The sequence below is a fragment of the Armatimonadota bacterium genome (assembly GCA_029907255.1).
Taxonomy (GTDB): domain Bacteria; phylum Armatimonadota; class UBA5829; order DTJY01; family DTJY01; genus JAIMAU01.
Genome location: JARYMF010000002.1, coordinates 115,344 through 230,686, shown reverse-complemented (window position 1 = coordinate 230,686; position 115,343 = coordinate 115,344). Strand labels below are relative to the sequence as shown.

The 115,343-nt window shown below is 47.4% G+C and carries 99 protein-coding genes and 1 tRNA gene (2 of these 100 cut by a window edge); 40 read left to right on the top strand and 60 right to left on the bottom strand.

Annotated elements, in window-relative coordinates:
- The 27 genes from rfaE1 to aroA all read right to left on the bottom strand — a co-directional run.
- Positions 1-580 carry the 5' portion of a D-glycero-beta-D-manno-heptose-7-phosphate kinase gene (gene rfaE1, locus QHH26_02300; protein ID MDH7480793.1) on the bottom strand. 416 nt of this gene lie to the left of the window's left edge, so the window shows 580 of its 996 coding nt (coding positions 1-580); its start codon is at positions 578-580; the stop codon falls past the left edge of the window.
- Positions 577-1,542 (bottom strand): hypothetical protein, encoded by a 966-nt coding sequence (locus tag QHH26_02295; GenBank protein MDH7480792.1) that lies wholly within the window; start codon positions 1,540-1,542, stop codon positions 577-579. Before QHH26_02295 ends, rfaE1 begins: the two co-directional genes overlap by 4 nt.
- Positions 1,523-2,302 carry a glycosyltransferase family 2 protein gene (locus QHH26_02290; GenBank protein MDH7480791.1) on the bottom strand — a complete coding sequence of 260 codons (780 nt, stop codon included), beginning with the start codon at positions 2,300-2,302 and terminating at the stop codon, positions 1,523-1,525. Before QHH26_02290 ends, QHH26_02295 begins: the two co-directional genes overlap by 20 nt.
- Positions 2,303-3,247: a glycosyltransferase family 2 protein gene (locus QHH26_02285; protein ID MDH7480790.1), complete on the bottom strand. Its 945-nt coding sequence runs from the start codon at positions 3,245-3,247 to the stop codon at positions 2,303-2,305.
- Positions 3,229-4,209 carry a glycosyltransferase family 9 protein gene (locus QHH26_02280; protein ID MDH7480789.1) on the bottom strand — a complete coding sequence of 327 codons (981 nt, stop codon included), beginning with the start codon at positions 4,207-4,209 and terminating at the stop codon, positions 3,229-3,231. The genes QHH26_02285 and QHH26_02280 overlap by 19 nt, the downstream gene beginning before the upstream one ends.
- Before the next feature lie 32 nt (positions 4,210-4,241).
- The gene (locus QHH26_02275) at positions 4,242-5,393 is read right to left on the bottom strand and encodes a glycosyltransferase family 4 protein (protein ID MDH7480788.1); all 1,152 of its coding nucleotides are present in this window, start codon (positions 5,391-5,393) and stop codon (positions 4,242-4,244) included.
- Complete coding sequence (waaF, locus tag QHH26_02270; GenBank protein ID MDH7480787.1) at positions 5,390-6,490, bottom strand: lipopolysaccharide heptosyltransferase II; 1,101 nt, start codon at positions 6,488-6,490, stop codon at positions 5,390-5,392. Before waaF ends, QHH26_02275 begins: the two co-directional genes overlap by 4 nt.
- Positions 6,487-7,614, bottom strand: coding sequence for a tetraacyldisaccharide 4'-kinase (gene lpxK, locus QHH26_02265; GenBank protein ID MDH7480786.1), 1,128 nt, complete (start codon positions 7,612-7,614; stop codon positions 6,487-6,489). The genes waaF and lpxK overlap by 4 nt, the downstream gene beginning before the upstream one ends.
- Complete coding sequence (locus QHH26_02260; protein MDH7480785.1) at positions 7,604-8,896, bottom strand: 3-deoxy-D-manno-octulosonic acid transferase; 1,293 nt, start codon at positions 8,894-8,896, stop codon at positions 7,604-7,606. The genes lpxK and QHH26_02260 overlap by 11 nt, the downstream gene beginning before the upstream one ends.
- A complete protein-coding gene (locus tag QHH26_02255) occupies positions 8,893-9,564 on the bottom strand; it encodes a lysophospholipid acyltransferase family protein (protein MDH7480784.1) in 672 nt (223 codons plus the stop codon). Before QHH26_02255 ends, QHH26_02260 begins: the two co-directional genes overlap by 4 nt.
- 3 nt (positions 9,565-9,567) lie before the next feature.
- The gene (locus tag QHH26_02250) at positions 9,568-11,385 is read right to left on the bottom strand and encodes an ABC transporter ATP-binding protein (protein ID MDH7480783.1); all 1,818 of its coding nucleotides are present in this window, start codon (positions 11,383-11,385) and stop codon (positions 9,568-9,570) included.
- Entirely contained in the window at positions 11,369-12,538 is a 1,170-nt protein-coding gene (gene lpxB / locus QHH26_02245; GenBank protein ID MDH7480782.1) for a lipid-A-disaccharide synthase, read from the bottom strand. Before lpxB ends, QHH26_02250 begins: the two co-directional genes overlap by 17 nt.
- A complete protein-coding gene (gene lpxA / locus QHH26_02240; GenBank protein MDH7480781.1) occupies positions 12,539-13,393 on the bottom strand; it encodes an acyl-ACP--UDP-N-acetylglucosamine O-acyltransferase in 855 nt (284 codons plus the stop codon).
- On the bottom strand, positions 13,347-13,844 hold the full coding sequence (gene fabZ, locus QHH26_02235) for a 3-hydroxyacyl-ACP dehydratase FabZ (protein MDH7480780.1): 498 nt from the start codon (positions 13,842-13,844) through the stop codon (positions 13,347-13,349). The genes lpxA and fabZ overlap by 47 nt, the downstream gene beginning before the upstream one ends.
- Positions 13,845-13,848: 4 nt before the next feature.
- Positions 13,849-14,679, bottom strand: coding sequence for a UDP-3-O-acyl-N-acetylglucosamine deacetylase (gene lpxC / locus QHH26_02230; protein MDH7480779.1), 831 nt, complete (start codon positions 14,677-14,679; stop codon positions 13,849-13,851).
- An 8-nt stretch (positions 14,680-14,687) separates the two neighbouring features.
- Positions 14,688-15,731: a UDP-3-O-(3-hydroxymyristoyl)glucosamine N-acyltransferase gene (lpxD, locus tag QHH26_02225; protein ID MDH7480778.1), complete on the bottom strand. Its 1,044-nt coding sequence runs from the start codon at positions 15,729-15,731 to the stop codon at positions 14,688-14,690.
- A 41-nt stretch (positions 15,732-15,772) separates the two neighbouring features.
- On the bottom strand, positions 15,773-16,345 hold the full coding sequence (locus QHH26_02220) for a hypothetical protein (protein MDH7480777.1): 573 nt from the start codon (positions 16,343-16,345) through the stop codon (positions 15,773-15,775).
- 88 nt (positions 16,346-16,433) lie between these two features.
- A complete protein-coding gene (locus tag QHH26_02215; protein MDH7480776.1) occupies positions 16,434-17,090 on the bottom strand; it encodes an OmpH family outer membrane protein in 657 nt (218 codons plus the stop codon).
- A gap of 201 nt (positions 17,091-17,291) precedes the next feature.
- Positions 17,292-19,094 carry an FtsQ-type POTRA domain-containing protein gene (locus QHH26_02210; GenBank protein MDH7480775.1) on the bottom strand — a complete coding sequence of 601 codons (1,803 nt, stop codon included), beginning with the start codon at positions 19,092-19,094 and terminating at the stop codon, positions 17,292-17,294.
- 191 nt (positions 19,095-19,285) lie between these two features.
- Positions 19,286-19,966, bottom strand: coding sequence for a sigma-70 family RNA polymerase sigma factor (locus QHH26_02205; protein ID MDH7480774.1), 681 nt, complete (start codon positions 19,964-19,966; stop codon positions 19,286-19,288).
- Between the two features lie 50 nt (positions 19,967-20,016).
- Positions 20,017-24,537: a translocation/assembly module TamB domain-containing protein gene (locus QHH26_02200; GenBank protein ID MDH7480773.1), complete on the bottom strand. Its 4,521-nt coding sequence runs from the start codon at positions 24,535-24,537 to the stop codon at positions 20,017-20,019.
- 78 nt (positions 24,538-24,615) lie between these two features.
- Positions 24,616-25,428: a lipoyl synthase gene (gene lipA / locus QHH26_02195; protein MDH7480772.1), complete on the bottom strand. Its 813-nt coding sequence runs from the start codon at positions 25,426-25,428 to the stop codon at positions 24,616-24,618.
- Positions 25,429-25,453: 25 nt separating this feature from the next.
- Complete coding sequence (gene lipB, locus QHH26_02190; GenBank protein MDH7480771.1) at positions 25,454-26,167, bottom strand: lipoyl(octanoyl) transferase LipB; 714 nt, start codon at positions 26,165-26,167, stop codon at positions 25,454-25,456.
- Between the two features lie 225 nt (positions 26,168-26,392).
- Positions 26,393-27,532, bottom strand: coding sequence for a 3-dehydroquinate synthase (gene aroB, locus QHH26_02185; GenBank protein ID MDH7480770.1), 1,140 nt, complete (start codon positions 27,530-27,532; stop codon positions 26,393-26,395).
- A 1-nt stretch (position 27,533) separates the two neighbouring features.
- Positions 27,534-28,469, bottom strand: coding sequence for an NAD(P)-dependent oxidoreductase (locus QHH26_02180; protein ID MDH7480769.1), 936 nt, complete (start codon positions 28,467-28,469; stop codon positions 27,534-27,536).
- Positions 28,470-28,519: 50 nt separating this feature from the next.
- A complete protein-coding gene (gene aroC, locus QHH26_02175) occupies positions 28,520-29,647 on the bottom strand; it encodes a chorismate synthase (protein MDH7480768.1) in 1,128 nt (375 codons plus the stop codon).
- Positions 29,648-29,665: 18 nt separating this feature from the next.
- Positions 29,666-30,937, bottom strand: coding sequence for a 3-phosphoshikimate 1-carboxyvinyltransferase (gene aroA / locus QHH26_02170; GenBank protein ID MDH7480767.1), 1,272 nt, complete (start codon positions 30,935-30,937; stop codon positions 29,666-29,668).
- 535 nt (positions 30,938-31,472) lie between these two features.
- On the opposite strand from aroA, the gene QHH26_02165 reads away from it, so the two are divergent.
- The 3 genes from QHH26_02165 (at position 31,473) to QHH26_02155 (ending at position 34,075) form a co-directional block, all read left to right on the top strand.
- Positions 31,473-32,606 (top strand): uroporphyrinogen decarboxylase family protein, encoded by a 1,134-nt coding sequence (locus tag QHH26_02165; GenBank protein ID MDH7480766.1) that lies wholly within the window; start codon positions 31,473-31,475, stop codon positions 32,604-32,606.
- 91 nt (positions 32,607-32,697) lie between these two features.
- The gene (locus tag QHH26_02160) at positions 32,698-33,468 is read left to right on the top strand and encodes a sulfite exporter TauE/SafE family protein (protein MDH7480765.1); all 771 of its coding nucleotides are present in this window, start codon (positions 32,698-32,700) and stop codon (positions 33,466-33,468) included.
- Between the two features lie 133 nt (positions 33,469-33,601).
- Entirely contained in the window at positions 33,602-34,075 is a 474-nt protein-coding gene (locus tag QHH26_02155; GenBank protein MDH7480764.1) for a DUF1572 family protein, read from the top strand.
- Between the two features lie 92 nt (positions 34,076-34,167).
- Here the strand turns inward: QHH26_02155 and QHH26_02150 are convergent, their stop codons facing one another.
- Positions 34,168-35,316: a Gfo/Idh/MocA family oxidoreductase gene (locus tag QHH26_02150; protein ID MDH7480763.1), complete on the bottom strand. Its 1,149-nt coding sequence runs from the start codon at positions 35,314-35,316 to the stop codon at positions 34,168-34,170.
- Between the two features lie 205 nt (positions 35,317-35,521).
- Here QHH26_02150 and QHH26_02145 point away from each other — a divergent pair, with 205 nt between their 5' ends.
- The gene (locus QHH26_02145) at positions 35,522-38,302 is read left to right on the top strand and encodes a DUF6067 family protein (GenBank protein ID MDH7480762.1); all 2,781 of its coding nucleotides are present in this window, start codon (positions 35,522-35,524) and stop codon (positions 38,300-38,302) included.
- Positions 38,303-38,369: 67 nt separating this feature from the next.
- On the opposite strand, the gene QHH26_02140 is transcribed toward QHH26_02145, so the two are convergent.
- On the bottom strand, positions 38,370-38,675 hold the full coding sequence (locus QHH26_02140; protein MDH7480761.1) for a DUF5658 family protein: 306 nt from the start codon (positions 38,673-38,675) through the stop codon (positions 38,370-38,372).
- Between the two features lie 164 nt (positions 38,676-38,839).
- On the opposite strand from QHH26_02140, the gene QHH26_02135 reads away from it, so the two are divergent.
- The 6 genes from QHH26_02135 (at position 38,840) to QHH26_02110 (ending at position 43,575) form a co-directional block, all read left to right on the top strand.
- On the top strand, positions 38,840-39,286 hold the full coding sequence (locus tag QHH26_02135; GenBank protein MDH7480760.1) for an AsnC family transcriptional regulator: 447 nt from the start codon (positions 38,840-38,842) through the stop codon (positions 39,284-39,286).
- Complete coding sequence (locus QHH26_02130; GenBank protein MDH7480759.1) at positions 39,286-39,762, top strand: Lrp/AsnC family transcriptional regulator; 477 nt, start codon at positions 39,286-39,288, stop codon at positions 39,760-39,762. Before QHH26_02135 ends, QHH26_02130 begins: the two co-directional genes overlap by 1 nt.
- A 2-nt stretch (positions 39,763-39,764) precedes the next feature.
- Entirely contained in the window at positions 39,765-40,691 is a 927-nt protein-coding gene (locus QHH26_02125) for a quinate 5-dehydrogenase (GenBank protein MDH7480758.1), read from the top strand.
- Between the two features lie 79 nt (positions 40,692-40,770).
- Positions 40,771-42,156, top strand: coding sequence for an FAD-linked oxidase C-terminal domain-containing protein (locus QHH26_02120; GenBank protein MDH7480757.1), 1,386 nt, complete (start codon positions 40,771-40,773; stop codon positions 42,154-42,156).
- Positions 42,157-42,160: 4 nt separating this feature from the next.
- Positions 42,161-43,417, top strand: coding sequence for a (Fe-S)-binding protein (locus tag QHH26_02115; GenBank protein ID MDH7480756.1), 1,257 nt, complete (start codon positions 42,161-42,163; stop codon positions 43,415-43,417).
- Positions 43,418-43,500: 83 nt separating this feature from the next.
- Positions 43,501-43,575, top strand: a tRNA-Ile gene (locus tag QHH26_02110).
- 104 nt (positions 43,576-43,679) lie between these two features.
- Here QHH26_02110 and QHH26_02105 read toward each other — a convergent pair.
- Positions 43,680-44,567, bottom strand: a complete 888-nt coding sequence (locus QHH26_02105) for a DUF1848 domain-containing protein (GenBank protein ID MDH7480755.1) — start codon at positions 44,565-44,567, stop codon at positions 43,680-43,682.
- 227 nt (positions 44,568-44,794) lie between these two features.
- On the opposite strand from QHH26_02105, the gene QHH26_02100 reads away from it, so the two are divergent.
- On the top strand, positions 44,795-46,012 hold the full coding sequence (locus QHH26_02100; protein ID MDH7480754.1) for an MFS transporter: 1,218 nt from the start codon (positions 44,795-44,797) through the stop codon (positions 46,010-46,012).
- A gap of 121 nt (positions 46,013-46,133) precedes the next feature.
- Here the strand turns inward: QHH26_02100 and QHH26_02095 are convergent, their stop codons facing one another.
- The gene (locus QHH26_02095; GenBank protein MDH7480753.1) at positions 46,134-46,496 is read right to left on the bottom strand and encodes a YtxH domain-containing protein; all 363 of its coding nucleotides are present in this window, start codon (positions 46,494-46,496) and stop codon (positions 46,134-46,136) included.
- A 14-nt stretch (positions 46,497-46,510) separates the two neighbouring features.
- Positions 46,511-46,870 (bottom strand): hypothetical protein, encoded by a 360-nt coding sequence (locus QHH26_02090; protein MDH7480752.1) that lies wholly within the window; start codon positions 46,868-46,870, stop codon positions 46,511-46,513.
- Between the two features lie 219 nt (positions 46,871-47,089).
- Here QHH26_02090 and QHH26_02085 point away from each other — a divergent pair, with 219 nt between their 5' ends.
- Positions 47,090-47,413 (top strand): hypothetical protein, encoded by a 324-nt coding sequence (locus QHH26_02085; protein ID MDH7480751.1) that lies wholly within the window; start codon positions 47,090-47,092, stop codon positions 47,411-47,413.
- A gap of 33 nt (positions 47,414-47,446) precedes the next feature.
- Positions 47,447-48,274 (top strand): deoxyribonuclease IV, encoded by an 828-nt coding sequence (locus QHH26_02080; GenBank protein MDH7480750.1) that lies wholly within the window; start codon positions 47,447-47,449, stop codon positions 48,272-48,274.
- 67 nt (positions 48,275-48,341) lie between these two features.
- Here the strand turns inward: QHH26_02080 and QHH26_02075 are convergent, their stop codons facing one another.
- The 8 genes from QHH26_02075 to ligA form a co-directional block, all read right to left on the bottom strand.
- Positions 48,342-48,557 (bottom strand): hypothetical protein, encoded by a 216-nt coding sequence (locus QHH26_02075; GenBank protein MDH7480749.1) that lies wholly within the window; start codon positions 48,555-48,557, stop codon positions 48,342-48,344.
- A 127-nt stretch (positions 48,558-48,684) separates the two neighbouring features.
- A complete protein-coding gene (locus tag QHH26_02070) occupies positions 48,685-49,548 on the bottom strand; it encodes an aminotransferase class IV (GenBank protein ID MDH7480748.1) in 864 nt (287 codons plus the stop codon).
- The gene (pabB, locus tag QHH26_02065; protein MDH7480747.1) at positions 49,506-50,912 is read right to left on the bottom strand and encodes an aminodeoxychorismate synthase component I; all 1,407 of its coding nucleotides are present in this window, start codon (positions 50,910-50,912) and stop codon (positions 49,506-49,508) included. Before pabB ends, QHH26_02070 begins: the two co-directional genes overlap by 43 nt.
- Before the next feature lie 59 nt (positions 50,913-50,971).
- Complete coding sequence (locus QHH26_02060; GenBank protein MDH7480746.1) at positions 50,972-51,601, bottom strand: uracil-DNA glycosylase; 630 nt, start codon at positions 51,599-51,601, stop codon at positions 50,972-50,974.
- Between the two features lies 1 nt (position 51,602).
- The gene (locus tag QHH26_02055) at positions 51,603-52,094 is read right to left on the bottom strand and encodes an HIT domain-containing protein (GenBank protein ID MDH7480745.1); all 492 of its coding nucleotides are present in this window, start codon (positions 52,092-52,094) and stop codon (positions 51,603-51,605) included.
- Between the two features lie 3 nt (positions 52,095-52,097).
- Complete coding sequence (locus QHH26_02050) at positions 52,098-52,535, bottom strand: DUF1844 domain-containing protein (GenBank protein MDH7480744.1); 438 nt, start codon at positions 52,533-52,535, stop codon at positions 52,098-52,100.
- Entirely contained in the window at positions 52,519-52,953 is a 435-nt protein-coding gene (locus QHH26_02045; protein ID MDH7480743.1) for a VanZ family protein, read from the bottom strand. The genes QHH26_02050 and QHH26_02045 overlap by 17 nt, the downstream gene beginning before the upstream one ends.
- On the bottom strand, positions 52,950-55,055 hold the full coding sequence (gene ligA, locus QHH26_02040) for an NAD-dependent DNA ligase LigA (GenBank protein ID MDH7480742.1): 2,106 nt from the start codon (positions 55,053-55,055) through the stop codon (positions 52,950-52,952). The genes QHH26_02045 and ligA overlap by 4 nt, the downstream gene beginning before the upstream one ends.
- 217 nt (positions 55,056-55,272) lie before the next feature.
- Here ligA and QHH26_02035 point away from each other — a divergent pair, with 217 nt between their 5' ends.
- The 3 genes from QHH26_02035 (at position 55,273) to QHH26_02025 (ending at position 57,564) form a co-directional block, all read left to right on the top strand.
- Complete coding sequence (locus QHH26_02035) at positions 55,273-56,091, top strand: YhfC family glutamic-type intramembrane protease (protein ID MDH7480741.1); 819 nt, start codon at positions 55,273-55,275, stop codon at positions 56,089-56,091.
- 80 nt (positions 56,092-56,171) lie between these two features.
- Positions 56,172-56,678 carry a tetratricopeptide repeat protein gene (locus QHH26_02030; protein ID MDH7480740.1) on the top strand — a complete coding sequence of 169 codons (507 nt, stop codon included), beginning with the start codon at positions 56,172-56,174 and terminating at the stop codon, positions 56,676-56,678.
- Positions 56,679-56,685: 7 nt separating this feature from the next.
- On the top strand, positions 56,686-57,564 hold the full coding sequence (locus QHH26_02025; GenBank protein MDH7480739.1) for an NAD(P)-dependent oxidoreductase: 879 nt from the start codon (positions 56,686-56,688) through the stop codon (positions 57,562-57,564).
- Between the two features lie 13 nt (positions 57,565-57,577).
- Here the strand turns inward: QHH26_02025 and QHH26_02020 are convergent, their stop codons facing one another.
- The 3 genes from QHH26_02020 to QHH26_02010 all read right to left on the bottom strand — a co-directional run bounded on the left by QHH26_02020 (position 57,578) and on the right by QHH26_02010 (position 61,639).
- A complete protein-coding gene (locus QHH26_02020; GenBank protein ID MDH7480738.1) occupies positions 57,578-60,172 on the bottom strand; it encodes a TIGR03790 family protein in 2,595 nt (864 codons plus the stop codon).
- Positions 60,173-60,419: 247 nt separating this feature from the next.
- Positions 60,420-60,980, bottom strand: a complete 561-nt coding sequence (locus QHH26_02015; GenBank protein ID MDH7480737.1) for a PEP-CTERM sorting domain-containing protein — start codon at positions 60,978-60,980, stop codon at positions 60,420-60,422.
- Positions 60,981-61,036: 56 nt separating this feature from the next.
- Positions 61,037-61,639, bottom strand: a complete 603-nt coding sequence (locus QHH26_02010) for a hypothetical protein (GenBank protein ID MDH7480736.1) — start codon at positions 61,637-61,639, stop codon at positions 61,037-61,039.
- Between the two features lie 593 nt (positions 61,640-62,232).
- Between QHH26_02010 and QHH26_02005 the strand changes: the two genes are divergently transcribed.
- Entirely contained in the window at positions 62,233-64,470 is a 2,238-nt protein-coding gene (locus QHH26_02005) for a pyruvate dehydrogenase complex E1 component subunit beta (GenBank protein MDH7480735.1), read from the top strand.
- Between the two features lie 106 nt (positions 64,471-64,576).
- Positions 64,577-65,809 carry a tRNA epoxyqueuosine(34) reductase QueG gene (gene queG / locus QHH26_02000; protein MDH7480734.1) on the top strand — a complete coding sequence of 411 codons (1,233 nt, stop codon included), beginning with the start codon at positions 64,577-64,579 and terminating at the stop codon, positions 65,807-65,809.
- A 32-nt stretch (positions 65,810-65,841) separates the two neighbouring features.
- Here queG and QHH26_01995 read toward each other — a convergent pair whose 3' ends face one another.
- Both QHH26_01995 and QHH26_01990 read right to left on the bottom strand, forming a co-directional pair.
- Positions 65,842-67,701, bottom strand: coding sequence for a Na+:solute symporter (locus QHH26_01995; protein MDH7480733.1), 1,860 nt, complete (start codon positions 67,699-67,701; stop codon positions 65,842-65,844).
- Between the two features lie 114 nt (positions 67,702-67,815).
- Entirely contained in the window at positions 67,816-68,769 is a 954-nt protein-coding gene (locus QHH26_01990) for a uroporphyrinogen decarboxylase family protein (GenBank protein MDH7480732.1), read from the bottom strand.
- Between the two features lie 165 nt (positions 68,770-68,934).
- Here QHH26_01990 and QHH26_01985 point away from each other — a divergent pair, with 165 nt between their 5' ends.
- From QHH26_01985 to QHH26_01950, 8 genes are all read left to right on the top strand, one after another.
- The gene (locus QHH26_01985) at positions 68,935-69,501 is read left to right on the top strand and encodes a hypothetical protein (GenBank protein MDH7480731.1); all 567 of its coding nucleotides are present in this window, start codon (positions 68,935-68,937) and stop codon (positions 69,499-69,501) included.
- A 64-nt stretch (positions 69,502-69,565) separates the two neighbouring features.
- Complete coding sequence (locus QHH26_01980) at positions 69,566-70,108, top strand: hypothetical protein (protein ID MDH7480730.1); 543 nt, start codon at positions 69,566-69,568, stop codon at positions 70,106-70,108.
- Between the two features lie 7 nt (positions 70,109-70,115).
- The gene (gene lptB / locus QHH26_01975; protein ID MDH7480729.1) at positions 70,116-70,835 is read left to right on the top strand and encodes an LPS export ABC transporter ATP-binding protein; all 720 of its coding nucleotides are present in this window, start codon (positions 70,116-70,118) and stop codon (positions 70,833-70,835) included.
- A gap of 83 nt (positions 70,836-70,918) precedes the next feature.
- The gene (locus tag QHH26_01970; protein MDH7480728.1) at positions 70,919-72,010 is read left to right on the top strand and encodes an LptF/LptG family permease; all 1,092 of its coding nucleotides are present in this window, start codon (positions 70,919-70,921) and stop codon (positions 72,008-72,010) included.
- Positions 72,011-72,045: 35 nt separating this feature from the next.
- Positions 72,046-73,365 (top strand): DUF3084 domain-containing protein, encoded by a 1,320-nt coding sequence (locus QHH26_01965; GenBank protein ID MDH7480727.1) that lies wholly within the window; start codon positions 72,046-72,048, stop codon positions 73,363-73,365.
- Positions 73,362-73,751 (top strand): hypothetical protein, encoded by a 390-nt coding sequence (locus QHH26_01960; protein MDH7480726.1) that lies wholly within the window; start codon positions 73,362-73,364, stop codon positions 73,749-73,751. The genes QHH26_01965 and QHH26_01960 overlap by 4 nt, the downstream gene beginning before the upstream one ends.
- Before the next feature lie 635 nt (positions 73,752-74,386).
- Positions 74,387-76,183 carry an S-layer homology domain-containing protein gene (locus tag QHH26_01955; GenBank protein ID MDH7480725.1) on the top strand — a complete coding sequence of 599 codons (1,797 nt, stop codon included), beginning with the start codon at positions 74,387-74,389 and terminating at the stop codon, positions 76,181-76,183.
- Positions 76,184-76,309: 126 nt separating this feature from the next.
- Positions 76,310-76,756 (top strand): hypothetical protein, encoded by a 447-nt coding sequence (locus tag QHH26_01950; GenBank protein MDH7480724.1) that lies wholly within the window; start codon positions 76,310-76,312, stop codon positions 76,754-76,756.
- A gap of 77 nt (positions 76,757-76,833) precedes the next feature.
- Here the strand turns inward: QHH26_01950 and QHH26_01945 are convergent, their stop codons facing one another.
- On the bottom strand, positions 76,834-77,802 hold the full coding sequence (locus QHH26_01945) for a hypothetical protein (GenBank protein MDH7480723.1): 969 nt from the start codon (positions 77,800-77,802) through the stop codon (positions 76,834-76,836).
- Between the two features lie 279 nt (positions 77,803-78,081).
- On the bottom strand, positions 78,082-80,004 hold the full coding sequence (locus QHH26_01940) for a hypothetical protein (GenBank protein MDH7480722.1): 1,923 nt from the start codon (positions 80,002-80,004) through the stop codon (positions 78,082-78,084).
- A gap of 198 nt (positions 80,005-80,202) precedes the next feature.
- On the opposite strand from QHH26_01940, the gene QHH26_01935 reads away from it, so the two are divergent.
- The 8 genes from QHH26_01935 (at position 80,203) to QHH26_01900 (ending at position 88,993) form a co-directional block, all read left to right on the top strand.
- Complete coding sequence (locus QHH26_01935; GenBank protein ID MDH7480721.1) at positions 80,203-81,099, top strand: ABC transporter ATP-binding protein; 897 nt, start codon at positions 80,203-80,205, stop codon at positions 81,097-81,099.
- A gap of 19 nt (positions 81,100-81,118) precedes the next feature.
- A complete protein-coding gene (locus QHH26_01930) occupies positions 81,119-81,538 on the top strand; it encodes a hypothetical protein (protein ID MDH7480720.1) in 420 nt (139 codons plus the stop codon).
- A gap of 118 nt (positions 81,539-81,656) precedes the next feature.
- Entirely contained in the window at positions 81,657-82,715 is a 1,059-nt protein-coding gene (locus QHH26_01925) for a Gfo/Idh/MocA family oxidoreductase (GenBank protein MDH7480719.1), read from the top strand.
- Positions 82,716-82,793: 78 nt separating this feature from the next.
- A complete protein-coding gene (locus QHH26_01920; GenBank protein MDH7480718.1) occupies positions 82,794-83,756 on the top strand; it encodes a sugar phosphate isomerase/epimerase in 963 nt (320 codons plus the stop codon).
- A 264-nt stretch (positions 83,757-84,020) separates the two neighbouring features.
- Positions 84,021-84,893 carry a branched-chain-amino-acid transaminase gene (gene ilvE, locus QHH26_01915; GenBank protein ID MDH7480717.1) on the top strand — a complete coding sequence of 291 codons (873 nt, stop codon included), beginning with the start codon at positions 84,021-84,023 and terminating at the stop codon, positions 84,891-84,893.
- Entirely contained in the window at positions 84,893-85,264 is a 372-nt protein-coding gene (locus tag QHH26_01910) for a hypothetical protein (protein ID MDH7480716.1), read from the top strand. Before ilvE ends, QHH26_01910 begins: the two co-directional genes overlap by 1 nt.
- Position 85,265: 1 nt before the next feature.
- On the top strand, positions 85,266-86,384 hold the full coding sequence (locus QHH26_01905) for an ATP--guanido phosphotransferase (protein ID MDH7480715.1): 1,119 nt from the start codon (positions 85,266-85,268) through the stop codon (positions 86,382-86,384).
- A 155-nt stretch (positions 86,385-86,539) separates the two neighbouring features.
- The gene (locus QHH26_01900; protein ID MDH7480714.1) at positions 86,540-88,993 is read left to right on the top strand and encodes an ATP-dependent Clp protease ATP-binding subunit; all 2,454 of its coding nucleotides are present in this window, start codon (positions 86,540-86,542) and stop codon (positions 88,991-88,993) included.
- A gap of 76 nt (positions 88,994-89,069) precedes the next feature.
- Here QHH26_01900 and QHH26_01895 read toward each other — a convergent pair whose 3' ends face one another.
- Entirely contained in the window at positions 89,070-90,128 is a 1,059-nt protein-coding gene (locus QHH26_01895) for a uroporphyrinogen decarboxylase family protein (protein MDH7480713.1), read from the bottom strand.
- Positions 90,129-90,574: 446 nt separating this feature from the next.
- Complete coding sequence (locus QHH26_01890; protein MDH7480712.1) at positions 90,575-91,849, bottom strand: glycosyl hydrolase family 28-related protein; 1,275 nt, start codon at positions 91,847-91,849, stop codon at positions 90,575-90,577.
- A gap of 267 nt (positions 91,850-92,116) precedes the next feature.
- On the opposite strand from QHH26_01890, the gene QHH26_01885 reads away from it, so the two are divergent.
- Together QHH26_01885 and QHH26_01880 are read left to right on the top strand one after the other, a co-directional pair.
- Entirely contained in the window at positions 92,117-93,049 is a 933-nt protein-coding gene (locus QHH26_01885) for a TIM barrel protein (protein MDH7480711.1), read from the top strand.
- Between the two features lie 21 nt (positions 93,050-93,070).
- Positions 93,071-93,904, top strand: a complete 834-nt coding sequence (locus QHH26_01880) for a 5-deoxy-glucuronate isomerase (protein MDH7480710.1) — start codon at positions 93,071-93,073, stop codon at positions 93,902-93,904.
- Between the two features lie 61 nt (positions 93,905-93,965).
- Here QHH26_01880 and QHH26_01875 read toward each other — a convergent pair whose 3' ends face one another.
- The 11 genes from QHH26_01875 to QHH26_01825 all read right to left on the bottom strand — a co-directional run bounded on the left by QHH26_01875 (position 93,966) and on the right by QHH26_01825 (position 110,890).
- On the bottom strand, positions 93,966-96,488 hold the full coding sequence (locus tag QHH26_01875) for a SpoIIE family protein phosphatase (GenBank protein ID MDH7480709.1): 2,523 nt from the start codon (positions 96,486-96,488) through the stop codon (positions 93,966-93,968).
- A gap of 45 nt (positions 96,489-96,533) precedes the next feature.
- A complete protein-coding gene (locus tag QHH26_01870) occupies positions 96,534-97,892 on the bottom strand; it encodes a Gfo/Idh/MocA family oxidoreductase (protein ID MDH7480708.1) in 1,359 nt (452 codons plus the stop codon).
- 297 nt (positions 97,893-98,189) lie between these two features.
- A complete protein-coding gene (locus QHH26_01865; protein ID MDH7480707.1) occupies positions 98,190-99,236 on the bottom strand; it encodes an SIS domain-containing protein in 1,047 nt (348 codons plus the stop codon).
- Positions 99,237-99,368: 132 nt separating this feature from the next.
- Positions 99,369-101,261 (bottom strand): tetratricopeptide repeat protein, encoded by a 1,893-nt coding sequence (locus tag QHH26_01860; GenBank protein MDH7480706.1) that lies wholly within the window; start codon positions 101,259-101,261, stop codon positions 99,369-99,371.
- A gap of 9 nt (positions 101,262-101,270) precedes the next feature.
- Positions 101,271-103,280: a right-handed parallel beta-helix repeat-containing protein gene (locus tag QHH26_01855; protein ID MDH7480705.1), complete on the bottom strand. Its 2,010-nt coding sequence runs from the start codon at positions 103,278-103,280 to the stop codon at positions 101,271-101,273.
- A 260-nt stretch (positions 103,281-103,540) separates the two neighbouring features.
- Positions 103,541-104,281, bottom strand: coding sequence for a sugar isomerase domain-containing protein (locus QHH26_01850; GenBank protein ID MDH7480704.1), 741 nt, complete (start codon positions 104,279-104,281; stop codon positions 103,541-103,543).
- 1 nt (position 104,282) lies between these two features.
- Positions 104,283-107,036 (bottom strand): hypothetical protein, encoded by a 2,754-nt coding sequence (locus QHH26_01845; protein MDH7480703.1) that lies wholly within the window; start codon positions 107,034-107,036, stop codon positions 104,283-104,285.
- An 82-nt stretch (positions 107,037-107,118) separates the two neighbouring features.
- Entirely contained in the window at positions 107,119-108,093 is a 975-nt protein-coding gene (locus tag QHH26_01840) for a BadF/BadG/BcrA/BcrD ATPase family protein (protein MDH7480702.1), read from the bottom strand.
- Positions 108,094-108,150: 57 nt separating this feature from the next.
- A complete protein-coding gene (locus QHH26_01835) occupies positions 108,151-109,251 on the bottom strand; it encodes a Gfo/Idh/MocA family oxidoreductase (protein MDH7480701.1) in 1,101 nt (366 codons plus the stop codon).
- A gap of 129 nt (positions 109,252-109,380) precedes the next feature.
- Entirely contained in the window at positions 109,381-110,025 is a 645-nt protein-coding gene (locus QHH26_01830; protein ID MDH7480700.1) for a ThuA domain-containing protein, read from the bottom strand.
- A gap of 220 nt (positions 110,026-110,245) precedes the next feature.
- Positions 110,246-110,890, bottom strand: a complete 645-nt coding sequence (locus tag QHH26_01825) for a DUF1361 domain-containing protein (GenBank protein ID MDH7480699.1) — start codon at positions 110,888-110,890, stop codon at positions 110,246-110,248.
- 122 nt (positions 110,891-111,012) lie between these two features.
- On the opposite strand from QHH26_01825, the gene QHH26_01820 reads away from it, so the two are divergent.
- The 4 genes from QHH26_01820 to hcp all read left to right on the top strand — a co-directional run.
- A complete protein-coding gene (locus tag QHH26_01820) occupies positions 111,013-113,628 on the top strand; it encodes a DUF4838 domain-containing protein (GenBank protein ID MDH7480698.1) in 2,616 nt (871 codons plus the stop codon).
- 113 nt (positions 113,629-113,741) lie between these two features.
- The gene (locus tag QHH26_01815; protein ID MDH7480697.1) at positions 113,742-114,152 is read left to right on the top strand and encodes an Rrf2 family transcriptional regulator; all 411 of its coding nucleotides are present in this window, start codon (positions 113,742-113,744) and stop codon (positions 114,150-114,152) included.
- A gap of 17 nt (positions 114,153-114,169) precedes the next feature.
- Positions 114,170-114,922 carry a 4Fe-4S binding protein gene (locus tag QHH26_01810; protein MDH7480696.1) on the top strand — a complete coding sequence of 251 codons (753 nt, stop codon included), beginning with the start codon at positions 114,170-114,172 and terminating at the stop codon, positions 114,920-114,922.
- Positions 114,923-114,995: 73 nt separating this feature from the next.
- Positions 114,996-115,343: the 5' end (the start) of a hydroxylamine reductase gene (gene hcp, locus QHH26_01805; GenBank protein ID MDH7480695.1), read on the top strand. 1,296 nt of this gene lie beyond the right edge of the window; 348 of the gene's 1,644 nt are visible here — the first part of the coding sequence; the start codon lies at positions 114,996-114,998; its stop codon lies beyond the right edge, outside the window.

Here is a 115,343-nt window from a genome sequence, read left to right as displayed (position 1 = left end):
TTGCATTTCGCGGTTTTGGATTGACAACAACAATTTTCTCGTATTTTCTAGCTGATTCGATAATAGACCGAGCAACCTCACTTGTCGCCATGCCCTTGTCGTAATCAGAAAATACGATAATATCTGCGGCTGGCAGGAGCTCCTCTATCAAGGACACGACTTTCTTAAGCACTGACCTCCCGATTTTCCTTCTGCTTTCTCGGTCAACGCGGACAATCTGCTGGTTGTGTGCAATTATCCTGGTTTTCCTAGTAGTTGGCCTATTGAAATCGGTAACCAAGCCACCTATGAAGACGCCCGCTTTTTCCAAGTGGTCGGCAAGCTTCTGCCCAGCTGCATCCTCACCAATAACACCAATAACAGACGACACTCCATCCAACGCTTGGATGTTGTTTACTACGTTGGTTGCCCCTCCTGGAGTCGAGCTTTCTTCTCGCACCTCAACCACCATGACTGGCGCTTCGGGCGATATGCGCTTTACATCACCCCATACATACTCATCAAGCATCACATCGCCTATAACAAGCACATGTTTGCCAACCATTCCATCGAGTATTTCCTCAAATCTGGACTTCGTCAAGGTTGTTCTCCTTTTCCTAATTCCTCCATAACAGCATGCGCTAAAAGGGGAATCATTATTTCATGGTGCCCAGTAAGAGCATATCCTTTGCCCCCCAAGTATTCTATGCGCTTAACAACCTGTTGGGTTGATCTATATTGCTGGATGAAATCAAAATTCGCACCAACCGTGCCTGAAAAATCAAATCCCAAATTCCGCAAAATCGCGAAGGCTTTCAACACTACCTCTGGGAGGACAACAGCTGAGCCAAAATTAAGCAGGACGCCGCCCTGCCCAAGGTCTTTCATAGCATATGTGAGTATTCTAAAGTCGCGCATTGTAGCATCCCCATAAGCCGCACCGTCAGCGGACGGGTGCATATGCGTGATATCCGTTCCTAGCGCAACATGAATGGTGACCGGAATGCCTAGCGAATATCCTGACGCTTGTATGCTTAGTTTAGTGTTGGGAGCCTTCGCCTCAAGTAGAGCTTTGCCGATAGATTCGCCCAAACCAAGCCCTTGCTGGTGTGCAACCACAGCCGCTTGATTTAGAAACTCTGCAGTCTCAAATGCCATGCCAAAAGTCCCATTCTTTAGTCCAGATGCCACATCTTCAGATGTACTACCAAAGAGTGCAACTTCCGCGTCATGAATTGCTCCAGCACCGTTCATCGCCACCGCTGTAAGAATTTTGTTAGACATAAGCTCTATAATTACTGGGCTGAGGCCGCATTTTATTACGTGTGCACCCATGCAAGCAATCACGGGTTTCTCAGCCCTTCGGGCGCAAGCAATAGCGAACACAAGCTCACGCAACGAACTCCCAGCAAGTATATTTGGAATGGAGTTCAGAAATTCGGCGAAACTCCTGCCCGCAGCCGGTGCCTTGCCAAACTGCTCTGCATTGACCATGCTTGTCCTGTCTTTGATACTCAGCCTTTTAAGCCCCGATAAGTTTATTTCATCGTATTTTGACCCCATTTTTTACCCCTAGTGCCTCCCAGAGCTTGACATATCTCAAAAAAACGCGGGCAGACATAAGAACCGCTGCAATAAACCCGTGTAAGCCGTCGCGCCAGCCTCCTTTGTAAAAGTAAACCTCAACAAACTTGCTAGGGATTGCCATTATCAATGAAAGTGTTATTGATTTGGGCAGTCGCCCCTCCTTTATCATAGCATCAGCCTCGATTGATGTATATCTGTCAGCTTTCTTAATAAAATCAGCTACTGTTTGGTAGGTATAGTGTCTTAATGGCGCAGAGAGTTTCCCTAGCCGAACACTTGGGTCCTTAATCTCTACACATTCATGTAGTGGTATGACCTTGAACCTCCCCACATTTCGCTTGAAGAATCGTAGCTGGCGGTCGGGATACCATCCACCATGGCGCATCCAACGGCCTAGGAAATTGTTTAAGCGGGGAATTGAATATGCATCGGCGCTGTCGGAGTTGACAGCCTGCCAAAGTTCTTTAGCTAGCTCGGAAGTGACCTCTTCGTCTGCATCGAGGCTTAATATCCAATCACCGCTGGCTTGGTCTAGTGCATAGTTCTTTTGATTTGCATAGCCATCCCATTCGCGATGGAAAACTTTGCATTCATATTCTTTGCATATATCTAGGGTAATATCTGTGCTTCCCGAGTCAACAACTATTATCTCATCCGCCCACTTCACACTCTCTAAACAGCGGCGAATATTTGCTTCTTCATTCTCCGTAATGATTACCACGGATGTCTTAACCACTTATTCCTCCAAAAAATTACGCATGCCAAACCTGCCCATCACAAAATCTCTAAAGCCTTCTTCGAACCCCCGCCTTTTCGATGTCTGGCCAGAAAGTAAAAGCGACAGGTACTTTAGTGGAAATCGAACGGCAACATTCGCCCAAAATACAACCGAACGCAGGCCTACAAGGTTCTTCTTGCCCCACAACAGGCGGTTTCTTGTACGATAATATTGTCCTATATCACGGCTAGTTTTATCAATAGCCTTAGACATGCTTGCGCCACATTGATGGTAAACAGATGCGGTAGGAACGTGCCAAAGGGTATATCCTGCTTTAGCCGCTCTTGAGCAAAGATCGCTTTCTTCGAAATATAAGCCAAACCGTTCATCAAACATGCCAATATTTTGGATACAAGACATCCGCGCAAACATTGCCGCACCGTTCACAAACTCAATTTTCCATGGGTCAAGCGGTAGCTTCTTGTTAGCATACCCTCGCACTATGCGGATTGTTCCCTGCAACCAATCCCATCGGCCACCTATGAACCATTGGTCATCAGGTTTGCCAATATCAAAAATTCTAGGACCGAAGAACACCCCATCTGGATGTTCCTCTGCCGCCCTATAAAGTTCTGCCAAGGCACAGGAATCCAGCTTGATATCTGAGTTCAAAAGGAAAACATATTTTGCCCCAATCTCCATTGCCCTACTGATGCCGACATTCATGCCACCCGCGTACCCTAGGTTTTCTTTGTTTTCAATTACCGCTATTCGATTACCAAAGCGTTCCTTCAATAAATCAACCGAACCATCCTCAGAATTGTTATCCACCACAATGATTGAAAGCACCCCGTCAAAATCAGAGGTTAGTAGAGACTCGACGCACTGTGAAGTCAACTCAGGTGTTCGCCAATTCAGAACTATTGCCGCGACGGAAGGCTCTATCATATTTCCCTTAGACATTCGCCTACCGCCTCCACAACTTTCTCAACCGTGATATTTCTCATGCATATGCGGTCATTGCAACTTGTTTTCATGCACGGTGCACAAGGCACCCCAGCAGTAACAATGCGGTTTCTATTTCCCAAAGGCCCGGTCAAATCATGCCTAGTAGGCCCAAACAGTGCAACAACAGGCACACCCATGGCAGCAGCAAGATGCATTACTCCTGAGTCCACTCCAACAAAAACCTTAGCCCTTTCCAGTATGGCCGCAAGATCTGCCAGCGATGTTTTTCCTAACAAGTCCACAATGGCACCGTTCGATTGTTCAATGATTCTATCCCGCTCGGCGCCTACTATTACTGATGCAAAGCCGAACTCGCTATGGAGAAGACTAGCAAGAGAAACAAAGCCTTCATGTGTCCACTGTTTTATTTCACGGGTTGAACCTGGGGCAAGAACTGCATAATTTGCAAACTTAGGGAGCCCAGCTGAACTAAGCAAATCGCTTGCCTTTTGCCGCTCTGCCTCCGTGAGTTTTATTAAGCCTACGTAATCATTTTTCACGATAGGGCAGCCAATTGCTTCTACCAACCGCAGGCTGTTAGATATTGATGGAGGACCAAACTTTTTGACCCGGTAAGTCAAACCAGGGCCCCTGAATCCAACTTTGGCTTTAGGTCCTGCAACCGCCGCGAGAATCGCACTCTCCGTTGACATTGAAAAGAGCACAGCTATGTCAAATCGCTCCCTGCGTAGTTTTAGCGCCAGCCTGACTTTTGCGGACCAGGGCCCATAAGGGCGCTCCAAAACATTATCAACCAGACCTGTGAGCGTTAACAACTCCCGATGGGCTGAACGCGCCACGCTTACTATGCGTGCCTTTGGAAAATGATGCCGAAGATTATAAAGTGCGGGGAGCGTAAACATTAAATCGCCAAGTTGGTTAAGGTGAAAACACACTATTTTTTCAGGATTGTTCAACTGGGCCATCCTCTTGCGGTAAAACTAGAAAGCTAACGATGTGGGGCTGTAAGCTCATTGGATAATTGAACTGGAATTCCCTTTGACACAAGAACCTCTTCATACACCCTAAGCGTTCTATCAACCATCTTATCTACACTAAATTGTTCTCGGACTATGCGCCTACCTTCTTCTCCCATATGCCGCCGCACATCCGGGTAGGGTAAAATCGACAAAATCGCCTGACCAAGCGCATCTGAATCTTTGGGGGGTATTAATAGACCACTTACACCATCTTGGACGACTTCAGGAATGCCTCCAACCGGTGTGGCGATAACGGGAAGACCAGCAGCCATTGCTTGAAGTATGGCTACCCCAAGTCCTTCCATAATTGCCGGATGCACAAGCAAATCAAGTTCTGACAAAATGCGCGGAATATCCCTTCTGAACCCCGCGAATATAACCTTATCGGCGATTCCGAGATTCTCAGCATGCTGTTTCAATTTCGGCAGTAGGACACCTTTGCCCAACACAAGCAACCTGGCATTTGGGCACTTTTTGAGCACAGCGGGAAAGGCTTCAAAAAGGTATTTATGCCCTTTGCGCTCGATAAGCTGAGCAATAATTCCGATAAGTAATGCATCTTCGGGTATTCCCAATTCTTTTCTCAGTAGACCATCGCCGCCATTTCCGTAAACACTAGCATCAATAGTACTGTGAACGCAGACTATTTTCGAAGGTTCAACACCACCAGCAATAAGTATCTCTCTAATGGCATTCGAAACAGTTATGATTTTATCGCAGAGGTAGCCGTATTTTAGCTTGGAGATGAAGCGGTTATTAATCGGATAGTCTACCCGCCTTGAGAGAATTACTGCACTTGTCTTGCAAATACGTGCTGCAATGCCACCCCAAAAATCGGCACCTCGGCGGCTGTGGAGGTGAACAATATCAGGCTGGGATTTTCGTAGAAAGCTCAATATCTTAAAAAACAAAGTTATGTCAAGCTCATTTCTGAAGCGTATCGGCACAACAGGTAGCCCCGCCGCAAGCATTTCTTGGTGGATACCGCTGCCGGCAGGACATATCAGGTTTGCCTCATGCCCTCGCCGTATAAGACCATCAACAAGGTAAACGACTTGCGTAGGTCCGCCAAGGGAATTCATCCCTGTCTCAATATGTACTGTGCAAAGTTTCTTTTTCAAGGATTTCTCCTGCATGCAGATTGGGCTTTTGTTTCAAGAGTCAATAGTCTCTCAACAGCAGCTAATATATCCTCAGGCGAAATAGCTTTCATGCAATCAAAATCTTTACATGTCGGATGTCGGAAACAAGGTATACAAGGAAGATTCTTAGCAACAGGGATAAAGTTGTCCTTCTTCACAAAGTACTGCCATCCACTTGGTCCAAAAACCCCGACGACCGGTCGGTCGAGGGCTACTGCTATATGAAGAAGGCCTGTGTCAACTGCTATGATAAGATTGCATTGTTCGATTACCGCCGCTGCTTGCCTCAATGTGGTTCGTCCCGCAAGGCTAACTGCCTCATGCCTCATCTGAATCCTTATTCTTTCAATCAGAGGTATATCTACCGATGAACCCAGAAAAACAGGAAGCACGTTATAGCAAGAGACAAGCCTATCCGCCAGTATAGCCCAGCCCTCTTCCGTCCAATGCTTGTTTGGCCAAGTGGTCGCCGGGCAAAGCGCAATTACTGGTCGCTGTTCTCCCGAAAGATACTTTCCTATAAGGCTGCAAGCGAAAGCACGGTCGTCGTCGTTGATAGGAACATGCATGTGGATGTCCTCAGACTCGATTCCTAGAGGACGCAATATATCCAAGTAAGCCTGTGAGTTGCGTATTCTAGTTTCGTTGCTTGGATAACGAATGTTATAGAAAAGCGATGCTCCTTCTCGAACGCAATCAAAACCCAGACGATAACGCGCCCTGGTTAGCAACCCTATGATTGCACTGCGAAAAAGCCCTTGCAAGTCAATCACTAAGTCAAAACGCTTGCTCCTCAAAATAGCGTTTATTTCGGCTAATCCTGACAAGAAATACCTCAAGCGAGTGAGTACCCCACCCTTAGTCAAATTACGGGTCCAAACTATTACTTCATCGAGATATGGATTACCAATTAAGATATCCTTTGATTTCTCTTCTACTATCCAAGCAATATATGCTTTTGGAAAAGCTTGCCTCAGTGCTTTTGCAACTGGCGTTGCCATCACAACATCGCCTATTGAACTCAGTTTTATTATTAATATCCGCTCGGAGCCTGTCAGTGATAATTTTCTTGTCATTTTGGTCCATCGAAATTCTTGACACAATTGGCAACAATATTCCAAAAACCTTCCTCATCGTCAAGATACATTGTTATCCCCACAACTACAACAGGAAACTCCATCTCGGAGCTCAGCTTTACAGAATCCTTTTCAGTGGTAACGATAAACTCGGCACCGCTATTTTTTGCTAAGGCACATACCATAGTCAAGTCTTCCTTAGAATAGAGATGATGGTCGCGAAAATGTGCCCTGCCCGCGATTGTTGCTCCAATCCGCTCAACCGTTTGCTCGAACGCCTCGGGTCGTGCGATAGACGAAAGGACAAAAACCTTCCTACCTTTTATTTCTTTCTGATGCAGATGATTACCATCCTGCAAATACGTTAGGTGTGTGACTCGATAACCTGTTATAAAGATCTTCGCGTTCGGGGCAACTTTTTTAATTTTAGATACGGCCTCAGCTATATCCTTTTCCGAACGCGTATAGAGCTTGCCAGTAATAAGGATAATCCCTGCCTTTTTAAGAGCGTTAGGAGGTTCACGAAGGCGACCTGCTGGAATCAATCTGCCATTGTCAAAGGGATTGTTTCCATCAACCAATACGATATCAAGGTCTCGGTGGAGCTTCCAGACTTGGAGGCCATCATCCAGCACACACACATTTGCACCAAAGTCTTGTACAGCCATCCTGCCTGTATGCTCCCTATCCTTTCCTGTTAGAATGGGCACACCTTTAAGCTGCCGCGCAAGCATGACAGGTTCGTCGCCCACATCAACAGCAGACATAAGCGTGTTTTTGCCATCGGAAACCAGTGCAAAGCGACCATGGAGAATTCCACCGTATCCGTAACTTAATACAGCAGGATTCCATCCCCTACCTATCAATCCGTCGCAAACATATCTAACGGCAGGCGTCTTCCCAGTTCCACCGACGGTCAGATTTCCTACGCTTATCACGGGGCAGCAAAGGCGCCTTTTTCGCCTTATGCGAAGGTGAAATGGCAGAAGATAAAGCCAAATTGCAAGCCGATAAATCCATGAAAGCCCTAGCAAGCCAAGCCTTATGAGGCGCGCGAGCAAATCCTTGCGACCTCCATAAACCACATCGAGGAGAAAATCTTCTGTTCTGCGGCTAACCTCCACGGTTCCCCCCTATGAGGTCTGCAATCAATTCAGCACACCGCTCCGAAGCGCCTCTATTGTCCGCGACCAGCTTTCGGCAGACTGCTGTTATGTTTGCCAAGTTTTCTGGATTGGTTAGGAGTAGCCTCGCACGCTCAGCAAGCTCTCCGGCATTTCTAACCTCAAAGCCGACACCAGCAGAAATCGCAAGTTGGCTTATATCACGGAAATTCTGCATATATGGTCCAAAAATCACTGGCTTTCCCTGGAGGATTGGCTGAAAAATACTATGCCCACCTTTTGGAACCAAACTACCACCAACAAAGGTAACGTTTGCAACAGAATATACAGACGCTAGCTCACCAAAAGTATCTAGAACTAACACGTCAAACTCCTCAGTCCTTCCAACCGTACGCCTTGTACAAGAAAAACCTTTGCTTGTCACGAAAGACACTATCTCATCCGCACGTTCTATTTGCCGCGGTGCAATTACCAACTTAAGATTAGGTAAGTCTTGTTTTAATGAACCATACGCATCAAGAACAATTTTTTCCTCCCCCGGATTCGTGCTACCGGCAACCAAGACTGGAATACCTTCCGCGATCCCTAGGTCAGCACGAAGCTTGCTGATTTCATTTTCATGCATCTCGGTCCCATCCTGGTCAAACTTCAAATTTCCGACTACCTGAACAGATTCGGGCCGGGCACCAAGTGCAAGTATTCTCTCAGCGTCTGTATTAGACTGCATGCAGCAATAGTCAATATTCTTAATTGCCCACGACAGAAGCCAACGCCATCTCATTCCGCGCTTGAAGCTTCGGTCGGATATCCTTCCATTTACAAGAACTGTAGGCACCCCTCTTCGCTTTGCAGCAGCAAGGAAATTTGGCCATATCTCTGTTTCTACCATTACAAATATGTCAGGGCGCACTCTATTCAGCGCACGAGCCACAATAAACGGGTAGTCAAGAGGGAAATACGAGACCTTATCGGCGGCTTTCGTGGATTTTTGAGCAACCTCATTGCCTGTCTGAGTGATTGTAGTTACAAGTATTAGGTCATCTGGTCTAAGCAAGCGCAATGCGTTTAAAAGAGGAACGGACGCAATTATCTCACCCACAGAAGCTGCATGAACCCAAATTGCTTTACGCCCTTGCTGGCGCGCTGCTAACTTGGGAAGTCCGCCAAGGTTCTCACGCCAGGATTTATTAGACTTATGGCTAATAAAAATACGCCATAGATAATAAATAAAGATCCCAGGCAAGCAAAGGAAAAGTAGCAGGTTATAAACAAGCGCCGTCAATCGCTTTTCTCCTCTCCCACCATCTCCTCAGCTTGACGTTGAACATCATCCAAGATTCTTTTTAGCATTAGTTCTGGCTCCTCAGCCGCTTCCAAAGTCGCACCTTCGCCAAAAGTGATAGGTTCACTGTAGACAATTGCGCACTTTGAGAAAGGCAAAGGTATTGCGTACTTATCCCATGTTGGTAGCAGCTTCCGTCTTCGGGCAGCAGCACCGATTGGAATTATAGGACAGCCAGAACGCTGAGCCATAAATATAATACCTTCTTGTACTTGCCTGCGTGGACCCCTTGGTCCGTCTGGAGTTATTGCGAGTATCTCACCATCCTCCAATTTCTTGCAAGCAGCGAGGGCGGCCTTGACTGCGCCGCGACCCGAGGAACCTCGAATTGTTTTGTACCCAAATCTGCTAACTACTCCCGTTTGTATTTCGCCATCCCGTGAAAGCGAGGTTATCGCCCATATGCCCATTCCGCGGCAGTGGTATATAGGCAGAAGCGTACGTCCATGCCACACAGCCATAATGAACCCTTGCCCTGACTCAATAAGCCTCTGCACATGCTCAAAGCCAACAACTTTTTTGCGAGTAGTCAGCCCGATGATGCTAACAAATAGCCAGGCAAGGAAAGATATTAACCGACACTTTGTGTTCTCTCCTAGCAGACGCACAAGCTATCTCCCCTTGGCAGCCGTGTTGACTTGGGCGTTGTTTCGGCTTTGGACAGAGTAGAGCTTGGCATAGAGGCCGTTTTGTTTGATTAATTCATCGTGTGTGCCCATCTCAACGATTCGACCTTTGTCCATCACAATAATTTTGTCGGCATTGACAATTGTAGACAAACGATGGGCGATAATGAGGGTAGTCCGATTGCTCATTAAGCGGTCGAGCGCTTCTTGCACAATTGCCTCAGAAGCAACATCAAGCGATGATGTAGCCTCATCAAGAATGAGAAGTTTCGGATTTTTTAATAGCGCCCGTGCGATTGCCAAGCGCTGTCTCTCGCCACCTGAAAGTTTTACACCGCGCTCGCCAACAAGAGTATTGTAACCTTGCGGCAAACGCTCGATGAAATCGTGAGCATTCGCCGCCTTTGCAGCTTCGATGATCTCCGAATCTGTCGCTCCTATTCGTCCATATGCTATGTTTTCTTTCACACTAGAGCTGAAAAGAACGGTCTCCTGCGGAACAATGCCTATCTGTTTTCTAAGTGAGCTTGCCTTCACATCACGCACATCAATACCATCTATGAGCACTGCGCCGCTCGTTACGTCATAGAATCGGAGGATGAGACTAGCAACTGTTGATTTTCCTGCGCCGCTCGGGCCTACAAGCGCAACGTGCTGACCGGGCTCGATGGTGAACGATATGTTTTTAAGAACAGTCTCCCCAGTTTGGTAAGAAAAGCAGACATCTTTAAATTCAACCAATCCCTTGATTGGTGGCATGTCAATTGCGTCGGGCTTGTCCTGAACTTCTGGAATCTCATCTAGTATGTCAAAAATCCTTTGCGCCCCAGCCATGGTTTGGTGATATGTAATGCTTATCCTGCCAACATCCTTTGCCGCCCTGCTGATTTGCTCCAAGGCAACTAGGAAGCCAAACAGCGCACCAACTGTAAATTGGGGGAACTCCGGGCTGCCTACCATGCTACCACCATACCACAAGACAAATGCTATGCCAGATACTCCTATGAGCTCAAGAGTCGGCGCCATCGCCGCACTTCGCCTTACAGCCAACATCGCAGCCCCATAGGTCCGCCGGTTTTCATCCTTGAATCTCGACTTTTCGTAGTCCTCCATGCTGAATGACTTCACAATTGCTATTGCAGACAACGTCTCCTGGACAATTGCCGCTATGTCAGCAAGCTTTACTTGCAAAACCTCGGTGAGACTTCTCATGCCTCTGCTGATTTTGATGACCACATAGTACATAAGCGGCAGAAGGATAAGCGAGATTAATGCTAGTTTCCAGTTCATCATGAAAACCTTGCCTGTAAGAACCAAGATGATGAGTGGAGCAGAGACAACTTGTATAATGCTATGCGAGGAGTTCTGCACAAGGCTTATGTCATTCGTCATTCGCGAAAGCAAATGTCCTGTTTTTGTCCGCTCGAAAAAGCCCAATGAAAGATTCTGGAGATGCGAAAAAAGTTCATTCCTCAAACGCACTGCAATCTTGGTAGTAGCCGACGAGATCAGGAAAACTTGGCCATACGTCACGAACCATTTTAATATATGGATTCCAACTATTTGTAGCGAAGCAATTGCAACTAGGCGTGAATTTCGCAGGGCGGCAGCATTAACTACATCGGTTATCAATTCAATAAACCAATATTGGATGCCAGCAATTGCGGCAGTACACACCAACCCCAACCCGAATAAATGCCAATGTGCCGTATAGTACCTCAACAGCCGCTTTTCGGGAGTAAGCTCGCCTATATCCTTCTGTTCCTCGGATTTACCATCTTTGATTTTATCTAATTCTTTCATGTTCCTTGTTACTCAGCAAATCAATTACCAAATCAGCAGTCTTCTCAACTGCCCCAGGGCTTCCTAAAAGAGCCTTGACCTCCGCAAGATCAGCCTTCATCTTTTCCCGCTCGGGTGTCTGAGAAATGAGCTTAGCCATTAATTCTGAAATTCTTTCTGGTGATGCTTCTTCTTGAATAAGTTCGGGACAGGCTAAGCGATCTAAGATGATATTAGGCATTCCGATAAACTTAATAGCCTTCCTGCGCATTTTGTATTCGAGTGCAAGAAATTTCGACCCTTTGTAAATTATCACCATAGGGCACCCAAGTATCGCTGCCTCGATTGTTGCTGTTCCTGATACAATTGCTGCCGCTCGGGAATACGCCAATGTTTCATATGTAATATCCGTTGCCACAAAAAGCTTTGTTCCCTTATATCGAGACAATTTCTTATTAATTTCCTCTGGATTTACCGACTGTGCCAACGGAATAACAAATTGCACCTTCGAAAACTTTTTACTTATTTTTTCCGCGGTACCTAATAACGCCGGAAGATTATATTTTACTTCGTGCACTCTGCTACCGGGCAGAAGCCCGACTATTTCACTTTCTGAATCCAAACCCAAGTACTCGCAAAACTCTTTTCTTGTTAGCTTTGGCCTAACAATATCAAGAAGTGGGTGGCCAAAGAATTTGGCGCAAAAGCCTTGCTCTTGAAGCACCTCTGCTGACCATGAGAACGGCGTAACAATTACGTCAGCAACTCCCTTGAGCTTTTGGTAACTGGCATTTCGACGCCACGAGCCAGGAGGAAAATAGTAAAGTACTTTCGTGCGCTCCAACCGCAAGCCCTTAGCCAGCCTGACATTAAAAAAACCAAAATCTATAAGTATCAATACGTTTGGGGAGTCGTTCCTAAGGCGAATCTTTAGCTCATAGAAAGTGCGCAAAAGGCGAGGACCTACCTTGATTCCTTCTGCTATGCCAATGGCGCTCCAAGTCGAGCTGTCATAGAGCAACTCGACGCCTGCCTCAGCCATTTTTCGGCCCCCAACGCCCCAGATCCTGGCGGCTGGCAGCCTCCTTTTGATCTCGGCAGCCAAGTGTGCACCATGGAGGTCGCCCGATGCTTCCCCGGCAATCAAGACTATAGATGGGGCGTCGTTGCTCATCTAATGCCGATGCTCTAGTTGCCTACCTGCAAAGCCAAACTTGATGTTCCGAACGAAATCAAGGAGGTAATCTCGCTCCGGGCTTGGCTCGATATCTGCAACTATCGTCTCAATTGCTTGTGATAAATTAAGGTTCGAGCGGTAGAGCAGCTTATAGGCTTGTCTAAGCTCTGCACGCACCTTGGGCGGCACGCCACTTCGCCTTAAGCCAATTACGTTGAGCTCGCACACGCGCGCCGGACGACCATCTGCCATCATAAACGGCGGAACATCTTGCACTATCTTTGAGTGTCCACCAATCATCGCTAGCTTGCCTATTCGAACATATTGATGCACACCCGCCATTCCGCCAAAAACTGCTTTGTCCTCGATGACGACGTGGCCACTAATGCCAACAGTGTTTGCCATCATGATGCCGCTGCCAATATTGCAATTATGCCCAATATGGCAGTAAGCCATTAACATGTTGTCATTGCCAACCACAGTAGCGTTGTCTTCGCCAGTCGCTCGATGAATCGTTACGTACTCACGTATGATGTTCCGGTCACCTATCTTTAGGAAGCTTCGTTCGCCTTTAAATTTGTGGTCTTGGGGCTCTCCTCCAAGGACAACACCAGTGCATATGCGACAATTGGCTCCAATGGTGGTCCAAGGTTCTATAACCACATGCGATTCGATTATTGTGCCGTCGCCGATTACTGTATTAGGACCAATAACGCAATATGGGCCAATCTGCACGCCTACACCGAGTTCGGCATCGGGGTGAACAATAGCAGTTTCATGAATTGCTGTTTCCAACGCCTTGCTCTCATTTGGCAACGAGAGTCCGGTCGGGCTCCTCTGCCAGGACTTCATCTTTTTCCTCCCCAGTTTTCAAATCACGGTTGACTAGTGCAAAGGTGAATTCACCCTCGGCAACGACATCTCGATTCACACGACCAACCACTTTAACTTTGCCTACTCCGCCGCGATTTTTAATTAGCTCCACCTCGGTAATTAGAGCATCGCCTGGTCGAACGGTCTTCCTAAAGCGTACTTTGTCCATTCCACCGAAATAGGCAAGCTTGCCTTCGTTTCCGGTCATGCTTAGGAGTAGTACGCCGCCAACCTGAGCCATTGCTTCCAGTACTAATACTCCGGGCATAACTGCATGACCGGGGAAGTGCCCTTCGAAGAACCCTTCATTGATGGTTACATTCTTTAGGCCAACTGCGCGCTTCCCAGGTTCTAGCTCAAGTATTTTGTCTACAAGCAGAAATGGGTAGCGATGCGGGAGTATTGAACGGATATCCTCGACATCTAACATAATATCACCCTCCTTGCCGCCGCCTTGCCCACGATTGTCTAATTCTGCCGGCCAGGGCGGCATGCAAAGCATGGCCGGCTTTGATGGTTATGACATGAGCGGCCAACCTGCCTCCAACAAGATACAGGTCGCCGATTAAATCCAACACCTTATGCCTTACAAACTCATCTCGAAAACGAAGAGAAGTGGAATACTCTTTCTCTTTTACTATTACCACATTTGCCAATGTTCCACCTCTCCCCAAACCGCTACAAAGTATTGCCTCAATCTCTTCTTCGGTGCAGAATGTCCTTGCCGGAGCTACCTCTCGCTTGAAAATCTCTGGTTCGACTTGTAAATCTATCGTTTGCTCGCCAATCATGGGGTGGGAAAAGGAAATAATCCCAGTTACCCGATAATTTGCATTTTGAAGTGCAATCACGTGCGTATTTTCTTTCCCAATCCACACCGTATCCTCTACTCGGATTGGCACCACCTCAGCAGATTGCGGTTCGATGCCTGCACTTTCGATAAGTTCAACAAATGGTAGAGCGCTGCCATCAACAGAAGGAACCTCTGGCCCGACTACCTGCACGATGGCATTATCTATCTGCATTCCTGCGAAAGCTGAAAGTAAATGCTCGACCGTATGAACCTGAGCTGCCCCCTTTCGGAGAGTCGTACCTCTATTTGTTGATTCAACGTTCTCCGCAACTGCGGCAACCTCTCCATTGGGAGTCACAAATATAATACCAGTGTTTGCCGGTGCAGGAAATATGGTCAGCTGGCATGGTTCGCCGGTATGAAGACCAATTCCTTCGATTCCAACGCTGGTTTTCAAAGTTGATTGGTGCATCCCGGCCCCTATTTAGATTGTTCTTCAAGCGCCTTTATTCGCTTCTCAAGCTCTTGAACCAATTTTGCAAGCTCGGGAAGCTTTTGAGTAGCCGCAGCTATCCGCAACTGCTCTTTGTGGGACCGCGCCGGATAGCCAGAAACAAATGCCCCCGGGGGAATATCTCCAATAACACCTGAACGAGCACATATAATTGCATCATCGCCAATTGTTATGTGATCCTTCAAACCTGCTTGCCCTGCAAGGATTACGCGGTTGCCAACAGTAATGCTTCCAGATAGTCCAACCTGAGCCACTATAATGCAATTTTCCCCGATGCTACAGTTGTGCCCTATCTGTACCAGATTATCTATTTTCGTGCCGCGACCTATTTCTGTCTTGCCAGTTCTAGCCCTGTCAATCGTAACATTTGCGCCAATCTCGACATCGTCGCAGATAATGACAGTTCCGATTTGTGGGATTTTGTAGTGTGTATCGCCGACTCTTGTATAGCCAAACCCATCAGCGCCAATCACGGAACCTGAATGAATAATCACTCTATTACCAATTGTTACGCCGTCATAGATTGAAACAAATGGATGAATTGTGCATCCGTCGCCAATGTTAACAGAATTCCCTACATAGGCGAATGGGCGAATTGTGACGTCATTCCCCAAAACAACGTCATTTCCTATATAAGCATTGAAGCCAACAGATACCCTTTCGCCAATTGTAACATTCTGCCCAACATAAGCAGAGGGATGAATGCCAATCTCACGCTCCGCTACCGGAGAAAATGCCTCTAGAACGCGAGCGAAAGCATATCTAGGATTTTGTACTCTGATTACTGGCTTGGAATCGCCAGGGATTCCAAAGCTTGTTATTATTGCTGATGCTGCGGATTTCTCAGCCTCGACCATTAGCTTAGGACTCTCCGCAAAGACAATATCACCTTCCACAGCATCGGAGATGTCCGCTGCACCAGTAATGATGGTATTAAGATCGCCGCTTGCCTCGCCACCAACCAGCTCGGCAAGCTCTTTCAGAGTTTTGGTAACCATGCTGTTTTCCATGGTTCCGATTCACCGCTGTCCCTATGCAACATGGATGCGTATTATCTGACCGATACCGGCATTGCGCTACCAATCGTGCTTTGGCTATTCCGTTCGTCTCCCACCACTAATGCTTCGTACCCACTATTGCTCTGTGATGCACCCAAAATAGCCTCTAACTGGGATTCTGCTTCCTTTAATTTCCGGCGAAGCATCGACTCTGTGAGGGGATTTGCATCAGCCAACTGCACTTTCAGAACCCTTACCCGAATGCGGCAATTGAGAATATCAGCACATTTTTGCTGTCCAGCAAAAATGTGTTCGGAGATTGGTTTGTCAGCAAAATCCGATTCTGCTTGGCCGCCGCCCTGCGGAACCGTCGGCGAGGCTAAACTGGCAACCACCACTTTCTCGTTATCGTGCCTCACAGATTCCATGGCTTCGATTCGCCTCATGATATCGTCTGATACGCTGTAATTTGGTTTTGCCCACGAAAAATCGCCGATATCCACGCTGGCAGGCGTACCAATCGGAGATATGCATCGTCGACGTGGTAGCTGATGCCCAATGCCTGGCTTCTCTGCAAATTTTCCTGCTGACAGTTGAGTCGTGTGCTTTTCTTTTTCTTGGTTCAATCCAGCCTCCCGCGGACAAATTCCGCACCCACCGCATAGCAACAAGATGGGAAACAGGAGACCAATTGCCACGAATGCTTGCATTGTTTTACTTCTTGTTTAGCTTCTTAATTACGTCGTCAGTGATATCCACAGCAGAATAGATTATGAAATCCGCCAATCCAATGCTTCGGTTGAATACTATTGAGATACCCTTTTCCTTTGCCACAGCAGCGACGGCATCTACAATATCTTTCTTCGCCGCGCTAAGTAGCTCATTCTCTTTGTTGGTGAGCTCTTTCTGCAAAGTTTCAAATGATTTCTTGTAAGCTTCTTCCGAATTCTTGCGCTGTTCGATAAGCTGCTGAAGCCTTGCCTTCTCTGCATCCGACGCGTCCTGTTTCTGCTCAAGCATCTGCATCTCTTGGTCGCGCTTCTTGGAGGCATCTAGGAGAGCGTTTATTCTTGCCTTGTCAGCTTCGGTCTGCTTGTCTTTTGTACTCAGCTCCACCAACTCAGCAATCTCTTCTGAAGTGAGAAGCTTGTTGGCTTTCATCAGGTCGAGTTTGAGATTTGCTTTATCATAAGCTGCTTTGAGCTCATCCTTGATTTGGGCACTCTTCTGGTAACCAGCGTAAGCTTTCTCGATATCCACTGTGCCGAACTGCATTGCGGCTTTCGCATCTGCAGCGATTGCCACAGTCACAGCACAAATAATGAGGCTTGCCACAATGGCGATTGTTGTAATATTGCGTAACGTTGGCATATGAATACTCCTTCTATAATGAATTTCGACCCTACCCCTGAAGGGCTTTTTATTGTAATCCGAGGGCGTTGAGATTATAACAGACGCCCCACAACATCGACAACCTATAAGCAAAAATCCTTTGAAGGTGATAATTAATTGCGTTTCAGTTAACTATAATGTGCAGTGCTTCTCCTGCCCCAACTCTTTAGACTCAGTCGATTAAAACGCATGTCCTATGCTGAAGTGCGCCCGAGAGCCTTCGTCGCCAAACCCATAGTCCAAACGGAGTAGCCCTATCGGAGTAACTACTCGAATACCTACACCATAGCCTACCTTGGGAGAAAAATCCTTATGCTGAGCAAATTCAGTGCCAAACAGATTTATATTTAAGAACTGTTCGTCTGCGCCCCACGCATCGCCGTAGTCCACAAAAGCCACTCCTTTAAGACTCGGAGCAAGCGGGAACCTATACTCAGTGCTTAGGAGAAACATATTTTTCCCCCAAAACCGGTCTTCTCTGTAGCCGCGGAGTGTTTCCGCTCCACCTACAAAGTACTGTTCGAAGAATGGCACATCTCCGCTTAGACTGCCAGCCATCAATCTAATGGCTAATACTCTGCGCTGTTCTGAAACGTCGGTTCGGGGACCTCCTTTGCTAATATAGCGCCTGAAATCAATGCTATATTTCGCAAATGTCGAGTTGCTTGCCGACAAAGGCGGAACAGCGGACGCGACAGCATCTAGGTCTGCCTTTCCAAGCTCAACTGCGTAAGAAATGTAATTTCCAGTGAAAGGCTCGATAACAGAGTCTCGATAATCATTCGTTAGACGCAACGTGCCGCTTGTTACTGTTCCGTCTCGAAACACAGTAGCAGGAAGTGTTGAAAACTCGGGGATATCTACGGATTCACTTCTTAATGTAACAAATCCTCTGCTGACTTCGCTTAGTGGCCTGCTAAGGGTAACGCTTCCTCCTTTCCGACGTTCGTCATATTCATCATCACCATTGACACCAAAGACGTTAGATGAAAATCTATAGAGGAATTTGCTGTAAACATTCACCCCTAAAGAAGTATGTTTGGCATCAAGCCAGGGTTCGTAGAAACTTACCTCGTAGCTATTCCCGTTGTCGCTCCCACCAACTTCGCCAAGTATGCTTACAGCTTGCCCGCGTCCCCTGAAATTACTCTCCGATACTCTTGCCTGGCCAACGAGACCTGTTTTCGAACTATAGCCCACGCCAAGCGAAACCTCTCCTGTTTTAAGTTCTTTGACGGGGATTATAACAACAACTTTATCTACATCAGACCCAGCTTCAAGCCTATAAGGCTCTGGGCTTTCGCGATCAAAAAATCCAAGGTCGTAAATCCGCATGATGTCCTTGGCGAGAACGTCGCCGTTGAAAACATCGCCAGGCTTGAGCTTCATTTCACGCAGGATAACGTATGTCTTTGTTTTCTTGTTGCCGACAATTTTGATTGCTTCCACCCGTGCTTCCTGAATTGGAATGGTCAGCACCCCGGTGGCTGGATCTATGCCCACTTGTTCCGTTACCGTCGCGATGTAGCGCTTCTCGGTGTAATATTTCCTAATTGCCTCAATATCCTGTTCGAGCGTATTGATATTAAGCACGCTACCGACTGAGGTCCTCATAAGGCTGAGAATCTTCTCCGTCGGAATAGCGGTGTTGCCAGTGATTTTGATTTCTTTGACGACAGGATTTTCAACAACGCTGAATATAACCTTGACGCCGCTATCTACAGATTCCGTGCCAACAGTCACACGCTCGAAGTAACCCATGTTCTGAATAGCATCCCTTGCAGCCTGCACTTCACTTTCGGAGAAAGCCATGCCTGGCTTTAAGCTTATGGCTGCAAGAATCGCGTCCTTGGATATGCGATCGTTTCCGGTAACTACAATTTCCGTTATCTGCTTCTCCTGAGCAAATGCAATCTGGGGGATGAACATGCAAGCGATCAGCAATATTATTAAAACTTTTGGAAGCCACATTTTCAGAAACATGTTAAATTTATCCTCCTCCTACTGTGTTCGCTTTAAAACCTGGCAAAACATGTCCCAATAATCTGCCAACCTAAGAGTATTTGCATTTGCAAATACTCTTCTAACATACTCTAAAAGCTGAGTTTTCTGCAAGCGGCTTGAAAAGCAAAATAAGCTTTGAAATGACAAAAATTAAAGAGTCACTCCCCCAATTAAAGGTATGGCGCCAACCGTCTCCTAATGATTTCACGCGCCCTGAAAAGCCTCACTTTCACCAATTCCACGCTTATCCCCAACGCTTCTGCGACCTCTTGATAGCTCAGGCCGTGCATGTCACGCAAAACTATAACTGTGCGATACTCGGGCGGCAGCTGTTGTATTGATTCTTGGACTTTCTTCTCAAGCTCCCGCTTTTCTATAACCCTCGATGGGTCGCCAGCACTGTCTTCGATTTCTGAAAAAACTTGCTCTTCCTCTATTGTCACCGGTTCATCGAGCGAGCGCCATTCATATCTCTCTCGGCGGTTTATTTCCCGAAATTTATTTTTGCAGCTGTTAACGCTTATCTGGCAAAGCCACGGGAAGACTGCTTCAGCTGAACCTCGAAACTTTGGATAAGCCCGATACGCCTTGACGAATGTTTCCTGTGTGAGATCCGAAGCTTCCTCCATATCTCCAACCAAACGGTATATCAGACTAAAAACTTTCTTATGATATAATCTCAGCACAGTTTCAAAATCGGGGAGACCTTCGCTAGCTAGAGTATCCTGCTGGGATGAAGGCTCAGGTTCATTGGCTTCTCGATTGTGCCTTAAAAGCGTCAAAAACCTGAACGATTCATCCTGTAATTCCAGCGCTGAGGATGCATATAACGTTTTTATTCTCCCTTTCAACCCTCTTAGAATAACTGTTTCTCCTTACTGGCGAATTATCCTCTTTATTATCAGAACTTCATCTTGCCTTCTACGGTGATTTCGGATTGCTTGCGCTCGTTTGTTGACAACCCCAATTCAACGCCTTTCGGCAATCGATAAGAAAGTTTAAATTGGTATTGGCTATCGGCATAATCAGGCCTAGCGCCCAAAGTAGACGAGTAGTTTAGGTAAAGACCATCCAGAAGTTGTTCGCTAATGCTAAGTTGCAATGGCTCTTTATAACCCATTTCAAGCGTAAATTCCTCAAACCCTAAAGCCTCGCCAACGACGTCGCCAATAGAGCCCAATACTGTTGGCATCATTGCCGCCGAGAATAATCCTGACAGCTGCTCACCTATGTTCCGCCGCTGACCATCGCCGAAAATCTGCTCTATGCTCTGTTGTCCCGTGACCATTGCAAGTATTCTCTGTTCCGATAAATCCGGCGGTGATGCGGTAAATCTCGGCTGAAGGTTGTCCCACGGGCCACTTACTTCCATAGTTACCGTATATCGCTTCCGTCTGCCAAGCCCTGTTAGTGCCATCAGCCGCGTTTGTGCTCGTACGTCAATCATAACACTCGGCGGCTCACTGGGATGAATCCGCAATCTCATGGTACTGCCAGGCAGAATTTTAAACGTATGCATAGGGAACATAATAATTCCATCTGTGAGGTTGGCCTGACCATCGACTAACGGCTTTGACAACGAACCGGCAATGTTTAAGCGGCCCAAAAGCGGCGTTTTAATACGGCTACTCCTGAGCTCAACACTCTTCGATATATCAACAACAACGGAGAATGTAGGATCAACTGATTGCTTTCTCTCGCCCTTTGATTTTTCCGCCTTCCCAGCAATATCAATTGAGCCGTCTTTAACAGCTATGTCGCCAGCTACTAGCGGTTTTCGCCAATCACCTGTTATTTTTAATGTCGAATCAAGCTTGCATCGAATGCTTTCTCCATATTCATTAGATAAGTTTTTCTCAGATAAACCTAGTGAGTTTGTATGCACAAGCAAATCAAGCGTAGGATTAAGCTCAGTAAATTTAATGCTTCCGCCAACATCAAAGCCTCCGCCTTTGGCAGAAGCGCCAGTGCATTTTTCGATAACAAGCTCATCGCCTTTTAAAACACAATGCATATCTATGTCTTGAAAAGAGGTATCTAGCTGTGAAAACCGAATTGTTCCCTTTGTCCAAGTCAAATCACCCTGGAGAGTAGGTGTTTTTAGTTTACCTCCGCCTGCAGGTACATTGATAAGCACTGACCCAGCAAGAATTCCTCCCATGCTATTCTTCTCGACAGAACTCACAAAGCCGGGTAGGAGATCAAGTCCTGCGTTATCAAATACCAATTTGAGAGAGAGTGCGTCATCCTCCGGAATGCTCAGCGGTCGCCAGCTTACCGGGATAAAACCGGATGCCGTAACTTCCTTTTGATTAAGAACAAGTGTCAGTTCATCAATATTAACTTGTTGTGCTGGCATATTGTGTTCGCCTGTTGACAAACGAAGCCTCAATTGGTCAAATTTTGTATTTCCTATTATGGGATTTATGATATCGACAGACGCCTGCCCTACCGGTCGAGAGGTAGTTCCACCTGCAACTATTGTTACGTCTGCGGTGCCTGAAATGTTATGCGGAAGTTTAAGCCAATGGGACAGGTCGGTCAAATTCAAACCGTGTGCATCAAGGTTAAGATGCAGTGAGTCAGCTGGTCCAATACTTGCTTTGCCGGAGATAACGGCCTCGTCGCTAACTGCCTCAAACTCGTTAACAGCTAATATGTCATCAATACATGACCCCTTAAGGTTTACAGTATGAATTTGTCCTGTTTCAGCCTTGGGGTTTGAAAATGTACCCTCACAATGCAAGTTTGGCTTAAGGCCTCCAATAAGTTTCAGATTTCCCTCTACCCGCCCTGTAACGAGGCCCGGCGGGTTGCTTGAGAACTTGTATATCAGTTGGTTTATTCTTCCTTTGGGAGCATAGATAGCGAGATTTCTTTTGGCTATTGAAAGAAATTTCGAAAAAGATAAATCTTTTATAGCCGCATCCACGTGCAGTGAGCCCTCATCACGCCGGTATTCTAGAACTGGGAATTTGATTGACGAGTCGCCGTCGGTTAGCATTAGGTTGGTTGCCGATAGCTTGCCTTCTGATATTTTCACATTGCCTGCGAACTGCTTAAAGGGCTCGCCGTCTATTTTAATGTCGCTCCCGTTCAAGACTAGGTCAAGTCGAGGTTGCTCAATTGTTCCGTTAGCAGTGCCTTGGAAGTTCACTAAACCGGAAACACTTGGATACTTACCGGATGACTTAATGATATCAGCAAGCTGAAAACCTTCGCCGCTAAAGGCAACTCTGATGCCCTCATTGCTTGTATAACTTGCGTCTGCTTTTAGCGAAGCCTTGCCCGAATGGATACTGACTTCTTTAAGCGCAAGTGTATCGCCGGCGTAATATATTTTTGCACGTGCCAAATCAAGAATATGGTTATGAATCCGCCCATTCTCAATCCACAAGTCTCCGGAAAATGCGGGCGCGGCACCAAGGTTTGTAATAGAAACATCAGCAGAAAGAAGGCCGCTCATCTCGCCCAATTTACTTGATGGATGCACCAATTGCCGAATGTCTATTGAGTCTGCCTTTGCTGTGAGATTTAATGACCGCGCTCTTTCTAACGGCTGGGCTACCGAGCCAGAAATAGTTATCCTTCCTGGCCACTGATGAATCACTAAGTCATGCAAGCTCAATAGGCAGCGCCCGGCGGTCACTTGGGCCTCTATCCGTTCGGCCTGGTAGCCAGACACCGCCACTGGTTGTGCAATTACCTTGCCTTCATACAATGGATTTTCCACGGTGCCGGTGAGCCTGCCCATTAGATACATTCGTCCCACAGTTGGCTTCCGCCAGTACTTTCGCGCAAATTTGGCAAGGTCAATGTCAGCAGATGAAACATCAAGGTTGAGCGTACCGTCTTCTGCTATCTTTCCAGAAACGCTCACAAGTCCACCCATAACGCGAGCGCTGACCTCGTTAATTTCAAATTGACCATTCTGATACCTAATTGAAGCAGCCCCGTCGTCAAAATGGAAGCCTCGGAAGCTCCCAGATGCGAGAGAACCTTGATAGTCAATCTGAACAAAATCGGAAGCCCAATGTGCTTTAAAGTGACCATTAGATGAGGCCGCCAACCCACGGCCTTGGAGTGAGGGGACTTGTGCTAGCTTTACACCTGTTGCCTTGCCTACCAAGCTAACTGATGGCTTACCGGAAGTGCAGATATGCCCTCGAGCAATCAACCTTCCCCCATAAGCCTTGCCCTCTGCCTTGGCAAGGTTAATATGCCCGCGCTTGTAAACCCCAATCACATGAAAATTGGTGGCACGCCACTGCCTGTAACCTAAATATGGGGTGTTTACTTCAAAGCTTATTTCGGGATTACGAGCGGGCCCAATAGCAACCAAATGGCAAATGCCGCTAGAGGGGATGTTGAGTTTGGAGAGAATATTAGAGTTTTTCAAGAAATGCGAGAATTCTCGGAGGTTGGCACAATCTGAGCGAAAGTCAAGAGAAAGTCTAGGATGCTTGAAGCCAATCACACTGCCGAAAACGGTAAAACGCGTAGCCCCAATTCTAGAGTTCAAATCCATATCAACCGTGCCATTCTCAATTAAGAGCCTGCCGTTTATTTTTTCTATAGATTTTTTGATTTTTGAAAAATTGACTTTTGCATCCTTGAGGTCTAGCGCTATATGATAGTTCAATGGCTGGTCTTTCTTTCGATTGAGAACTAAAAAAGCATTAACCGAACCTGAAAGAACTTTCATGAATTTCAGGCGCTTTGGATAAGAAGACCAAAATTTTGCATTTAAGTTCGCGGCATTAAGCTCGGCTTTGAATGAACGATTGCCTAAATTATACTTGCCCTCCAGGTGTATCTTTCCAACGTGGTCGCCTTCGCCAACAGCAGAAGCGACAAATGCAGCCACCGGATGTTTCGAAAAATCAACGACTGCATTGATGGAGCGGAACTTATTTACGTAAGCTACATTTGGATCGTGTGCTAGGTCTTGGGTGGTCAGGCGGCCTGATTGAATTTTTACTATACCCTCAAATGGAGCAGTTGGCTTGATAGGTTTAAAGAGATTCGCAATATTCCAGCGTCCGTCTTTCCCTCGCCGAAAATAGAAGCGTGGAGATATAACATCGACAGACTGAATGCTTTTTATGGGATTAACCCGGCGGAGAATAAGATCTAAAAACCTGAATTTAATATTTACGCGGCTGGCACTTAGGATGGGTAGGCCATTCTGGGGATCAAGGATTTTCACATCCTCTAGAAGTATCTTGCCCGTCGGAGAGACATGAAAGCTACCGATAGTTACCTTTGTACTTATATGCTGTGAAGCAATGGCAACAACTGCCTGTCTGACAATCTCCGAGGCAACATACGGTCGGCTTATGAAAAATGCCGCACAAACTGCGGCCATCAGAATAACCGGCGCAAGTATTACTAATAAGCTGATACGTTTAATCCTGCCCATGAACTCGAAAAGCTATCCTTTATTTAAGCACCTGATCAACCTCTCGGCATCGCGAGAAGTTATGACTGGCGACTGCTTTCATTCAGCATGCGAGAAAAGGTCCGCAGCATGGTAGGAACTTCGAACAAACGGCCCTGCGGCGACATACCGGAAGCCCATGCTTTCTCCGATTGCTTTATATTCCTCAAATTTCGCAGGATGGACGTATTCTACAACCGGAAGATTTTTCTTCGATGGCCTGAGATACTGACCAATGGTCACAAAGTCACAACCTACGTCACGAAGGTCTTTAAGCAAATCAATAATCTCAGCTTCCGATTCCCCAAGTCCTACCATAAAGCCGGATTTCTTATATATAGACGAATTGAACTTCCCAGCGGTTTCAAGAAGTCTAAGCGACCGCTTGTAATCTGCTTGAGGACGAACAGTAGGATATAAACGGGGAACAGTTTCGACATTGTGATTAATCACAAGTGGGCCTGCGTCAAGCACATGAGCCAATGCTTCTTCATCACCCTTAAAATCAGGTATGAGCACCTCGACTTTAGCCTGTGGGATGGCTGACTTGATTTGGCGGATAGTTTTAGCAAAATGCGAAGCACCTCCGTCTCTCAAGTCGTCGCGCGTAACTGAAGTAACTACTACATACGCCAATCCCAGGCCTGCCGCTGCCTCGGCAACTCGTTTTGGCTCATCTGGATCTACAGGGCTTGGCTCACCGCTTTGGACGCCGCAAAACCCACAATTTCGCGTGCAGATATTGCCAAGAATCATAAATGTCGCTGTGCGCCTTGTAAAACAATCACCAATATTCGGGCAACCTGCACTTTGGCAAACTGTATGAATGCCAAGGGATTTCAGGTACTCGACCATATCCTCAAAAACACGCATATCGGGTAATCTTACGGTGAGCCATTCAGGAAGCCCACTGCTCATATTCATGTTCCTCAGCTGCAATTCTGTCGAAGAGCGTTTTTTTATCTATTTGCGTAGGCTTTATACCGAAAACTTGTGCAAACCTACTCACAATAACATCTTTCACTGATTGCATGCTTATAGGTTTGCCGAGCAAACGTTCGATAGACGTTACCCTCCGGCCGACGAGCCCACAAGGATGAAGCAGAGCCCAGTGGTCAAAGTTAGGACTTACATTTAAAGCAAAACCATGGTAGCTAATCCATCTGCGAACCGCAATCCCTATCGAGCATATTTTTTCATCGCCGACCCACACGCCGGTGTATCCGGGAACAGCTTGCGAAGAAATGCCAAAATCCGAAAGGCAATCCATAACCGAGCGTTCAATATTGCGAAGAAATAAGTGAACATCCTTGCCATGTTGTCCCAAATTAAAGATTGGATAGCCGACAAGTTGGCCAGGACCATGGTAGGTAGCATCGCCACCACGGTCAGTATAAAATATCTCGATTCCAGCTTCTTTGATTTTTTCTATCGGAACAAGGAGGCTTTCTTCCCCACCCGATCTTCCGAATGTGATAACGGGATCATGTTCCAGCAAGAGAAGCGTATCTTCTATTAAGCCTTCAGCCCTGAGTTTGGCAAGCTTGTACTGTATTGATAAACATGAGGAATAGCCAATCCGACCAAGATCTACGCACCATAGTTCAGACATTTGCATTGCCTCGCAGGTTCTTTTCCTGTCTTACGACCAGTATAGGCTAGGGCCAGTATATGCGTCAAGGAAGACCAAGATTAGAGCAAAAATATATTAGGGGAGAATGGAGAATGATGGCAGAGGGTAATCATTAATTACCTTATCTAGAAAAAGTAACCAGCAACAAAATAAACGGCTACAATAATTAGCCAAGTTGCCGCTGCTAGTTCAACTAGGCATTGCTTAAGATTGTTCATTTTTCCCTAAACTCGAGCCTTTCGCAGAAAGCCTCTTTTGTTCTTCAAGTGCGTCCATCAATACTTTTGGCGTTACCTCATCCGAGACAAAAGCAGACCCGATGCCTTTGATAAGCACAAATCTTAGTCGCTCTTGGATAACCTTCTTGTCAAGTTTCATTACCTCTAAAAGATTCGAACTGCTAATTTCATCCCTCGGTTTTAATGGCAAACCTGCTTTTTGAATTACTTTTGAAATCGCATCAACTACTTGCTTGTCAATAAGACCCATCTTCGCAGAGATAATAGTTGCTGTAACCATCCCAATAGCGACGGCCTCGCCGTGTCTATATGTCTTATAGCCAGTAATCGCTTCTAAAGCATGACCAACCGTATGGCCAAAGTTAAGTATTGCCCGCAAGCCAGATTCGCGCTCATCTTGCTCAACGACACGAGCTTTGATTTGGCACGAACCAGCTACCGCACGCATAATTGACTCTGGCTCCAGACGCTTAATCATGGGCAGTTCGGCTTCGACAAAAGAAAAATAGCTACTATCAAGAATTATCCCATGTTTGATTATTTCGGCTAGGCCAGTGCGGAGCTCTCTTGGAGGAAGGGTAGACAAAGTTGCTGTATCAATGATGACTATTTTCGGTTGGTAGAATGCTCCAACAAGGTTCTTGCCCCGGGGCAAATCAACGCCAACCTTTCCACCAACGCTAGCATCCACCTGTGCAAGCAGTGAGGTTGGGACCTGAACAAAATCTACGCCTCGGAGGTATGTTGCGGCGACGAAACCCGCAAGGTCTCCAATAACGCCACCCCCGAGGCCAATTACCATACCGGTGCGGTCAATTCGGCAGTCTAGCAAGCGGTTATAAACTCTCTGGACAGTGTTAAGGTTCTTATAGCGCTCGCCAGCAGGAATGGTGATTATATGAGACTCAACGCCTGCCACATTGAGACTATCTGCTAGGCGACCAGCATACAGGCTGCCAACTTTAGGATTTGTAACGATTGCCGCCTTTTTGCCTTTGCAAACGGAGGCGATTAGCTCTCCAGCCTTGTCGAGAAGACCGTAGGAGATATGTATATCATAGCTGCGTTCGCCAAGCTTAATTTGCAACTTAATCGCATTGGCCATTTCAATCAAAAAATCCTTCGTCATTCATCCATTTGACTGCCCGTTCCATTGTTTCTTCCGGCGTATATAATGGCTTATATCCCAATCTGGAAGATATCTTCGAGATATCAGGGCACATGTGTTCGAGGAAATGGAAATTTGCACTGATACTGGGCGATATGTCCCTGGCGTATATCTCAGGGCTTACGTATTCGATTGGGATAGTTGTTTTATAAATTTCTTCATAGGTTTTTACGAACTTCTCCGCCGTCAGAGCATAAGCAGAACCCACATTAAATATCTCAAATGCCGCCGCTCTTCTATTTTCCACAGCGCACAAGAAACCCTGGGCGACGTCTTCTGCGTCGCAGGGCCCAATAAGATTTGTGCCTGGAAAAGGCAAGATTACTGGTTCACCGCGCCGATGGGCTTTGTGGACTTCGATTGAGCGGCCGCCACTGCACTCCAGTGGCACTTTTCCTGGCCCACAAATATTCGGCGGCATTATTGCCGTTACAGGTATGCCATCCTGCCGAGCTACTTCAATGGTGGCGAGTAACTCTGCATATCGCCGGCGGTAACCTTCGAACGGACACTCGGTTTGCGCTACTTCCGGAGTTGGCACGACTTTTGGCCGTCCGTACATCCAAACTGAACCACAAGCAATCAGATGCTCAACTTTGGTGCTTAGGCAATCGGCATATACTCGCTGAATGTCACCCTGCAAAATATCAATGACTACCTCGATATGTTGGTCGGCTATGAGAGATGCAAAGGTTCCATCCGCCAACATATCATGGTACCGCAAAGTAACAACAAGCGACTTCTCTGCAATTTCCGGATCACGAACAGGCGTCCTTCCTGAGTGAATAATAACAAGCTCATGTCCATTTTTCAGGAGCATGCCGCACAGAAACCGCCCGATATGCCCAGTTCCGCCTATTACTGCTATCCTCATGAGCACGCCTTGCCGGATTGTGATACCTTACAGCGCAATCGTATTAAACTTTATTTCCACTTATGTTCGAACTTCTGAAGGCTATCATAGCCACGCCACATCATCAGATGGTCGACCAACGTAATTGCCATCATAGCCTCAGCGACTGGAATAATGCGCGATAGAAGCGTCGGGTCTCGCCGCGTTATCGCCCCAAGAGTTGTTTCCTCCATTTTCTCCATATCAATTGAGGGCTGGGCGACAGAGACAGTGGGCGTTGGCTTCACCGCAAGGCGTGCAACGATATCCTCGCCATTCGAAATGCCGCCGAGCATCCCGCCTGCATTGTTTGTTCGGAAGCGAACCCGGCCATTTTCATCAAGATATGGGAAATCATTGCACTCTGAGCCTTTCATCTCAGCAACTTTGAACCCTGCTCCAAATTCCAAACCCTTAATTGCACCAATGCTCATAAGGGCATGGGCAAGGCATGCGCTAAGCTTGTCGAATACAGGCTCGCCAAGACCAGGCGGCACCCCGCGCGCAATAACTTCAATGATTCCCCCAGCGGTCTCGCCTTCCTCTTTAATCTCCAATACTCGGGCAATCATTTTCTCAGCAGCTTCTTGGTCAGGGCAGACGATTATATTCTTCCGCGCCTCTTCTTCAATCTTCTCAAAAGGCGGAATGTTCTTCGCCTCTATCCCCATGCATGCCTTTGTGTAGCCGACAACCTTGATGCCTTCAGTTGCGAGAATCTTCTTTGCCAAGGCGCCTGCCGCCACCCTCATGCAAGTCTCTCTGCCGCTCGCACGACCTGCGCCACACCAGTCGGCGTACTCTCCGTACTTAATAAAATAAGTGTATTCGGCATGACCTGGTCGAATAAGATTTTTTACATCGCGATACTGTTGAACATGTATGGGCTGGCGATCAACGTTGTAAATAATCATGCCCACTGGGGCACCTGTTGTTTTGCCTTCAAGCAAGCCAGCGACAATCTTGACCTGGTCAGTTTCCTTGCGTGGAGAATCAATGGGCGACTGGCCGGGGCGACGCCGGTCGAGCTCCTTTTGAATATCGGAATCGCTCAACTCCATTCCAGCTGGGACGCCGTCAACAATACAGAGTAGCGCGTCTCCATAGGACTCTCCACACGCTGTTACTCTGAAGAGCCTTCCAAACGTATTTCCTACCAATATAGATACCTCCTCATTTTATGCTTTCTTAATTATGTTTGCGCCTACAGCTCGCATCAATTCCACAAAGTTTGGGAATGTGACGCTGACTGCCTCAGCGGTGTCAACTTCTGTTTCCCCTTCCGCGGCAAGTCCTGCAACCGCAAGCGCCATTACGACTCGATGATCACTATGCCCATTAACAACCGCACCATGGAGCGGCCTACCAACAATCTCAAGGCCATCAGGCAATTCTTTTATTTCCGCACCCATTTTGCTGAGCTCTTCGCACATCACCCTGATTCGGTCGGTTTCCTTGTGCCGCGCCTGAGAAACATTTACCAATCTTGTCGTACCATGTGCGAAGCATGCAGTCACCGCCATTGCCGGGAGCAAATCAGGAGTTGCATTTAAGTCGAACTCTTTGCCTTGAAGATCACCTCCACGAATACAAATTCCCTCCTGGACAACTTGGACCTCAGCACCCATTTTACTAAGCATATCTAAGACTGCCTTATCTCCTTGGGAATCATTTATATCAAGTCCCAGGAGGGTAAGCTCAGAACTGGTTATTGCTGCGGCACATAGGAAAAATGCCGCAGAGGAAAAATCTCCCGGGATGCCTTTCTCAAAAGCACGATATTCTTGCCCACCTTGTATACGGAATCGTTCAAAGCCTTCACGCTCATAGCGTATCCCCTGCTCATCTAGCCAACCAAGCGTCATTTCGATATACGGCGTTTCAACAGCGTTGCTAACAAAAATTTCTGTATCTGATGATACTAGTGGGCAGTTAATCAAGAGGCTGGTAAGATATTGCGAGCTCTTGCTCCCATCTAAATTAACCTTGCCTCCCTGCATCCGTCCTCTTATCACCACAGGGGGACAACCATTTCCGCGCGTCGAAAATGCCTGGGCACCAAGTTGATTAAGTGCATCAACTAACGGACCAGACGGCCTGCTTCTTATTTGTGAGTCGCCGGTGAACACACTGTAGCCATCAATTAACGCCGCAGTGCCCATTGATATGTGAAGCGTTGTACCCGAATTAGCCACATTGAGAATATCGTCAGGTATGTTAAGCTTTGCGCCTGTCCCTTTGACAATCCACTCATTACCTGTGGTGATATCGGCTCCAAGCCTGCGATAAACATCTACAGCCGCAAGCGTGTCTGAGGAAGACAGGGGATTTCGCAAAAAACTAGTTCCGTGTGCAAGCGAGGCAATAGCTACAGCTCGGATAGTATGCGACTTCGAGGCTGGGATAAGTACTTGGCCTCCAAGCTTTGATTTTTCGATAACCAGCTTCAAAGCATGGTGCTCCGCAATACAATTCCTCGTGTTTTAATTGGACACTAAGTATAACAAAGCAGAGGTGCAATGTCAATACTTGCTGTGAAATATTTATACTTTTTCACCCCTCGTTACAAGAAAGTTACTGCTTATCGCTACAAACATTTATTCGAGAAACACCTTGAAGCCCAAGCAATAACAGCCATTAGGAGCAATTTTCTCAAGTTGGAAACGTAAAGAGCAGTCGCAAGTTTGTATAATTTGTATAAGCAATTATGCTTATGCCGCCGAAATAAGCCTCTAATGGGTAGCTACAACATGTGGTGATAGGCATCCAACCGACTTAGCAAATGCTTGCAATTTGCGATTGCGTTCGGAAATCATGTCTAACTTGATATTATCACTAGATACCTTGCGATTAGAGTACATTCCAAATATACTAAAAGATGAAAAGCCTTCATAAAATTCGCTGAAATGATCCAAAAGTTCGCCTTAAGCGCCAGTTAAATCAAAAGCTAGATAAGCTGATATCTACGAAACTAAAAGCATGAAAATGGCTCAAAGCGCACAACTTGCACTCGACACAATCTTACAAAAGCCGACGAAGGGCATTCCAAGCTGGATGCTTCATATTATGGAGCACTCCCATATCGAACGCCTTGCTGGCGTTGAACCCGGCGAGTATATGGCGAATCCAGAAGAAACCTACCTTGCCATGCAGCGAAATATTGGTACTTGCCTACTAGACCAATACCTTTGGGACAATCCTCTCACCATGGGCAATAAAGGCTATGAGAATCGCAATCTCGGTGCAACAACTGGAGCGCACGAAGTGATTGTTGACGGGATGGTGATTGACTCTGCGGAAGCCGTAGTCGAGCACATGGAAAAATTTGTCTTCCCCAAACTTCAAGCGGCGGTGGCAAGTTTTGACGAGGACGCACGTTCGAAACAAATTATTGAAAGAGAGCATGCGATTCAAAAGCGCCTTGGTCCCACCATACTTAAGAGTGGCCATGGGTTTGCAAGCTTTCCAACCTTGGCATATGGAACCTACGGCTATGTGCACTACTTTTCCGCGTATGGCTTATATCCAGAGATAATGGAAAAACACTTTTCACTACAGGCAGACCTCGCACTACTCAACAATAAAGCAGCTGCAAGAGCTTATGTCGAGGGTAATCTGCCTCCGCTTTATCGCATGGACCATGATATGGCGGATTCACGTGGCACGCTTGTTCGCATTGAAACCCTCGATAGGCTTTGGTTTCCGCATTTCGCCCGCTGTCTGGAGCCTTTAATTAAGGTTGGTGTTCGCCTTATTTGGCACTGTGATGGCAATCTTATGGAAATGGTGCCTCGCTTGCTTGATGTTGGTCTTCGCGGCTTCCAAGGATTTCAGTATGAAGACGGAATGGACTACGAGCGTATTTGCCGCATGAAGGCGCGCGACGGCTCGGACCTCATAATAATCGCTGGAGTCTCAGTAACAAAGACTCTGCCGTTCGGAAAGCCATCAGACATTAAACGAGAAATCGCATGGCTGGTCGAAAAAGGACCGAAGACCGGCCTTTTCCTAGGAGCATCCAGCTCTATCGTTCCTGGCACGCCGTGGGAAAATATCAAAACTCTGGTGGAAGGCCTTAGGTACTATCGGACTCACGGGCGCTCCCAAATCCTGGCATAAGCAGTGAGAATATACTGACTTGCTGTTGAAGGCCGCCTCCGCTTACAATGGCTTGTGAAGTTACCCTTTATGGCTGGAAAGGAACGTAGTCGTGCATCTCGAACCTTGGCAGTGGATTTTTGGAGCAGCTGCAGCTTTACTAGTCGGGATATCGAAAACCGGCATTCCTGGAATAGGAATTCTAGTTGTCCCAATGCTTGCACAAGCATTCGGTTCGCGCCCTTCAATAGGAATAATGCTCCCGATGCTCATAATGGGCGACGTCTTTGCAGTCATTTGGTATAAGAAACATACACAGTGGGACAAGCTCGTTGGACTTCTGCCATGGGTCGTGGCTGGCGTAGGTGTTGGGGCAATCGCACTCTGGCAGTTTGCGTTGCTAAAGACCGACCGCGATATTCTCGACATCGTCATCGGAAGCCTGATACTAATAATGCTCTCACTTCATTTTGCACAGCGATTTCTAGGTGAGCAATTGACTCCAAAATCGCCGATTGGAGTAGCTTCCACCGGAATATCAGCGGGCTTTGCGACAACAGTTTCAAACGCAGCCGGGCCTATCATGCAGATCTACTTGATGGCACACAAGCTCCCCAAGGAGCAATTCATGGGCACAATCGCCTGGTACTTCTTCATCATTAATGTAGGAAAACTCCCGATTTACTTTTTGCTGACTGCCATTAATCCAACAAAGCCAATTGTTACCGGCAGCTCGCTTTTGTTTAATATTGCCCTTTTTCCTGCTGTTTTGGCTGGCGTCCTCATCGGCAAATGGCTACTTCCTAGAATGTCTCAGAGAGCTTTTAACACAGCCATCCTTGTATTAGCGGGCATCGCAGCATTAAGATTAATAGTAGGTTAGGTAAAGAAGCAAAAAACAAACGGGTAAAAAACACCAAGTGCTAACTAAAACAAAAGTAATTTGCATATTAAAGGAAAACGAAACATCACAGCGAAAATTTCGGTTGCCTACAGATAACAAAGGAGGGAGAACTTTGAAATCAATTCTCGAAGTTGCAAAACAATTAATAAGAAATCAAGCCGAAACACTGGTAAAAGACTCTGGTTACATCCCCGCGGAAAAGCTCTCTTGGTGTGCATTAGGTTGCGCGAAAACTGCCGCCGATATTCTTAAGGAAATCGCATGCTCAAACGTTCAGATGGCTGCTTCAATCAGAGGCGAAAAACCAGGCAAATTTGAAGAAGAGTTCGCAGATCGCGTTGGAAAGGCATCAACACTGACTGAGCTTGGGCAATTGGTGAAGGACAGCGCCGACATTGTCTGCCGGGCGATTGACAGCCACTCGGAGGCTGACCTAGAAAAGCAGATAACAATGCCCTGGGGAGCAGTTTTCCCGCTTTATGAAGCAATCTTCTTGCCTGCAAACCATATGACATACCATGATGGGCAGATTAATTACATTCAGCTTCTACTGGGCGACTCAAAGTTCCACTGGGCAGAAGGTTGAAACCCGATTCGACGTTACAACAAACAAAATAGCTAGAAAAGGGAGCGGCTGGAACAATTTTATTTCACCGATTAGCCACTCCCTTTTTCTAACTACTTGAATGAAGTAGTAATATCTTCCTCTGCCTTCTCCACTGTTTTCTTTACATAGCGCGAAGTTGCAATTCGCTCCTTCAGCGCCGCCTCATACGCCGCCGAATCAAGAGGAAGCTCTACCGTTGAATCGGTCCAAGTCGAATAAAGCATGCAATTCGCAATCTCAACCGAATTGATGCCTTCAGCCGCCGGAGCAATAAGCGGCGTGCCAGTCAATATTGCATCAACAAAGTTCTGTGTGATTACTTTGTGCCCACCACGCTCTCCACTAAATGGTATATCTACATTCCAGATAGGTGGTTTTGCAAATGCCATTGGTGAAGTGCGGAGGAATTCGGATGCAAGAACTTCGTTCCTGGTAAAAGATATCTTTCCGTTTTCATAGACGAGCTTACCCCTATCGCCGGCAACCTCCAGCCTATTCGTTCCTGGTGCTTCGCCCGTGCTTGTTATGAACACGCCAGTTGCACCGTTGGGATATTCCAAGTAGGCACTGACTTGGTCTTCGACTTCAATGTCATGGTATGCTCCAAATCTGCAGAACGCTCGAATTCTGGATGGCATGCCAAATATCCACTGCAGAAGATCTAGGTTGTGTGGGCATTGGTTAAGTAGCACTCCACCACCTTCGCCACGCCACGTCGCGCGCCATCCACCGCTGGCGTAGTATGCCTCTGTTCGGAACCAATCGGTTACGATCCAGTTTATCCGAACAATTTCGCCCAGCTCGCCGTTGTCCACTAGCTGCTTAATCTTTTTCCACAGCGGCTCCGTTCGCATTTGGAACATTGCAGCAAAGACAACGTTTTTTGCCTTTTGCGCCTCAATCATCCGCTCAGCATCAGCTTTGTGCACAGCAATCGGCTTCTCGGTGAGAACGTGAATGCCCAGCTGCATGGCATCAATGCCAATGGTCGTATGATCATAATGCGGTGTAGCAATTAGCACCGCATCAACCAGCCCAGAGCGAATCAGCTCTTTGCTATCTTTAAAAGTTGGCAAGTCTGACCACTTAGCCAGCTTGCTTTCGTCAATATCGCATACAGCTGTGAGCTCTGCCCCTTTGACTTCGCCAGCTCTCAGGTAGTTTGCGTGATATGCTCCCATCCCGCCGACGCCTATTACTGCCATTCTAACTTTTTCCATAGTTCCATCCCTTCGCTTTAAAGTAGCAGCTTTACCATTTAAGGTGATTAGTCGAATCTTTGGTTTATCCTTCAGAACCCTGTTACTCATCAAGAAAACATCTTTGTTCAGCTTGATTAAAATATCGAAAAGTTCAGGATTGCTGAGACTGCACCCTTCTGTTAAACTAAATCAAGCTAACAGCAAAAACTCAGGGAGGTAGCCGATGTTTCGCCGTGCCCTAATACCCATTTTTGCTTTAATTGCGATATCTGCCTCAGCGGAAAAGGTAATTTCACCACTGGTCACTGTGCGCATGATACCCGAACTAAAAGCAGTAGCGCACATAATGAAAAATGGCAAATCTCCTAATAACACTGCGCTTGATTTTATGCGAAACTTTCCCACTTCAATATCGGGATTTGTTGGGTTTAGGAGCAAAAGCTTGCCTACTATGCAGACCGAGGTTCGTCTTGCTTATGATAATGCCAACCTGTACATTGCCTTTCGATGCTTTGACCCAAATGCCCAGAACCTTAGTTCCAAAGTTTTGGAAAGAGACGGCCCAGCATGGAGAGACGACTCGGTCGAGGTTTTCCTTGATCCCAAATGCGATAGCAAGACATTCTTTCACTTGGTCGCAAACTGCGCGGGAACAAGGTTCGACTCTAGAGGCCAGTCAACCGATGGAAAATCCTGGGACGGCAATTGGTCGGTAGTAACAAATAGTGAAAAATACGCATGGACGGCTACTTTCATCATTCCATTCGATTCATTGGGAGTGTCAGCGCCAAAGCCAGGCGAAGTATGGAAAGCAAACTTCGCTAGGCACCAGATATCAAGACAAGAGTTCAGTACGTGGTCTCCCGTTGAAGTAGAATTTAATGAACCATCTAACTTTGGGCGCATAGTATTCCAAGGCAATGACGCGCTTATCGCATCCATAAGCCCTACTCAAATTCTCCTCCCAAAGAAACATCAGTTCAAAATTAAGATTTCAAATCCCACGAAGAAGATAGTATCCATTCATGCAGAAGCTATGCTTGACGAAAAGTTGATTTCTTTGGGAAGCAGTAAGTTACTGCCGGGAGATTCGGAATTGAATGTTTCGGTAAGTGTTCCAGAGGGCAAGCATAAATTAAGCCTCGCAGTATTGGAAAGTCCGACGAAGCGTGAAATCGTCAGGGGTGCTCCGGTTTCTATCAACATCACTCCAAATCGTGCTCGTTTGGAAAAATACCGCGCAATCGTGCGGAATTGTATGGCCAAAACTCCAGAGATTTCAAAAGCTGTTGGCCAACTAAAACTGAAACTTAATGAGATACTCTCTTTCTCGCTAACGGCAAATACAAGCACTGAAAAGTGGGCCAAATTTACAGAGAAACTGGATGCCATAGAAAGAGATGTCGCACGCGCACGATATGCTTGCGCCGACAAAGAAAGCAAGGGATACTTACTCGCGCCAGAGGTTTCACTAAATAAAGTATTCCGAGAAAAGCTTTTTGAAGGCGAAATTGGGGCTCCCTTAAAGCTAAGTTTAGCTCGAAACGAATATGAATCAGGCCAGGTACTCATACTACCATACGCTCGTGCACTCAGAGACGTCAAGGTAGCCGTTTCGCCGCTTAAAGGTCCTGGTGGCGCCGTCATACCGACAGATAGAATTAAGCTCGAATTAGTGGATTATGTAAAGACCAGAAAGCCTAGATACGACGTTGAATATGTCGGCTGGTGGCCTGACCCTCTTCTTGAAATGAAGACATTCGACGTTTCGCCCGACTTCATCCAGCCTATCTGGCTAACAGTGCATGCGCCTGCAGATATTCCAGCAGGAGTCTACAAAGGGGTAATCACCATCAAGCCAGCCAACGCCCCGGAATCCTCACTGCCAATTGAGGTTAAGGTTTGGAATTTTTCGCTTCCAACCACATTGCACTTAAAGACAGCCTTTGCATTGTTTCCTCATGAAATTTCCGCATGGTATGGTGGCATGACAGAAGAAATTAAGCTCAGGTATTACGAATTCATGCTCGAACATCGCCTCAATCCAACCAATATTTACACTAATACACCTGCCCCAAGTAAAGAGGATCTACCATTTTGCATACAGCGTGGCCTGAATGCCTTTTGCCTTGCCTACACACACAATAGGGATAAAAATGGCAGGGCTGAATTGGCCAAAATGATTAAGGAATATGAGGCTTTTCTCAAAGAAAGAGGGTGGTGGGACAAAGCATACCTGTATGGCTTCGACGAAATCAAACCCGATAAATACGCCGAACTTCGCGACATGTACGGTTGGGTAAAAAAAGAGTTCCCAGACTTGCCTCGGATGTGCACTGTTGCTCCGAATAAAGAATTGAAAGGTTATGTTGACATTTGGGTACCGCTAACTTCTAACTGGCAACAGAGTGATGCTGAGGAATATACAAAAGCAGCTGATGAAGTCTGGTGGTATGTTTGCTGTGTGCCAGCACATCCATATCCAAATTTCTTCATTGATTATCCAGCGATAGACCCGCGGGTCATCTTTTGGATGAATTGGAAGTACCGCATACCCGGATTTCTCTATTATGCTGTGAATAACTGGACTACAAACCGAGTAGCAGCTGGCTTGCCAGAAGAGCATCGGGCGCATGAAGACCCAAAAGCCTTAGAAGCCATAAGAGAAGGAAAGCGCTGGCCTGATGTGCCTTGGAACACCTTTACTTTCGACGACTATAATGGCGACGGCCATCTTATTTACCCAGGTCCGGGTGGAAAGCCTTTTAGCTCAATTAGGTTGGAATGCATCCGTGACGGCATCGAGGACTATGAATACTTCTATTTGTTAAGCAAATTAGCCTGCAAGGCAGATTCCAACTCTAAAGGCAAAATTCAAAAGGTTCTCGCGGTTAGCGACACGGTAGTACGTTCACCGAAGGAATATACTCTCGACCCGCACGTTTTATTAAAAGCAAGAGAAGAGGTCGCAGAACTTATTGAAAAGCTATCTGCAAAGAACTAAAAAGGAAACCGGGGCGGACTCCCGGGAATCCGCCCCGATGCCGGAGGAGTGGAGGTACGGAGGTTGATTAAAAAAGATTAACGGCAAGCAGTACGCCGAAATATAGACTAATATACCCCGTGATTCCCACGCGTAGAGCTTTCCGCACAAAAACCGGGTTATAGTTCTTATACCACTCAGCAAGCACTACTAGCGGAATAACAACACCAATCTTAACCAAACAGAAATGCCAAAAGCCCCTGCGAATGCATTCAGCCATTAGTGGGTTTGCCTCCACCGCTTTGCCCATCGCAATAACTAAGATGGTGAACAGCATATCGGCTAGGCATATTGCAATCAGTACAATACTCTCTTTGCTAAAAGTAATGTGCATTCCGCTTACCACCTGTTGCATTTCTTTATTGAAGGTCTGATCTTTTGGCCTCACTAAATCAAGCTTCAATATCCATGCCAAACTACGCTAGTATTCCTACCTGATTTGACGAGAAGAACCGCTAACGTTATACTTGTGAAAGGCTATACTGCGGAGAATGCGCTGTGGACGACCTGGATAAACAGATTTTGAACATTATTCAAACAGACTTTCCTCTTGCATCTCGGCCATATCAAATAATTGCAGAGCGCTTGGGGACTACCGAATCGGAAATCCTCTCACGTGTTAGGCAACTTATCGAATCTGGTGTTATCCGCAAGATTGGACCGGTGTTTGATTCTCGTAAGCTTGGCTATGAAAGCACCCTTGTAGCAATGAAAGTTCCAGAAAATCGCCTTTTGGAAGTTGCGAACATTGTGAACGAGTTTCCCCAGGTGACACACAATTATGGCAGGAGACACAAATATAATCTGTGGTTTACATTGGCATGCCAAAATTCATCTGAGATAGACAATATCTTATCCCAAATCAGAGCCAAAACAGGCATATCGGATATATGTTTGCTGCCAGCTGAGCGGATGTTCAAAATAGACGTGAACTTCAGATTCTAATGAACGAGAAACAAAAAAGTATAGTGCGTGTCTTTAATAATGGCTTGCCGGTTGAGAAGGAACCATTCAAAACGGTATCAGAAGCCATTGGTATTACCGAAGAGGAACTCCTTTCTCAGCTTAAAGCATGGAAATCCGATGGGACTATTCGCCGCTTTGGCGCCTTGGTCAGACATCATCAGGCAGGCTTCCAAGCTAATGCAATGGGCGTGTGGAATGTACCGGATACTTTAGTAGAAAGCTTTGCTGGTATTGCAACAAGGTATCGTGAGGTAAGTCACTGCTACCAACGCCCTAGGCTTCCTGATTTTCCCTACAACATATATACTATGATTCACGGGCGAACAGAGGAAGATTGCGAGAAGATTGCACAAGCCATTTCCGAGGAAACTAGAGTGGAAGACTATATACTGCTCTACACAATCGCCGAGTTCAAGAAGTCAAGCCCTTGTTTTTCCTGGAAAACTAGGAGTTAAGAATGAAGCGCATCGTCAGCGTGAGCCTGGGCTCGCCGAAGGGAGATAAAACAGTTAGGACTACTCTTCTGGGCGAAGAGTTCGAGATAGCCAGGATTGGGACAAATGGCGACTTCAAGCGATTTGCCGAGTTAATGCGCGAATTAGACGGGAAAGTAGACGCAATTGGACTTGGCGGCATAGACCGGTATCTTTATGCTGGAAAACGACGGTATACAATCCGAGATGCAGATAAATTAGCACGCTTAGCCATTAAAACCCCAGTTGTTGATGGTAGTGGCATCAAAAACACACTTGAGCGCGAGACTATTGAATGGCTCCAGCGCGAGGGAATCGTGGACTTCCAAACCAAGAAAGTCTTGCTAGTCTGCGGAGTGGACCGCTTTGGCATGGCAGAATCACTTTGGCGATTAACACGACCCAAAGGCCAAGTTATCTACGGCGATTTGCTGTTCAATGTTGGGGTGCCAATACCAATAACTTCATGGGGCATGCTAAAAATACTGGGACTGATTTTCCTGCCGCTAATCTGCAGGCTACCGTTCAAGTGGCTCTATCCAATCGGCGAGCAACAGGAGAAGAATACGCCCAGACACGAGAAGTACTTCCGCTGGGCAGATGTCGTGGCAGGCGACTTCAAAATAATAAAGAGGTTTATGCCCACACCTGAATCCGGAGCTATGACTGGTAAGGTAGTTATTACAAATACACTTACCCAATCCGACATTGACAACATGAAAGCCTGCAAAGTCAAAATGCTGGTTACATCTACTCGGGAGTTCGATGGAAGAACATTTGCAACAAATGTCGTCGAGGGAATCCTTGTAGCACTATCAGGTAAGCGGCCAGAAGAAATGACGGAACAGGACTATATTGAACTTCTGAGAAAACTTGACTGGCAACCAACGGTGAGAATACTCAATGATTAAGCTCTTATCTAATAAACTAAATGCCCTCCTTACTTCATCGCCTGAGAATATGAATTAATAAATAACTAGGGTGCTAAACATGCGCGAATCCATATTGCGTAAATTACAAGAAATATCAGGGTCTAAGTATGTGCTTACTGCTCCAGAGGACTTGGTGTGCTACGGCTATGATGCCCAACACGTTGAGCATTGCCCAGAAGCAATCGTAAGAGCTGGCAGTGCTGAAGAAGTCTGCGCAATTCTTCACTTGGCAAACGAGGAAGGGTTGCATGTTACACCCCGTGGTGCTGGCACTGGGTTAAGTGGCGGCTCTGTTCCAGCTGCTGGCGGGCTTGTACTTGATCTAGGACGCATGAACCGAATCATAGAGATTGACCAATCAAATCTGCTCGCGACGGTTGAGCCAGGCGTTATCACCGCCGATCTTGCATCCGCAGTAGAGGCAGTTGGTCTCATGTATCCTCCTGACCCAGGAAGCATCAAAGTTTCGACTTTGGGTGGCAACGTAGCTGAGAATGCCGGTGGCCTTCGAGCAATCAAATATGGAGTAACAGCAGACTATATTAAGGTAATTGAAGGTGCAACCCCAACAGGTGAGTTTTTCAAAGCCGGGGCCGTCACCATGAAATCAGTAGCTGGTTATGACTTAGTGCATCTGTTATGTGGCTCTGAAGGCACACTGGCGGTGTTCACAAAGCTTACCTTTAAGCTCCTTCCTTTACCAAAGGCACGCCGCTCCATGGTTGGTCTTTTCTCACAGCTAACTCAAGCAGCAGAGACGGTATCAGCTATTATTAGCGCAGGGATTATGCCTGCCACGCTGGAGATAATGGATAATGTGACCATTCGCACTGTAGAGGAGTTCAAGAAAATTGGCCTTCCAATTGATGCAGGCGCTATGCTTTTGCTGGAAGTTGACGGCGCATCTGCCCAAGTTGCCGAGGAAGCAGATAAGGCAGCCAGCATAATGACATCTCATAACGCTTCAGAAGTTCAAGTAGCCTCAACCCATGCGGAGCGGGACAGGGTTTGGGAAGCAAGGCGTTCGGCCCTTGCCGCATTGGCTCGAGTTCGCCCTACCGCTATTCTTGAAGATGCCACTGTGCCAAGAAGCCAACTTGCCGACATGGTTAGCGAAATTAATCGTATTGCAGATAAATATTCACTTACGATTGGAACATTTGGACATGCGGGAGATGGCAACCTTCATCCAACAATCCTGACTGACCAGCGAGATAAAGAGGAAATGGCGCGTGTCGAGAAAGCCATCGAAGAGATATTCAATGCGGCTCTGCAGCTTGGCGGGACTGTCTCTGGCGAGCACGGAATTGGATTTGCTAAATCAAGATATTTAGCTCGCGAAGTTGGCCCAGGTACTTTAGGTATGATGCGCACCATTAAATCTGCCCTAGACCCAAAAGGGATTCTCAACCCCGGAAAGATATTTACTGACCAAACGACATAAGCTTATGTTAAATGAACTCGACCGCCTGACTTTCAATTGCATAAAGTGTGGTTATTGCAAAGCCGCATGCCCCGTTTATAAGGAGATTGGCGAAGAAGCTGCTTCACCTAGAGGACGCGTTCGCTTGATAAGGGGAGTATATGGCGGCGATGTCTCGCTTAGCCAAAGATATCGCAAACTCATCGAACTATGCATAAGCTGTCGTGCATGCACAGCAGAGTGCCCAAGTGGCGTCAGTCCCAATCAGGCGGTGCTCAATGCACGACATCATCTTGCGATTGAATGCGGCATCCCCTTAATAAAGCGCTTGATATTCCGTCGTGCAATGACTGCTAGAAGGATGTTCCCAGCAAGTGCCAAACTTCTCGGTTTCCTTCAGCGAGCAATCATCCTACAAAGTAGATACAGTCCAGCCAGGCTAATCCTACCCATCCTTGGCCTTCCATTTGACAAAGCAATTCCTTACTTTCAGCTAAAAACCTTTCGCGACCGCATGCCGGAGGTCATACCAACAACAAATAGAAAGTACCGCGTAGCATACTTTGTGGGGTGTGGAGCAGACCTGATTTATCCGGAGATTGGAGAAGCAGTCGTCAATCTACTGACTCACTTTGGAGTCGAAGTCGTCATCCCACGCGAGCAAATGTGCTGTGGGACACCGGTATTCACCTCAGGTGATTTTGAAGGTGCAAAATATTTAGCAAGACAAAACCTCAAAGTTTTGAGTAACTTGGATGTTGACGCAATTATCACCGCTTGTGGGTCCTGCGGCACAACGATAAAGCATGAATGGCACGATCTCCTAGGAATTGAAGTTCCAAGTGAATTAACGTCAAAAGTCTATGATATTACTGAATTTCTCACCGATTGTTTGGCAGTTTTGCTTAGTGCACATACGCCAAAGGCAAAGACTATCACGTATCATGACCCATGCCACCTCGTCAGAGGTATGGGGGTACGAAATCAACCCAGAAAACTCCTCTCATCGTTAGCTGACACAAGGTATGTCGAGCTCGTAGGCGCTGATACATGCTGTGGAGGCGGCGGTGCATACAGCATCTACCATCCAGACATGTCACGAAAGATAGGCGAAAGAAAAGCGGATAATATTTTGAAGACCGAGGCGGACCTAGTTGCGACAGGTTGCCCTGTGTGCATTCTCCAACTGCGAGAAATGTTTTCAATTGCCGGAATTTCACGCCAGGTCGAGCACACCGCGGTTGTACTCAACCGTGCATTGAAGGAAAAATCACAGAAGTAGTCCTATCGTCCATTATGCAAATTCTTGACTGCAACACAAAATGTTGATATAATTTTGATGCTTGCAGCAAAATGGGAGTGTGCGGGCCCATAGCTCAGCGGTAGAGCGGCCGGCTCATAACCGGTTGGTCCTTGGTTCGAATCCGAGTGGGCCCACCAAATAAGAACTTGAATATTGGCACTTCGCGCTAGAAGGACTAAGCTTTAAGCCCTGATTTCCCATCAGGGCATTTAATTTTTTAGAGAGCCAATCCAACTTGAGATCAACATTTGAGGCATAATATATCAGCTCCTGGGTCATGAGCTTCATAACTACGAATCGCAGCACGTTTATTCGAGTTTGCATAGCAGTATACGCAACCATGGGGGCAAGTGCCATATGTTCCAATATCCTTACTCTCATAGCACCCACATTCTTTCCTCGTGGGATGTTCGACTAAATTAGTTACTCTATCAGGAAACAATTGCTTTAGGAGCTCTCCATCAATACAGTGCGCCTTCTTTATTTTGCTCCCAACAAGGTAATCTCCACAACAAGAATACATCTCGATTCCATGATTGGCTGCGATATCTGCAAGGATATTGGCTAGCGTAATTCGCTCAGATTGGGGTAAATCAAAACATTCAATTCTTGTTTCAACAGCAAGAGCCTTAATATTGCGCAAAACTTTTTCATAGTAGCAAACAAAGCTGAAATAACAGCGCTTCACCACGCCTTCTAATTGAGCACAAAGTTCGCGAAACCGCCTAAAATGGTATTCGTTATCTGTCGCTGTAGATATTAAGATGGGGTCATAACGCCACAGAACGCTCTCAGCTCCATATCGCGTTGAAAGTATTCGGGCGCATTTTACCATATCTGCCGTGTCTGGCACCCTCGGTTCGAACACTTTTGGCAATCCTGTAATTGTAAAATGAAAAACCATTCGATAACCACCAGCATCAAGTTCGTCGAGATAAGGCAAAAGAGGCAGGTAATTCTTCGACCAGAAGACAATCGCCAATACATCTTTTGGAAGTAGCGGTACATCATATACTACATTTGAAAACGGATTCATCCAGCGAACGTAACCCTTTCGAATCCGGTTTATGAACCATTCCGAGTAAAAAGCGGGGATATCTGTTCTTCTGCTAGCAGAAATAACATTCATAAAGCCACATACTTAGGTCAAAATTTGGTACCAGCCAAAGTTTATTTTAGCAAAATTTCCCTTGAAAACTTTATTTAGAATATCAAATTGCAAAAGCAAATCAATTTGAGTCACATTTGCCTGCAGGTTTACAGGCAGTGGAGGATAGACAATTCCATTGAACTAAAGGAAACAATGGAGGTGCCGGCCGCCGACGAGACAACTACAACAGCTGGCAGAAAACAAAAGTGTTCTTCGAAAAAGCCGTACCACAAGAGGTAAGGAATGCATATCGCCGCGACGCATTGTCCGGATTGCTAGTTGGCGTATACAATGGTGCAATTTTTCCATTTATTGGGTTCATTGCAAGAGACGAGCTCCACTCTAGTACTTCGCTAATCGCTTTGATAACCTCTGCTCCCTATGTGGGAAGCATGTTTGCATTGTTTTACGCAAACGCAATGGAAGGCAAGGCTAAAATGCCTTATGTAGTTTGGTCAGGTGTAATCGCGCGAGCACTATTTCTGCTTACTCTTTTCACAATGACCCCTCTCCGTTTCGCGCTAATTGCATCTGCCGCACAGCTCGTAGCCACAGTTTCTGGACCAGCCTATGCCGCAGTACTCAAAGAGATTTACCCTGATGAACATCGAGGCCGAATAATGGGCTATATCAGGGTTGGACTTGCAGCAACAAGCTTCTTTTCCACCTTAGCAGTTGGCCAACTGCTTAAAAGGCATATTCTAGATTTTAACTACATATTCCCAATTGGTGCCCTTTTCGGCATCACATCATCCTTGGTCTTCGGAAGCATAAGAACAGCTCCCGTTGACCCAAAATCAAACAATTACAAATCCTCAACAGTTCAGTTTTTGCGGAGCACGCTTGCCATCTTCAAAGAAGACCGCAACTATGCTTGGTTTGCGCTCTCGGTATTCACGTTCGGATTTGGAAATTTGATTGTAGCGCCACTCTATCCTGTATTTCAGGTGGACCAACTGCACATTACAGCAGCACAAGTCGCCATGTTATCAAACATTGCAACTGTTATTTGGATGTTCTCTTATCTATATTGGGGAAAATACGTGGATATGCAGAGCCCATTAAAAGCAGTGATGGTAAATGTCTTGATGGTAAGCCTAGTGCCCTTTGCTTACTTCCTGGCAAACAATGTTTGGATGTTGATTCCAGCTGCGATAATCAACGGAATCACCATGGCTGGAATAGAGCTCAGCTACTTTAATAGCATTCTCTACTTTGCAAAAGAAGGCAGAGAATCACACTACCAGGCATTGCACTCATTCTTATTAGGCATCAGAGGAACGATAGCGCCATTTATAGGAGCTGCGCTAGTTGCATTCTTTAGAGCAAGCCATATAGATATCAGGTTTGTTTTCCTAATATCAATGCTGCTTATGCTCCTCGGTGCAGTACTTCAGCTGGTAGGAGTCAAGTCAAGATATTAATAAAAAAGCAAACAGGGGAAATGAAGCCACTATGGATGAGCCATTCTAGTCAATTTGGCAGTTTTTGTATTTATTTCCCCTGTTCTTCCGTTTTACGGGTATTTCCAAATTATTTCTATTCTTACTCACAAGGGGACTCGCGTTCTTTCTCCTCCATTTGAGCTTCGAGCTCTTTTCGCTTTTCTTCAGCGGCTTGACGTCCAGCCTCCACGGCTTCCTTGACTTTTGATTTAGTTGCTGCGACCATTTCACGGCTCTTAATTGCCGCTTGCGAAATTTGCCCCTTTGCTGTTGATGCAAGGGTGGAAGCCTTCGCTTTCATTTCACCCCATGCTTCGCCCGCTTTTCTTCCAGCCTCACGGGCTTTCTCGCCAATATCGCTTCGAAGCTCTTCACCCTTTTTGGGGGCGTAAAGCAAAGCGGTAACAGCCCCTGCGGCCGCGCCAATTAGGATGCCGAGCCAAAAGTTTCCCTTGCGTGCCATTGCAACTCCTCCTTTTATTTTTGCACCGATGTCCGCTTATACTCGCTAATCGCACGCGAGACACCAGCTATTATGCTTAGAATGCCAATAAGCGGTGACGAAACCGCTTGTTTGATAATATCAGTCGTCGCTACAATTTTGCTCGATACTTTTTTAGCAGTCTCCTCGCTAATTTCCATTACATGTTCTGCTCTGTTTTCTACTTTCTCAACAAAGCCATTGACCGACTTTATTGTTGACGTTACTTCAGCCATTGCTGGTTGAACTGACTTATTAATAAGTCCTCTAACCATTAATGCAAGATAAGCAACTGTGCCTAGCAGCAAAAGATTACATAAGGCAATGACGCCCACGAAAACAATCAGCCATATCATTGAACCCCACCACCAATGATTATCTCCAAACCTGCGAAAATAATCATATTTTGCTGTACCCTTCACTCAGCAAATCGAAACGTAGAATGCTCGGAAACGCAATTGGCAAACAACCGATAGTAAATGACTAACTTAGCGCATTTGTCTTGCGGAATGGTTTTTATTGGCGTATAATATTTTTAAAACACGTCTAAAAACTACGGGCAAGGAGAAACGAGAGTGGCAGAAGATTACAAGCTTTCGAGAATAGTACGCACAGTATCTTCAGAAATCTATATAATTTGGCAAGGAGAACGGCGAATCGGACAAGTCCATCTCCACTATGCCCACTATACCATATACCTCACACTGTTCTTTGAGGTAGATGTCTCACTACAACAAGAAGAGCAGTTGCTTGCCGAAATTGACGACCAAATAGTATCGTCCTATCTTCCCAGCTTTGAACGCGAGGAAATGCTAGTCACAATATTCCGCGGAGAAGAAATCAGCTCATTCAGCTATTGCCCCACGGAACTTGATGAGTTTGATGAGGAAGAGGAGTAACGCTGCGCACGCCCAATGCGACTTGGCGTACACATGCGAATAAGCGAGGGTTTGGAAGCAGCGGCAAGGACAGCTGCGGAGATCGGATGCGAGACAATCCAGGTTTTCGCCGCCAATCCAAATGCTTGGAATTCGCCACCAATCGAACCTGCCAACGGTGCACTCTTTAGAAAGCTCACAACCGATTTCGGCCTCCACCCAGTAGCCGTCCATACACCATATTTGCTTAATCTCGCATCACCTGATTGGCGTATTTATTTGGCATCAGCTCACGTACTAGCGGACCATGTGCGCCGTGCTGAGGCAATTGGCGCCAATTTCGTCGTAACTCACATAGGAAGTCACAAGGGTTCAGGAATTGAGCAGGGAATCAAACGTGTTGCCAGTGCTATTTCTAAGGCGCTGAACCAATCAACTGGAAAGACGGCGCTCCTTCTTGAAAATTCCGCCGGCTCTGGCGATTCGATTGGTTCGAAATTCGAGAACCTGCGGGCAATTCTTGACCAACTAAGCGATTACGCAGACAGACTGGGGATATGCCTCGACACTGCTCATCTTTGGGGAGCGGGATACGATGTGTCAAATAAAGATGAGATTGAACGAACATTCGAGGCTTTTGACTCGACTGTCGGAATGGAATATCTCAAGCTTTTACACCTGAACGACACCAAAGTTGAACTTGGCTCGCGTGTTGACCGGCACGCAAATATAGGCGTGGGGAAAATTGGTGAGCAGGGCTTCCACGCTCTGCTACATTACCCGCCACTTGCAAACCTCGCCGGGGTAATTGAGGTTCCCGCGAAGTCTATCGAGACAGATATCCATGATCTCGGAGTTTTAAAGAGGCTGCGTGAAAAGTAAACTCCTGCTGGACAAGCGATGTTGGTTTACAACTAGGAGCAATTTCACCTATCTGTAAAAGCAAAACCTAACTTGGCAGTCGAGATTTTGCCTGCTTAGCCAAGGCTTTCTCTAGCTGTTCCATTGTAATGTGGCCAGTTTTTATGAGCAGCCGCCCGATGGGAACGGGGTCAAGCCCTTTTTGATGAATCTCTGTTTGCATTTTAAGACATTCCATGATTATTTCTCGCGATGCAAAACCCATATCAATCATTATCTCACCAAGGAGTTTGTTTTCCGCCATGCTTCTTACCTCCCACTACATTTTGTACCGAGCGCCATGTTGTGTCAATATTCGAAGGCAATATCATTATTAAAAAGGCACTATCTTTTTCAACAGCAAACAAAATCATCTCTTGCTAGAAACAGGTTCATGAAGGAAGACGTTCTTGGTACAGGCTCAACAACAGCTTGGTCATCCGGCCATAACCCATGTCTCCAAACTGTTTATCGCCAAGCGAGCGCACCGGCACAAGCTCTCTAGTTGAGCTGGTTAGAAAGACCTCCTCAGCATTGAAAACATCGTCTAGTGTGAAATAGCCTTCCTGTGTCTCGATTCCAACAGCATTTGCTATCTCAATCACAATTGCACGGGTAATTCCTGCAAGGATTCCGCAATCCAGCGCTGGCGTAAAGAGCTTTCCATCGCATACCCAAAATATATTTGCAGCAGTTGCTTCAGAGACATGCCCTTTGGTGTTGAGCAAGAGAGCGTCATCTACTCCAGCACGCCTAGCCTCCGCCCTAGCCATAATCTTCCAGAGGATTCCAGTATGCTTTATACGACTAAGAGGGCTAAGCTCATCACTTCGGAAGCTTGACACCATCAAGCGTAACCCCTCGCTGAATCTCTCCTGCACCATTGGCTTAGCCATAATCACCACAGTCACGCTGGAAGTATCAAGGTCATACCAAAGCAAACCGGTTGCCCCTCTAGTTGCCGTAATCCTCAAATAAGCATCGCTCAGATAATTTGCCGAGAGGGTTTCCTCAACCCAAAGCTTGACTTGTTCCATGTTTGGAGGGGGCATAGAAATCACTGAGCAACCCTCAGCCATGCGTGCAAGGTGCGCATCGAGCATAAATGGCACTCCCTTATAGACACGTATCGTTTCAAATATTCCATCTCCATACAAAAAGCCCCTATCGATAGCCGAGACAGTTGCTTCTTCTGCCGCGACAAGCTTTCCATTTATGCAAACTTTGCCCCATTCTTTGAGGAGCTTTTCAGACATCCTAGAACCTCCATGAATGCTCGACCCTTGTCAAGTGTCTCCTGGTATTCGGCCACCGGCTCGGAATCAGCAACAATGCCCCCGCCAACGTGGAAATAACACAAATCACCCTTTGTTATAGCTGTCCTAATTGCTACGTTCAGATTAACCGAGCCGTCAAACCCAAGATAACCTATCGAACCAGTATATACTCCGCGGCGAACCGGCTCGAGTTCGCTGATAATCTCCATCGAGCGTATTTTTGGTGCACCGGTAATAGAACCGCTAGGGAAACAAGCCATCAGCAAATCCACTGCTCCTAGCCCTTGCCGCAAGCGACCCCTAACAGTCGTAACAAGGTGATGCACTGTCGAATGGCTTTCCACCTGCGCAAGAAGCGGCACATCCACCGAACCAAACTCACACACCCGCCCAAGGTCGTTCCTTTCAAGGTCCACAATCATGACATTCTCTGCCATGTCTTTCTCGCTTGAGGCTAGCTCTCTCGCAAGCCTCTCATCCTCACTCGAGGTGCTTCCACGTGGCCGCGTGCCTTTAATTGGTTTTGTAATCACAATTCGCGTGCTGGGGCAGTAGTCAAGGAAACATTCGGGCGAGGAACACACAACTTGGAAACCGCCGCAGTTTAAATAGGCAGCATAGGGCGACGGATTGATGCTTCTCAATTTAAGATACATACTCCAGGGTGACATTGTGAGCGGCACTTTAAACCTTTGAGAAATGTTTACCTGGTAGATATCGCCAGCCGCAATATATTCTTTGCACCTATTAACAACCGCGCAGTATTCATCCAGTGTAAAGCTTGAGCAAGGAGCAATTATACTCTCGCCCTCTCTTGGCAAATGATGTTGATTGTCTTCGCCTTGTGCGTCAATAATCAATTGTTCTAGTGCCATGATTCCAGGCAATGGATCTGGTGTCCCCTCTAGGGAGCATCCATTCAGAAATATTGCCTTCTCTGTATGGTCAAAGATTGCCAAGTGATTATAGAAGCCAAGAAAGCAGTCCGGCATGCCAATATCATCAGGTTGAGGCTCAGGTAAATTCTCAATTAAACCGCCCATTTCATATCCAAAGTATCCAACAATGGCTCCCGCAAGTAGATTGGGCTCGGTTTGGAAACGAAAAAGCAAATCCCGAAGTATTTCAAATGGAGATAAATTTGTTTCCAAGCTTTCACCCGACATATTTAGAAAACTGCTGCGGCCAATTGTGCGGAGGGTCCCGAAGGGACTGGTGCAAATAATCGAGAATCTTCCATAAAGTGCGCCTGGCTGGCTTTCAAGAAGCATCGAGCCGGGCAGGCAGGCAATATGCTCGAAAACCTGCGCTGGCTCAACCCAGAACGGTAATTTCCGGGTCAATATGGAGGAGCTTTTGGTTGCCAGATATGAAGCACGGCTACTCAAAAGTAATGGTCCTTTCAGAACAAGCTGAGTTTAGGCTCCTTTTTCGCCTCAATAACCTTTAGGCGAGCAGCCGCAATGTCAGCCACCAGAGAAGCACGAGCGCTTTCGAAAGCCTCGCCATGTTGGCGCAAAATGTAAGCCGGGTGTAGCGCTGCCGTAGCATATCTAGCATATGGAGTGGGAAACCATTGGCCCCGCTCCTTTGTCATTTGAAAACCCTTATGAATGATTGTGTTTGCTGCAGGTGCGCCCAGACATAATATAACCAGCGGCTGAATAATCTCAATTTGCTTTTGGAGCCAGGGAAGACACATTGCAATCTCAGTAGCAGTAGGCGGCCGATTTCGCACAGCACCGTTTTCGACTGTGATTGCCCTACATTTGAGAACATTGCATATATACACATGTTTTCGGGTGATGCCATTCTCCCTAAGCGCTTGATCGAGAAGCTGACCAGCCCTGCCGACGAATGGCCGCCCTGTAGCGTCCTCTGTTGCCCCTGGACCTTCTCCAATTATTACCAACGGTGTCTCGGGATTCCCTTCGCCAAAAACAACGTTCGTTCGAGTCTCACAAAGCTCACACCGTCGACATTCAAGAGCTTCCGCCTTCAGCCTTTCCATGCGTTCGACTACTTCAGACATGCTATGGCGCCCCCAAGTTTTCAATCCTCTTTTTTAGCTTCTCATAGGTTGCTTCGAGACTTTCGGGTAAAACCTTCGTCTCTCCGATTACAGGCATAAAGTTTGTATCGCCGTTCCAACGCGGAACAACATGCCAGTGTAAATGGTCCTCGATTCCCGCACCAGCTGGCCGACCAAGATTAACGCCCAAGTTGAAACCGTCGGGGTTCATCTCAGCGGTCAAAAGCCGCACCGAATACCTTAAGAGTTGGCTAATTTCGAGAAGTTCGTCTTCGCCTAGGTCATACATATCCGCCGTATGTTTAAACGGCGCAATCATTAAATGGCCAGGGTTATAGGGAAAGCTGTTCAGCATTATGAAAGCCGTCTTCCCGCGCCAGAGAATCAGGTTTTCTTTATCTCTATTCTCTTTTGGCTTATCGCAAAATATACAACCCTCCATCTCGCTCTGTTGAATATACTTCATTCGCCACGGTGCCCACAAACGCTTCATTGGTTAACCCATTCCGCTCTGGCGGACAAAATTCATCCGCAAATCGCTGAGCATTCCTTTCAATTCATTTATCTCTTCCGGCTGGAGATTGCTCTCGATGTGCCCAATTAAAAGCGCAAGCGCATCAATTGCAACTTTTGCCTGGCCAAGATCTTTCTCAATCTTTCCAGTTAAAGGATTCTTTACCAATCCGAGCCACTGCCAAGCATGCGCTCCCAGGATACCGATGAAAGACTTAAGAAGTGAGTACACATCTGCCGGCTGCATTTGGTACTCTTCTTCAGCCGCTTCTTCGGTTTTTGCTGAAGCTTCTTCCTCGTTTGGTTGTGGGGACTCATTAGCTTGGCGATTTGCGCCCTCGACTACTTCCACATCTCCGTCCTTATTAATCTTAATTTTGCGCTTATCAACAACCTCATATTCCTTATCTTCTTCGCTCAATTCTTTTCCCTCCGTTTCCCCGATAGAACCGTATAAATGCGATAAGTATCACTGCCAAAGCGGCACCGAAAACATCGGCAATCCAATCATATAGCTCGCATCTACGTCCTGGGACAAATCGCTGATGAAACTCATCAGTTATCCCATAAAGTGCTATTATTCCAAATGTTTGAGTGTATATGCCAGGCCAACTCAAGAGCGGCCACAACAACGAGCCTCGAAATACCAATATTCCAAGGCCAAAATAAGCCAATACATGCTCGAATTTATCTTTTCCAAAAACTCCCGGCGGTGAGGGAAGCGTCGGCTGTGACGAAAGGAAAAAGATAGCACCCATGTAAATTAATACCGGTAGCCACGGCCCAACCCATGATCCTTGCTTTGAACACTGCACTCCGCCGATTTGATTTTGGCTCATGAGATCATCCGAATGAATTCATCTTCAGTCAATATTGTAATTCCCAGCTCCTTGGCCTTTTCAAGCTTTGAGCCGGCGCCCTCCCCTGCAACAACAAAATCGGTATTCCTGCTAACGCTTGATGCCGCCCTGCCTCCGAGAAGCCTAACTTTCTCCTCTGCCTCTTCTCGGGTCATTGTTTTTAGTCCACCGGTGAACACGAATGTCTTGCCTGCAAGGGTGGCTCCTGTCCGCGGGGCTGTTTTGGGAATTACACCTGCCTTGCGGAGTTTTTCGAGTACCGCACGGTTCTCTGGCTGGGCAAAGAAAGTTGCAATACTTTTAGCAATAACTGGCCCAATCTCAGGAATACCGCACAACTCCTCATAGCTGGCGTTTTCTAACGCCTCCAGCGAACCAAAATGGTCCGCAAGCACCTGAGCCACATGCTCGCCAACATGCCTAATTCCAAGGCCGTAAATCAGCCTAGGAAGTGTTGTGTTTTTGCTCTTTTCGATGGCTTCCAGGATATTTGATGCTAGCTTCTTGCCCATTCGTTCAAGAAGCAAGAGATCGTCCATTTTAAGCAAGTATAGGTCAGCAGGATCGCGTACGAGCCCTTTATCAACGAGTTGGTCAACTTGTGCTGGCCCAACTCCTTCGATATTCATCGCACCTCGAGAAGCAAAGTGGACAATCCTCTCTTTTAATTGCGCCGGGCACGCTAGGTTGACGCACCTAGCAACTGCCTCACCCTCCGGCCTCTCAACCTCGCCTCCACACTCGGGGCACTTGTTAGGCATCACAAACTCTCGTTCATCGCCAGTTCGCTTCTCTTTTATGACTTGCACAACCTCGGGAATGACATCGCCTGCACGCTGAACTACTACAGTATCGCCAATTCGAATGTCCTTTCGTCGGATTTCGTCCTCATTATGAAGGGTCGCTCGGCTAACCGTTACCCCTCCAACCTCAACAGGTTCCATGATCGCAACCGGAGTTAATGCACCAGTACGCCCGACCTGCACAATGATGTCCAGGATCTTGGTTGTCTCCTGCATCGCAGGAAATTTGTACGCTACAGCCCATCGTGGACTTCTTGCCACGTAGCCGAGGCGATTCTGCAGGTCAAGAGAGTTCACCTTAACTACAACGCCGTCTATGTCATAACCTAGGGTTCCGCGCTTTTCAGTCCATTCATCCACAAACTCTTTCACACTATCAATATTTGGACATAGGCGTATATTTGGATTAACTTTGAAACCCCACGACTTGAGTGCCTGAAGAATCTCATAATGCGTTCGGAATTCTACGCCTTGCACGAAGCCGATGCCATAAACGAAGATATCAAGCTTCCGGCTTGCGGTGACAGAAGAGTCAAGCTGCCTGACCGACCCCGCTGCAGCATTCCGAGGGTTTGCAAAGGTAGGTTCGCCTTTTTCTTCTCGCTCACGATTTATCCGACGAAATTCTTCGTGGAGCATGAACACCTCGCCCCGAACTTCAACAATCTCGGGAATCGGATAACAACCCAGGTCACTTATAGATTCCGACCCGAATAACGGCAGCGTATCCCCTCGACTTTGAGTTGCAGCAACAGCAGGCGGCGGTTCTGGGAACCTTTGTGGTTGAATTAAAACCAATGGGATTGATCTTATTGTTTTCAAATTGGCTGTAACATCCTCGCCAGTGTAGCCATCTCCACGGGTTGCCCCGCGAACGAAATACCCATTCTCGTAAGTGAGCGACACAGCCAATCCGTCAATTTTTAGCTCCGCCACATATTCAATGTCATCGCCAGGATTCATGCCAAGCATTCGCTTGATTCGCTGGTCGAATGCTAAGAGCTCCTCCTCACCGAACGCATTGCTAAGGCTTAGCATAGGTTGGCGATGTGTGTATGACTCGAACTCAGTTGCTGGAGGAGCACCAATTCGTTGAGTTGGAGAATCAGGCGTGACAAGGTCTGGAAATGCTTCCTCAAGAGAAATTAGCTCTTGCATCAACCGGTCATATTCTGCGTCGGAGATTACCGGCTGGTCAAGAACATAATACCGATAGTTGTGATAGTTAATTTGCCGTCTAAGCTCTTCAATTCTGGCAGCGGCTGCCTGTTTGTCCATGATATCCCTCTTCCGTTGCTAAGTACTTCAGGAATAGGGCGGTAAAAAGATTAAAATGCGCAATTTCAAGAATTCAGCTCTTTTTCATTTCAACTTTACTTGGGCTCAATTGTAAAATTTAACACTGCACTAGTTCGCTGTCAAACGTTAGGCGTGCATAAGTAACCGAGAAAGCCACCTCTCATGCTCAACTAATCGCAGGAGTTCATAAGATATTTTGCAAAATTGCTACTTGAGTTGCCCTAATGATATAATGCTCGTAGCTGACCTGCCAGTAAACGCTGGCTACATGGATATTCTCCACATGAGCTCTTATACCTATTTTTACTATGGGCTAGCAATCTGTATCGTTATTGGAGTCCCAATCACATCGGCTCTTTGGATGCGCCGTAAACTTCATGCCCCATGGAAATACCTCGCCTATGGGATTCTAACGTTCATTATCTCGCAAGTTTTGCGCCTCCCCACGCTTGAAATAATTAGAAAAGTCACCGGTGCACAACATGAGTCTGCAACAATTCTTTGGTTGGCATGTCTTGCACTCAGCGCAGGCTTTTTCGAAGAGGTAGCGCGATATATTGGCTTTTTATTTCTTTTTCGTGGTGGTCGTAATCCTCAGAATGCAGTAATATATGGGCTAGGACACGGGGGGTTCGAAACATCACTCGTCGCCCTTCAGATGCTTTCGGTGTTACGTATGCTTTCCGCCTATGGAAGATTAGATATTTCAGCGGTTCATCTCAACGCTCAGACCCTTTCTATTATTGAATTTGCCAAGACCGGATGGCTTCCCATGGCAGGCGCTTTTGAGCGCATTGCGACTCTTCCTGTTCATGTCGCTCTCTCGCTGGTAGTTCTGCAAGCTTTTTCAAGGCAAGACAGGTCCTGGCTGGTTCTTGCAATAGGCATCCATGCTGGAATTAACTTCTCTGCCATATTTGCATCAAGACACCTGGGTCTCTTCTGGACTGAAATTCTCCTCGGGCTCTTTGCAATTGGAGCGATACTCTTGGTACGAAAGTTAATAAATGATTGACATATGGACGCAAACGCAGTAGAGTTGAGTTAGCAAGAGAAAGTTCAGGCAGGATGCCATCATGAGCGGAGGGATTCACCGTGTCCGACCAAAACCAACTGAAGCAGGGTCTGGAGCTTCTGAAAGCTGGAAAAATAGACGAAGCAATCGGTCAGCTCGAGCTAGCTTGTGAAATGGATCCGAGCGATTACAGAGCGTTCAACTATCTAGGAATTGCTTACGCACAGAAGAAGCTTTTCAACAGAGCCATAGGAGCATTCAACAGGGCAATACAACTTCGCTCGGATATCCCCAGCGTCCACTACAACCTTGGGCTTGCATACGATGCCGACGGCCTTCCCGAAAAGGCGCGCGAGGAGTTCGAAAAGGCACTCGAGCTAGACCCGAACTACGAGAAAGCCAGGGAAGCCCTTAAGCACGTAATGAAGGAAGAGGAAGAGCTAAACCAAGGGCAAGCTTGTGCTAGGCATACCGATGAACCAGCCATTGGACATTGTTCTTTTTGCCACCTGCCTGTATGTAAGGAATGCAAGACTATTATTGATGGAAAAATCTTCTGCAAGTTCTGCGCAGAAAAGCTTCGGTAGGTGAAAAATGGACGTAGGTTTCATTGGCCTTGGAACCATGGGGCGGCCCATGGTGCGAAATCTGCTGAAAAGTGGATTTAGGGTTAACATATATGGGCGGCGAAAGCCAATTATGGATGAGCTTGCAGCAGAAGGAGCAGTGCCCGCAGAATCACCGGCAGAAGTCGCCCGTCGCTCGGAAGTCGTTATCACCATGCTCCCCGATTCTCCAGATGTAAAGTTGGTCGTAACCGGCCCCTCGGGTGTATTAGAAGGTGCGCGGCCCGAATCGGTGATAATTGATATGAGCACAATCTCCCCGGCAGTTGCCAAAGAAATTGCTAAGGAGGCTGCTGAGAAGGGAATCTATTTCCTCGATGCTCCAGTTAGCGGAGGCGAGCCTGGCGCAATTGCCGCCACCCTTTCAATAATGGTCGGCGGCGACAAAGCGGCATTCGACAAGTGTCTCCCTATTTTTCAGGCTCTTGGAAAAAACATAACATACATGGGAGAAAGTGGAACCGGCCAGATGACGAAGCTCTGCAACCAGATTATCTGCGCGCTGAACATCCAAGCGGTATGTGAAGGTCTTATGCTTGGCGAGAAAGCGGGGCTAAACATGGAAAAGCTTCTATCGGTTGTCTCAGCTGGCGCAGCGAGCAGTTGGATGTTATCCAACCTCGCCCCAAAAATGCTTGCGGAAGACTACGAACCTGGATTCAAAGTTATTCTCCAGCAAAAAGACCTCCGCCTCGCGCTTGGAGCAGCCGAGGAGATGAAGCTGCCTCTGCCGGGAACAAGCCTCGTTCATCAACTATTCCGAGCAGTCGAAGCCGCAGGCATGGGCGAAAAAGGCACGCAAGCTCTTATTATTGCACTAAAGAAACTTGCGGCATCGGACGCATAGATAAGAATATCGCTTAACTTGGCGCAAATGGGATTATTAACGCGAGATTGGGGTGATAGGTCTTAATCCAATACCCACGCCAGGGCTCGAGGATGCAAATATTGCCAAAGCCAATATCTACTGCCCCATACTCTGAGCGGACGTTGTCCCAGAAATAAAGGCATGGCTCAATCCAACCATAGTCTGCTGCCGTCTCAACCGAAATAACGCTTTTGCCGTTGGAAACTAAACAGCTGTTTACATCAACAATAAAATTAAATGGATGCCCAATCATATGGTAACCGGTATTCGGCAAACCAATCCAAAAATCTGCTCTTGGCTCATAATTCCCCAAACCTTCAAATGCGATGGTATGATTCTGCGACGATAAAAGGCACAAACCCAAACCCAATCGAATTCCGGGAAAGGTATACGATTGATAACTATCATAAATAACGAATGATTTGGTAAAATTATCCCAGTGTGCTAGCAACCCGTCTATTGGTATTCCTGCAAATACCTGCTCAGGCTTAGACGTCGTAGAAATTGCCGGAATGGAAATCAGATTGGCCCCTTGTCTGACAGTGCCTATTGGCGATGTGTAGACCTCCAAAGGTATATCACAAACAATATCGCTTGCGAATCTTGGGCGAATCTGAGGTTTTAGCTGCCCGGCTTCAAGAGCAAGCGCGCAAACACCTGTTACTGTAACATAGCTACCAACAGGCGGTTTAGGAATCGGGTTTCTCAGATTGGAAAGCGAAACGGTCAACTCGCCGGATAATTTAGGCAAAGTCCCATCTGATATATTGAACCACTCAGTTCCAACTTGAGTCACCTTGCCCCAAGTCTTGACTAGAAGACCCGCGTTTGAGAGTCCTTGCAATAAATCTTCATATAACAAGCCCATTCCACCGCCGCGATTTCCAACGTACAAGTTGGGCATCCCCAATGGAGGCGGAGCACTGTTGCTCCCACGGCTCTCGAAAACATACGCTTGTATAAGTTTCTGACCACCAACGACCTGAACTTCGCCTGTAACAGTCACTAGCGATCCTGTAAGCGCCTCACAATTACCACTGACCTGTATTCCAGTGGAACGATCGCTTTCACATATCCATATGCAGTCAGTGAAAGCATCGCTCCCTGCGATAACAGGCTTGTTGCTAAGTCGGACTAACCTACCTTCTTGGAGCGAAGAAATGTCCCCAATAGCGGGGACATCTAAAACGGTATTGACCACTTGAATGTCCAGCTTTGCCATGCCTTGTGTATATACGCTTGAATTCTCGTAAGCTATTGCCTCAATGACATGGGCACCATCAGCAACCGTAGTAGTATCCCAAATATACTGGTAAGGTGGAGATGTTTGGGTAGCAACTAGATTGTCATCTATATAGAATTCAACTTTGGCAATGCCAGAGGCATCACTTGCTTCGACAGCAATTGTGACCATACCATGCGCTACTTTTTCTGGGTTGGGGCTAGTTATGCTCACAATTGGCGGAGTTGCGTAAGGCGCCATAAGCGGGTCACCAGACACTACAGATTTCCAATAAATACAAGGTGTTGCCGCTAAAAAGCTCTCCGCCACATTATAGCCCTGGAGGTATCTACCGAACAAAATTGTGGGATACGTCGCTACAGTAACGAACGGCTCGGAGACAAAACCATTAACGGCTGATGCTCCTTGGGCAATTAAATCAACTATTAGCGATTGAGTGCCCGGCATCCACGGGTCGGTAAATGTCCTTCCACTGCTAGAAACTACTGTGTCAGCAATGGACCCAGGCGCAAAATAATTCGAAGTATATAAGGAGTAGCTAAAACTCGCCTCTGCGCTTCCCCAACCAAAGTAACCCATTACACCCTGCTGGCCGCCGACAAACTCATTTATCCTTGAATCAAAAGTCACGTTATCATAGTAGGTCTGCCACCCAGCATTAAACAAAGCATTGTTTGCTGTTCGGATGCGATCGTTAACAAGCATGTATTGGGCGTATCCACTGCTCGCACCGTCCAGAATGAAGAGGCCATTTCTAGGCTGTGCTGCTAAAGAGTCATCAATCATTCGCCGAATGTCGGCCTCCGTACGAGCATCAAGGCGAGTTACTGCGTAGAAATGTTTACCATTGAAATCAAGTTTGTGAGTGAAGTACTGGACAGGAGCTGGCGGATTGGCAGTTGGACCATAAGGGTTTTGTATCACGTCCTTAATAGTCGGTTCTCCAACACAAGTCAGGATGCTGTTAACTGAGAGCGGCCCGCTGAAGGCAACATCATCATAATGAGCCCCGAGGGGAATTCCTTTGGTTAGAACAATATAATCAATGCGGTCATGTAACCCTGGAGTATTGTTTATGTAGTCGCGTATAGGCGCAACGATATTGTTCTCGCAATCCGACTTGCTAGTATACTCGGATGTTGAACAACGAATGTGGCAAACATTCTTTGCAGGAATACCGCGCTTTTGCTGATAATATGCGGCTATCGACTGTGAGATGGGGCTATTGTCATTTACGACGAGAAGAACGTTTTTCGGTCCCCCACCGCCAACGCAAATACCGGGCAAACAAATACCCGCCAAAGCCGCAAGCAGTACACTAATAAGCGGCCTATTTCTAAACATTGCTGGTCAACTCGCGGAAACATTTTTTTCCGTACTAGAGCAATTGAAAAACACGAGAGCATTCGCTAAAAAAACACTTCCCAAACGTCGCACTCACACAAGTTTGTTTCTCCCTAAAGCGCAAAAACGTCTGTCCTTCTGCCTTTTAAAATCGCCCGCCAGCACGAAGGACAGACGTCTCAAATCGCTTTCTTCCTTACCAAGACCAACTGATTCACGAATTAAAAACTCGTGTAATTGGTTTTTTCTATTTTCTTCTTCTAAGGATCGGGAGCAACCCGCCAGTGAGACCAAACAACGCCAGTATCGAGCTCGGCTCCGGAATCAACATTGCTGGGCCGGGCACATATACAGTCCATTCCGTGCCGGGGGCCATTCCGTCCATCGTCACTGCAATTCCCTCGGTAAGGTAGCTATTGGGAACTATTAAGTGGAAGTATCCCACCCAAGCAGTGTGGTCTGGAATGACATCCTCCAAGCTATTCGCCGTCCAAATCGCATTGTCTTTTCTCGGCACCCACTGTCGCGTTTGAATCCAAAATCTCCAACTAACTTCCGGATGGTTTACAGGCCCAGAACCAACCCATGGCTTATAAATGCCAGTGTTTGGCACCTCGGCGCGGACAATCAGCTGGCCGAATGGTATCGTTTGGTTTTCATAGCATGTGACTTTGTAGACATACTCGTAAGTTTGCGGGTCGAAGCTTACAAACTCACAGCTGGGTGGAACAAATTCCTGAGCCCAAGCGCCCCCGAAGCAAATTCCTGCAAGTGCGAGCATTGTAGCTAGCCGAAGGACCATTTTCATACTCCAACTCACCTCCTCAGCCCCTTAGAAGTATTTTGAAATTTCAAAGGGCTTGTTTATTTTCTACGCCCGCGCATGATAACAGGTATGCTCCCCACAAACATACCTGCTAATATTGCCAAACTTGACGGCTCGGGTATCATGCCAGGAACCATAAGGCTTGTTTCATTGCGGCTTTCCAGCAAACCACCGCCCATAGTTCCAACAATACCTGGGACAGGTTGCGTATTTGGTACGGTGAGGTAAAAGTAACCAACAAGTGGAGCATCGAGATATTGGCCTGGCGGAACTGGGTCGCCCATTCCAGAATACCAAATGTAAAGGGAAACATTCCCAGAACCAGGATTCCAATAAGTTAGCCGGTTACTCCACCCCCAGCTTTCACCGTCAACAATTATTCCTGACATTGAATAAGCAAAGTTTAAGGGAGTATAAGCTCTAACCTCAAAATGGTCAAAAGGGTAGATCGAATCAGGCACGTTCCATTGGGTTACTTTGTAGGTATACGTCCATGTGTTCGGGTTAAAACCCAAATACTGGACTGTTGGGAAAGTAACAGCAAGTGCACATGAGCTGGTGACGAAGGCAAGAAGCGCAATCACAATCACGAAGCGGAAAAATTTATACACGCTCTTGCTCACCTCCTTTTCGAAGGGCATTAAACCCTCCGGTGCCCCGGGCTAGGAATCGGAATCGCCGGCTGTACGAACAAAGATTTTCTTCAAAACAGAAAACGGTTTTGAAGGAGAATAGAGGTAATCAAGAGGTATGCTGGGAAACCATCAGCCTCTTTTTCTCCTGTCCCTTACACTGCAAAATTATCTTGCTTCCTAGGGGCTCGCCACATGCCATATTATTTTTGCAGCGGCTGTGGGTCACCGCTCCCCGGAAACTATGTTGGTCGGCAAGTTTTCTACCGATACCAACATGTGCAGTATAAACCCAATTGCCAAGGTTGTCAAGAAGATTCTTGACATTTCTAAAAAACAGGTAATTTTACTAGTTGTTTAACGCCTTAACCCAGTAATTTCCATGCCAAAGAGTTCAAAACAAAGCATTGATACGATTTTGTCCTACATTTCCAAAAGCCATTCTACAAAGCCTTAAAAAGTAAATAAGTAAGTTGGATTCATAGTTGTGTTGACGAACACGGGTGTAAAGTTTAAAATAAGTTTTGCCTGCCAAGGAAGCTTTAGGTGGGAATATATAAAACAGTTTATCAGTGTCCTCTGAAACAAAAAGGAGCTCTACGATGGCAAAGACTGAAAAAGAAACCCCGGTTGTAGAAACAAATCTTGGACTGCCTCGTGAACAGCTTGCCGATTTTCTTCGGCAGATGTATGAGATACGATTTTTCGAAGAGAAAGTCGCCGAATTGCTCAAGATGGGAATCATCAAAGGTGCCTCGCATTTATACGCTGGCGAGGAAGCTGTGGCAGTCGGCGCAATTTCCGCAATTACAGAAGACGATGTCATTGCCAGCACTCACCGCGGCCATGGCCACTGTGGCGCCATTGGCGTGAAACACGCACACACAGAAGCCGAACGCCAAGAGCATTGGAATAAAATGATGGCTGAGCTTATGGGCAAAGCCACGGGATACTGCAAGGGCCGCGGGGGTTCCATGCACATTGCCGACGTTGCGAAAGGAAATCTTGGGTCAACGGGCATAGTTGGCGGTAATATTCCAATTGGCACCGGCGCAGCGCTTGCAGAAAAACTAAAGGGAACAAAAAACGTTGTACTATGCTTCTTTGGTGATGGTGCAAGCAACACGGGCGCTTTTCACGAATCGCTAAACATGGGGGCATCACTTCTTGGCGGGCTACCGGTGGTTTATATATGTGAAAACAACCTATACGGCATGTCGGTCGCCTTTCATAAAAAATCGGTAGAGGATGCGGGGCGGGCATCGAAGATTGAGAATGTTGCAGACCGAGCTTCGGCCTATGGCATACCAGGTTACATAGTAAATGGCATGGATGTCTTAGCAGTTCGCGATGTTGTTCTTCGCGCTGTTGAGCGTGCGCGCCAAGGTGGGGGCCCAACATTAATAGAAGCCAAAACATATCGCTGGTTTGGCCACTCAATCTCCGACCAGCGCATTTACCGCACAAAGGAAGAAGAAGCAGAATGGAAGAGCAAATGCCCAATCGAGAACTTCCGCATCAGGTTACAAAAAGAAGCTGGCTTTACCGAAGAAGAGCTAAATAAGATACGCGATACGGCATTTGAAACTATTGAAAAAGCAACCGAGTTTGCTATGAACAGCCCCTACCCCGACGTCAGCGAACTCTATGACGACGTTTACGTCCCGCTTGACATCGAGCGGTGGGAGGCAGAAAAAGCTCGTGAAAAACCACTTGCGGAGAAAATAAAGGCTATTGAAGCTGAAATTCGCGCCTTCACCCGCCAGCAATCTGGCGGTGCCCCAAAGGCAGCTTTACCCAAATTGAACAAAGAGGCTGTCGCTCAATTTGAAGAGAAATACGGCATCCCAATCATAACATATGTCCAAGCAATCGTTGATGCCCAACGCGAAGAAATGAAGCGTGACGAACGCGTTTTTATCATGGGCGAAGATGTTGGGCTTTACGGCGGTGCATATGCGGCTACTCGAGGCTTATATGCAGAGTTTGGCCCAAATCGAGTTATTGATACGGCAATCTCAGAAGCGGCAATCGCGGGAGCGGCGGCAGCAGCGGCGATGCGTGGGATGCGACCAATCGCCGAAATAATGTACATTGACTTCGCTACGATTGCCTCTGACCAGATAGTGCACAATATGGCTTACAACCGCTATATGTTTGGCGGAAAAACCAAGGTGCCGTGTGTACTCCGCACCGAAGGAGGAGTAGGCCGATGTATTGCAGCCCACCACTCCGAGAGCTTGGAAGCCTGGTTTGTGCATATCCCCGGTCTATATGTCGTAATGCCATCCACGCCTTACGACGCAAAGGGGTTGCTAAAAGCATCCATCCGCGACGACAACCCGGTTATATTCATTGAACACAAGGTACTCTACAGCGGCGTGATGGGCCCCGTGCCTACGGAAGATTATATCATCCCCCTTGGAGTTGCGGATATAAAGCGAGAGGGAACGGATGCAACAGTTGTGGCTTATTCCCGAATGCTGCACTTCGCCCTTGACGCAGCTTGCGAACTGGAGAAAGAAGGAATAAGCATAGAGGTGGTTGATCCTCGGACACTCAAACCTCTAGATGTAGAGACAATTGCAAACTCAGTACGCAAAACCGGTCGGTTGATTACTGTATCAGAGGGTTATCCAGCATGCGGAGTTGGCGAAACTATTGTGCGCCAGGTAAGTGAATTCAGATTCGCAGATGGCACTCTCTGCTTTGACTATCTCGATGCGCCGCCAGTCGTCCTCGCAGGCAAGGATGTGCCAATCCCGATGAGCGAGCCTTTGGAGGATGCAGTCGTCCCAAGTAGAGATGATATTGTCCAAGCAGTGAAGTCAGTTTTGTAGGTAAAACAAAAGTACCTTTCATTTAATGCACGGGTTTAAAAACTAGCCATCAAAGAATATAGAGTGGCAAGGCGCCTTATTCATTGGAGGACTGACGTCTGATTAAATGTACAATTCACCGGCGCACCTCAGCTCCGTAATCAAGTCTTGTGCCCTTGAACTTGGCTTTCACGCAGTTGGAATCACTAGCGCCGAGCCATTTGACGAAGCTGAGCACGCCCTCATCGAGCGCTTCGAGCAAGGATTTCTTAATGGAACTAGCTTTAACCCCGAAACCATAAAGTTATACACTCACCCGCGCGAGTCGTTCCCAACTGCCCAGTCAATTATCTCAGTTGCTCTCTCCTATCTAACGAGCGAAACCGGACACCAGTCTCTGCGCACCGACGTACCCCGTGGATTTGTCGCGAGGTTCGCCCGAGGACGCGACTATCATCTTGTTCTGCAGGAAAAACTAGCATTACTCACAAAGCTGATAAGGAGCAAAGTACAAACCTCAGTTCAAATTTATTCACTTGTGGATACGGGTCCGCTCTTGGACCGTTCGGTCGCAATTCGAGCGGGTATTGGCTCGCGTGGAAAAAATACGTGCGTCTATGTTGGAGAATACAAATCATGGGTTGTGCTTGGCGAGCTTGTCACAGATCTTGAGCTAATGCCAGACAAACCAGGCTTGCTTGATATTTGCGGAGAATGTGATGCATGTATGAAAGCGTGTCCCACTAATGCAATACGCGCTCCGTTTAAAGTGGATGTGCGAATTTGCCTATCCTATGTCACGCAAATGAAGGGATTTATTCCGCTTCCTCTTCGCGAGAAACTCGGCAATCGAATATATGGATGCGATACTTGTCAATCCGCTTGCCCATTAAATAAATATGCAAAAACAGGAAATGTCGTCGATTTCCAGACCCCGCCGTCCTTATCCAAGACCTCTTCAGTCGCTCTGACGCGCGAGGAAAGAGATACTTCCGAGTCTCATCTAGCATCCTCAGGATTTGGCGCCAACCCAGAGCTGATTCCTCTGCTGAACATTTCGCCAGCGGAGTTTAAAAGACAGATTGGCCCAACAACAGTAGGATGGATTGGGCGCACGCGATTCCGTCGGAACATAGCAGTGGCACTTGGAAACATTGGCGACCCAGCGGCAGTTCCCAGCCTCATTGAAGCCCTCTCAGACCCTGAGCCAGTGATACGAGCTCACGCCGCCTGGGCACTTGGCAAAATTGGCACTTTACCTGCAAAGAACGCTCTTGAATCTGCACTGCACCGAGAAACCGATGCAAAGGTCTCGACCGAAATTCGTTCCGCCCTGGATTTTTTACTAAAAAGTCCCTAATTCAATTTATAAATGAGAAATTAAGGGCATCGCTAAGCAAACTTTTCTTCGGAAAGCCGGCGCGATAGAAGGAATCCACCGATGACCGATACGGCAAGGAGCGCCAGCCCAACACTCCAAGGACCCAGAATCAGCCGGCCGATGCCAAACAACGCGCTATACACCGACACTATGCCAATTATATAGCTTACAAGGTTTTTCCTTATACTACCAATCGGATAGGGCGCATCGTCTCCCATGAGCTTCCTGATTCGACTCCAACCCGGCCCGGGGGGACGCACCCGTTTATAGAATTCTATTAAAGTTGCATCATCAACTGGTTTAGTGAGAAGCGTTACAAGCAACCAGACAATCGTGCAAACTGGCACCAACACGAGAAGGGTAGTCGGGAACACCATCGTATTAAGGAACTTAAGCGTTGAGCCAAGCCACTGTGGCATAGAAGCTAGTTTCTCGACCGTGAGATATTTTGCGGCGAACCATGGGCTGGCAAAGATTTTAAGAATAATGGCAGTTACAAAGGATGTCGCAAGTGCCGAAAGTTCAGACCAAGCATTTACCCGCCACCAATACCAGCGGAGAATATAAACGACACCAATTCCGGCGACGATTTGAGTGAGCAACTCCCATCCACTGACGATTGACTGCATTAGGAAGGTAACGATGGCGCCAAACAATGCAATAATCACAGTTGCAACCACGGATGCCAAAACATAATGTTTCTCTTGTTTATTCCTCGCGATGAACCGCTTGTAGAAATCATTAATCAAATACGAGGCACCCCAGTTCATCTGAGTATCAACGGTTGACATATACGCTGCAAAAAATGCTGCTAATGCTAGTCCTAAAATTCCAACTGGCAGGACGTCCACCATAACCTTAATATAGCCCTGTTCAGGATCAGGCACTAGCGCGCCTGTAGCGTCAGGCCGGCATGGGAACATTACGGCGGCCACCAGACCAACGACAATCCATGGCCAAGGGCGAAGGCAGAAATGCGCTATGTTATACCACAAATACCCCAGCATTGCGTGTTTCTCATTCTTTGCAGAAATCAAACGCTGAGCGGCATACCCACCGCCGTCGGTATTCCCACTAGTCCACCACTGAAGGCCAACATAGATTAAGAAGAAGCTAATGGGCATCATCGCACCTTCAACTGTGGTTGGTATGATAGACGTCATCGAATGGGCTTGTGAATGACCATATATTTCACCAATCTTCTGGAGAACAACATCCATTCCGCCAATCCGTATAACGGCCAGCACAGCTATGAGCACGGACATAAACATTGCCAGGATAAACTGCATGAAGTCGGTAATCATGACGCCTGTGATTCCTGCAAGGGCTGTGTAGACAAGCGTTAAAAAGAAGCAAAAAGTTACCGCCCAGAACTTTGTTTCGGGCGTATCAGGTAACCCCAGTGTAACTGTAATAATTTTCGCCATCGCCAGATTAACCCAGCCCATGATTATACAGTTGTATGGCAAGCCGAAATATAAAGCACGGAAACCGCGGAGTACAGCGGCTGATTTGCCACTATAGCGAAGCTCGGCAAGCTCTGTGTCCGTCAAGACATTTGCTCTCCGCCAAAACCGCGAAAAGAAAAAGACGGCGAACATGCCCATCAGTGCACCATTCCACCAATACCAATTGCCTGCTATTCCGCGCCGAACGACAAGACCGCTCACTGCAAGTGGGGTATCTGCAGCAAAGGTAGTGGCGACGATTGATGTGCCAAGTATCCACCATGGTGCGTCTTGCCCTGACGCGAAATATTCCTTAATCGAATTTGTGGCTTTTCTCGAATGATAAAGCCCCAATCCAATGGCGAACGAAATATATCCGACAATGAAAACCCAATCTATGACATGAAGATGACCAGTAACCACAAAGCCCTCCTTTAGCCAACAAACAATTTTTATCCACCCGATAGTAGGTCAATAATGAAGCTTTGTCAACCTACCTAGTATACTATAAGAACGCTTCAAATTGTTGTTGACCCATTACTCACAGCATTTTCTATAGGTTCCAAGCCGCTTCCTTACATCAAGCATTGCTAGGTAATTTTCAAGAGGCATTCCCACAAAAGGGGTATTGCTAGTGCAGAAGAAGAAGCCCCCGCCAGGCATTCCATCCCGAAGAGCACGCTCGGAATCACGAATCACATCCTCAACCGTGCCCGTCTGCAGAATTGCACAACTTACATTCCCGCAGAGAGCAACCTTATCGCCAACGAGATTCTTGACCTCTTTAAGGTCAACGCCAGCTTGTGGATCAATTGAGTGGATTGCATGCGGCCGGCATTCGACAAGTTGGTCAAGTATCGGCATGATATTGCCATCAGTATGCTTTATCGTATATGCGCCCATTTCACGCATTGCGGCAATGATATAAGCAAGATAAGGTGTCACGAACTCGCGAAACATGCGTGGTGAAAGAAATGGGCCATCGTTAAAGCAGTAATCTGCGCACATGGCAAAACATTCTGCGCCAGCGTCAACAAGCTTCTTTGCATACTCGATTGTTGAATCAGCATTCCTCCGAAGCTCCTCATGCACTTCGTCGGCTTTTTCGACAAGCCTAATAGCCACATCCATCATATTCTGGCCATTTGGGATTGCCATAGTCCCATCGGCATGCGCTGTAATCATGTATTTATTGCCGGCAAGCTTGCGTAGTATTTTTATGGTTTCAATTAAATCTTCAACTTTTCTTGGTCCCATGGACACATTAATCAGCGAATAATCCAGCCGTTCGGCCTCTTCCAAGTAAAGCTCTGCATTCTCATGGAGGAGTCTATCACGTTCAGCACCGGAAGCCATGTCGAGCTCCTCTTGTGTAACATGCTTCTTCCCTAGCAACCACTCAGCAAGTTGAAATTGAAGCTCAAACGTCGGAACAATATCGTCCGGCTCACGAAGTTCAAAAGCTGCAACTGCTCGTTCTCGTGGCGTCAAGAAAATCACCCTTTTAAAAATGATTTTTATTCGCAATCAAATAAAGTATTATTCGGTTGCCACTATAAACCTTCAATTATCAATGGTGGTTGGTTGCAAAGGTATATTTGTTGTGGTACACTCGTGATGATTCCCTATTCGCGGCTGTAGCGCGGGAAACATCAAATGAATCGCCATCTAGCCCGGAAAGTTTTCCAACTTTTGCTTGCTACCTTGGTAGCTATCGTTCTATGCTTTGGGTGCGGTCGTCAGAAACCTAAAGAGGGAAAGACTCCAACAGCAACTGAACGACCTGCAAAGTCGAAAATTGAAGCTCAATTCAAAGGGGCAAGAATTATCTGGAACGACGAGCAAGGCAGAAAGTTATGGGAGGCTGAGTTCAGGGAGGCAAAAGCCTTTCGGGGAGACGAGACACAAGTGAAACTCCTCGGCGTCAAGGCTAATTTATATCAAGATGGCAAAATTGCAAGCACCCTAATTGCCCCCGACATAGCTGCTGACAACAGAACAAAAGAGGTTAGAGCTATTGGTGGCGTGAAGATTATCTCAGCCGTCGCAAAGACGTCGGCAAACGTTAGGCAAATCATTTGGAAGGCACATGAAGGCAAAATTATTGGCATTGGCGAGGTAAAAGTATATCGCGGTAACCTTCGAGCTCATGCAAAATCTTTCAATGCCGATACTGGGCTTACGAAGCTGGTTCTTCAGGGCGCTGAGGTAAGCCTAGAGTAGAAAAAAAGAGAGGTTGGCGCTTGTTCGCTATTTTCCATTTGCAAGATTCCAAAAGGAGAAAGCAATGAGAAAGTCGGCAGTCCTCGTAATCCCAGCAATTGTTTTAATATTGTATGCAGGACTAATCGGCGCGGAAAGCTTAGCTATCGGCAATATCAAGCTTTCAGCCGCAGTTATAACCATCGAAAAGGACCTAGTTTTAGCCACTGGCGAACCAAAGCTTCAGATGCCAGATGCATTAGTAACTGCAAAAACAATCAAGATTTCGCTGGTGAAGGGCAAAGATGGAAAGCTTACCATTGGCAAAGCAATCGGTTCAGGCAATGTTATAATACATGCACGGCAAACCGACAAAAAAACCAATACATCAAGAACAGTGGATGCCAATGCCCAAAATGCAGAGGCCATAGGTGATGACCGCATAATCCTAAGTGGCAATGCTCGCGTCAAGATTAGCGACCCAGACCTCGCTGAACCTGCGTCGCTCAGCGGGGAAACCATTACCGTCTTCCTTAAAACAAGTAAGATTGAAGCTCAGCAGGGCGCCGGCAAACAGGCAGAGCTGAACCTTACTCCAAAGGCAAATAAACCAAGCGAAAAGAAGTAGACCGAAATTGGAGATTATCACTGACAATCTAGTAAAAACTTATAGGGGAAGAAATGTGGTTAACGGCGTCTCTCTGCACATCAAGCAAGGAGAGATCGTCGGCCTTTTGGGTCCAAATGGCGCCGGCAAAACCACGACATTTTATATGATTGTGGGCCTAGTCAAACCTACTTCAGGCAAAGTTTACCTTGAGGGCAAGGATATTACAGACCTCCCGATGTACATGCGTGCACGACGAGGAATTGGCTACCTTGCACAAGAACCATCGGTATTTCGCAAGCTCACAGTCACAGAAAATATCCAGCTTGTGCTCGAAATGCACGGTATACCCAAAAAGACTCGGGCTGCCCGCATAAAGGAACTCCTTTCCGAGCTTAAACTTGAGCAGGTGAAGGACTACAAAGGCTACATGCTTTCAGGAGGCGAGCGCCGGCGCGTTGAAATTGCTCGAGCACTAGCAGTATCTCCCAAGTTTCTCCTCCTAGATGAACCTTTCACCGGGGTTGACCCAATTTCAATTGGCGATATCCAAGATATCATCGCCGAATTGCGAAAGAAAGACATTGGCATTATCATAACAGACCACAATGTCCGAGAGACGCTTGCCATAACCGACCGTGCGTATATTATTTCCGATGGCAAAATAATGACATCGGGTTCGTCGAGTGAACTGCCGAACGATCCAATCGCCAGGCAATACTACCTAGGCGAGAGATACGTTATTTAATTAAAATGAATAAAGACTAACAAAAGAATAAAGCGCTCGCCCTGCCAGCATTCAAGAAATTCCCGATTCCACAACAATTAACAATGAAAACATTAGACAGATATATACTAATAGAGCTGATTGGGCCGTTCCTTTTCGGAGTTGCCGCTTTTACCAGCTTGATGTTTGCAGGTAAGGAGCTCTTTAAGATAACCGAGCTTCTTGCCGAATACCACGCTCCGCTCCTCAAAGCGGCACAGCTTGTTATGCTTCATCTGCCGTCGCTAGTGGTAATGACGCTTCCAATGGCAATGCTGCTTGCGGCACTTTTGGGCTTTGGGCGGCTATCGAGCGACAGCGAGACCGTGGCACTCTTTGCTGGCGGCGTAAGCTTATATCGAATAGCAGTACCAGTTATCGCAATGTCCTTATTTGTAACTGCAGGAAGTTTTGTGCTAAATGAAATGGTTGTCCCCGTCACAAATGCCCAGCACGAAGCAATCCGACGCAAACTGACAAACGAACCGCTTACCAGCGACAAACCTTTTTGGGTAATCTCGGCTAATAACGGAATCACAAATATGGTTTTTTATGTTCAGAAAGGATTCAATGCATCAACAGGCACTTTACGCAACGTGGCAATAATCCAATACTGGAATAATAAGCCAGCAATATTCATCTATGCCAATGAAGCTATCTGGAAAGGCGATAATGAATGGATTCTAAAAAACGGATACTCACAAAACCTCGGCTCTGGCGCAACGGTAATAGTACCTTTTCGAGAATCAAAGACACGAGAAATCAAGATTGACAAGACACCGGAACAACTGGCTCTTTACCAGCGTAAATATGATGAGCTTAGTTTCTCACAGCTTAGGGACTACATTCGCATGCTCCAGGAACAGGGAGCGGACGTCAGCGAATACAGGGTCCGACTTTATCAAAAAATCGCTGTACCTCTTGCAAGCCTGGTATTTGCCTTAATTGGAACGCCACTTGGCTTGCGACCCCATCGAAGTAGCTCGGCGATGGGCTTGGGTCTATCAATAGTTATCATATTTGCATATTGGGTGTTTACCCATTACATGTTCATTTTGGGTCGAAATGGGACTATCTCACCCGCCGCAGCTAGCTTCTTTCCAACACTAGTTGGGGTGGTTGCTGGCATAGCGCTTATTGTGCGTGCCGCAAAATAGCCTTTAGGCTTTAAAAACTACAAACAAGAGTAATTATGACTTGGCGAACAATTGTTGCAATAGCCGTATTCGTAGGAGTATGCGGCTTCATAGCGTATTGGGGAGACATGCTGGGAAGACGATTGGGCAAGCGTCGGCTCAGCCTTTTTGGAATGCGCCCCAGATATACAGCCATCGTCACCACTACAATCACTGGCATGATTATTGCCATCCTAACCATCAGCTTCATGATGATAGCAAGCGAACAAGCGCGAACTCTTATCCTACAAGGCGAAAAGCTAATTAGACAAAATAAAATTTACCGAAAAGAATACATCGCAGCAAAGGAAGCCATAGAGCGAGCGACGAAAGAACTATCCCGCCAGCAAGAGCTTGCAGCTGAAGCACGTCGAAAAGCAGAAGCCGCAGTTAAACAACGAGACAAGCTGGTGGCAGAAATTGCTGGCCTCAGAAAGGATTTGAATACACTCAAATCAGACCTTTCTCGCAATCGCGCTGAGCTAGAGCAAAGAAAAGCAGAGCTTGCACACTCCAACGAACAACTTCGTCAAGCGAAAGCCGAGCTGGCGGCCAGGCTGATCGAGGTTGAGAGGCGCAAAAAAGAAGTTGCTGAGCTTGCAAAGCGAGCCGAAGCATATTGGGGAAGCTTGGAAGCAAAAGGCAGGCAGTATGCGGCCATGCGCCAAAAAACAGTTATATTCAGATCTAACCAAGAAATTGTCAGAAAAGTAGTTAACTGTGCTGATTCAAAAGCAAACATCCGGTCCCAACTAATAAGCTTGCTTAACGAGGCTAGCCAACGTGCAGAAACATTAGGAGCCAAAGTGGGCGAAAATGGACGCGCTGTCGAAATATATCCAAAAGAGATTGTGAGTAGCAACTCAGGACAGAGACGGTTTGCAACCGAGGCTGAGAACATCGACGCCGTGGTAGACGAAATCTCCGAAGGCATTGGCACGGTCGTCGTAAGATTAATCTCAGCCGATAACGCAATCGAAGGTGAAACGACGCTGGTAGACTTTGTGCTGAACTATAACCGCCTAATATACGCACCTGGGGACGAAGTTGCAAGCACAATCATCAATGGGAATGCTTCTCGTGGCGAAATCCTCGGGCAATTGATTAGCTTTCTCAAGGGCGAAGTTCGCTCGGCAGCAATCGGGAAAGGTGTTATCCCTACGTATGATGAAGAGGGTCAGATGTCTGTAGTAGAAATACCAGGTGAGCAACTATTAGAGACAGTCGACAAAATCAAATCGACTGGAAAGCCTGTAGAAGTAAGGGCAATAGCCAAGACTCAGATATGGTCAGCAGACCCCGTTACCCTCAATTTCATAATCGGTGAGCCTTCATGAGAACAGTACTCTCAATTGACCCTGGGCGCGAAAAAAGTGGTTTGGCTGTGGTGAGCGAAGCAGGCATCCTTCACAAAGAAGTGGTACAGACAACTGAGATACCAAGCAAAGTAGGCGCTCTTCTGCAAAAGTATGGTGTCACTTGCATCATTATAGGTTCCGGAACAGGCAGTGCAACTCTACTTAAAAACATTCAAAGCAAAACAAATCTCCCAATTGAACTTGTCAATGAAGAGAATTCTACTCTTCGCGCGCGAATGCGTTTTTTCAAAGAGAATCCCCCAAAAGGTCTCTTGCGCCTAATACCAAGAGGCATGCTTACACCAAATCGTCCGTACGATGACTATGTTGCTGTAATCCTCGCAGAGGATTACATAAACCGGTAACTAGCTTCAAAACCCACCCCCTTCTCCCAACCCCACGTCAAAAATCTAAAAATGTTTAGCCAAAATACTTGATGGGTAGTCAAAATAAGAGAAACTCAACATTTATTAAGAAGCGCTAAGTTATGCGATTGAATGTTTCTCAAAAAGGACATTATACAAATCGGGCTAATCTGTAAAAATTACCTAGCCGATAATACTTAATCGAGGCTTTACGGAAAAATCCCCAAACAAAAAATCACTGTAACCAAGGAGGCAAAGCCATCGTATAAGTATTCGGCAACTGGTGAAAATAACAGGTATAGAAGAGCTTATTTTGGTAATCTTGCAGGCAAATACAAGTTTTTCGAAAAAACTTATAAGTTAGCCCTTGACAAAACCTGGTAATTTTGCTAGTATGCTTGTTAGCTAGGCTATCACACTATGAGGTCACAGGTTTGAAAGGAGGTGAAAAGGATACCTTGAATGGCCTGTGAGAGACCTTGTGGTGATAGATAGGCCGGAGGATGGACGGAAATAAAACCAAAGGAGCAGAGAGGAAACACGGATACTCTCTAATTTCCTGCGGCTATAAACCCGTCAATTAAAAAAACATCCTCCAGCCGAGTAAACCAAAAACACATTCAAGGAGGATGTGAATGAAAAAACTAGCGATTCTGATTGCTGCTACCGTTATTTTCGGTGCAGCGGGCCTAGCATTAGCTCAGGAATTTCCTGATGTCCCGCCTGATCACTGGGCATACGACGCTGTCCAGCAGCTCGTAGATGCGGGAATCATCGTGGGCTACCCTGACGGCACATTTGCAGGGAAGCGCGCCATGACCCGCTACGAGTTTGCTGAGGCATTGGCGAGAGCCATCCCAGCAATCGTCGAGAAGGCGACTGCCGCGGGAGGAGTTCAGGGACCTCCGGGACCTGCCGGACCTGCTGGACCTCCAGGACCTGAGGGTAAGCCTGGCGTCGGAGCTGAAGAGCTGGCGGCACTAAAGAAGCTCGTTGACGAGTTCCGCGATGAGCTTGCCGCTTTAGGCGTGGATGTAGAAGCTGTCCGCAGAGACGTGGCAGCGCTTAACGAGCGCGTCTCGGCTCTCGAAGCTGAGGTAGGCCGCGTCAGGCTGACAGGTGAGGCCAACGCGATCGCCCTGGGCGATGTCGTGAACGAAGGCGCTGCTGTAGACAGAGACAGCAGACTGTTAGGTGTTCAGGGCGCCGCAACGCCTGACAACCCACTTGCCAATTCAAGATTCCTGCCGGACTTCGAGCTCGGAATCACGGGCAGGGTGAGCGATGCTCAGGCAGTCAAGGCCCTAGTAGTTGCCGGAGACTACCTGAACTACGCAATTGGCTCGGTGGATGACTTCACGCTCTGGAATGCATATTTTGACGGAGCGATGAAGCTCGGGCCTCTCGGCACCACCCAGCTGTTGGTCGGGCGATTCCCACTCCAGCTCACACCGTTGACCATGAAGTTCGTGGACCCTGACAGCTACACCAACGTCAGCATCCTCGACTCGGGCAACTACTTGCTCGATGGTGGAAGCGCGACCTTCAACCTCGGCAAGGTTGCACTTACTGCATTTGCTGGCAAGGCTGTGAGCAGCGTCGCCGACCTAATCACTCCTGATCTTCAGGGTGACATCGAAGTATCACAGCTTGGTGGCGCAAGGGCCGTCATTGGCATTTCAGAGGGCAACAACCTCGGCTTGACATACTACCAGGCTGGCCTTGCTCCGTCAGTTGGTCGTGAGCAGATATTCGGCGCCGACGTGAACCTAACATTCGGCAATCTCGGTCTTGCAGCCGAATGGGCACAGACCGACCCCAACGATACGCTGACAGCAGTCAATCCTGCACTGGACGACGATAACACAGCTTGGAATGCCAAGCTGTGCTGGCAGACCGGGAACCTCGCCATAGCTGGTGGATTCTCCACCATCGAAGCGAGCTACAATGCCCCGGGCTACTGGTCCAGGCTGGGTCGTGCTGTGAACCTCACGAACGTCGAAGGGCCGATGGCAAGCCTGAACTACACGCTGACCTCAAAGATCAGCCTTTCCGCCGAGGGACAGTTCCTCGAGCCGAGCGACGATGCCGTAGCAGTCACTGGCCGCAGCGCCATCAGCCAGGGCGCAGTTGTTAGCGCTTCTGGCCTAGACAAGATTACGTACTGGCGAGCTGGACTGAAGTATGGTCTAACTTCTGCCAATACAATCGATCTAGGTTGGGAGCAAGTGAACTGGGAGCCGGCAACCGGTAGCGATACCGAGGAAAGATATATCTCCATCGGTATTGGGCATTCGATTAATCCGAATGCGAGCCTGAAGCTGCTCTACCAGATCATTGAGTATGAGCAGGGTGTGCCTTCTCCTTATGGCACCGCAGGCAGCGACTACCGCGGTGGCAAGGCTGCTGCCCAGTTCCAGCTCAAGTTCTAAGGGCGCTGCCTAAATTAAGCAACAAAACCCCCGGAGTAGATGCTCCGGGGGTTTTTCATGTAACTATCACATAAATCCATCGTATACATTTGTAGATTTCACATTTAACTCCCGGAGGTAGCTAATATGAAAATCAAAAGCAGATTGTTTGCCACCGGCCTTGCAGGATTGCTTCTTTTCGGCATTTTTATCGGAACAATGGCTGCATTTGGAGCAAACCTTGGCGACGTCCTAAAAGGAGCTGGAATTGCAATTCTTGTTGACAAGTTTAGTGATGAAATAAACAACACCATCAACAAGCTTACTCTGAACAAAGGTGTCGGTGTTGAGGACAGGACTAAAGTAGTGCCTATTATCAGCATTGGCCAAGGAGGATATGTAGGCGCTGCTCAAGTAAGCGGACCGGCACACCTCGTTGAAAAAGTCAAGGCAGTCGCTCAGCTTGAAACAAGTTTTTCAGGCAGAACGTTCCGCATTAAAGCGCTTGTACCCGTCGAGTCAAAGGATGTCGTGAAGGATCTAAAACGCGTAAGCGGCGTTGGTGTTAGCGCAATTATAGACGTGAGACTTTAGATTATTTCAGTAAAGCACCAGCTTATGATTTTCTTATTCAACGTGATATCGCTATAGTAGCCCATGCTTTACCTTGCTTAGAATGAGATCGCCGCCGCTGAGACGGCGATCTCAGCATGCTTGGGAGAAGAAAAAATCCAATCATCCCCAGATATGCGGAATTGCCAACTTCTGCCAACCGCCCCCACTTCAAGGCGACTTTGCGTTGGGTAACAACGGAAGTAGGGCAGCCACTGCGTCCTTTGCGACCACGCGGCGCCTACACTGGGAAGAGTGCGGTCTCCCGGTCGCCCAATTACCCCAATTAGCAGATTAGGATTGCCAATCAGGATAAGGTCTAGACGCCAACATGGGTTAATCTTAAGAGTTGCATCCTCACGCCAAGACGCGCCGCTTATCCCACCACAATTATGCAAGAAGCCCTCTGGGTCGGTGAATACTCCGGGCGAAGTAATCCAACCGTCGTCAACAAACAATCCGCGCCAGCGAATTTTTCCAGCTAAACCTTCCACGCTGAACTTGCCCATCCAACGATTGCCAATTGTGAAGCCAGCGCTGGCATCTAGAGACCATCCCCTACCCCTAACGCTCCCCAGCGATGAATTCGACGATTCGATTCTCAACATCCCCTCAAAATCCTCACCTGAAACATTACCCACAAGGCTACGAGCTAGATATTCCTCAGCATCAATGCTTCGAAATGCTATCTCGGCGGTCCCTTGGACGTCACCTGCTTTGAAGGCGACATATCGCCCAACGCCAACCCAATCGCCTGAAATTCTAGTGCTTTGTACAGAAGGGGCATACGACTGCTTGGTATTTACGCCGGAATTTAGGTCAATCCAAAGTTGCGCCGCGTCGCCATTACCCCGGTATTCCTCGCGCTTGCCCCTTCCGAAGCCAACCCACCACTCGCGAGAAGTAATGCGTATCCAATTATTGGTACTTATGGTAACGTAAGCGCTATTGTTTCTAAAAACTCTCGACGGTTGATTCTCCTTCCCAACGTCCCAAAGCGAGCCAACATTGTTTGTTCCGGAAGCCATTGCTCCCGCCACAATGTGTAAGTCATCAACCTTCGAGTCTTTGAAATACAATTGAAAGAGGTCATTGGCATCATAGAAAGCCGGGAGATTTACCGAAGGTGCAGCCAAGCTTTCAAGTCGGGGTAGAAAAGCTAAACACAAGATAAAGCAAATGCTGAAAGCAAATTTAAGAGCTCTTCCGCGAAAATACCTCATATTGGCGCCAAATTCTGCAAAAAGGAGGCAGGGCGAGTTTGTCACCCCGCCCTGCCAATATTTTAAATTTGGGAACACTTTATTCTACAGCTCAAAAGCGTCGAACGTTCCATCTGTATAGGTGATTTTTAGAATGTTGCCTTCCATAGTAATATTTGCTTTCGTCTCGCCTCCAACCTTCACCGTTCCTGATAGAACGCCAGACGCATTTCTTGAAATAGCAAACTCCACACCGCTCTGGTTCGTTAGGGTAAGCGAACCGCTTGTCGGCTCACCTTCACTTAGCTGCAAGCTCCCTGTGCCAGCAAGAGTGTTGCTGCCAGCCCTTAAGTCAATCTGACTTGTAATCTTGCTGTTGGCCAATGTGAAGCGCATATCGGCATAATATGTTGGGTGGCCAGAGCGGACCAGTTCACCATGCAGAACAAGTGTCGCACTTGCATTGGGCTCGTCCAAATCAACTTCAGGGTTCGCTCTGTCAAACGATATGTTGCCTTCAAAGTTGAGGCCACTATGACTGTTGCTGTAAGACCCTGAAATTTCCACGTGCTTGCCCACCATATCTGGATATCCATTGGAGGTTACAAGCGCCTGCGAAATAGAGATATTCCCTCCAATCGTGATGGTTGTACCGCCACCAGCCGCCGTTATACTCGCATTCGTCATGGAAGCACTGGTTAAATAGTCATAGATGGAATCATCCGGGCTGGCACCGCTTGGCAAACTGGATAAGAAATTAGCCTGGAATCTACCCTGGGCATCTAAATTGGGAGTATCTAAGCTTCCTTGAAAGACTACCTGGGAATAATGGTTCATATCTGGTCCCGATGCACTTATTGTTCCATTGAAGGTTAACGGAGAGGTAAACACTGAATCCTTAAGGCTGACGGTCCCTGTAAACGATGGATTTGCACCAGGCCCAGTTTCGGGAATTTCAGGAAGGGTAACAATATATGCCTGCGCAGGGTCGCTGGACAGTGTTTGCTTTACTGTCCATGTGCTTCCAGACTTTGTTGCAGTAAGCCTGTAAGTACCTGCTGGCGCCTCCGAGTAGAAAATAATTATCTTGCCAGCTTCGCCGCCAGTTGTATTTTCTAGGCTCAACCGTCCGTCCAAGCCTGCAGTTGCCTTGTATGCCTGGCCCATCGTCAGCTCAAATACACTTATATTTTCAGATGCCCCATAAGTCATGTTGCCTGAAATGGCAGGCACAATGAGCTTGGAAAGTCGGTCGAAAAGCGCACTGTACTTAGACGTAACTTGGTTGGTGAAGATGTTTTCGATTTCCTGTGGCTCTTGGCTCACCATGGCTTCAATTGGCACCCCAGCTTCTCTGATTTGCTGGACCGCCTGTTTCGCCATGACAAGCTTTTCATCAATAGTGCCTGGAATTTCATCTTCTACTTCGGACTTAACCTCATCAGAAAGGCTATTGCTCGCTCCAAAAGCAGTTCCACCAATAACATTGCCTTCCAGCGAATAATCGGCATCTACATGAGCTTGCACAAAAGCACGTGCGGCTTCAACAACTTTATTAAACGTGTCTTCATCAATCGGGGTGCCTGTCTTAAAGAACTTCTGGGCGATTGCTTCTGCTGCTATTGTTGTCTCAGCCTTCAAGACGTACTCGCCAGGGTTTACTGGCACTTGAGGGATAATCGTCGAAAATCTATAATTTTTGCCATTTCTAGTGCCAGTTGCCACCACAGCCACAGTTAGACCGGGTGTGATTCTAAGGGTGCACCATCCAGTGGAATCCAACGTTCCACGCGCGACCTCTTTGCCCGTCTCGAAGTCGTAAGCCACTACCAATGTCCCTGGATCAAGAGGGGCAATTAAAGTAGTATCTGCCCTAACGGACTCAACACCTGCTGTGGCACCAGTAAAAACATCGGCACCAATCGTTAATAAGGTGCCTGGAGCTCCGCCGTTGCCTCCGCCTCCGCATCCAGCAACAAGCGCCGCGATGCAGATTGCTGCTAACGCAAACAATAACTCCTTCCTCACAACAATTCCCTCCTTTGCTTTTTAATCCTTAATTTGACAAAATAGGAAGCAATCCCTCTTTTTAGGAAAACTCCCCAATTTAAAAAGAAATTAAACCCAAAACTTTGTCAAGTAGCCGTTGTATATTCGAATCGCTAATGTTATAATCGGTGAGTCAGCCTCAATGCCACAATTTAAAGCATATTCCTTAAAAAGAAGATGCAGCAAATTATCAGAGCGGAGAACATAAAAAAGCAATTCGGCACTAGGACCGCTCTCGCTGGGATTACGCTCGAAGTTTATAAGAGTGAAGTGTTCGGCATATTTGGATTTTCCGGCTCAGGGAAAACGACACTCATCTACTCCCTTGCTGGAATTATCAAACCCGATGCTGGCACAGTAACGATGAGCACAAACACATCCCCGGCAATATGGTTCGAAAAACCAGCAGTCGATCCCCAGCTTACTCCTTTTGAAACTCTATGGATTAGCGCAACTTTATACGGCATCCCAAGGCGCAAACGACGATCAATGATTAGAGACATCCTATCGCTCGTTGGTCTTGATGACCTGCGAAACAAACCAGCGATATCATTTTCCAAAGGGATGCTGAAGCAACTCGAGGCTGCCAGAGCACTGCTTTCACCTTCAGAGGTGCTTCTTGCCGATGAGCCAATGGCTGACATTGACCCGCCAACGCGAGAACGACTTTGGGAACATCTTCTAGCACGCAGGGCTTCAAAGAAACATACAATTTTAATGGCAACTAGCCGCCCACAAGATGCCGAAATATGCGATCGCATTGCATTGATACACGAAGGAAGATTGATTGCTTGCGGAACCCTAGACGAACTTAGAAGCGCCACTGGCCCCGAAAAGCTAATAATCCAACCCATCGAGGCCGGCAAATCTATTGCAAAAATGCAGCAACACAAGGGAATTACCGCAATCGAGCAGAATGGGTCGCTTATTATCGAACTTTCAGCTAAAGTTCGGCCCTCGGAAATCATAAAACAGATGGACGACGAAATCAGCGCAGTTCGCCTAAGCCCTCGAAAAGTTGATTCAATTCTAGCAGAGCTCATAGCGAAAAAAGAAGAGCCTACACATCTATAGCAAAAATGGAGATAAAAAATTGGAAATCATCTTCATTCTCACAATCCGTGAGTTAAAGCTAATGATGCGAAAGAGAGTTCTCCTCTGGATTCTCCTGATTACACCCTTGGCTGGTGTTGCAACTGTTGGCATCGGTATACCAAGTGGGCTTGCGATTTACTTCCTAATGCCAGCTTTGGCTCTGCTAATTACGGCGATAGTGCTTGCGACTACCGAGAAGCAAATTTTGATGGCTCTTTCCGCCCATTCGTCCGCAAAAGCAAGGCTTGCTTCGTGGGCACTTGTGCTTTTCATAATTCTAGTATTTCAAGCTGCAATTTACACTCTACTGCTTGCAATCTTTTGGAGTAATCCGATTGGTTTTGTGAAAGCATTCACAGCCATTATTATTTCAGTGGCAATAGGTTTCACGTTGTATGGCATGCAAATACGCATTTAATTATCTGCTTACTTCCTACTCTACTATTCTAGACACCCAAAGTCCGTTGTGCTACAATGTGTCGGATTAGTAGATTTATGCCTTGCAAGGCAATACTTCTTAAGATTGGGAGAGCGGAATGGCAAAATCAAAAAGCAAACCTGAAAGAGTACGTGTTGGCGTGATTGGAGTCGGCATTGGCCGGCTTCATATCCAATCTTACGTCAAATGCCCCGAAGCAGAGGTTGTCGCTGTGTGTGATGAAAGAGAGGACCGTGCCCGCCGGGTTGCTACCGAGTTTGGGATTCCTCACATATATACCGATTATCGAGACATGCTAGCATTGCCTGGCCTTGACGCTGTAAGCGTGTGCACACCAAACTATATGCACGCGCAAATGACGATTGACAGCTTCGAAGCTGGAAAACACGTCATCTGCGAGAAGCCCCTTGCAATAAACCCTGCGGAAGGAGAAGCAATGGTCGCGGCAGGGAAAAAGGCAGGGAAAATATTCATGACTGCATTCAACAATCGGTTTCGGGGGGATACCCAAACTCTTAAAAAGTTCATTGAAAACGGCGAGCTAGGCGAAATCTACTTTGCTAAAACCGGCTGGGTCAGGCGAAAAGGCATTCCTGGCATGGGCAGCTGGTTTACGCAGAAAGAAAAAGCTGGCGGAGGGCCGCTAATTGATATTGGTGTTCACGTCCTTGATCTTGCTTTGTGGCTAATGGGCAATCCTAAAGCCATCTCTGTTACTGGCAGCACCTATGCCAAGTTTGGTCCAAAAGGTGAAGGCATTGGCACCTGGGGAACTATGGATGCCAGCGGTATTTTCGACGTTGAGGACTTTGCGGCTGGATTTATCCGACTTGAAAACGGTGCAACCGTAATGCTCGAAGCTAGCTGGGCATCGCACATCAAGTGCGACATGATTTACACGCAATTGCTAGGAACAAAAGGCGGCGCCGAGCTCGACCCGCTCCGCATATACACAGACATCCACGGCACAAGCTCGGACATTATGCCTCAATGCCCAAATGTCTCAGGCCATGAGATGGAAATTCGACATTTCATAGATTGCATAATACACGGCAAAGAGCCGATATCAACTGGCGAACATGGCTTGGAGATTGTTCGGATTCTAGATGCCTTGTATAAATCTGCCGAGACAGGCAGAGAGGTGATATTAAAATAAGTTTTCGCTACCCAAGAATCTCAAAAATGGGATATCTAAACCATCAATTCCTTCGATTAAAAAGGAGGTAATCAGACAGTGAAGATTGGAGTTTTTACAGTAGCATTTGGGCACCTAAAGTTCGAAGAGGCGCTCGATTACGTAAAGAGCGTCGGTGTAGAAGCAGTGGAAATTGGCACAGGAAACTATCCGCCTAACTGCCACTGCGACCTCGACAAACTTCTCTCAAGCGAGACACAGCGGAAAGCTTTCCTCAAAGCCATTGAGTCTCGCGGCTTGGTGATAAGCGCGCTCTCTTGCCATGGGAACCCCCTCCACCCAAACAAGCAAATCGCAAACGAGCATCATACGGTGCACCGCAAGACAGTCGAACTAGCACAGAAACTAGGGGTTGAGAGGGTAATAAACTTCTCTGGTTGCTCAGGCGACTCACCACGAGCAAAATATCCAAACTGGGTTACATGCCCTTGGCCGCCAGATTTCAGAGAGATTATTGAATGGCAGTGGAAGCGAAAGGTCATTCCCTACTGGCGCGCAGAAGCTAAGTTTGCCAAAGAACACGGCGTCAAGATTTGCTTCGAGATGCATCCTGGGTTTGTGGTGTATAACCCTGAAACGCTCCTCAAACTCCGAAATGCTTGCGGGGATGCCATTGGTGCGAACTTTGACCCAAGCCATCTCTTCTGGCAGGGAATTGACCCAGTAAAAGCCATCCGAAAGCTTGGCGACGCAATCTACCACGTTCACGCCAAGGATTGCCGAGTTGACCCAATAAACGCAGAAGTAAACGGCGTACTGGACACAAAAACCTACACTGATGAAATCAACCGAAGCTGGATTTTCCGAACAATCGGCTATGGACACGACGCTGACGTTTGGAAGGACATTGTGAGTGCATTGCGGCTTGTAGGTTATGATTGGGTGCTTTCCATTGAACACGAAGACAGCCTTATGGCGCAAACTGAAGGCTTTGAAAAGGCTGTCTCATTCCTAAAAGAGGTGGTAATTTCAAAGAAACCGAGTGAAGCATTCTGGGCATAGAATAGGCTGTTGCCATACTTTGTTAGATAGCAGCAAAACATCATGCGGGGCTGATGAAATTCACAGCTCCAAAAGCCCAAACAGCTCGTGGATTCTTAAGCAGAGGAACGCATATCAAACAAGGGGCGCTTGGAATTTTAAGCGCCCCTTATGCAACACAAACACCAAACCGCTTCTCGAGATGGACCGACAACCAGCATAATTGCGTGTTGCAACTAAGCTTGTATTATGATATACTATAAACACAGAATTTAGGGGGTACTGATGGGTCAAGTCGTATACTTGAACGGAAAATTCGTCCCTCTGGAGGAAGCAAAGATCACAGTATACGATCACGGCTTGCTCTATGGGGACGGAGCGTTCGAGGGAATTCGGGTCTACTCCCGCAAAGTATTTAAGCTTCGCGAACACATACAAAGGTTGTATCGTTCAACCCACGCCATGATGATCAACCTGCCTATCTCGCAGAAGGAGATGGAAGAAGCAATTCTCGAACTCCTTCGGCGAAATGAGGTTCAGGATGGCTACATAAGAATAACTGTAACAAGAGGAGTTGGCCTCGGGCTAGACCCGCGTGTTTGCAAGACCCCCACGATAATTATAATGAGCGACAAGCTTAGCCTTTACCCTGAAGAAATGTACCGCAACGGCCTTCACGTGGTGACCGTGTCCACAAGAGTGTGCCCGGCGCAGTGCTTGGAACCAAGAATCAAGTCGCTCGGGAAGTACGTTGCGAACATTCAAGCGAAAATTGAAGCTAACAGGGTTAACGCAGGCGAAGGTTTGATGCTCAACACTGAAGGCTATGTTGCCGAAGCAACAGGCGACAACATTTTCATCGTAAAAGATGATAAGCTAATCACCCCTCCACCCTATGCAGGTATATTGGAGGGGATAACAAGAAACACAGTGATTGACCTTGCGAAAGGCATGGGTATACCAGTCGAAGAGAGACTATTTACTCTCTTTGATGTCTATATAGCCGACGAGTGCTTCCTAACTGGGACTGCCGCAGAAGTAATCCCGGTAGTTCAAGTAGATGGACGCACAATCGGCAACGGCCAGCCAGGCAATATGACAAAAAGGCTGATTGAAGCCTTTAGAACTTTGACAAAAACAGAAGGCGTGCCGTTCTGATGCGCGCAGGACTTTGCGAGTTATGCAGGAAAAGGCAAGCTGAATTCGTCGTCTGCAAAATAAGCGGAAACGAACGGCGAGAGGAACGGCAACTCTGCGCTAAATGCACTGGAGACAGAGAGAAGATAATTTACGGCAATAGCGGCTTATTGCTTACCGAACTTGTAAACATACACTTAAGCAAACTCTCTGCCTCTAGTAAAGAACAAAATCGAACAAAGGTTTGCCCCAACTGTGGGAATACAATAGAAAATACTCGGCAGACAGGCATGGTAGGATGTCCAACGTGCTATATTGTATTCGAAGAGGAAGTAGGCGCTATCATAGCTGAGCTGCATGGATATACTGTGAGTCGGGGTAAACCATTATAAAATGCTGAAAAATCGCGCAGAGAAAAAGACTATAATGCCGGCTTGGGTCCGCGCTGAAGGGCCTGCCAGCGACGTTGCGATTTCCACTCGCGCCCGCCTGGCACGAAATATAGAAGGCTTGCCATTTCCCTGCCGTGCATGCGACGCAGACCTTAAAAGGGTTGCCGACCGAGTTTTAGACACAATTCATAAAACAGATGAAAGGTTCGGCAGGTTCTATGTGTTGCATCCTCGGCACATGACAGCCTTCGAAAGACTTGTTCTGATTGACTCACACCTTGCAAGCAGTCAGCATGTAGCTGGCGGGAGTTACCGCCCTGTGGTGTTAAACGAAAGCGGCACTTTAAGCCTCATGGTAAACGAAGAAGACCACATGAGGATACAGTGCATCCTGCCGGGGCTACAGCCATTAAGAGCGCTGGAAGTCGTTCGCGAGTTCGATACATTTCTTGGCGAACAGATTCAGTATGCCCGGGCTGACAATTATGGGTACCTAACAGCATCTCTAAGCAATATAGGCACAGGGCTCAGGCTGTCGGTAATGCTTCATCTCGCAGGCTTGACGATGCTTGGAGAGGTGGTTTCGACATTGACCGCGGCCGCACAACTAAAAATCTCTGTGCGCGGGCTTTTCGGAGAGGGTACAAAAGCCCTGGGAGATCTTTTTCAGGTATCAAACGAAACAACAATAGGGTTCTCTGAAAAGGAGATAACCTCCAGAGTAAGAGGTGCGGCTGAACACCTAATAGCAAGGGAACGTGAGGCACGAAGAATAATTCTTCATAATAAAAAAGAAGAAATCACCAATCTGGCAAATAAAGCGCGAGCCAGATTATTAACGGCGCGTGCGCTGAGTGGAGAAGAAGCACTAGCACATCTCTCCACACTCCGACTTGCAGCCGGGCTTGGGATACCGCCAGGAATATCGGCGACAGCGTTCAGCGAACTTCTTGCATCAATGCAAATAGGGGCAACCGCCTCAATCAAAAGGCGCGGCCTGCCCATTGCAGAAACTGTAGGCGCTGAAGTGAGACGTGCCCGGCAAGTGCGCGAAAAGCTTGCGGAGGAAAGTGCGATTGCCCAACTAGCGTTTTCCGAAGAAGGAGAACCTTGTAATTAAAAAAGACGTAATTATAAATAGAAGACTCCCCGAAGGGGGCTCATAAGTTTACTAATACTTACAATCAAAAAGCTAGAAAGCAATAAGTATTATACAACTAGAGTCTCCGGTCGGGTTATGTAACACCCATTCCATAGAAAAGGAGGGACAGTGGAATGTGGCAGCGGTTTACTGAGAGGGCGCGTAGAGTCGTTTTCTTCGCTCAGGAAGAGGCCAGCAGGCTTGGCGAGAATTTTGTCACGACCGAGCACCTGCTTCTTGGCCTTGTACGCGAGAGCGATAGCGTAGCCGCGCGAATACTCGACCGGATGGGCGTAAGCCTTAACCGGATCCGGGCTGAAATCGAGCGGCAGGTTACAAGAGGAGACGGCCGGCTCAGCCAGGATACCATGCAACTAACCCCACGCGCAAAGCGCGTGATTGACCTGGCATATGACGAAGCTAGGCAGTTGAACAACAACTACATAGGCACGGAACACCTGCTACTCGGCCTCATCCGAGAGGGTGAAGGGCTTGCAGCACGCGTTCTAGCCAAGCTTGGAGTTGATCTAGAAAGAACAAGACGAGAAGTAATGAATCTCCAAAGCGACGATAGTTCTATGGCAACGACCAGGACAAGGTCGAGGACTCCCACATTGGATGAATTCGGCCGCGACCTGACAGATTTAGCCAGACAAGATAAGCTCGACCCAGTTGTGGGCAGAAATACCGAGATCGAGCGCGTTATCCAAATCCTGAGCAGAAGGACGAAAAACAACCCTGTGCTGATTGGAGAGCCGGGTGTAGGTAAGACAGCAATCGCCGAAGGTCTTGCCCAGCGCATTGTATCCGGCGACATCCCTGAAATGCTGAAAGACCGCCGGATCGTGGCTCTCGACCTTGCGGGTGTGGTTGCTGGCACGAAGTATCGAGGCGAATTCGAAGAGCGAATGAAGCGCATTATAGATGAAGTGCGCAAAGCCAATGGTGAGGTAATCCTCTTTATTGACGAGCTTCACACCTTGGTTGGCGCAGGCGCAGCCGAGGGAGCAATCGATGCTTCGAACATCATGAAGCCAGCCCTTGCGCGCGGCGAGCTCCAGTGCATCGGCGCAACAACAATGGACGAATACCGCAAGTATATCGAGCGCGATGCCGCTCTCGAGCGAAGATTCCAGCCCATCCAGGTCCGCGAGCCCACCGTTGAGGAGGCAATAGACATCCTCAAGGGATTGAGGGATAGATATGAGGGGCACCATCATGTAAAGATTCGAGATGACGCCCTCTATGCCGCAGCTCGTCTCGCTGATAGGTATATAACCGACCGTTGCCTGCCAGACAAGGCAATTGACCTTATAGACGAAGCTGCTTCGCGAGTAAGGTTGCAAAGAACATTGCCACCTGCAGAACTCCGAGCAGCAAAGGCTGAGCTACGTTTGGTCACGCAGGAACTAGAGTCACTGCCTGCAACGGGGCAATACGACCGCGCAATCGAGCTCCAAGCTCAGGAGCGGTATCTCACCGAAAAAATCCGGGAGCTTGACCGTCAATGGCAGGAAAGCTTGAATGCAACAGACCCGGTCGTGACAGAAGATGAAATTGCTCACATTGTGTTCAGCTGGACAGGCATCCCTGTTTCAAGACTAGTTGAAACAGAGACAGCCAAGCTTTTGAACATGGAGCAGGCTTTGCACGAGAGAATTATCGGACAGGATGAAGCAATTGCGGCGGTTTCCCGTGCAATCAGACGAGCTAGATCAGGGCTAAAGGACCCCAAGCGGCCTACTGGTTCGTTCATATTCCTGGGCCCCACTGGCGTCGGAAAGACGGAGCTTGCACGGGCACTCGCGGCGTTCCTATTCAACAATGAGGATAACTTGATTCGCATAGACATGTCTGAATATATGGAGCGGTTTGCCGTATCAAGACTTGTCGGTGCGCCACCTGGGTACGTGGGCTACGAAGAAGGCGGACAGCTCACCGAAGCCGTTCGTCGGCAACCGTACTCGGTTGTGCTGCTCGACGAGATAGAGAAGGCGCATCCAGAAGTATTCAACATCTTGCTCCAAGTTATGGAGGACGGCCGACTAACCGATTCACAGGGACGCGTTGTCGACTTCAAGAATACGGTTATGATAATGACCTCAAACATAGGAGCACAGCTAATAAGCAGCGATGGCGGCATCGGTTTCCGAACCGCAAAGAAGGTTGACGAGGACGCTCGTGCCTATGAGGCAATGAAAAACCGAGTAACCGAGGAGATGAAGAAGATCTTCCGTCCCGAGTTCCTGAACCGGGTGGACGAAGTTATAGTGTTCCACTCGCTTTCGTCGGCGCAGATTCTGCAAATCGTCGACCTAATGCTGAACAGAGTGCGCGAACAGCTCAAGGTTCAAGGCATGGACCTTGAAGCAAGCGACGAGGTAAAGGAAGTACTGGCGAAAGAAGGCTTCGACCCAGCGTTTGGTGCAAGGCCCCTGCGCAGGGCTGTACAAAGGATAATTGAAGATCCGCTCAGCGAAGAGATACTTATGGGACGCTTCACGGAAGGCGACGTCATCCGCGCTGAGCTGGACGACGGCAAGGTAATCTTCAAAAAAGCGGAGAAAGCCGAGCCACTCAAGGTATAAAAATACCATCAATAGGTGGTAGACGATAGCTAAAAGCCCATCCCAAAGTTCCTGGGATGGGCTTTTTTAATAACACTCAGTACTTCCCGTACTTTTCCAACAACTCAATCGCATAGCGGTAGTTGTCAAACGATACTGTCGGGGGGACGGAGTGGTCTGAATGGAAGATGTACCCGCCGCCTTTCATGGCAATCGGGACCTTGCTGGAGATTTCCTCCTCAATGTCGGCTTTAGTGCCGGAGAGCTTGCGAATGTCAATGTTGCCGAAGAACGTAATTTTGTTTCCGTAAAGCTCCTTGAGCACCCGGACATCCTGGCCGCACTTCGCCTCAAGTGGCTGAATTGCCGCGAACCCCGCCTCAATTAGCTTCGGAATCAGCGCCTCGATTTTTCCGCATGAGTGCAGTATAACTGGCTTGCCGTGGGAGTTAAAGAAATCGCACATGCGCTTGTGTGCTGGCCAAAGCAGCTGTTCGTAGCATTCCGGCGAAAATAGCGTGGAATTCCGATATCCCATATCGCCATACATCCATGCGCCATCAAAATCTAGCCCCATATCGAGAACCTTCTGCGCTAGGGCAATCTGAAGGTCGGTGTAAGTGTTAAAAACATCGGCAACTACTTTGGGCTCGTCCATCATTAGCATAAAGATATTAACCTGACCAAAAACTGGCCACGCACACTCATACGCCTCTATGCCGGCGTAGTGGACAAACTTCTTTTTTGCCCGTCCAGCTTCATAAACTTCACGGATATTCGCAGGTATGCGTACGTCATCTGGCGTTAGACGCTCTTTATACTCATACCAATCTTTTGCAGTTTGGACGGTATGCGCAATCCAATGGGGCGTATGACCAGATTCGCGTTTGACATCTTTTCTAGTTACACCATTAGCATCCTTTTGAATCACGTATTCATCTGTCTCTTCATAAATCTCGACAGGCAATCGCAAACTCATATCCATCCATGGCAGACTGTGGAAGTCAAAGCCAAAAAGCTCGGATATGTCCTGTCCCTCCTCAAGACCCTGGGTTTTCCAAAGTGCAAGCGTTTCACTCCACAGCGATTCCTGCCTGCCAACCCTGTCCGGGATACCGCCTTTAAGCGTCGTGAGAATCCTCTCGCGCGAGTCCATAAACTGCCTCCTGGGTAAACATGCTCAAACTTAACGGTTCACTGTAAATATGATCTATCCTCTTCAGCAAACGAAAGCATCAAAAATGCTAGTTTTCACCTGAGTAAACCTATAGGGTAATAATACCATCTTAAGAATTAATTGCAAATTCCTGAGTACAACAAAGAGATTCGCATACCAAATCTCACAAGAAAATGGAATAATATTTATGGAACGCGAAAAAGAGGGGCACAGAACTTGGTTCTGTGTTCCTCTTTTTTTCTTTTTGGCATGGAGGCCGAAAAGCCTGCCGGGGCCCAGCGAAAGGGGTTCCGGATCCCCCTTTCCCCGGCAGAATGCTCGAAAGCTGGTACCGCGTCTCCTACCGCACGGCCTCCGTGCCATTATTATGTAGCACATAGGCCTCGGAGGAAGCGGAACACAGCAAAACTACCAAGGACACCCCCTTATTTCCCTGCGCGGCTCACGTTCATGCTTATCTGCACATCACCCTTGCTTTGATTTTCTATTTTCTGCGGGCCAGCCAAGGTGTTTCCAATGATTGTAGCTGTCTTTACATCGGAACCAAGTTTAATTTGGTTCAAGTCGCGCCCGAACCGACAGGAATGAACTGCGATACTGCCTTTTGTTGCTTCCAGCGCCGGCGTACCATTATTCATCCTATCCCACGCTTGGAAATTGCACTGAGAGAAGCTTACAAAGCCGTCGCCTGCCATCTTAACAATTTGCTGAGTTGGGCCCCAAAAGGCACAGTTTGAGAATTGGGCGACTCCTGTAAATCCAGGTGCAACCTCAATTTCAGCATCGGCAATATCCGCCCCAACAAACTCGCCATTAGTGAAGAGAAGTCCCGGCTCTTGAGTCTGCTCAATTAGCACTGCAGTCCGCGCCCAATCAACGCCGCACCCAAGGAAGTTTCCGTTACAAGCTCCGTTTTTGCTAGCATAAAAGCGCATTCCAACTTTGCACCCGTAGGAAAAAGTGTTAAGCACATATTCCCAATCTGTGCGCCCGAACTCAAAAGAAGTACAATTTTCCAGTAGATAATCTCGCAAGTCTTGCCATGTGGGTATTCCCTCAACCTCGGCACGCATCCAATAGTGAGGGTTGAAGTGTACATTCTCAATGCGCCCGATATCGGTGCACTTATCTACCGCAATGCCTATTTTAAGCGGACAGCCAAATACATTACGGATGTAGTGAAGCTCATTCGGCTCAGTTGCGAAATCGATTCCTTTGTACGAATTAACAAGTGTCACATCAATCACGCTGCAGTGCATTCCATACCCCCTAATTGTCCAAGGGTAAGGTTTCACGCCAGGGATTCTCTGCATAGGATAAAAGAAAGTCATTCCCTTAATTCCACTGCTTGGCGAGAGAGTCACAAGCGCTGGGCCGTCTTCCTTGCCTCTATCGGCATAGGCAAGTATCACAGTGCCCTTCATAAGCTGGGCGTGGTGGGGCGCCTCCCACTCGCCTGCGAGCATAACGCCGGAAGGCACGGTAATCGGTTTTGAAAGCTTATATTTGCCCGCGGGTAGCTTCACAGTGCCGCCGCCATTTGCCGCACAGGCATCGAGCGCCCTTTGAATCGCCGCAGAATCATCTGCCTTACCATCTCCCTTTACACCAAATTGCTTTACGTCAAGCATATTTGCCGCAGACGCTCCAATTGCCGTGCACAATAACGTGATTATTGTTAGCGAGCCATAAATACTCATCTTTTCCTCCTAAATCAAAATCATACTTTGATTTACGCCATAAATGAGATTCAATCCTTCGGCAAGCTCTTAAAACACTTCCAATCTATTTTTGTGTTGGCAGAGATTCAACCAATAAACAGAAGTTTCATTAGAGAAACTTAAATAGCTTATAATTAATTGCCTCCAATGCCAGCGTTGACACCAACTTCTGCCAAAGGTTATAATCTCAAGAAGCTGGCAACTCTCAGCGCCGGCAATAAAACCCAAACCAGGAGGTAAAATAAGGTGCAGGAACCCATTTCGAAGTATTTCCGGGTGGGGCTTATACACCCCATGGCATATCCTTCGGTTATCAAGGGCGAAGGCCCAATTCTTGAGACATTAGAAAAAATCTTGGCGGATGATTACTTCAGTGCTGTCGAAGTAACATGGATAAAGGATAAGAAAGTCAGAGAAGAAGCCGCCAAGATGCTAAAGACTGCCCATGTCGAGGTAGTTTTCGCCGGACAACCGCCACTTCTCACACAAGGGCTTGACCTCAATGCGGCCGATGAAGCTGCCCGGAAGCGTGCAATTGACCAAACTAAGGATTCTGTGGACCAAGCTTACGAACTCGGCGCCCACCTAGTTGCCATCCTGAGCGGGCCAGACCCTGGAGATGCAGATAGAGCTAATGCAATGAACCGACTAGTAGATTCGCTTTGCCAAATCTGCGATTATGCGAAAGCCCAGCGGCAAGAAAATCCGATATACATTTCGCTCGAAACATTCGACCGTACCATTGAAAAAAAGTGCTTGATTGGTCCAACAAAAGAAGCTGTCGAGCTGGCAAAGCGTGTTAAAAAAGAGTGTTCAAACTTCGGTCTCACTATAGACCTCAGCCATCAGCCGCTACTCTCGGAGTCAATTCCTGAGATGGTAAGAGGAGCATCTGAATATCTTATTCACGCCCATATGGGCAACTGCGTGATGCGCGATCCCTCGAATCCAGCTTATGGAGACGCACATCCTGCATTTGGCTGTGACTTAGGCGAGAACGATGTGAATGAGGTTGCCGAATATCTTCGCTGCCTGATGGATATTGGCTTCTTCAACAAGCAGCTTCCGACAGGAATGCCAGTAGTCAGCTTTGAGGTTAAACCACTTCCTGGCGAGAGTTCAGAGCTTGTAATAGCTGGCGCAAAGCGTGTTCTAAACGAGGCATGGGCGAAGATATAACTTGGATAGGAGATATGGAACATGAGCCGCTCTGAGCAATGCACCGAGAATTTGCTTATAAAAGCAAAAACTATTTCGGAAGGATATACAAAAATTATAGGTCGAGGTGAAAAGGGATTGAAGCACCTCGAGTTTGGAAGGCTCTGGCTCACATCAGGCGAATGGTCGTCGGACAGTAAAGACTGCGAGGTTGTTTTGGATATTTACTCGGGCGTAGTCTCGCTAGAGACCAATGCGGCGAACTTTGAGCGGCTTGGCAATCGCAAAAACGTATTCGAAGGACCAGCCACGGTGATTTATCTACCACCGCAGACGCCCTACCGCCTAAGTGTTATTGAAGGACCAGCTGACATTGCTGTTTTCTCTGCGGCCGCAGCTTCCTCCGAGGCTAATGTTACTATCATACGCCCCGAGGATAACATTGTGACCACTCCAGGCAAAGATAACTGGTTGAGGCATGTTTATACTGCAATTGGCAATAACTTGCCTGCTACAAAAATAATCTTTGGGGAAACGGTCAATCCTCCAGGGAATTGGTCAAGCTATCCACCGCATAAGCACGATGCATTTGTTCCACCAAATGAAGTGCCTTTGGAAGAAATTTACTATTTTCAGCTCAATCCAAGCCAGGGATTTGGGATTATTCGCATTTATACCGAGCCAAACGATCCAGGGCCAATGGATGAAGTTTATGTAGTGGAAAACGGAGATACAGTTGTCATTCCCAGAGGCTACCACCCAGTTGCCGCTGCGCCAGGATATACGCTTCACTATACGTGGGCGATGGCTGGCGACATTCGCAAGCCTGGGGCACTTTCCGATGACCCCAGACATGCGTGGGTAAAAGAGATATAGCTTCTCCAATCGCTATCAGCCGCCGGCTTTTCACTAAAGGTCGGCGGCTGACTTTTTGCTTCTAGAACAATGAGCCAGGTTTGCGAACTTTAACTATAAGAATAGCAACATCGTCGCGAAGATAACCGTTCGCGTAGGAATTTATTCCTTCGAATATCCCCTCAGCTGGGTCGCCAATATTACGCCGTAGTTCTGATGCAACGATTTTCTCCAACCCCTCTGTCCCGAGGAACTTCCCCTCCTTGCGCGCATCAGTTGCACCGTCTGTATAAAACACAAGTGCATCTCCCGGTGAAAGAGTGACAGCGCTTGAGGCATACTCTGCTTCAGTTAGCGCCCCAACTGCTGGCCCGGAGGTGTTGAGTCTTTCGATGCTTCCCTCCGACTGCCTAAAAAGAAGCGGAAGCTCATGGCCAGCGTTTACGTACGTAAACTCCCTTGTCTCTGAATTAAAGACCCCATAGATCATCGTTACAAACTTGCTGGCGGGAGTGTATCGGCACAGCGCATTGTTCACCCTTGTTATTACAGATACAGGGTCTGGATCTTCGTGTGAATAAGCCTGCACCATATACCGACTCATTCCCGTATAAACCGCCGCATCGAGTCCCTTGCCAGCCACATCACCAATTACAAGCGCATACTTGGGCCCGCCAAGGTGAATGATATCATAGAAATCGCCGCCAAGGTCAGACTCGCTCATCCCTGGGCGATACAAAGTATAGACTTCGGTCCCAGCAGGTATGATCTCTAACTTTGGCGCGAAAGTACTCTGTAGGCTGTCTGCGATTCTTTTCTGATACTCATATTGACGCGAATTTGCTATTCCTACTGCAACAACATTAGCAAGCAAGGTCATCAGGCGCTTTTCTCGCTCTCCAAACGGCTCACCGCCGCGTCGAAAAACATTAATTGCGCCAATTGATACCCCCTGCGAGAACATCGGCACAGAAAGCAGATGGTGCTTGCCGCCATCGTCTCCCGCAAGGTCAGGGTACTTGCAATGCGAGCTATTCGGCACATTGGCAATCAGCTTTGCCTTACCTTCCTTGGCTACCGAGACTGCAACCATATCGCATTGGTCCACATGGCCTTCAACCGCTACATATCTCGACAGCTTGTTATGCCCCAGTATCCGCAAAGAATCATTGTCCGGCTCAAACAATAGAACCGAGCATGCATGAGCTTGGACACTCGACTTCAGCTTCTCTGCAAGCGCATCAACCAATTCGTGAAGTTCAAGCTTTGATGTAATAGCTTGGCTAACTTCATAGACAATTTCCAATTCTTTGGTCCGTTCGGAAATTGCCTTGAGCGAATCCTTCGCTTGTCCACGAACCTGCAGGTTTTCTATGGCAAGTCCAGCCTGCCCGGCGAAAGCATCGAGGACTCGCATTTGCTCTTTCGTAAGCTTGGTAGGCTTTTCGAAGAAAAGTCCCAAAACGCCAGTCGCCTCACCTTTCACAACCAGGGGCGCACAAACAACAGATGCCAAACCAACGCTATCTCCAAGCTTTCCTGTTAGAGCTGGATCCTCTGAAATTTCAAAAAGTGCGATTGTCGCCTTCGTGGCAAAGGCGCTGCCAAAGGCACCCTCGGCTGGTCTGAAAATTAGTGCCTCTGCCACTTCATTGTCAAAACCAGTATGAGCGGCTATTTCCAAGATATTTCGTGCCCTGTCGTGCACCATGAGGCAAGCAGCTTGTGCATCAAGGGATGCTTTCGCTGCATCAACAATTTTCTGGAACGCCTCAAGAGGATCGCTAGTTTCAACAACGGCCTGTTGAGCTTGCATAAGTCCATAGAATTCGCTGCTCTGCCGATGAAGACGTCTCTGAAGCCTGGACTGCTCTGCAAGAAGACCAGCCAGCGGCGTCAGGTAGCCAAGAACCTTCATTACGTTGGCAAAACCGAAAAGAAGCCCCACAGGATTCTTTGCCAATCCTATTGCAAGCTGTCCAAATGTTGCAAACATAAAACCATAGGTCATCCATGCGACAAGAAGGTTTCCACGGTGGACGCTAGCTCTGGAGTACCCAACACATGCGACTGCGAAAAGCACTATGCAGACCGCATTTATAATTGGGCTCACACCTCTTGCGGAGAAGAACCTCCCGAGTGGAAATGTGGAAGCCAGGAAAATGAGAATTGCTGCCCAGAGAACCGCGCTAGCTGTGAAAGTAGCAACCTCAAGTGCACTTCGGCTCCTGAGGGCAGGCGTTCGATGTCTTATAAATCCAACTACCGCAAGGGTGCCCAGCGTTAGGCGGCTGACCATCCAAATGGCATATCCTGCTTGGCTCCTAATTGTATCGTGGCCAGGGATGGAGAAAGATAGCGCATTCCAGACATCCATGACGCCTGCTGCGAGAAAACCTGCACCGAGGTAGAGGAAGATTCTCCGTGAATGGAGATAATACTCGGAGAGCATAATCCCAAAGACAGCAATGGCGACAAGGCCGCCGAACCAATAGACGGCAGTATATAGTTGCGGCTGACCGCGCAAATGCGATTCCCCAGCAGCAGCCAATAACAACACTGCTGTGCTCACGGCAGCTAGGATTAGGAATATGGATCTCTTCATCACGCCCTCATTCTATCTTTTTCGGGCTATATTTGCAACTCGCTATCAAACCTTATACATTGGGAGCTTCCAAGGCTTTCGATATTCGCGCTGATAGCATTGGACCTCCATCGCCTTCTTATCGCCTACAATGACGCCTTTTTCGCCGTCCCATTTGATGCTTTTTCCGTGCAAATAGGCGATGTTCGAGAGATGGCAACACGCCGTCGTGTAATGCATTGTCTCTATATCTGAGGTGCACTTGCCCCGAGTGCGAATATTCTCCAAGAAATTGCGAATGTGGTTTGCATCTGCCCAGCGATGAGGTGCATCACCACCTTGATCTTTGCCGGCTTCCTCGGGACCTGGATGGTCGCCATAAGGATGCCACTTAATTCCGCTCCTGTCAACGATTAACTTTCCTTTTTCACCGATAAATTCTGCGCCGTGGCCGCCGCCGCCATCCAAACCTTCGCCGCCAACGTGTATTTCCCACTGGAGTATCCAGTTCGAGAATTTGTAAATTGCTATCATGGTATCAGGCGTCGTTCGGTCATCGTCAGGCGCACACCTCAGCTTTCCACCGTAAGCCGCTACCTCAAGGGGGTGCCACTCATTCATGCCAAGCAAGACAATGTCAATCATATGGACGCCCCAATCGCCGCTCATCCCTGTGCCAAAATCATAGTAAAGCCGCCACATGCCGGGGTGATACGTGTCATGATAGGGCACCTTCGGCGCGGGGCCACACCAAAAGTCCCAATCAAGGTGTGGAGGTGGGTCCTTAATTGGATTCTTGCCAAGGCCGCCTGGACCGCAGACCCATGCGCGACAGATGCTTATTTTACCCATCTTGCCCGACCGAACAAAGTCTATCGCCTGCCGAAAAAACCCCACACTTCGCTGCCAAGTGTTAATTTGGCATACGCGTTTGAAGTATTTGGCGGCCGCAACCATTGCTTTGCCCTCAATGATATCGTGTGAGATTGGCTTTTCACAAAAGACATCCTTACCCGCCTCGCATGCCATTATGAATGGAAGCGCGTGCCAATGATCTGGGGTACTTATAACAACTGCATCAATATCCTTGCGGTCGAGCACATACCGAAAATCTTTAACAGCAAGTGGTAACCTGCCGTATTTTTTATGGACTGCCTTCGCGGCATTCTTGAGATTATTCGAGTCCACATCGCATACGGCGGCAACTTCCACATCAGGGTTGCTCATGAAACCGCGCATATTCACCATGCCCATACCGCCCATCCCAATGCAACCAACCACAATCTTGTCGTTGGGAGAAACCTTTGGCTCCTGGGCGTAAGTGGGCGTTGCAAGCGCCTCCGCCACCGCCACCCCGAGCCCGACACCTAGTGCTGCTTTGCCACTTGTTTCCAAAAATTCTCTTCGATTCATACGTCCAGCCATTGCAATCAATCCTTTCAAAAGATTAGGATTCAATACAATTAAAAAATGCAAAACATTTTTGCAGTCACATTAAGCATATAAAGTGTCCATTCCTTCTTAATGGCTAGATTAAGGAAATACCCAGGATGTTAATTCTAGCTTTTTTCTTGCCGAGGAGCAGAATTTATCTCAAGATTTCACAAAAATCGTTCATAATTTAATTGGGTGATTGCAAGAATCTTCTTCGTTGTGCCTTAGGACAATAGCAGCATAACGGACCCACCGAAAGGTGGGTTTCTTTTTATCAGGCCTCCGTTGTTATTCTCGCAAAGTTACCTTACTTCCACGTTGGAAAACGCCCGCTTCCCATCCTCGGTCTGCGGCCATACGGTAAAGAAGGAGTTCTTGAGGAAGCGCACAGGCAAGTGGGAAAAGTTCGGGAGCAGCAGGCATCAGCACAATATTTAACAGGTTTTTGTGTTCACCGGCATTTTTGGATGTAAATAAAACAACTTTACTACCAAGTTCTGCCATCTCAAGTGCCATGTTTCTTACCAAGTCGCCGCCATGCCCATCGGAGGCAAACATAATTGCGTAGTGTCCCTGCCCCACTATCTCGAAGGGCCCATGGCGAAAACTTCCACCCGGAAGGACTGAGGTAAAAATACGCACACCCTCTTGGTAAGTCAAGCCAGCTTGCCTAGCAGCTGCAAGGGATGGCCCGCGAGATATGAAGTATACAAAAGTCGCATCCCGAAGCAACTCTGCGGCTTGAGCAATTTCATTCTGACGCTCGGCAAGGAACCGATCCATTTCATTAGCAACTTGTTCAAGGTTGGCAAGCACCTCATCGTAATCTTCTCCAATCAATGCCCGCCCGATAAGGAGCATTAGAGCCATACTGTTTGAATAGGTCTTATTCGAAATAGATGCCTCCTTGCCTGCAAGCATTGGAAGGTTAACTCTAGAGTAGCGTGCCATATAGCTTTCAGGATTGTTTGTAACCGCCACCAGCCGTAAGTGATAGGAAAGATGTTCGGTAATGCGACGCGTTTCTATGCTTTCACCAGATTGCGACACGGCAATGACAACATCATCATCTCGAATGCTTTCGATACCATAGTGGAGCAGTTCGCCGGCCTCCCAAAAAACAAAAGGCACAGGCGATTTTTTAGATAAATATTCAACCAATACCTGGGAAACAAATTCAGAAGTGCCCATGCCAGTGAATATAAAGCTTCTCGGCCTTCGTGAGGCCATTGCCCATAGCTTTTCTAAAAGGCTACGGCCCTCATCTCGTCGGTAAAATGCTATTAAATCACGTAGAACCTTGCTTTTCTCCTTTACCTCATCAAGAAACGCCATATTTCGTCCCCCGCTATTAAAATACTCCGAGATTGCCTAAAATCCCAGGCAAGTTATCTTAAACAGTTTAACTAAAAATGCCCCAAAAGCACTCAAAATAGAATACTACTACAAACCCATTGTTTCAACAAGTCAGCGGTTGTTTTCTTTTACTAACAAATCTCTAGCCTCCTCAAGAGCACTTTGGGCTTCGAGGTAATCAGGCTTAAAGCGAAGGGCTGTTTCAAAGTGAGAGATGGCTTCTTTTACTCTGCCAATACGAAGCAGATTTTGCCCCAGATGGCATTGCGCCTCAACCATCCACGGAGCCAGGCGAACAGCTTCACGGTATTGTTCAATGGCTCCATCTAGGTCCCCCTGTTCTGCTAACAAACAGGCAAGATTATATCGTATCTCAGGATTATTTGGAACGAAAGCCGCCGCCTTTTGCAGGTGAGAGATTGCCTCGGAAAGCTTTCCCTCCATGTTCAATATCACTGCCAGGTTGGCATGGCTACGACCGAAGCTAGGATCAATTTCTAGCGACTTTAAATACCATTCCTTTGCCTGTTCAATATACCCTTGAGCCATTAAAACCCCAGCAATGTTGTAGTAGGAATTGGGGTCTTTGGGCCTGCGTTTGAGTACTTCTCCGAATATCACGAGCGCTTCATCAAGCCTTTGATTGTTTGCTAGATAATTTGCAAGATTATTGTACGCCATTGAACTTTTTGGGTTCTTCGCAATTGTATCACGCCATAGGACCTCTTCATTCTTGTAGATGTGGGCTTGCCGCCAAGTAAGAATTGCAAGCACTGAAATGATGACAGCCGGAATCGCGTTTCTCAGAATATTACGTGCTTTAAATCTGCTGATGATTGCCCCACTAAAGAGCGCTATGGGGCCTATGCAAGCAACATACTGATAGTGGTCCGCAACAAATGAATACTTGAATGTATAAATGGAAATAAAACCCAGAGTTGGCGCAAGGGCTGACACAAAAAAGATAATAGCAGCTAACGATTCTTTACCTAGCGACTGTCTCCATTTCCACAGCACAACCACGGCAACTATGCATGCTACAATCCAAATATACTGATTTGGGTCGGATGCATTGATATCCCATCTTGGGTAACTAAACGCTAATCGGGCTGGCCATATAAGTTTTGCTATGTAGAACCAGATGGCTCTGCTGGCGATTAAGAGACGCTCAACAGGAGTGAATGCAAACTCCGGCCCTGCTGTGCCCTGATGATGCTGCTCCCACCATATGGAGATAAGCCCCATTGTAAATCCGAGCGCCAAAAATGGAACCAATTGGACTATCCTTCTCGCTATGCCATCATTAGCAAAGCTTGAAGCGGCTGCTTCATGCTTGCCAACCAAATTATGATTAAGCCCATGTGAGTGACCTTCAATTGCTTTATTTCTTCGCAACCACCATATTAGAAACAATGCTACGGGGAGAGTACATGCGGTTGTTTTTGCAAAAAGCGCAAGCGCATACAAACCCAGCGATAGGACGTAATATCCCCAAGCACGTTTGGTCTCTTTATCTATGAATTTCACCCAGGCAATTATTGCCAGGAGGTAAAAAAGCGTGGAAAGCGTGTTCTTTCGTTCAGTTATCCAAGCGACCGACTCCACATTCACTGGGTGGAGAGCCCAAAGGACAGCAGCGAGCCATGAACCTCGAACCCGAAGATAGCTTAATACAGCCCAAACGAGAAGTGCATTTATGACATGAAGTGCTATATTCACTACATGGTAGCCAACTGGGTTCAACCCCCAAAGGGCATATTCGACTCGAAACATTGAGTATACGAGCGGGAAATATTGGGACGGGGAATCAAGCGAAAACCATATCTTCTTCAAACCGCCAGGAAATATTACAAGGGGATTCTTCGTGACATAAACGTCATCATCCCAAATAAAATCAGCCTGCATTGCTGGAACGTAGGCAGCAGCCGTTAGGAGAACAATAGTTAATATGCCTAGATATTGTGCTTTCTTATGACTTATTCGTGTGGCAATGGATTTTCGCATGACTTGGCATTACTTTGGTGGCAAGACTCTGCGATACTTATCCTTATAGAGTCCTATTTTCTCAAAGGGTATACGCTTGAAACCAAGCTTAAAAGCAGGCGAGTTATCCTTGAGCTGAAATTTCATTGAAGCGGCATCCACAAAGCAGGGGTCAACATCTACCAGATTATCCTTAATTGAGATAGTAGAATCATAGTTTTTGCTGTAGATATTCAACCACTTGCCGCCAAATGAGATGTTGCGCTCAATCTTATTATACTTCGGTGCACCAGGGTCATCATCATAAATCATGAGTAGCATGGGGTAGCGTTCCTTCCAAGGTAACTCCCTATATGGCACTGCCTCAAGTTGTTGCTTCATATAGCCATCAACAGTCGGCTTTGCCCAGTTTTGGCCACGGTTATCTATATGCACCGACGGCTCACAATCCACGAAAATATTGTTTTCCACCACATTATTCCGACCACCGCCTATGCACACCCCCATCTTCGCTTTGTAGAAGACATTGCCATAAACTTGCACCCCGCTTAGGTTGTCGTCAAGATATACTGAGCGAACGTCAGCCGTGCCCATATGGTGGAAGAAGTTGTATCTTATCACGTTCCCTTGCCAAGAGAAATCACGACCTGCATAAAAGGCACCGGCGTCGCTGGTTTCCATGCAAACATGATGCACTTCGTTAAACTCCATTATATGGTCGTTTCCGCCGAACAGTATGGCGCTATGGGGTGCATAGCATATTAAGTTATGTGCCGCACGATTGCCAACTCCATGGAGGCTAATGGCCGGATGGTATGTTCTCGTCCATCTGCTGAAGTCTCGAATGTAGTTGTTCACGGCAAAGCACTGGCCAGGATTAAGCGTTTGACGGTCACCGCACGAAATTGAAATTCCAGTATCGCCGATGTGCGAAAGATTGCATGACAACACGCCGCTTTTAACAGAGCCTGTAATGACTACAGCTGTATTTCCAATATTGGAAAGGGTGCAACCGGCGATTAGGACATCCGAACACCCTTTGATTTCAACCCCATTGCCTCTGGTGCATTCAAACGTGAGCCCGCGAACAGTTAGATGTTGCACATTTTCCAGCCTCATTATTGGCTGTTCTAGAAGCGAAACCATTACCTCTGCTTTGTCGAGAGGACCTGGCGGCCAGAAGTAAAGGATTCCAGATACACGGTCGATATAGTATTCACCAGGCTGATCTAGCTCCTCAAGCAGGTTTAGCGCATAATATCTGGCACCAGCCTTATACCCATACACTCCGTGGGGTTCTTCGGTAATAATTTCTTTCGCCCGCGTATCAATCGCCCTCACCTTAACATAAGAATCTGCCCAATCCCACGTCCAATAACCATGCAACCAAATATCCGCCGCCTTGCTCCATCGGCTAGGTCGGCTTTCATGATAGGTGAATCTCCCGCCTTGGGGACCATTCGGAACATCGGCAATCTTCGCCCAAGCGTCATTGGGCCAGCGCGCAAGGGTCATGGGCATTCCATTAAAAAACAGCTCCAAGTGTGCAGGAGTTGAAGCCCTCCCAAAACCTCGTGGGGATAACCTTCCGAAATCAGCCACTCCCAGCTCCCGAAGATTGACTGTGAATATTTTGCTGCGAGCCTTTGGCTGAATTGACGGAAGAATTGATGGGTCACATTGTTTATTCAGAGGCTTAAATCCTTTGACTTTTAGCCCACCAATTAAACGAACTCTTTCGCCGAAGTAAGACCGGTAGACAATGGGCGACTCCTTTGTACCTGAATCCTCGGCAGTCAGTTGAAATGCACTGTCCCTCTGGTAATCGCCACCTCTTATCCATACCGTTATTCCTCCCGACGGAAGGCCTGCGCTCTCTTTCAAGACGCGGATTGCATCTCGGGCTCGCTCAAGGGTAGCAAATGGCTTCGATTTTGTCCCGGGATTTTCGTCATTACCATTTGGCGCAACGTAGAAATCTGCATTAGCAAAACTGCACAAAGTGAGGAGAAACAAAGCGGCGAAAAATGTATCTTTCATCCTCGCGCTCCTAAAGGAGAATTCACGTCAAATGTAGATTCAATTTCGCCAACATATAGTCCTCCTCTATGACCATTTTGAGGTTAAACAGCACCTAGCGTTGGCACAAGTATATATTTTGCCTTTACCGCTAAGAATTCAAAATGAGAGTGACAGATTCTCCTGATATCACGTTTCAAAATCGCAAAAGTCGTGAGGAGCATTTTTAAAACAGCAAGTGATTCACATAAGGTTGATATACCACAGTATGGCAAACCGAACTAATAACCCACCTTGTTGTATTCGGCAAGCTCCCTTTCGTTAAATTCAGGGCCACCGTCGCGGTTGTTGCTCATGTAAACATGTGGCCGCAACCCTTTTTCGAGCATCTTCTCGATTGCCTCTCCGCAAATCATCCAAAGGATGGCAATGAATCCAATGCCCGAAACTGGAAGGACTTTTACAGGGAGTCCATCTACTTCCTGGGAAGCATCGCCATACGGGGCGCATATGTCAATGACAAGGTCGCCAACGTCTGAAAGCTTCTTGCCCGAGGGATGCAAAGAATTGACCTGCGACGTGTATTCCAAGGATGTGAGAACTATGACTTTAACCCCGAGCCTCCGGCACTCCATCGCCACTTCAATCGGCCACTTGTTCCGCCCCGAAACCGAACCGACAAGCACCAAGTCACCTGGTCTTAGTTGGCTAGTGCGAACTGCCGTGCGAATCTGTTCTAAATCCACCTCAATAGGTTCGTTTCTTGGGCGGTTGCGTTGACAATCGGCAATTGGATTGTCTAGGTGCATGGAGAAGCCAAACCTCCTTAGCGCCATTAAACCACCAGCTCGACCAGTAAGCTCGGAAGCAACCCCATGCCCCATGTCAGTGATGAACACGGCTCCACCCGAAGCCCAAGTATCGGCTATCATTTCGCCCGCCCTACGGATGTTCGCCATCTGCTCATCGGCAATGCGATCAAGGAGGCTGTGGAGGGTCTGAATATAACTTTTTGCTAACATTTCATTCTCCTATCAAGTCGCCACTAGCTATTATGGTAACCTTTACCCTCGGGGTAACGCTTGGGGACACTTCGCAATCGAATTCCACCTTGTTACCGCCAGGCGATAGCATGGGAACGTCACCCCTTGGCTCGACTTCTCGAATCAATTCACCATTAGGAGCATAAAGTTTACAGTCGCTAAGAGAGTTGAACTCAAGCCATGATCCACTTTCCATTTCGACAGGAAAAACAATGGTTTTGCCGCCTATCGTTAACGAAGGATTCTTAATCTTTGCCTTAACCAAAGGAAGAGCCTTAACTGGACTAAGAAGGCATTTTATGGATTTTCCTGGAGGCAGGTTATTACACCAAAGCGAGATTGAACCAATATGCCCATAGTCTACCGATTCACGGTATACTTTATAAAGGTAGCCGTAGCCATGCTCAGCAGCCCCAGCATTATATGGCCACGAGTAATTGTCTATGTTGCCTCCCTCAGCCTCTATTAGCTCGAAGTAGCGCCAACCTTTGAAATCAACCTTAATATAGTGGTCTGCTATACCACCAACCATATGGGGAGGGCTGAGCAATTGAAGGTTGAGAATCTCTCCCTGTCCATCGCCATACACCCATACTCCAAGTGCTTGCTTATCTGCAATATTTAGGTCTGGGCTCAGTACCTTGCCAAACTTCGCCCAAGATGCATCTCGCTTCGGAAGGGCACTTTTTGCGGTGAAAACCGCACACGGCTTTCCAGCCATTGCTTGGTCTGTTGAGGCATAAAGACTCGCTGTTACGTTCTGCGCGGCTTCGTGGTCCGGGTAATCCGACGGATTGCTAAAATCTGCAATAACCATGCTTTCAGGAGAGTCATAATCTGCCGCCGAAAAAAGAGCTTCAATGCGGAGTCGCAGTGGCTGACTTGCGAAAGGATTATTCACTTCCCATTTAGAGGTGTGCTCGCTATCCACCTTATGGACACTATAGCTCATACGGCGAAACTGCCACTTATCGCCGTTCTTCTCTAAGGTAAACTCCTTACCTGGTTCGCGCAACTGCGCCTTAACTTTTTCGGAGAAATAACCCATATGGCGCAGATTCTCATAGTTATGGAATAATGTCGCAAGCCTTTGATAACCAGGTGTTGCTGGTCCAAAACCAGTCAAGGAAAGGCTTGCGTCATTTCCCAAAGCTTTGCAAAGAAGATACTCAATGTCATCTGGATAAGTACGCTCATTCTGAATCGCGGCAGGACCTTCACCGGTAATTATATGCCACCAGCCGAGATGCACCGGCATAAAAATGTACTTACCTTTTTCATTGTCGCGGCAATGAAGATCGATAAACCTCTTATAGCTTCGGGTTGGATGGTCCCAAGCTCCGATACGTGATCGCACGTACCAAAGGTGGTGGCGGAAAGTGCTCATTTCCATCAGTGCAGGCTTTTTTAGATGCTTACATATTTCAAACACGAACTTGGACCCATAGTGCCAGCCATATTCTCCACCCCCAAGCACATCCTCGCCATCCAAAGCATCAAGATACATCATATCAAAGCCGCACTCGTTGAACGTGTCGGCGATTGATTTTGCCACTTCCGCAAGCAGGGTGGAATCGCCATCGGGCGCAAAGAGGAAGAAACATTCTTTAAGGTGGTGAACCTTCGCCCCCTTCTTGTGCGCCGAAACTTTTGTCCCATATGCACCTCTTTTACAACCAGTAAAAGAATACGGCGGCTCTTTTGATACGCCAGAATATGTTATTAACTCATCATCTATTTGAAGTGTAACGCTATTTCGAACAAAGAAACCCGTAACTGCAGACATCTTATCAGTTGGTTCCACAACAGGAATGGCATTTGAATCTTCCGCAATATCTTCTGCCAAGGTAAACGCGGCATCTTTCGCAAGCCGCGGGTCGGGCACCGGCGTTACCCAAGGACAATCTTTTGCAATGAAAAAGGCATATGGGTGCAGACCAGCTTTCAAACCTGCAGCATGGAGCTTATCAATGACTGCCTTCAAGCTTGCGCGCCCTTTGGGATAGCGCTGAGGATTTGGCTGGCAGTCGCCAAAGCGAAAGGACGAACCGCCGTGAAAATCAATCTGGGTCATTCCGTATTTCTTTGCCAAAGCTATCCATTCGTCAACCGTTTCCTCGCTTATGCCGTCGAAGTTAAATATGTAAGAGCCTCTATTGATTTCTTGGTCAAGCGCCCATGGGCCGCCTAAGCTAGAATGTGGCAGGTCATTAGATGACAGCACGACATCTTGCATAATGCTTCGCATTTCGCTGAAAGGACATGCTATGACGGCAACCTTTGCACCCTCGAAGCCAAATTTTGGATAGCACATGGCTCTGAGATGGGTGTTCACCCCTGGAATTTCGGGAACATTGGTCTTGAGATTTAGTGCCATGACACAGGATGAAAATGGGTCTTTATCATGCGGCAAGAAGTTTACATCTACATTAACGAATATGAATTCATCCGGCTGGCCAGTTACAGCTTCTACCTCAAATGTAAAATACCGTTCATTAGCCGCAGTTTTGAGAATAGCCCTGATGCCAGAATCACCGAAATTCAAGGCTAATCGCCCGTCAGCAAATGAGACAGTAGACGCATCATAGACCTTGCCCGCCTTCCGCACGTGAGCAAAAGCAGTCTGAGGGGAGACGCAATAGTCTTTTCCTGTGCGTTTATCTATTAGGCGAACGCTCTTGGCATCGGCACCAACTGCAAACATCGCATATTTATTCTCAAGTTTGAAAGCCACTTTTTTATCCTCCCCTCCGCCCATGCTTGAAATAGGCGTGACTATGAAAAGCAAAAATAACGCGCAAAGTTTCTTACACATTTTATGACCCTTTAAGCGGTGTATCATAATTTTGAGCGAATGCCTGCTGAGTTTCCTTTATGCGGTCCACTAGCTCAGGCGTCCACTGAACACCCATTGCCTTTAAAGCCAATAAAGCAGCGCCAACACATGGCTTAAGGATGGGCCGAATTGGCCGAAGGTTTGGAGCGATTTCTAGCACGCGCTCGACAACCCGCTCCCAATACATGGAACAACCCTGCGCCACCCCACCAGAAGCAACAAGGGCGTAGTTGCTATTCTCGAGCCCAAGCTGCCTAATTACATCCGCAGCCACTTCAGATATATCGTCTGCTGCACGAAGGATTATTTTGCGAGAAACATCATCGCCCTCTTCAGCAGCACAAGCAACTACCTTCGCCACCGATGCCGTTTGCGATCTGCCAAATTCGCCGAAATAGACAAGGCGGAAAATGCCTTCGGTATTTTCAACCCCAAGCGACTGCGGAATCAATGTCTCTAGAATTGTTTTGCGGCTTGGTCCCCATGAAGAAGCCATAGCGGCACGCATTCCCGCCAGCCCAATCTGATAACCGCTCCCATAGTCTCCAAGCACAGGTCCCAACCCATCAAGTGTAAGACACCTGCCATCCTCTGTTAGACCAGCGACGAAAGAACCCGTCCCTGAGAGGACCACTATACCATGGGTTTCCAGCCCAGCCGCTAAACCACGCTCAACTTCGCCTGCATTAACATACCTGGAGGGAGGTATGGTAATCCCAATTCGCTCTAGATATGGCCAATATAATCCGGCAACCCACAAATCCTCAGGATGGTTGTCTCCGAGGGCACCGCGGACTGCAGTAGAATAGGATTCAAGTGCCCCTTCTCTACCTGCCCAATGGCTCTGACCAGTCCCACCTCGACCCCAACCAACGACATTTCCGAATTCATCTATTAGAACGGCGTCGCTCTTTGTTCCGCCGCCATCTACTCCCAATGCAAACCGCGTTGCCATAATAGTTAACCAAAGAATGGTAAAGTTAAATGGTTGGCGCCAACCCGCAAAATACTCCTATTCGTCCAACTTTCCTTTGGGAAGCCCGAGCGGAAGAGCTGATGGTCGCTCACAGGTGCTTTCAAGTATGACATGCATGCCTTTCTCCGAAGCATCATGGAAAGCATGCATGATGTCTAGCACATGATAGGCAAGTTCACCGCTTGCACGGTGTGCCCTTCCCGAGCGCAGTGCATAAGCCATGTCCGCAACACCAAGCCCCCTGGAATTCTCAGCATAACCGTGAGAAAGGGGAACTTCCGCCCATTCTTTTTCACCAGCACGCCTTATTCTAACCGGTCCGCCAAACGTATTTGGGTCGGGAACGCTGAGAGAACCCTCTGTGCCATAGATTTCGATTCTAGGCAAGTTCGCCGCCCACACGTCAAAGCTGGTGATTATCGTTCCAACTGCACCATTTGCAAAATCCATAACTCCCGCAACATGGGTTGGAACATCAACCTTAATAACCGTGCCACGCTTCGGCTCACTTCCAATGATTCGCTCGGGGAACGTTATCCTTGCCGACCCAGTCACACGGCGTACTGGGCCTATAAGATTAACTAGAGCCGTGAGGTAGTAGGGCCCCATATCGAACATTGGGCCTCCACCAGGTTTGTAGTAGAACTCAGGGTCTGGGTGCCAACCCTCATGACCATGGCACATCATAAAAGCAGTCGCGGCAACAGGCTCGCCAATCCACCCATCATCAATAAGCTTCCGACAAGTTTGTATCCCACCACCCATGAACGTATCAGGCGCACATCCAACAAGCAAACCTTTCGATTTTGCCAACTCAAGCATTTTGCGGCCATCTTCACGAGTAATAGCTAGCGGCTTCTCGTTGTAGACCGACTTTCCTGCCTCAAGCGCCGCCATTGCAACCGAAGCATGGGCGTCTGGAATCGTAAGATTGAGCACAATTTCAATTTCCGGGTCGGCGAGTAGCTCTTCAACGCTCACCGCCCTGCATCCAAATTCTTCCGCCTTCGCCTTCGCCCTCTCAGGGATGATATCAGCGCACGCAGAAACCTCGATTGCCTCCAGCATCTTTGCGTTTTGGAAATAAATACCTGAAATGTTTCCGCATCCAACAATGCCAATTTTTGCAGTTTTCATAGACGCCCCCACAAATTACAAACACTAGTGTATTTTCATGCAAAGTGGTTGTTTTATAACCTAATTCTGCAATACTCCTAGCCTCGAATTATATCGGCTCAGCATATAATAACTTGTTGCGGCTATTTGCTATCTCGCCGCCCAAATTGCTCCACGCTTGATGATCTCGAGTACTTCAGGCACCTCAAAATCCTTCGCCACGTGGCCTAGCGACATGTAGAATACCCTGCCTTCGCCGTACTTCCGCTTCCAAACTACAGGCATAACACATCCCGCAATCCATGGATAATGTTCGCCGCCGAATGTGGTCGTTGCTAAAACCTCATTTGAAGGGTCTACATGCATGTAGTATTGCTCGGACTTCATTTTGAAATCGTCGAGCCCCTTAACGATTGGATCTTCAGGCTTGGTAATATTGACCACATAGTCCACTATACCACCTGGATGCTCTACCCACTGGCCGCCGACCATAAATTGATATGCCGTGTTGCTCCTAAAGGAATCTCCCATACCTCCATGCCAACCAGCGATTCCAACGCCGCTCTTTATCGCATTGAGAAGCCCTTTCTCCTGTTCAGGCGTAATCTGTCCCATTGTCCAACATGGCACTACTAAGCTGAGCGACCTCATTTTTTCCTCGTCGAGATACGAGTCCATGGTATTCGAAATCTCGACAGAAAAACCGTTAGCCTCGAGAACGGGGGCGACAATGTCAACACACTGTTTGGGCTCATGGCCATCCCATCCGCCCCACACCATCAATGCTTTCTTCATTATTATCCTCCATTCCAATCAGCACAAGCATACTTAGAAAATATACGCTCTCAAGTGTAACAAACGATGACATAGCGTGCAAGTACCTCATTCTTCATACGAATATAGGGAAAGTTCGGGTAGGGATAACCAATCCGAGCAAAATAGTAATCGCTAAAACCTAGGTAGGCATTAGCTGGCAGTAAATATCTGGCTTAAAGCATAAACCTAACAACTGTTTCTATTGTTCTTTGAGGCTTGACTTCCAGCGGGCAATTAAACCATCTACCCAAATATCCATAACAATGAAAAGCAACCAAAGGAACGCGGCAAAAGAAATAATAAAGAAGCTTGGCGCAGGCCGTGACCACAGATTGACTACCGATTCCCATACTGTCGCAGGCCTAGTAAATAAATCCCAGCTGTTAAACCTCAGCACCAAGCCGAGATAAACGCCGACTGACATCAACAAGAAAAATGGAATTCCCCAAACCCACAGCGTTGCCCCTCTCGCTTTAAGCATTCTGGCAATTGGTCGCACAGCAAGCGTGAACGTTAGCACCCCTATGCCACTATAGCAAAGGTAAAACAACGTGTAAATCATTAGGTCCAATGCCGCACCGTGGTCGACAGTCCATTTTGCGTAGAGACCTGAGTGGCCAACTCTATTTAGGAAATGCCTCCATTCGGTGAGGAGATAGCATGTATTCGGCAGAAAAGCAAGCCAGATAACGCCAAGAAAAAACAGGAACACAGTAGCCAGGTTTATTCCACGCATCCGTCGCTTATCAGTAAGGTAACGGATGCTGTAGCCCGCCGCAACAGGTATGATTGCAAGAAAGGTATTCCAAGTTACCCAATGAAAAATGCATATTATTTCAGTCATCTAAATCCAAAATACTCCTTTCCACCAATCGAAAGTTCCACAAAAATAAGCAAACTTGTAAAAGTATGTAGGACTTGTAAATACCTTTAGAAAATATATCGGTAGGAGGCATAAGGGTTCTTATGAGAATTTTAGCATTCTTTGTTTTGATATTTTTAATCGCAAGTTGCCCAATCACCTCATTAGTAATGGCTGATGAGTGGCACCCAAAGATTTTACCCGTCGAGAAGGTGGATTTCAACTGGCCGCCACCCAGAGAGGTTGGTGAACCTGACTATTTTACTATCGCCAAGGATGGAAAACCTGCGTGTACAATTGTAATCCCTGCGAAGCCGACTAATTATGAAACAAAATGCGCTGAATTACTGAAGCTTTACTTAAAATTGGTCACAGGTGCTGATTTTGATATCAAGTCAGAACCTTTCGCGCATGGCCCGGCAATTTATATTGGAAACACAGACGTTGGCAGGGAAGCCATGCCCCAGCTGCCGCCGATTAAATATGGAGACCTCACACTCCCGAACCTACACGGCTTCATGGTGAAGACGGTTAACCAAAACACACTAGTAATTCGGGGCAATAAAGATATAGGCAATAATTACGCAACTTATTCTTTTATCCGCGAGTATCTAGGGGTTCGGCGTTATTGGCCATCAGAGCCTGGAGGGATTGGCGACGTCTTCGAAAAGCGACCAACGCTAACTGTGCCAAAGCTCACCTGGATTGACTGGCCGTATCTCATTAGCCGCCACGTAGGCTTTAATCCTAAGGGCTGGGAATTAACGCAGAAGGAAGGCAATCCACCCTGGATGTTCTTTTGGTATCGGTGTGGAACGACACTCTCGATGATGCACAACTTCTTCAGCCTCGTTTCGCCTGAAGAATATGGAAAAACGCATCCTGAGTACTTCCCCGAAATAAATGGCAAACGCTTTGTCCCAACCAAGCAGATACATTGGCAACCTTGTGTCAGCAATCCTGAAGTAGTAGATATTTGCGCACAGAAAATCACTGCCGCATTTGACAGAGACCCCTATCGAATCTGCCACGCACTCTCCGTAAATGATGGGGCAGGTCATTGCGAGTGCGCGAATTGCAGAGCGATGGATGCGCCCGAATCCGACATAAACACAACCCAGCTGACCGATAGGTATGTCAAATTCATGAATGCCGTAGCAGAGAAAGTAACGGCAAAACACCCAGATAGATTGATTGGCTTTCTTGCATATGGGGGTGTCCGATTCCCACCAAAGACCGTAAAGCTCCACCCAAATCTCGTGCCTTATTTCTGCGCTATGGGGCAAGGACTTTATCGCGGCTGGGATTCGTGGATTGCCGCTGGAGCTAAGAACATGGGCCACTACGGCTACCATGATGACCGATGGTTCATCATTCCAAAGATTAACCCCCACCAAGAAGCACGGCGAATCCGGTACATGGTTGGCAGTGGAGTACAGCGCGGCTACTATAAAGAATTTAATCCAACCTACCCGCTAGATGCCCACGCCGCCATTGTAACTGCTGAACTTCAATGGGATCCTCGTCTCGACGAAGATAAAATCCTTGAGCAATATTACTCCGACATGTTCGGTGAATCCGCAAAGGAAATGCAAAGATTTTATGAATTGCTCGAAAAAGATTACGAAACATGGCTAAAGAATACCTCACCACCGCACCCCTATGGGCCCGACAGAAGTGACCTTGATCTCGACCATGATTATGAACAATTCCAGGTTCTGACAGCGAGAGGCGCGGACTTAGCATGGGAGGCTCTTCAAAAAGCCGAAGCAAAAGCACGAGATGCGAAGGTAAAGGAACGTATCCACATCGTAAAAGCAATATTTGAATTCGTGCGCATATGCGACCATGAATATTGGCTCACAAAGTCGCTGCCAAAATGCCGCAGTGCATCAGAAGCAGCCAGTCAAGCTCGCGAGGTTTTACGCCTTGCTCGAGCAAAAGCCGAGTATAAAGAGAAAGTCATGGAAAAAGAACCAATCAAACAATGGCACATGATTTACCGCGAGCCGTATGACTTTATTAAAGTTGGTGAAATACCGCAGGAGGTCCACCAGGCAATAGACAAAGGCTTCGAGATGGCGTTTAAAGCCAATCCAAAAGACCCGGAGTGGCAACGACTTGCTAAAGACCCCGACCCAATTATTGCCCAGTCCGCACAGGCAGTTCTTGCAATGGCATCGAATCAAAACTTAACCAATCTCGCCAACGATGGCGGCTTTGAGGGCGGAGTAAAGCCTGAGCTACGGCACGATGAACCAAAGCAAGGGTCAGTAGCCATCACACGTGAGAAACCCCACTCCGGCGAGCGGTGTGCGATTATTTGGAACTGCAAATCATCAAGTATCGTTAAAAGGGTTCAAGCAGGTCCAGGCGAGAAATTTCTAATTTCTGTCTGGCTACGCTCATTGGAACATCCTGGCCCAAACAATGTACCCGCCCTTTATGGTCTCAGGGTAAATGCAAAAAGTGGCGACAAAATCATAAATTGGATAAGAGAGCCGATAACCCCAACCACCCAATGGCAGGAGTTTCGCATGACTTATACCACTCCTGCAGGCACAGATTCAATCGAAGTGCTCATCAATGTAATGCGCCAGCACTCGAAAGCGCGAGCTTGGGTTGACGACATCTCAATAATCCGCCTACCAGTTAGTTCGCTTGGTTTAACAACCGAGGGCGTTTCCAACACGCAAAGGGACACACCACCCGAAGAGTAGCCTTGCAAAAATAAATCACAAAAATAAATCACAAAAAGTTTATCTGACATGTTGACAGAGTGATAAAAAATGGGTATAAGGGTACCGAAATACCTTATTCATTGGGTGAAGCAATGTCAAATATGTTGAGAATAACAGATGGAGCCTCGCTGGCATTTCATACCATGGCTTTTCTAGTCCAATCTCCTGGAAGATGGATATCAACTCGGGAGATCGCCTCTGAGCTAGGTGTTTCCGAAAACCATCTGGCAAAAGTTTGCCAGCGTCTCGCTAAAGCAGGATTGGTTGAGTCTGTCCGCGGTCAAGGTGGAGGATTTCGTTTGGCAAAATCACCAGCCGAAATTACGCTTCTGGAGGTTTACGAAGCAATCGAAGGCGTCCTAAAACCAATAGACTGCTTCTTGGGCAAACCTGTGTGCCAAAGAAGCAAGTGTATCTTCGGCAATCTCATTCATTCCGTAAATACACAGGTCAAAGAATATCTAGCTTCTACAACGCTAGATTATCTGTGTTGTAAATCGTAATAAGGAGCATGCAAAAGGTGGTCAGAAAAATCATCAAAATCGACGAAGAGAAATGCAACGGGTGTGGGCTTTGTGTGGATGCATGTGCTGAAGGAGCAATCAAAATTATCGAAGGCAAAGCTCGACTGGTAAGCGAAAGCTATTGTGATGGCTTGGGCGCATGCATTGGGGAATGTCCCCAAGGAGCAATAACGATTGAAGAACGGGAAGCTGAGCCTTTCGACGAACATAAAGCAAAAGAATGGGTTGCCCAACAACCGACAATTCAAAAGTCGGATACTGGAGTTCAAACCTCAGAAACACGAAACAACGAACAACTCCCCTGTGGATGTCCAGGTACTAATGTTCAAATACTCACACCTACCGCGACCAGCGAGTCGGAGCAAGGGGACGTCGCCCCATCATCTCTTTGCAATTGGCCGGTCCAGCTACGATTGGTACCATCCAATGCTCCCTATTTTCAGGGCGCAAACGTTCTGCTAGCGGCAGACTGTGTGCCGTTCGCATATTCGGCTTTCCACCGCAAAATGTTACACGGCAAAGTGCTGGTTATTGGCTGTCCAAAGCTCGACGATGCGCCTTATTACATTGAAAAACTCACAGAGATACTAGCTCATTCCGACATAAAAAGTTTAATGGTAGCGCGCATGGAAGTTCCCTGCTGCAGCGGCCTCACAAGGATTGCCCAAATGGCAGTCGCAGCATCGGGAAAAGAAATACCAATTAATGAAATTATTATTTCAATTCGCGGTGAGGAGATAAACAGCTAAGAGGGCTATAACCCGCCAACCTTTGTTTTCGGCGAAAAATATAAAGCTAAAGAAAAGGAGATAGATTATGGAAATGTTCTGTTATCAGTGCGAGCAAACAGCAAAAGGAACCGGATGTACCATCCAAGGCGTCTGCGGCAAAGACCCTGTAGCGACAACTTTGATGGATCTTCTTGTCTATGCAACCGAAGGCATCTCCATGTACGCTCATCGAGCTAGACAGTTAGGATTATCCGACCGTGCCGTGGATGTGTTCGTACTCGAATCGCTATTTTCCACGGTAACAAATGTTGATTTCGACGCCGACCGAATTGAAGAACTCGTAAGAAAAGCGGCAGAGATAAAAGAAAAAGCACGTAAGCTTTACGAAGAAGCTGCTCGAAAATCTGGCAAGTCCCCCGAATTGCTTAATGGTCCTGCG

Excerpts from the sequence above, each read along its gene's own strand:
- QHH26_01875 (MDH7480709.1), bottom strand. The coding sequence starts at position 96,488 with ATGAAGAGATCCATATTCCTAATCCTAGCTGCCGTGAGCACAGCAGTG.
- ilvE (MDH7480717.1), top strand. The coding sequence starts at position 84,021 with ATGGGTCAAGTCGTATACTTGAACGGAAAATTCGTCCCTCTGGAGGAA.
- QHH26_02025 (MDH7480739.1), top strand. The coding sequence starts at position 56,686 with ATGGACGTAGGTTTCATTGGCCTTGGAACCATGGGGCGGCCCATGGTG.
- QHH26_01830 (MDH7480700.1), bottom strand. The coding sequence starts at position 110,025 with ATGAAGAAAGCATTGATGGTGTGGGGCGGATGGGATGGCCATGAGCCC.
- QHH26_01960 (MDH7480726.1), top strand. The coding sequence starts at position 73,362 with ATGAGAACAGTACTCTCAATTGACCCTGGGCGCGAAAAAAGTGGTTTG.
- QHH26_01840 (MDH7480702.1), bottom strand. The coding sequence starts at position 108,093 with ATGGCAACGCGGTTTGCATTGGGAGTAGATGGCGGCGGAACAAAGAGC.
- QHH26_02105 (MDH7480755.1), bottom strand. The coding sequence starts at position 44,567 with ATGAATGTTATTTCTGCTAGCAGAAGAACAGATATCCCCGCTTTTTAC.
- QHH26_02090 (MDH7480752.1), bottom strand. The coding sequence starts at position 46,870 with ATGATATGGCTGATTGTTTTCGTGGGCGTCATTGCCTTATGTAATCTT.
- QHH26_02075 (MDH7480749.1), bottom strand. The coding sequence starts at position 48,557 with ATGGCGGAAAACAAACTCCTTGGTGAGATAATGATTGATATGGGTTTT.
- QHH26_02295 (MDH7480792.1), bottom strand. The coding sequence starts at position 1,542 with ATGGGGTCAAAATACGATGAAATAAACTTATCGGGGCTTAAAAGGCTG.
- QHH26_02285 (MDH7480790.1), bottom strand. The coding sequence starts at position 3,247 with ATGTCTAAGGGAAATATGATAGAGCCTTCCGTCGCGGCAATAGTTCTG.
- QHH26_01825 (MDH7480699.1), bottom strand. The coding sequence starts at position 110,890 with ATGACTGAAATAATATGCATTTTTCATTGGGTAACTTGGAATACCTTT.
- QHH26_01925 (MDH7480719.1), top strand. The coding sequence starts at position 81,657 with ATGGCAAAATCAAAAAGCAAACCTGAAAGAGTACGTGTTGGCGTGATT.
- lpxB (MDH7480782.1), bottom strand. The coding sequence starts at position 12,538 with ATGAGCAACGACGCCCCATCTATAGTCTTGATTGCCGGGGAAGCATCG.
- QHH26_01895 (MDH7480713.1), bottom strand. The coding sequence starts at position 90,128 with ATGGACTCGCGCGAGAGGATTCTCACGACGCTTAAAGGCGGTATCCCG.
- QHH26_01980 (MDH7480730.1), top strand. The coding sequence starts at position 69,566 with ATGAGAAAGTCGGCAGTCCTCGTAATCCCAGCAATTGTTTTAATATTG.
- lpxA (MDH7480781.1), bottom strand. The coding sequence starts at position 13,393 with ATGAAGTCCTGGCAGAGGAGCCCGACCGGACTCTCGTTGCCAAATGAG.
- QHH26_01985 (MDH7480731.1), top strand. The coding sequence starts at position 68,935 with ATGAATCGCCATCTAGCCCGGAAAGTTTTCCAACTTTTGCTTGCTACC.
- QHH26_01950 (MDH7480724.1), top strand. The coding sequence starts at position 76,310 with ATGAAAATCAAAAGCAGATTGTTTGCCACCGGCCTTGCAGGATTGCTT.
- QHH26_02200 (MDH7480773.1), bottom strand. The coding sequence starts at position 24,537 with ATGGGCAGGATTAAACGTATCAGCTTATTAGTAATACTTGCGCCGGTT.
- QHH26_02140 (MDH7480761.1), bottom strand. The coding sequence starts at position 38,675 with ATGCACATTACTTTTAGCAAAGAGAGTATTGTACTGATTGCAATATGC.
- lipA (MDH7480772.1), bottom strand. The coding sequence starts at position 25,428 with ATGCGTGTTTTTGAGGATATGGTCGAGTACCTGAAATCCCTTGGCATT.
- QHH26_02150 (MDH7480763.1), bottom strand. The coding sequence starts at position 35,316 with ATGGAAAAAGTTAGAATGGCAGTAATAGGCGTCGGCGGGATGGGAGCA.
- QHH26_02045 (MDH7480743.1), bottom strand. The coding sequence starts at position 52,953 with ATGAGCCAAAATCAAATCGGCGGAGTGCAGTGTTCAAAGCAAGGATCA.
- QHH26_02015 (MDH7480737.1), bottom strand. The coding sequence starts at position 60,980 with ATGAAAATGGTCCTTCGGCTAGCTACAATGCTCGCACTTGCAGGAATT.
- queG (MDH7480734.1), top strand. The coding sequence starts at position 64,577 with ATGTACAATTCACCGGCGCACCTCAGCTCCGTAATCAAGTCTTGTGCC.
- QHH26_01965 (MDH7480727.1), top strand. The coding sequence starts at position 72,046 with ATGACTTGGCGAACAATTGTTGCAATAGCCGTATTCGTAGGAGTATGC.
- QHH26_02215 (MDH7480776.1), bottom strand. The coding sequence starts at position 17,090 with ATGCCAACGTTACGCAATATTACAACAATCGCCATTGTGGCAAGCCTC.
- lpxC (MDH7480779.1), bottom strand. The coding sequence starts at position 14,679 with ATGCACCAATCAACTTTGAAAACCAGCGTTGGAATCGAAGGAATTGGT.
- fabZ (MDH7480780.1), bottom strand. The coding sequence starts at position 13,844 with ATGTTAGATGTCGAGGATATCCGTTCAATACTCCCGCATCGCTACCCA.
- QHH26_01890 (MDH7480712.1), bottom strand. The coding sequence starts at position 91,849 with ATGAGTATTTATGGCTCGCTAACAATAATCACGTTATTGTGCACGGCA.
- waaF (MDH7480787.1), bottom strand. The coding sequence starts at position 6,490 with ATGACAAGAAAATTATCACTGACAGGCTCCGAGCGGATATTAATAATA.
- QHH26_02165 (MDH7480766.1), top strand. The coding sequence starts at position 31,473 with ATGGCTCAAAGCGCACAACTTGCACTCGACACAATCTTACAAAAGCCG.
- QHH26_02010 (MDH7480736.1), bottom strand. The coding sequence starts at position 61,639 with ATGCCCTTCGAAAAGGAGGTGAGCAAGAGCGTGTATAAATTTTTCCGC.
- QHH26_02130 (MDH7480759.1), top strand. The coding sequence starts at position 39,286 with ATGAACGAGAAACAAAAAAGTATAGTGCGTGTCTTTAATAATGGCTTG.
- QHH26_02055 (MDH7480745.1), bottom strand. The coding sequence starts at position 52,094 with ATGAAGCGTTTGTGGGCACCGTGGCGAATGAAGTATATTCAACAGAGC.
- QHH26_01905 (MDH7480715.1), top strand. The coding sequence starts at position 85,266 with ATGCTGAAAAATCGCGCAGAGAAAAAGACTATAATGCCGGCTTGGGTC.
- QHH26_02020 (MDH7480738.1), bottom strand. The coding sequence starts at position 60,172 with ATGTTTAGAAATAGGCCGCTTATTAGTGTACTGCTTGCGGCTTTGGCG.
- QHH26_01880 (MDH7480710.1), top strand. The coding sequence starts at position 93,071 with ATGAGCCGCTCTGAGCAATGCACCGAGAATTTGCTTATAAAAGCAAAA.
- QHH26_02005 (MDH7480735.1), top strand. The coding sequence starts at position 62,233 with ATGGCAAAGACTGAAAAAGAAACCCCGGTTGTAGAAACAAATCTTGGA.
- QHH26_01865 (MDH7480707.1), bottom strand. The coding sequence starts at position 99,236 with ATGGCGTTTCTTGATGAGGTAAAGGAGAAAAGCAAGGTTCTACGTGAT.
- QHH26_01970 (MDH7480728.1), top strand. The coding sequence starts at position 70,919 with ATGAAAACATTAGACAGATATATACTAATAGAGCTGATTGGGCCGTTC.
- QHH26_02180 (MDH7480769.1), bottom strand. The coding sequence starts at position 28,469 with ATGAGGATAGCAGTAATAGGCGGAACTGGGCATATCGGGCGGTTTCTG.
- QHH26_01870 (MDH7480708.1), bottom strand. The coding sequence starts at position 97,892 with ATGGCTGGACGTATGAATCGAAGAGAATTTTTGGAAACAAGTGGCAAA.
- lpxD (MDH7480778.1), bottom strand. The coding sequence starts at position 15,731 with ATGGAAAACAGCATGGTTACCAAAACTCTGAAAGAGCTTGCCGAGCTG.
- QHH26_01955 (MDH7480725.1), top strand. The coding sequence starts at position 74,387 with ATGAAAAAACTAGCGATTCTGATTGCTGCTACCGTTATTTTCGGTGCA.
- QHH26_02095 (MDH7480753.1), bottom strand. The coding sequence starts at position 46,496 with ATGGCACGCAAGGGAAACTTTTGGCTCGGCATCCTAATTGGCGCGGCC.
- QHH26_02080 (MDH7480750.1), top strand. The coding sequence starts at position 47,447 with ATGCGAATAAGCGAGGGTTTGGAAGCAGCGGCAAGGACAGCTGCGGAG.
- QHH26_01855 (MDH7480705.1), bottom strand. The coding sequence starts at position 103,280 with ATGAAAGATACATTTTTCGCCGCTTTGTTTCTCCTCACTTTGTGCAGT.
- lipB (MDH7480771.1), bottom strand. The coding sequence starts at position 26,167 with ATGTCTGAACTATGGTGCGTAGATCTTGGTCGGATTGGCTATTCCTCA.
- QHH26_02070 (MDH7480748.1), bottom strand. The coding sequence starts at position 49,548 with ATGTCTGAAAAGCTCCTCAAAGAATGGGGCAAAGTTTGCATAAATGGA.
- QHH26_02145 (MDH7480762.1), top strand. The coding sequence starts at position 35,522 with ATGTTTCGCCGTGCCCTAATACCCATTTTTGCTTTAATTGCGATATCT.
- aroB (MDH7480770.1), bottom strand. The coding sequence starts at position 27,532 with ATGGCCAATGCGATTAAGTTGCAAATTAAGCTTGGCGAACGCAGCTAT.
- QHH26_01910 (MDH7480716.1), top strand. The coding sequence starts at position 84,893 with ATGCGCGCAGGACTTTGCGAGTTATGCAGGAAAAGGCAAGCTGAATTC.
- QHH26_01850 (MDH7480704.1), bottom strand. The coding sequence starts at position 104,281 with ATGTTAGCAAAAAGTTATATTCAGACCCTCCACAGCCTCCTTGATCGC.
- QHH26_01945 (MDH7480723.1), bottom strand. The coding sequence starts at position 77,802 with ATGGCTTCCGGAACAAACAATGTTGGCTCGCTTTGGGACGTTGGGAAG.
- QHH26_02125 (MDH7480758.1), top strand. The coding sequence starts at position 39,765 with ATGAAGCGCATCGTCAGCGTGAGCCTGGGCTCGCCGAAGGGAGATAAA.
- QHH26_02250 (MDH7480783.1), bottom strand. The coding sequence starts at position 11,385 with ATGAAAGAATTAGATAAAATCAAAGATGGTAAATCCGAGGAACAGAAG.
- QHH26_02060 (MDH7480746.1), bottom strand. The coding sequence starts at position 51,601 with ATGTCTGAAGTAGTCGAACGCATGGAAAGGCTGAAGGCGGAAGCTCTT.
- QHH26_02120 (MDH7480757.1), top strand. The coding sequence starts at position 40,771 with ATGCGCGAATCCATATTGCGTAAATTACAAGAAATATCAGGGTCTAAG.
- QHH26_02210 (MDH7480775.1), bottom strand. The coding sequence starts at position 19,094 with ATGTTTCTGAAAATGTGGCTTCCAAAAGTTTTAATAATATTGCTGATC.
- QHH26_02115 (MDH7480756.1), top strand. The coding sequence starts at position 42,161 with ATGTTAAATGAACTCGACCGCCTGACTTTCAATTGCATAAAGTGTGGT.
- QHH26_01835 (MDH7480701.1), bottom strand. The coding sequence starts at position 109,251 with ATGAAAACTGCAAAAATTGGCATTGTTGGATGCGGAAACATTTCAGGT.
- QHH26_01860 (MDH7480706.1), bottom strand. The coding sequence starts at position 101,261 with ATGCGAAAATCCATTGCCACACGAATAAGTCATAAGAAAGCACAATAT.
- QHH26_01935 (MDH7480721.1), top strand. The coding sequence starts at position 80,203 with ATGCAGCAAATTATCAGAGCGGAGAACATAAAAAAGCAATTCGGCACT.
- QHH26_01815 (MDH7480697.1), top strand. The coding sequence starts at position 113,742 with ATGTCAAATATGTTGAGAATAACAGATGGAGCCTCGCTGGCATTTCAT.
- QHH26_01820 (MDH7480698.1), top strand. The coding sequence starts at position 111,013 with ATGAGAATTTTAGCATTCTTTGTTTTGATATTTTTAATCGCAAGTTGC.
- QHH26_01900 (MDH7480714.1), top strand. The coding sequence starts at position 86,540 with ATGTGGCAGCGGTTTACTGAGAGGGCGCGTAGAGTCGTTTTCTTCGCT.
- ligA (MDH7480742.1), bottom strand. The coding sequence starts at position 55,055 with ATGGACAAACAGGCAGCCGCTGCCAGAATTGAAGAGCTTAGACGGCAA.